Annotated in this window: 95 protein-coding genes, 2 tRNA genes and 1 pseudogene; 58 read left to right on the forward strand and 40 right to left on the reverse strand. The window is 60.4% G+C overall.

The window, feature by feature from the left end; all coding sequences use genetic code 11:
* The first annotated feature begins 162 nt into the window (after positions 1–162).
* From BW33_RS27530 to BW33_RS27545, 4 genes are all read left to right on the forward strand, one after another.
* The gene (locus BW33_RS27530; RefSeq protein WP_047602566.1) at positions 163–1,653 is read left to right on the forward strand and encodes an aldehyde dehydrogenase; all 1,491 of its coding nucleotides are present in this window, start codon (positions 163–165) and stop codon (positions 1,651–1,653) included.
* A gap of 341 nt (positions 1,654–1,994) precedes the next feature.
* Positions 1,995–2,981: an ABC transporter substrate-binding protein gene (locus BW33_RS27535; protein ID WP_047602567.1), complete on the forward strand. Its 987-nt coding sequence runs from the start codon at positions 1,995–1,997 to the stop codon at positions 2,979–2,981.
* Between the two features lie 9 nt (positions 2,982–2,990).
* Positions 2,991–3,794 (forward strand): ABC transporter permease, encoded by an 804-nt coding sequence (locus BW33_RS27540; RefSeq protein ID WP_047602568.1) that lies wholly within the window; start codon positions 2,991–2,993, stop codon positions 3,792–3,794.
* Positions 3,782–4,618, forward strand: a complete 837-nt coding sequence (locus BW33_RS27545; protein ID WP_047602569.1) for an ABC transporter ATP-binding protein — start codon at positions 3,782–3,784, stop codon at positions 4,616–4,618. The genes BW33_RS27540 and BW33_RS27545 overlap by 13 nt, the downstream gene beginning before the upstream one ends.
* A 132-nt stretch (positions 4,619–4,750) precedes the next feature.
* On the opposite strand, the gene BW33_RS27550 is transcribed toward BW33_RS27545, so the two are convergent.
* Both BW33_RS27550 and BW33_RS27555 read right to left on the reverse strand, forming a co-directional pair.
* Positions 4,751–5,830 carry an endonuclease/exonuclease/phosphatase family protein gene (locus tag BW33_RS27550; RefSeq protein ID WP_047602570.1) on the reverse strand — a complete coding sequence of 360 codons (1,080 nt, stop codon included), beginning with the start codon at positions 5,828–5,830 and terminating at the stop codon, positions 4,751–4,753.
* A 74-nt stretch (positions 5,831–5,904) separates the two neighbouring features.
* Positions 5,905–6,579, reverse strand: a complete 675-nt coding sequence (locus tag BW33_RS27555) for a YciC family protein (RefSeq protein WP_047602571.1) — start codon at positions 6,577–6,579, stop codon at positions 5,905–5,907.
* 178 nt (positions 6,580–6,757) lie between these two features.
* On the opposite strand from BW33_RS27555, the gene BW33_RS27560 reads away from it, so the two are divergent.
* The 3 genes from BW33_RS27560 to BW33_RS27570 all read left to right on the forward strand — a co-directional run bounded on the left by BW33_RS27560 (position 6,758) and on the right by BW33_RS27570 (position 8,888).
* Positions 6,758–7,516 (forward strand): DUF2076 domain-containing protein, encoded by a 759-nt coding sequence (locus BW33_RS27560; protein ID WP_047602572.1) that lies wholly within the window; start codon positions 6,758–6,760, stop codon positions 7,514–7,516.
* 243 nt (positions 7,517–7,759) lie between these two features.
* Positions 7,760–8,239, forward strand: coding sequence for an NYN domain-containing protein (locus BW33_RS27565; protein ID WP_041065128.1), 480 nt, complete (start codon positions 7,760–7,762; stop codon positions 8,237–8,239).
* A 43-nt stretch (positions 8,240–8,282) separates the two neighbouring features.
* Positions 8,283–8,888 (forward strand): 3'-5' exonuclease, encoded by a 606-nt coding sequence (locus BW33_RS27570; RefSeq protein ID WP_047602573.1) that lies wholly within the window; start codon positions 8,283–8,285, stop codon positions 8,886–8,888.
* Positions 8,889–9,021: 133 nt separating this feature from the next.
* On the opposite strand, the gene BW33_RS27575 is transcribed toward BW33_RS27570, so the two are convergent.
* Positions 9,022–9,474 (reverse strand): Lrp/AsnC family transcriptional regulator, encoded by a 453-nt coding sequence (locus BW33_RS27575; RefSeq protein WP_047602574.1) that lies wholly within the window; start codon positions 9,472–9,474, stop codon positions 9,022–9,024.
* Between the two features lie 163 nt (positions 9,475–9,637).
* Here BW33_RS27575 and yedA point away from each other — a divergent pair, with 163 nt between their 5' ends.
* Complete coding sequence (gene yedA, locus BW33_RS27580) at positions 9,638–10,579, forward strand: drug/metabolite exporter YedA (protein WP_047602575.1); 942 nt, start codon at positions 9,638–9,640, stop codon at positions 10,577–10,579.
* A gap of 65 nt (positions 10,580–10,644) precedes the next feature.
* A complete protein-coding gene (locus tag BW33_RS27585; protein ID WP_047602576.1) occupies positions 10,645–11,985 on the forward strand; it encodes a DEAD/DEAH box helicase in 1,341 nt (446 codons plus the stop codon).
* A gap of 117 nt (positions 11,986–12,102) precedes the next feature.
* On the opposite strand, the gene BW33_RS27590 is transcribed toward BW33_RS27585, so the two are convergent.
* Positions 12,103–13,344 carry a TIGR03862 family flavoprotein gene (locus BW33_RS27590; RefSeq protein ID WP_047602577.1) on the reverse strand — a complete coding sequence of 414 codons (1,242 nt, stop codon included), beginning with the start codon at positions 13,342–13,344 and terminating at the stop codon, positions 12,103–12,105.
* 279 nt (positions 13,345–13,623) lie between these two features.
* On the reverse strand, positions 13,624–14,544 hold the full coding sequence (locus BW33_RS27600) for a histone deacetylase family protein (protein WP_047602579.1): 921 nt from the start codon (positions 14,542–14,544) through the stop codon (positions 13,624–13,626).
* 82 nt (positions 14,545–14,626) lie between these two features.
* On the opposite strand from BW33_RS27600, the gene BW33_RS27605 reads away from it, so the two are divergent.
* The 3 genes from BW33_RS27605 (at position 14,627) to BW33_RS27615 (ending at position 16,761) form a co-directional block, all read left to right on the forward strand.
* On the forward strand, positions 14,627–15,196 hold the full coding sequence (locus tag BW33_RS27605) for a GNAT family N-acetyltransferase (RefSeq protein WP_047602580.1): 570 nt from the start codon (positions 14,627–14,629) through the stop codon (positions 15,194–15,196).
* 105 nt (positions 15,197–15,301) lie between these two features.
* Complete coding sequence (gene tesB, locus BW33_RS27610; protein ID WP_003228466.1) at positions 15,302–16,171, forward strand: acyl-CoA thioesterase II; 870 nt, start codon at positions 15,302–15,304, stop codon at positions 16,169–16,171.
* A complete protein-coding gene (locus tag BW33_RS27615; RefSeq protein ID WP_047602581.1) occupies positions 16,168–16,761 on the forward strand; it encodes an HAD family hydrolase in 594 nt (197 codons plus the stop codon). Before tesB ends, BW33_RS27615 begins: the two co-directional genes overlap by 4 nt.
* A gap of 78 nt (positions 16,762–16,839) precedes the next feature.
* Here BW33_RS27615 and BW33_RS27620 read toward each other — a convergent pair whose 3' ends face one another.
* Positions 16,840–17,790: an alpha/beta fold hydrolase gene (locus tag BW33_RS27620; protein ID WP_047602582.1), complete on the reverse strand. Its 951-nt coding sequence runs from the start codon at positions 17,788–17,790 to the stop codon at positions 16,840–16,842.
* The gene (gene ypfJ, locus BW33_RS27625) at positions 17,791–18,681 is read right to left on the reverse strand and encodes a KPN_02809 family neutral zinc metallopeptidase (protein ID WP_047602583.1); all 891 of its coding nucleotides are present in this window, start codon (positions 18,679–18,681) and stop codon (positions 17,791–17,793) included.
* 285 nt (positions 18,682–18,966) lie between these two features.
* Between ypfJ and BW33_RS27630 the strand changes: the two genes are divergently transcribed.
* Both BW33_RS27630 and BW33_RS27635 read left to right on the forward strand, forming a co-directional pair.
* Entirely contained in the window at positions 18,967–19,743 is a 777-nt protein-coding gene (locus tag BW33_RS27630) for an IclR family transcriptional regulator (RefSeq protein ID WP_047602584.1), read from the forward strand.
* A gap of 144 nt (positions 19,744–19,887) precedes the next feature.
* Positions 19,888–20,766, forward strand: a complete 879-nt coding sequence (locus BW33_RS27635; protein ID WP_047602585.1) for a DMT family transporter — start codon at positions 19,888–19,890, stop codon at positions 20,764–20,766.
* 134 nt (positions 20,767–20,900) lie between these two features.
* On the opposite strand, the gene BW33_RS27640 is transcribed toward BW33_RS27635, so the two are convergent.
* Positions 20,901–22,238 carry an MFS transporter gene (locus BW33_RS27640; protein WP_047602586.1) on the reverse strand — a complete coding sequence of 446 codons (1,338 nt, stop codon included), beginning with the start codon at positions 22,236–22,238 and terminating at the stop codon, positions 20,901–20,903.
* A gap of 191 nt (positions 22,239–22,429) precedes the next feature.
* Positions 22,430–22,591 (reverse strand): hypothetical protein, encoded by a 162-nt coding sequence (locus BW33_RS29925; protein WP_160168828.1) that lies wholly within the window; start codon positions 22,589–22,591, stop codon positions 22,430–22,432.
* Between BW33_RS29925 and quiC the strand changes: the two genes are divergently transcribed.
* Both quiC and BW33_RS27650 read left to right on the forward strand, forming a co-directional pair.
* On the forward strand, positions 22,590–24,491 hold the full coding sequence (gene quiC, locus BW33_RS27645; protein ID WP_047602587.1) for a 3-dehydroshikimate dehydratase QuiC: 1,902 nt from the start codon (positions 22,590–22,592) through the stop codon (positions 24,489–24,491). The two genes, BW33_RS29925 and quiC, sit on opposite strands and share 2 nt — an antisense overlap.
* A 102-nt stretch (positions 24,492–24,593) precedes the next feature.
* Complete coding sequence (locus tag BW33_RS27650) at positions 24,594–25,271, forward strand: TetR family transcriptional regulator (protein ID WP_047602588.1); 678 nt, start codon at positions 24,594–24,596, stop codon at positions 25,269–25,271.
* 110 nt (positions 25,272–25,381) lie between these two features.
* Here BW33_RS27650 and BW33_RS27655 read toward each other — a convergent pair whose 3' ends face one another.
* From BW33_RS27655 to BW33_RS27670, 4 genes are all read right to left on the reverse strand, one after another.
* Entirely contained in the window at positions 25,382–26,236 is an 855-nt protein-coding gene (locus tag BW33_RS27655; RefSeq protein ID WP_047602589.1) for a shikimate dehydrogenase, read from the reverse strand.
* Positions 26,233–26,682 carry a type II 3-dehydroquinate dehydratase gene (aroQ, locus tag BW33_RS27660; RefSeq protein WP_047602590.1) on the reverse strand — a complete coding sequence of 150 codons (450 nt, stop codon included), beginning with the start codon at positions 26,680–26,682 and terminating at the stop codon, positions 26,233–26,235. Before aroQ ends, BW33_RS27655 begins: the two co-directional genes overlap by 4 nt.
* Positions 26,683–26,943: 261 nt before the next feature.
* Positions 26,944–28,023 (reverse strand): tRNA (uridine(54)-C5)-methyltransferase TrmA, encoded by a 1,080-nt coding sequence (gene trmA, locus BW33_RS27665; RefSeq protein WP_047602591.1) that lies wholly within the window; start codon positions 28,021–28,023, stop codon positions 26,944–26,946.
* Complete coding sequence (locus tag BW33_RS27670) at positions 28,020–29,315, reverse strand: NCS2 family permease (protein ID WP_047602592.1); 1,296 nt, start codon at positions 29,313–29,315, stop codon at positions 28,020–28,022. The genes trmA and BW33_RS27670 overlap by 4 nt, the downstream gene beginning before the upstream one ends.
* 224 nt (positions 29,316–29,539) lie before the next feature.
* Between BW33_RS27670 and BW33_RS27675 the strand changes: the two genes are divergently transcribed.
* Positions 29,540–29,989 carry a DUF4879 domain-containing protein gene (locus BW33_RS27675; RefSeq protein ID WP_047602593.1) on the forward strand — a complete coding sequence of 150 codons (450 nt, stop codon included), beginning with the start codon at positions 29,540–29,542 and terminating at the stop codon, positions 29,987–29,989.
* A gap of 66 nt (positions 29,990–30,055) precedes the next feature.
* On the forward strand, positions 30,056–30,607 hold the full coding sequence (locus BW33_RS27680; protein ID WP_047602594.1) for a DJ-1 family glyoxalase III: 552 nt from the start codon (positions 30,056–30,058) through the stop codon (positions 30,605–30,607).
* A gap of 5 nt (positions 30,608–30,612) precedes the next feature.
* Here the strand turns inward: BW33_RS27680 and BW33_RS30305 are convergent.
* Positions 30,613–30,741: pseudogene (locus BW33_RS30305) on the reverse strand (HigA family addiction module antitoxin); the annotation flags it as partial.
* A 15-nt stretch (positions 30,742–30,756) separates the two neighbouring features.
* A complete protein-coding gene (locus tag BW33_RS27685; protein ID WP_047602595.1) occupies positions 30,757–31,995 on the reverse strand; it encodes an MFS transporter in 1,239 nt (412 codons plus the stop codon).
* A gap of 547 nt (positions 31,996–32,542) precedes the next feature.
* Here BW33_RS27685 and BW33_RS27690 point away from each other — a divergent pair.
* From BW33_RS27690 to BW33_RS28745, 3 genes are all read left to right on the forward strand, one after another.
* Positions 32,543–33,988: a cytochrome ubiquinol oxidase subunit I gene (locus BW33_RS27690; protein ID WP_047602596.1), complete on the forward strand. Its 1,446-nt coding sequence runs from the start codon at positions 32,543–32,545 to the stop codon at positions 33,986–33,988.
* A gap of 3 nt (positions 33,989–33,991) precedes the next feature.
* Positions 33,992–34,999, forward strand: a complete 1,008-nt coding sequence (cydB, locus tag BW33_RS27695) for a cytochrome d ubiquinol oxidase subunit II (protein WP_047602597.1) — start codon at positions 33,992–33,994, stop codon at positions 34,997–34,999.
* Between the two features lie 128 nt (positions 35,000–35,127).
* Positions 35,128–35,295, forward strand: coding sequence for a DUF2474 domain-containing protein (locus tag BW33_RS28745; RefSeq protein ID WP_081794275.1), 168 nt, complete (start codon positions 35,128–35,130; stop codon positions 35,293–35,295).
* Between the two features lie 74 nt (positions 35,296–35,369).
* Here the strand turns inward: BW33_RS28745 and BW33_RS27700 are convergent, their stop codons facing one another.
* Complete coding sequence (locus tag BW33_RS27700) at positions 35,370–36,494, reverse strand: methyltransferase (RefSeq protein WP_047602598.1); 1,125 nt, start codon at positions 36,492–36,494, stop codon at positions 35,370–35,372.
* A gap of 151 nt (positions 36,495–36,645) precedes the next feature.
* The gene (locus tag BW33_RS27705; RefSeq protein WP_047602599.1) at positions 36,646–37,374 is read right to left on the reverse strand and encodes an autoinducer binding domain-containing protein; all 729 of its coding nucleotides are present in this window, start codon (positions 37,372–37,374) and stop codon (positions 36,646–36,648) included.
* Between the two features lie 328 nt (positions 37,375–37,702).
* Between BW33_RS27705 and BW33_RS27710 the strand changes: the two genes are divergently transcribed.
* A complete protein-coding gene (locus BW33_RS27710) occupies positions 37,703–38,479 on the forward strand; it encodes a ferredoxin--NADP reductase (RefSeq protein ID WP_047602600.1) in 777 nt (258 codons plus the stop codon).
* Positions 38,480–38,521: 42 nt separating this feature from the next.
* On the opposite strand, the gene mscL is transcribed toward BW33_RS27710, so the two are convergent.
* Positions 38,522–38,935 carry a large-conductance mechanosensitive channel protein MscL gene (mscL, locus tag BW33_RS27715; RefSeq protein ID WP_047602601.1) on the reverse strand — a complete coding sequence of 138 codons (414 nt, stop codon included), beginning with the start codon at positions 38,933–38,935 and terminating at the stop codon, positions 38,522–38,524.
* A gap of 286 nt (positions 38,936–39,221) precedes the next feature.
* On the opposite strand from mscL, the gene katB reads away from it, so the two are divergent.
* The 3 genes from katB to radA are packed head-to-tail and all read left to right on the forward strand — an operon-like array spanning position 39,222 to position 42,771.
* The gene (gene katB / locus BW33_RS27720; RefSeq protein ID WP_047602602.1) at positions 39,222–40,763 is read left to right on the forward strand and encodes a catalase KatB; all 1,542 of its coding nucleotides are present in this window, start codon (positions 39,222–39,224) and stop codon (positions 40,761–40,763) included.
* Positions 40,764–40,823: 60 nt separating this feature from the next.
* Positions 40,824–41,360: an ankyrin repeat domain-containing protein gene (locus BW33_RS27725; protein WP_047602603.1), complete on the forward strand. Its 537-nt coding sequence runs from the start codon at positions 40,824–40,826 to the stop codon at positions 41,358–41,360.
* A gap of 43 nt (positions 41,361–41,403) precedes the next feature.
* Positions 41,404–42,771, forward strand: coding sequence for a DNA repair protein RadA (gene radA / locus BW33_RS27730; protein WP_003228407.1), 1,368 nt, complete (start codon positions 41,404–41,406; stop codon positions 42,769–42,771).
* Positions 42,772–42,867: 96 nt separating this feature from the next.
* Here radA and BW33_RS27735 read toward each other — a convergent pair whose 3' ends face one another.
* Entirely contained in the window at positions 42,868–43,236 is a 369-nt protein-coding gene (locus BW33_RS27735; RefSeq protein ID WP_047602604.1) for a PilZ domain-containing protein, read from the reverse strand.
* A gap of 159 nt (positions 43,237–43,395) precedes the next feature.
* Here BW33_RS27735 and BW33_RS27740 point away from each other — a divergent pair, with 159 nt between their 5' ends.
* The 3 genes from BW33_RS27740 (at position 43,396) to yjiA (ending at position 46,811) form a co-directional block, all read left to right on the forward strand.
* The gene (locus tag BW33_RS27740) at positions 43,396–45,462 is read left to right on the forward strand and encodes a carbon starvation CstA family protein (protein ID WP_047602605.1); all 2,067 of its coding nucleotides are present in this window, start codon (positions 43,396–43,398) and stop codon (positions 45,460–45,462) included.
* A 15-nt stretch (positions 45,463–45,477) separates the two neighbouring features.
* Complete coding sequence (locus BW33_RS27745) at positions 45,478–45,675, forward strand: YbdD/YjiX family protein (protein ID WP_003228401.1); 198 nt, start codon at positions 45,478–45,480, stop codon at positions 45,673–45,675.
* Between the two features lie 164 nt (positions 45,676–45,839).
* The gene (gene yjiA / locus BW33_RS27750) at positions 45,840–46,811 is read left to right on the forward strand and encodes a GTPase (protein WP_047602606.1); all 972 of its coding nucleotides are present in this window, start codon (positions 45,840–45,842) and stop codon (positions 46,809–46,811) included.
* Between the two features lie 116 nt (positions 46,812–46,927).
* Here yjiA and BW33_RS27755 read toward each other — a convergent pair whose 3' ends face one another.
* From BW33_RS27755 to BW33_RS27790, 7 genes are all read right to left on the reverse strand, one after another.
* Positions 46,928–47,638, reverse strand: a complete 711-nt coding sequence (locus BW33_RS27755; protein WP_047602607.1) for a GntR family transcriptional regulator — start codon at positions 47,636–47,638, stop codon at positions 46,928–46,930.
* A 23-nt stretch (positions 47,639–47,661) separates the two neighbouring features.
* Positions 47,662–48,366 (reverse strand): FadR/GntR family transcriptional regulator, encoded by a 705-nt coding sequence (locus BW33_RS27760; RefSeq protein ID WP_047602608.1) that lies wholly within the window; start codon positions 48,364–48,366, stop codon positions 47,662–47,664.
* An 84-nt stretch (positions 48,367–48,450) separates the two neighbouring features.
* Complete coding sequence (locus BW33_RS27765; protein WP_007963773.1) at positions 48,451–49,764, reverse strand: C4-dicarboxylate transporter DctA; 1,314 nt, start codon at positions 49,762–49,764, stop codon at positions 48,451–48,453.
* A gap of 283 nt (positions 49,765–50,047) precedes the next feature.
* Complete coding sequence (locus BW33_RS27770) at positions 50,048–50,602, reverse strand: hypothetical protein (protein ID WP_047602609.1); 555 nt, start codon at positions 50,600–50,602, stop codon at positions 50,048–50,050.
* A gap of 79 nt (positions 50,603–50,681) precedes the next feature.
* Complete coding sequence (locus tag BW33_RS27775; protein WP_152546166.1) at positions 50,682–51,254, reverse strand: hypothetical protein; 573 nt, start codon at positions 51,252–51,254, stop codon at positions 50,682–50,684.
* Between the two features lie 281 nt (positions 51,255–51,535).
* Positions 51,536–52,789 (reverse strand): serine hydroxymethyltransferase, encoded by a 1,254-nt coding sequence (gene glyA, locus BW33_RS27785; RefSeq protein ID WP_007963781.1) that lies wholly within the window; start codon positions 52,787–52,789, stop codon positions 51,536–51,538.
* A gap of 236 nt (positions 52,790–53,025) precedes the next feature.
* The gene (locus BW33_RS27790) at positions 53,026–56,874 is read right to left on the reverse strand and encodes a sensor domain-containing protein (RefSeq protein WP_047602612.1); all 3,849 of its coding nucleotides are present in this window, start codon (positions 56,872–56,874) and stop codon (positions 53,026–53,028) included.
* Positions 56,875–57,169: 295 nt separating this feature from the next.
* On the opposite strand from BW33_RS27790, the gene ettA reads away from it, so the two are divergent.
* Complete coding sequence (gene ettA / locus BW33_RS27795; RefSeq protein ID WP_003228391.1) at positions 57,170–58,834, forward strand: energy-dependent translational throttle protein EttA; 1,665 nt, start codon at positions 57,170–57,172, stop codon at positions 58,832–58,834.
* A gap of 349 nt (positions 58,835–59,183) precedes the next feature.
* Positions 59,184–60,521 carry an NADP-specific glutamate dehydrogenase gene (gene gdhA / locus BW33_RS27800; RefSeq protein ID WP_047602613.1) on the forward strand — a complete coding sequence of 446 codons (1,338 nt, stop codon included), beginning with the start codon at positions 59,184–59,186 and terminating at the stop codon, positions 60,519–60,521.
* On the opposite strand, the gene BW33_RS27805 is transcribed toward gdhA, so the two are convergent.
* The 4 genes from BW33_RS27805 to BW33_RS27820 all read right to left on the reverse strand — a co-directional run bounded on the left by BW33_RS27805 (position 60,518) and on the right by BW33_RS27820 (position 64,203).
* Positions 60,518–61,012, reverse strand: coding sequence for a GreA/GreB family elongation factor (locus tag BW33_RS27805; RefSeq protein ID WP_047602614.1), 495 nt, complete (start codon positions 61,010–61,012; stop codon positions 60,518–60,520). The two genes, gdhA and BW33_RS27805, sit on opposite strands and share 4 nt — an antisense overlap.
* A gap of 71 nt (positions 61,013–61,083) precedes the next feature.
* Entirely contained in the window at positions 61,084–61,440 is a 357-nt protein-coding gene (locus BW33_RS27810) for a hypothetical protein (protein WP_003228385.1), read from the reverse strand.
* 154 nt (positions 61,441–61,594) lie between these two features.
* The gene (locus tag BW33_RS27815; protein ID WP_047602615.1) at positions 61,595–63,448 is read right to left on the reverse strand and encodes an Lnb N-terminal periplasmic domain-containing protein; all 1,854 of its coding nucleotides are present in this window, start codon (positions 63,446–63,448) and stop codon (positions 61,595–61,597) included.
* A 266-nt stretch (positions 63,449–63,714) separates the two neighbouring features.
* Complete coding sequence (locus BW33_RS27820) at positions 63,715–64,203, reverse strand: DUF3015 domain-containing protein (protein WP_047602616.1); 489 nt, start codon at positions 64,201–64,203, stop codon at positions 63,715–63,717.
* A 300-nt stretch (positions 64,204–64,503) separates the two neighbouring features.
* Here BW33_RS27820 and BW33_RS27825 point away from each other — a divergent pair, with 300 nt between their 5' ends.
* A complete protein-coding gene (locus tag BW33_RS27825; protein ID WP_047602617.1) occupies positions 64,504–66,942 on the forward strand; it encodes a Lon protease family protein in 2,439 nt (812 codons plus the stop codon).
* A gap of 311 nt (positions 66,943–67,253) precedes the next feature.
* On the forward strand, positions 67,254–67,583 hold the full coding sequence (locus BW33_RS27830; RefSeq protein ID WP_007963794.1) for a PA4575 family protein: 330 nt from the start codon (positions 67,254–67,256) through the stop codon (positions 67,581–67,583).
* Between the two features lie 6 nt (positions 67,584–67,589).
* Here the strand turns inward: BW33_RS27830 and BW33_RS27835 are convergent, their stop codons facing one another.
* Positions 67,590–69,422, reverse strand: a complete 1,833-nt coding sequence (locus BW33_RS27835; protein WP_047602618.1) for a hypothetical protein — start codon at positions 69,420–69,422, stop codon at positions 67,590–67,592.
* A 174-nt stretch (positions 69,423–69,596) separates the two neighbouring features.
* On the opposite strand from BW33_RS27835, the gene BW33_RS27840 reads away from it, so the two are divergent.
* The 3 genes from BW33_RS27840 (at position 69,597) to BW33_RS27850 (ending at position 71,266) form a co-directional block, all read left to right on the forward strand.
* Complete coding sequence (locus tag BW33_RS27840; protein WP_007950967.1) at positions 69,597–70,085, forward strand: TIGR00645 family protein; 489 nt, start codon at positions 69,597–69,599, stop codon at positions 70,083–70,085.
* A gap of 135 nt (positions 70,086–70,220) precedes the next feature.
* On the forward strand, positions 70,221–70,526 hold the full coding sequence (locus tag BW33_RS27845; RefSeq protein ID WP_047602619.1) for a DUF6482 family protein: 306 nt from the start codon (positions 70,221–70,223) through the stop codon (positions 70,524–70,526).
* A gap of 122 nt (positions 70,527–70,648) precedes the next feature.
* Complete coding sequence (locus tag BW33_RS27850; RefSeq protein ID WP_003228367.1) at positions 70,649–71,266, forward strand: FKBP-type peptidyl-prolyl cis-trans isomerase; 618 nt, start codon at positions 70,649–70,651, stop codon at positions 71,264–71,266.
* A gap of 131 nt (positions 71,267–71,397) precedes the next feature.
* Here the strand turns inward: BW33_RS27850 and BW33_RS27855 are convergent, their stop codons facing one another.
* The 3 genes from BW33_RS27855 to BW33_RS27865 form a co-directional block, all read right to left on the reverse strand.
* The gene (locus BW33_RS27855) at positions 71,398–71,655 is read right to left on the reverse strand and encodes a PA4570 family protein (protein ID WP_003228365.1); all 258 of its coding nucleotides are present in this window, start codon (positions 71,653–71,655) and stop codon (positions 71,398–71,400) included.
* Between the two features lie 207 nt (positions 71,656–71,862).
* Positions 71,863–72,204 (reverse strand): zinc ribbon domain-containing protein YjdM, encoded by a 342-nt coding sequence (locus BW33_RS27860; RefSeq protein WP_025108781.1) that lies wholly within the window; start codon positions 72,202–72,204, stop codon positions 71,863–71,865.
* A gap of 159 nt (positions 72,205–72,363) precedes the next feature.
* Entirely contained in the window at positions 72,364–73,332 is a 969-nt protein-coding gene (locus tag BW33_RS27865) for a polyprenyl synthetase family protein (RefSeq protein WP_007950962.1), read from the reverse strand.
* A gap of 241 nt (positions 73,333–73,573) precedes the next feature.
* Between BW33_RS27865 and rplU the strand changes: the two genes are divergently transcribed.
* The 5 genes from rplU to BW33_RS27890 all read left to right on the forward strand — a co-directional run bounded on the left by rplU (position 73,574) and on the right by BW33_RS27890 (position 77,312).
* Positions 73,574–73,885 (forward strand): 50S ribosomal protein L21, encoded by a 312-nt coding sequence (gene rplU / locus BW33_RS27870; RefSeq protein ID WP_003228361.1) that lies wholly within the window; start codon positions 73,574–73,576, stop codon positions 73,883–73,885.
* Positions 73,886–73,920: 35 nt separating this feature from the next.
* Positions 73,921–74,178 carry a 50S ribosomal protein L27 gene (gene rpmA / locus BW33_RS27875; RefSeq protein WP_003228360.1) on the forward strand — a complete coding sequence of 86 codons (258 nt, stop codon included), beginning with the start codon at positions 73,921–73,923 and terminating at the stop codon, positions 74,176–74,178.
* A 194-nt stretch (positions 74,179–74,372) separates the two neighbouring features.
* Positions 74,373–75,596, forward strand: coding sequence for an Obg family GTPase CgtA (gene cgtA, locus BW33_RS27880; RefSeq protein WP_003228358.1), 1,224 nt, complete (start codon positions 74,373–74,375; stop codon positions 75,594–75,596).
* 118 nt (positions 75,597–75,714) lie between these two features.
* A complete protein-coding gene (gene proB / locus BW33_RS27885) occupies positions 75,715–76,833 on the forward strand; it encodes a glutamate 5-kinase (protein WP_047602620.1) in 1,119 nt (372 codons plus the stop codon).
* A gap of 11 nt (positions 76,834–76,844) precedes the next feature.
* Positions 76,845–77,312 carry a CreA family protein gene (locus tag BW33_RS27890; protein WP_003228353.1) on the forward strand — a complete coding sequence of 156 codons (468 nt, stop codon included), beginning with the start codon at positions 76,845–76,847 and terminating at the stop codon, positions 77,310–77,312.
* A 139-nt stretch (positions 77,313–77,451) separates the two neighbouring features.
* Here the strand turns inward: BW33_RS27890 and rpsT are convergent, their stop codons facing one another.
* Positions 77,452–77,724, reverse strand: coding sequence for a 30S ribosomal protein S20 (rpsT, locus tag BW33_RS27895; RefSeq protein ID WP_003228351.1), 273 nt, complete (start codon positions 77,722–77,724; stop codon positions 77,452–77,454).
* Positions 77,725–77,976: 252 nt separating this feature from the next.
* Here rpsT and murJ point away from each other — a divergent pair, with 252 nt between their 5' ends.
* The 6 genes from murJ (at position 77,977) to ispH (ending at position 85,557) form a co-directional block, all read left to right on the forward strand.
* Positions 77,977–79,515, forward strand: coding sequence for a murein biosynthesis integral membrane protein MurJ (gene murJ / locus BW33_RS27900; protein WP_047602621.1), 1,539 nt, complete (start codon positions 77,977–77,979; stop codon positions 79,513–79,515).
* 129 nt (positions 79,516–79,644) lie between these two features.
* Complete coding sequence (gene ribF / locus BW33_RS27905; protein ID WP_003228347.1) at positions 79,645–80,583, forward strand: bifunctional riboflavin kinase/FAD synthetase; 939 nt, start codon at positions 79,645–79,647, stop codon at positions 80,581–80,583.
* Positions 80,584–80,596: 13 nt separating this feature from the next.
* The gene (ileS, locus tag BW33_RS27910) at positions 80,597–83,428 is read left to right on the forward strand and encodes an isoleucine--tRNA ligase (protein ID WP_047602622.1); all 2,832 of its coding nucleotides are present in this window, start codon (positions 80,597–80,599) and stop codon (positions 83,426–83,428) included.
* On the forward strand, positions 83,421–83,933 hold the full coding sequence (gene lspA, locus BW33_RS27915; protein WP_007963824.1) for a signal peptidase II: 513 nt from the start codon (positions 83,421–83,423) through the stop codon (positions 83,931–83,933). The genes ileS and lspA overlap by 8 nt, the downstream gene beginning before the upstream one ends.
* A 7-nt stretch (positions 83,934–83,940) precedes the next feature.
* Positions 83,941–84,378, forward strand: coding sequence for an FKBP-type peptidyl-prolyl cis-trans isomerase (gene fkpB / locus BW33_RS27920; RefSeq protein WP_169843368.1), 438 nt, complete (start codon positions 83,941–83,943; stop codon positions 84,376–84,378).
* A 234-nt stretch (positions 84,379–84,612) separates the two neighbouring features.
* Positions 84,613–85,557, forward strand: coding sequence for a 4-hydroxy-3-methylbut-2-enyl diphosphate reductase (gene ispH / locus BW33_RS27925; RefSeq protein ID WP_047602624.1), 945 nt, complete (start codon positions 84,613–84,615; stop codon positions 85,555–85,557).
* Here ispH and BW33_RS27930 read toward each other — a convergent pair.
* On the reverse strand, positions 85,514–86,083 hold the full coding sequence (locus BW33_RS27930; protein WP_047602625.1) for a GspH/FimT family pseudopilin: 570 nt from the start codon (positions 86,081–86,083) through the stop codon (positions 85,514–85,516). The two genes, ispH and BW33_RS27930, sit on opposite strands and share 44 nt — an antisense overlap.
* Before the next feature lie 131 nt (positions 86,084–86,214).
* Between BW33_RS27930 and BW33_RS27935 the strand changes: the two genes are divergently transcribed.
* Genes BW33_RS27935 through thiO form a run of 7 tightly spaced genes read left to right on the forward strand, consistent with a single transcriptional unit; the run spans position 86,215 to position 92,980 of the window.
* On the forward strand, positions 86,215–86,688 hold the full coding sequence (locus BW33_RS27935; protein WP_047602626.1) for a GspH/FimT family pseudopilin: 474 nt from the start codon (positions 86,215–86,217) through the stop codon (positions 86,686–86,688).
* A complete protein-coding gene (gene pilV, locus BW33_RS27940; protein WP_047602627.1) occupies positions 86,685–87,134 on the forward strand; it encodes a type IV pilus modification protein PilV in 450 nt (149 codons plus the stop codon). Before BW33_RS27935 ends, pilV begins: the two co-directional genes overlap by 4 nt.
* Entirely contained in the window at positions 87,131–87,844 is a 714-nt protein-coding gene (locus tag BW33_RS27945; protein WP_047602628.1) for a PilW family protein, read from the forward strand. The genes pilV and BW33_RS27945 overlap by 4 nt, the downstream gene beginning before the upstream one ends.
* An 11-nt stretch (positions 87,845–87,855) precedes the next feature.
* The gene (locus tag BW33_RS27950) at positions 87,856–88,335 is read left to right on the forward strand and encodes a pilus assembly PilX family protein (RefSeq protein ID WP_047602629.1); all 480 of its coding nucleotides are present in this window, start codon (positions 87,856–87,858) and stop codon (positions 88,333–88,335) included.
* Entirely contained in the window at positions 88,322–91,405 is a 3,084-nt protein-coding gene (locus BW33_RS27955; protein ID WP_047602630.1) for a pilus assembly protein, read from the forward strand. Before BW33_RS27950 ends, BW33_RS27955 begins: the two co-directional genes overlap by 14 nt.
* 15 nt (positions 91,406–91,420) lie before the next feature.
* Positions 91,421–91,822, forward strand: coding sequence for a type IV pilin protein (locus BW33_RS27960; RefSeq protein WP_027612814.1), 402 nt, complete (start codon positions 91,421–91,423; stop codon positions 91,820–91,822).
* A gap of 57 nt (positions 91,823–91,879) precedes the next feature.
* Complete coding sequence (gene thiO, locus BW33_RS27965; RefSeq protein ID WP_047602631.1) at positions 91,880–92,980, forward strand: glycine oxidase ThiO; 1,101 nt, start codon at positions 91,880–91,882, stop codon at positions 92,978–92,980.
* Between the two features lie 115 nt (positions 92,981–93,095).
* Here thiO and BW33_RS27970 read toward each other — a convergent pair whose 3' ends face one another.
* The 4 genes from BW33_RS27970 to BW33_RS27985 form a co-directional block, all read right to left on the reverse strand.
* Complete coding sequence (locus BW33_RS27970) at positions 93,096–94,442, reverse strand: sigma-54-dependent transcriptional regulator (protein ID WP_047602632.1); 1,347 nt, start codon at positions 94,440–94,442, stop codon at positions 93,096–93,098.
* A complete protein-coding gene (locus tag BW33_RS27975) occupies positions 94,439–96,028 on the reverse strand; it encodes a sensor histidine kinase (RefSeq protein WP_047602633.1) in 1,590 nt (529 codons plus the stop codon). Before BW33_RS27975 ends, BW33_RS27970 begins: the two co-directional genes overlap by 4 nt.
* Positions 96,018–96,251, reverse strand: coding sequence for a PP0621 family protein (locus tag BW33_RS27980; RefSeq protein ID WP_047602634.1), 234 nt, complete (start codon positions 96,249–96,251; stop codon positions 96,018–96,020). The genes BW33_RS27975 and BW33_RS27980 overlap by 11 nt, the downstream gene beginning before the upstream one ends.
* 127 nt (positions 96,252–96,378) lie before the next feature.
* Complete coding sequence (locus BW33_RS27985; RefSeq protein WP_047602635.1) at positions 96,379–97,401, reverse strand: outer membrane protein assembly factor BamD; 1,023 nt, start codon at positions 97,399–97,401, stop codon at positions 96,379–96,381.
* A 151-nt stretch (positions 97,402–97,552) separates the two neighbouring features.
* Between BW33_RS27985 and rluD the strand changes: the two genes are divergently transcribed.
* The 5 genes from rluD to BW33_RS28010 all read left to right on the forward strand — a co-directional run bounded on the left by rluD (position 97,553) and on the right by BW33_RS28010 (position 102,388).
* Positions 97,553–98,515 carry a 23S rRNA pseudouridine(1911/1915/1917) synthase RluD gene (gene rluD, locus BW33_RS27990; RefSeq protein WP_007963852.1) on the forward strand — a complete coding sequence of 321 codons (963 nt, stop codon included), beginning with the start codon at positions 97,553–97,555 and terminating at the stop codon, positions 98,513–98,515.
* On the forward strand, positions 98,512–99,234 hold the full coding sequence (gene pgeF, locus BW33_RS27995) for a peptidoglycan editing factor PgeF (protein WP_047602636.1): 723 nt from the start codon (positions 98,512–98,514) through the stop codon (positions 99,232–99,234). The genes rluD and pgeF overlap by 4 nt, the downstream gene beginning before the upstream one ends.
* Before the next feature lie 131 nt (positions 99,235–99,365).
* Complete coding sequence (clpB, locus tag BW33_RS28000; protein WP_007963856.1) at positions 99,366–101,930, forward strand: ATP-dependent chaperone ClpB; 2,565 nt, start codon at positions 99,366–99,368, stop codon at positions 101,928–101,930.
* A gap of 296 nt (positions 101,931–102,226) precedes the next feature.
* Positions 102,227–102,302 (forward strand) — tRNA-Asn (locus BW33_RS28005).
* A 9-nt stretch (positions 102,303–102,311) separates the two neighbouring features.
* A tRNA-Pro gene (locus BW33_RS28010) sits at positions 102,312–102,388 on the forward strand.
* The last annotated feature ends 12 nt before the right edge of the window (positions 102,389–102,400 follow it).

Consider the following 102,400-nt stretch of genomic DNA (forward strand, 5'->3'; position numbering starts at 1 on the left):
GCGCGACGATGTTTTTGTCCTTGAACAGTAGCCATCCACAGCGGTTTTGGGGAAACCGATTGAGCAGTTTTTTCATTGCCTGCGAAGACATTTTTACTAATTTTCGCCCGTCCGGGCCTGCGCCACCATCGACTGCACAATAACGTCCAAGGAGCATTCGACGTGTTCGAACTTGCAGAGTGGCAGCGCCAGGCCGTTGCCTTGAAATTTCCCGATAAAGCCGTAATCAATGGCCAACACTGCGCCGCGCAATCGGGGCAGACCTTCGCCGCAATCAATCCTGCCACCGGCCAGTTGCTGGCGAATGTCGCGGCGTGTGGCGAGGACGATGTCGACGCGGCGGTGGCTAATGCGCGACAAGTGTTCGAGGCCGGCACCTGGGCGCAACGCCCGCCCGCCGAGCGCAAGCAGGTGCTACTGCGTCTGGCCGATCTGCTGATGGAACATCGCGAAGAACTGGCGCTGCTCGATTCGCTGAACATGGGCAAACCGGTGATGGACGCTTACAACATTGATGTGCCGGGCGCCGCCGGGGTGTTTCGCTGGTACGCCGAAAGCATCGACAAACTCTATGACCAGATCGCCCCCGGTGCCGCCAATGTGCTGGCGACCATCACCCGCGAAGCGCTGGGTGTGGTGGCGGCGGTGGTGCCGTGGAATTTTCCGCTGGACATGGCCGCGTGGAAGCTTGCGCCAGCGCTGGCGACGGGTAACTCAGTGATCCTCAAACCGGCCGAGCAATCACCGTTTTCCGCGTTGCGTCTGGCCGAGCTGGCGCTGGAAGCGGGCCTGCCGCCGGGCGTGCTCAACGTGTTGCCGGGGCTGGGTGAGCAGACCGGCAAGGCCTTGGGCCTGCACCCGGATGTCGATTGCCTGGTGTTCACCGGCTCGACGCAGGTCGGCAAATATTTCATGCAGTACTCGGCGCAATCCAACCTCAAACAGGTGTGGCTGGAGTGCGGCGGCAAGAGTGCCAATCTGGTGTTCTCCGATTGCCGCGATCTGGATCTGGCGGCGGAAAAAGCTGCGTTCGGGATCTTCTTCAATCAGGGCGAAGTGTGTTCGGCCAACTCGCGTTTGCTGGTCGAGCGTTCGATTCACGACGCGTTTGTCGAGCGTCTGAAAGTCCAGGCCTCGCGCTGGCTGCCGGGGGATCCGCTCGACCCGCAAAATCGTGCCGGGGCGATCGTCGATCACCGGCAGACGGCGAGCATCATGCGCGCCATTCGCGGTGCCGAGCAGGCGGGTGCGAGCCTTGTGTGTGGCGGTCGGCAGCGGCGCTTGAATGGCTCGGACAACTTCATCGAACCGACGATTTTTACCGGCGTCAGTGCCGACATGGCGCTGTTTCGCGATGAGGTGTTCGGCCCGGTGCTGGCGGTGGTGCCGTTCGATGATGAAGACGAAGCGGTGCGCCTGGCCAACGACAGCGTGTATGGGCTGGCGGCGTCACTATGGACCGATGATCTGCATCGCGCACACCGGGTGGCCCGACGGCTGCGGGCCGGTACGGTGTCGGTCAATACCGTCGATGCGCTGGACGTGACCGTGCCGTTCGGCGGCGGCAAGCAATCGGGCTTCGGTCGCGACCTGTCGCTGCACTCGTTCGACAAATACACCCAGTTGAAAACCACCTGGTTCCAGTTGCGCTGATTGCGGTTGATTCAAAAGCAAAGATCGCAGCCTTCGGCAGCTCCTACACAGGGCGACACTGATCCCTGTAGGAGCTGCCGAAGGCTGCGATCTTTTTGCTTTTCAGGACTGTGCACCATCCCCGCTCAGGTCGCGCTTTTGCGGTGCACCCTAAGCAGTTTTTTCATCATTTGCAGCCAACAATTTCCTGATTTTCCTCAGCCCGCACATGGGCCACCATCGATCTTGCCAGCCCGGTGTTTCCCGCCAGAGTCCAGCAGAGACCGCAGCGTGAATTCACATCATTGCGGCCGGCCGTACTGCCCATGACAAAACTAAATCAACAGCGTCGGGAGTGCTCCATGATCAAGTCCTTGTGTATCCGTCTCACCCATCCTCTGGCGATCACCGCCCTGGCCGCCACGGTCGCGACCAGCGCGCAGGCCGGCACCCTGTCCATCGGCCATACCACCTGGGTCGGCTATGGCACGCTGTATCTGGCTCAGGATCTGGGCTACTTCAAGGAAAACGGCCTGACCGTCGAATTGCCGGTGGTCGAAGAAGCCTCGATGTACATGGCCGCCCAGGCCTCCGGACAACTGTCCGGCTCGGCCTCGACCATCGACGAAGTGCTCAAGTACCGTCCGCAGTTCTGCTTCAAAGCCGTGGCGGCGCTGGATGACAGCCATGGTGGCGACGGCGTGCTGGTGGGCAAGGACGTGAAGTCGTTGCAGGAGCTCAAGGGCCAGGCGGTGGCCGTCAACGAAGGTTCGACGTCGCAGTTCTGGCTCTCCTATCTGCTGAAAAAGAACGGCATGAAAATGAGCGACATCACCGTGCAGAACATGACTGCCGACGATGCCGCCACTGCATTCATCGCCGGTCGTGTGCCAGCCGCCGTGACCTGGGAGCCGCATCTGTCGATGGTTCGCGACAAGCAGCAGGGCAAGGTGCTGATCGACAGCAGCAGCACGCCCGGCGTGATCGTCGATGTGGTGGCGCTCAACTGCAGCGTCATCGAAAAGCAGCCGCAGGACGTCAAGGCGCTGGTCGCCGGTTTGTACAAGGCGGTCAAGTACACCCAGGAACACCCGGACGAGGCCTACGCGATCATGGCCAAAGGCGTCGGCGGTTATCTCTCCGATCCGAAGGAACTGGCCGCTGCCGCCAAGGGCGTGCGCTTCTACGATCAGGCGATGAGCGAAAAACTTCTCGGCTCGCCGGGCAAACCGGGTGACAGCGCCGCACTGATCAAACTCGCTAACGAAACCGCCAGCGAACTGCAAGGCAAACCCTACAACGTCAGCCATGACGAGCTGGTCGACAACCGTTTCGTCAGCCCGCTCTAGGAGGTCTGCATGTTCAAGCGCAAATCATGGCTGAGCCGCTGCCTGACGCCCAAGACCGGTTTGCCGGTGCCAGTGGTGTGGAGCGCCAGCGGCCTGGCCTGGGTACTGTTGGTCGGCCTGTGGGCCGGGTTGTCCTACGGCGGCATTGTCCCGGGGATGTTCCTGCCAACGCCCGGCGCGGTGCTCGAAGCGGCGGTGCGTCTGAGCCGCGACGGCACCCTCGGCACCCATGTGTGGGCCAGTGTCGAAGTGGTGATGGTCGGCTTCATCGTCTCGTCGCTGGTGGCGGTGCCGCTGGGGTTGTTGATGGGCAGCTTTCGCATCGTCCAGGCGTTCCTCGAACCACTGGTCAATTTCATTCGCTACCTGCCGGTGACCTCGTTCGTGCCGCTGTTCATTTTGTGGATCGGCATCGGTCTGGAGCAGCGTGTGTCGGTGATTATCTTCGGTGTGTTTTTCCAGCAACTGGTGATGATCGCTGACGTGTCCAAAGGCATTTCCAAGGATCTGATCAACGCCTCTTACACCCTCGGTTCGAACCGCCGCGATGCAGTGTTGCATGTGATCGCCCCGGCCTCGGTGCCCGGCGTGCTCGACACCTTGCGCGTGACCATGGGCTGGGCCTGGACTTATCTGGTGGTGGCCGAACTGGTCGCGGCGTCGAGTGGCCTCGGTTACCTGAGCCTGAAAGCCATGCGCGGTTTTCAGGTCGACGTGATTTTCCTCGCCATCGCGATCATCGGCCTGCTGGGTCTGGTCACCGATCAACTGTTCCGCTTTCTCCGCTTGAGGGTTGCCGCATGGGCTCAGTAACTGCCGCCAATCATCGCTTCATCGAACCACGGGCAGCAGCGCCGCAAGCCGCGCCGCGCCTGCAAGTGGACAAGGTCAGCCTGCGCTACAAGAAGCCCGATGGCGGTACCTTCACTGCGCTGGAACAGGTGTCGTTCGAGGTGCCGGATCAGCAGTTCGCGGTGCTGGTCGGGCCGTCGGGCTGCGGCAAATCAAGTCTGTTGTACCTGACCGCCGGACTGGCCGAGCCGACCTCCGGCGATATCTACGTCGGCGGTCAGCAAGTGCAAGGCCCCGGTGCCGATCGCGGCATGGTGTTCCAGAGTTACACGCTGTTTCCGTGGCTGACGGTGCGGCAGAACGTCGAGTTCGGCCTCAAGCGTCGGGGTATGCCGGCGGCGCGGCGCAAGGAAATTGTCGATTATTTCGTCAATGAGGTCGGCCTCAGTGGCTTCGCCGACAGCTACGCCAAGCAACTGTCGGGCGGCATGATGCAGCGCGTGGCGATTGCCCGGGCGCTGGCCAATGATCCGCAGATCCTGCTGATGGACGAACCGTTCGGCGCACTCGACAGCCAGACCCGTTTGCAGATGCAGCAGTTGTTGCTGCGGGTCTGGGGCAACAGCAAGAAGACTGTGCTGTTCGTCACCCACGATATCGACGAGGCGATTCTGCTCGGCGACCGGGTCTATGTGATGGGCGCGAAGCCGGGGCGGATCAAGCAGATCCTCGACGTGCCGATCGAACGTCCGCGCTCACTGGACATGGTCATGGAGCGTTCGTTTATCGACATGAAGCGCGAGATTTTCGGGTTGTTGCATGACGACCTCGAAGAAGTACATTGATCACACGGTTGTCTACATTCCTTGTGGGAGCGAGCCTGCTCGCGAAAGCGGATTGTCAGTAAATACATGTGTTGTCTGACCCTCCGTCTTCGCGAGCTGGCTCGCTCCCACAAGGTTATGCGTGGTGTGTCACTACGGGGTGGCGGGGAGCAGGAACCGCGCAATCACCGGCAAATGATCGGAAATGCGCAACGTATCGTCCTGGCGCACCCGCGCTTCGACCCGTTTGATCTTCGGGCTGTAGAACAGGTAATCGACCGTGCGATCAGGGCCGTTCAGGCCTGGGTCGTTGGGGTAATGGGTCAGCCAGTGGGCGCGGTCGATGCCGCCGGCTTCGTTGTTGGTCGGGATCATCGGGTACTTGTCCCACAGCAGATGTAGCGCGCTGTCGATCGAATAGGGCGTGCGCTGCTCGGCGGGCAGACGCTGATACTGGCCCAGCGGCAACAGATTGAAGTCGCCGCCGATCAGCCATGGCAGGCCCTGGCTTTCGTACTTGTCGAGCACCTTGGTCACCGCTGTCACTTGCGCCTGCAAGGTCTCGTCCGGTTGACTGGCGCGATCCAGATGGGTGTTGAATACCGTCAGTTGCCCGCCGTCGCTCAGCGGCAGCTTGGTGGCGAGCAAGGCATCCTTGGGTTCGAACTGACGGGAGATGAAATTCGCCGGCGCCACCGGCAATTGCAGGCGTTCAGCGTGTTCGATGCGGTAGCGGCTGAGGGTCGCCAGTTGCCGGCCGACGCTGCCGAAGATGTGCGGATCGGGGACAAAATCGGCCTTCCAGTCGAAGGCGTGAGCGCTGCACGGGTAGAGGTCGGTGACCCGTTCCTGCAGCAGCTTGAGCTGATTCTGGTAATCGCTGGCCTTGGCGCCGTCATCCAGCTCCTGCAGCAGCACCACGTCGGGTTGCTCGTCGCGGATCACCCGCGCCACTTCGTCGAGACTGAAGGCTATGTCTTCCGGGGATGGCGCTTCATCAGAGCCTTGGGCGAGATCGTTCCAGAACACGTAGCGCTTGCCCGCCAGGTACTGCACGTTCCAGGTCATGACTTTCAGCGCTTGCCCCGGCACCAGGGTCGGCGGCGTACCGGTGCAGGTCACGGGCAGGGTTTCCCGCGCGCCGGGGCGCCAGGTCAGGCTGTAGATCAGCCCGCCGATCAGGGCGATGGCGAGCACAATCAGCAACAGGGTGTAGCGCAGCAGACGGGGCATGGCTCGGCTTATCGCGTTACAAAAGTGGCTCCGAGCATACCTGACGGCGGACGCTTGGCCCAAGGGCCGCGAGGTCAGACCGCTCCGTTACGTTTGTCAGGCAATTCGCTGATCAGCATGAACAGGCGGAACAGCACCACGCTGGTGAACAGTTGCAGGAAACTGTGCGCGCTGTCGATCAGTACCGCGATCAGCGGATTCTGCGGGTCGGGGTACACCGCCAGCGTTGCCCCCTTGAGCAGCCACAACGGCCCCATCACACACAGAATGCACAGCAGGATCCGCCAGAAATGCCCACGGGTCAGGCGCAGGCTTTCCTTCATCGCCTGCAACGGCCCCATGCCGCGCAACACCAGCAGGTATTCAGCGAATGCGAGCATGACCATCAGCATCAGACCCGGCAGGAAATACAACGACAGCCCCAGCAGAATCAGCAAGGTATTGAGCGCCGTGAGCAGGGCGAAACGCGGCCACAGACGCGCTGACATCGCCAGCAGGTCGAGGCTGCGCGGAGCTTCGCCACGGGTACGAGCATCGAGGAACAGGATCAGCGCGGCGGTGTACAGCGGATACACCAGCAGACCGACGACCACGCTGGTGGCGGAGAAACTGTCCGGGTCGGTGACGTGATCCACCACTTGCTGCAGCGCCGCCTCGAAGATCACCAGCGGCAGGCACAGCTGCACGATGCTGACCAGGTGGCGTTTGAAAAAATACAGAGAGTCGCGCAGTACATCGAAGGCATTCATCAGTCGGTATCGCAGGTCGAAAACAGTGGCTCACTTTAACCGATGATGGGCGGGCCGACACAAACGTAAACATTCGGTAAAGGTCGTTGAAACATCCTGTCACTGCCTCCATTACAGAGGTGCGCCGTGTCCGCAGTGGACGCGGGCAACGTTATCTCCGGCAATCTACGAGGTCGCCATGAACAGCGAAGAGCAAACCCTGATCGATGGACTGTTTTCCCGGCTGCAACAGGCCGAAGCGGAGGCAGCCCCGCGCGACGTCCAGGCCGAGGCGCGGATCAAGGAACACCTGACCCGCCAGCCGGCGGCAGGTTATTTCATGACCCAGGCGATTCTGGTGCAAGAGGCGGCCATCAAGAGCCTCGACGAACAGAACAAGCAACTGACCCGGCAAGTCCAGCAATTGCAGGCTGAACTGCAAGCGGCCAAGGCCCAGAGCGCGGCCCCGGCGCCAAGCGGTGGCGGTGGTTTCCTGTCGAGTATTTTCGGCGGCGGCAGCTCGCGTCCGGCGCCGACCCAGAGCGCTCCGCCTTCCACCGGCGGCTGGCGTGAACCGGCACCGCAACAGAACTTCGGTGCGCCAGCGCCACAACAGAACTATGCCGCGCCGCCGCCCAATTACGCCCAGCCAGCAGCCCCGGCTGCGGGCAGCAGCTTTCTCGGCGGCGCCCTGAAAACCGCGGCTGGCGTGGCCGGTGGCGTGATGCTGGCGCAGGGCATCAGCAGCCTGTTCCATCACAACCAGCAGCCTGAAGAAATCGTTGAAGTGATCAAAGAAGAGCCGGCGCAGGTGGCTGACCAGAGCGGCAACGATTGGGGCAATGACCAGCGTGTGGCCGATAACGGTTTCTCTGGCAATGACCAGGGCGGATTCACCGATACGGACTACAGCGATGACAGCTCGTCGTTCTTCGATGACGACGATTCGTTCGTCTGAGTGATCAGTCGCCAGTCTCAACCTGCGGTGAGGGGATTTATCCCCGATGGAGTGCGCAGCCGTCCCATTTTCGGGGCCGTTGCGCTGCCTATCGGGGATAAATCCCCTCACCACAGTCCACCATCCGTCTGGAGTGGTGGGTCGATTATTCGCGCCACCTTCCTGTGGGCTGGCATACTGAGCGCCTTTTTCGGGCCTGGCGCCTGATCCCGCTTCGTGCGCTATGCGCTCACAGGAATCCCGGTGAAAAAAATCGCAGTGTTCGCCGATGTGCAGAACCTCTACTACACCGTGCGTCAGGCTTATGGTTGCCATTTCAACTACGCCGCGTTGTGGGCGGATGTGAGCAAGCACGGGCAGATCGTCGAAGCCTATGCCTACGCGATCGACCGTGGCGACAGCAAGCAGCAACAGTTTCAGCAGATCCTGCGCAACCTTGGTTTCACCGTGAAGCTAAAACCCTATATCCAGCGCAGCGACGGCTCGGCCAAGGGTGACTGGGACGTGGGCATCACCCTCGATATCATGGACGCCGCCGACCACGTCGACGAAATCGTCCTGGCCTCCGGTGACGGCGACTTCGACATGCTGCTCGAGCGCATCATCAGCAAACATGGCGTGCAAGCGGTCGCCTATGGCGTGCCCGGCCTGACCGCCAACTCGCTGATCCGCGCTGCCAGCCGTTATGTGCCGATCGAAGGCGCGCTGTTGTTGAAGAATTGAGCTGTTACTGAAGAATTGATTTTTGTACGGAGTTGAACCCGGTTTGGAACGCATTGCAGTCATCGACTTTGAAACCACCGGCCTGTCGCCGAACAGCAGCTGTCGCGCCACGGAAATTGCCGTGGTCATGCTGGAAAACGGCCGTATCGTCGAGCGTTACCAGAGCCTGATGAACGCCGGCGTGCGCGTCCCCGCGTTTATCGAACAACTGACCGGCATCAGCAACGCCATGCTGCGCAGCGCACCATCGGCCGAGCGGGTGATGGAAGAGGTCAACGAATTCGTCGGCTGCACGCCACTGGTCGCGCACAATGCATCGTTCGACCAGAAGTTCTGGGACTTTGAATTGGGGCGGATCAAACGCACCCGTTTGCAGAACTTCGCCTGTTCGCTGCTGCTGGCCCGCCGCCTGATGCCGGCGGCGCCGAATCACAAGCTCGGCACGCTCACCACTTTCGCCCGCCTGCCACACACCGGCCAGGCGCACAGGGCGATGGCGGATGCCGAGATGGCGGCCAACCTGATGGCGCATCTGGCGCAAGAACTGCGGCACAAGCATGGGGTGCGTGAGCTGAATCACGACCTGCTGTGCAAACTGCAGAAAGTCCCGGCGGCCAAAGTCAGCGAGCACCTGCAACGCTACCGCTGATCCCGAACCCAACACAACATCCTTGTAGGAGTGAGCCTGCTCGCGATGGCGGTCTGTCATTCGACATTATCGGTGACTGACACACCGCTATCGCGAGCAGGCTCACTCCTACAGTGGGATTGTGTGGGGCTGATTATTTGCCGTTGGCTTCGATATGGCTCAACGGCACGCGCTTCTCGATTGCGCTCGACAACACAATCGAGGTCTTGCTGAAGCCGAACTTCGCCACGCGATTGATCAGCTCCTCCAGTTCCGTCATCGACCCCACCGCGCCCTTCATCATCACGCACGGATCACCCGTCACCCGAAAGCACTCGGTCAGTTGCGGAATTTTCACCAGTTCGTCGTAAACCTTCTGGCTGCCGTTCTGGTGCAGGCGCAATTCGATCATGCACTGGATCGGCAAGCCGATTTTCGACAGGTCGATGTTCGCCTGATACCCGGTGATCACTCCGGCTGCTTCAAGCTTGGCCACGCGCTCGGCCACCGCCGGGGCGGAAAGGTTCACTTTGCGCGCCAGATCGGCGTAGGACGCGCGACCGTTTTCCAACAGGGCGCTGAGCAGCATGCGGTCGTATTTGTCCAAGGCCGGACTCCTTAAATTGCCAGACTTTCGAAGTCGTGGTTTATCCCGTCAATCTCCGTTGTTTCAAAAGTGTACCGGCGCGATAAACAGGTTTTGTAGCTTATTTTTGCTCGCGGGCCTTTCTAGAATAATTCACACCCTGCCTCTGACTGTCGAGCTGCCCATGCCTGCCTTGCGCCGTTTTTCCTTGCCGTTGATCGCCGCGTTTTTCGCGTTGTACGTGATTTGGGGATCGACCTATCTGGTGATCCGCCTCGGCGTCGAATACTGGCCACCGTTGATGCTCGGCGGAGTGCGCTTCGTGATTGCCGGCAGCCTGATGTACGCCTTCCTGCGCTGGCGTGGGGCGCCGGCGCCGACCTGGGCGCAGTGGAAAGCGGCGGGGATCATCGGGATCTTGCTGCTCAGTTTCGGTAACGGCGCGGTCAGTGTCGCCGAGCACACGGGCGTGGCTTCCGGCGTGGCGGCATTGGCGGTAGCAACGGTGCCGTTGTTCACTTTGTTGTGCGGATACTTCTGGGGCGCGCGCAATACGCGCCTGGAGTGGGCCGGGGTGGCGTTGGGGATTGTCGGCATCGCCATGCTCAACATGGGTTCCAATCTGCAATCGAGTCCGATGGGCGCGGCGCTGTTGATTTTTGCGGCGGCGACCTGGGCGTTCGGCTCGGTGTGGAGCAAACACCTGCCGCTGCCGCAAGGGGCGATGGCCAGTGCCGTGGAGATGCTGGTGGGCGGCGTGGTGCTGCTGATCGGCAGCGCGGTCAGCGGCGAACACCTGCAAGCCTTGCCGCCGGTGGAGGGCTGGCTGGCCTTGGGTTATCTGATCTTCTTCGGCTCGATCATCGCCTTCAATTCCTACATGTATCTGCTCAAGCACGTGCGTCCGGCGGCGGCCACCAGTTATGCCTACGTCAACCCGGCGGTGGCGGTGTTGCTGGGGATCGTGTTTGTCGGCGAGACCATTGGCATGGAAGAAGCGCTGGCGATGCTGGTGATCATCAGCGCCGTGGTGCTGATCGGTCTGCCGCAGTGGCGGCGGCCGGCGCAGCCGCTCGTCGCGGAGCCGCCGAAGACCGCCGTTCCAGCAGAACAGCGTGTGAATTAGGGTAAACTGCGCGCCATTGCATCCTTGTTTTGCGCAACCGCGCTGATTTTTCCTACGGTATTCCCATGACTTTCGCCACCCTTGGCCTGATCGAACCCTTGCTGCGCTCCCTCGAGACGCTCGGCTACCAGACTCCAACGCCGGTCCAGGCGCAAGCCATTCCGGCCGTTCTGGCCGGTCGCGACCTGATGGCTGCCGCCCAGACCGGCACCGGCAAGACCGCCGGTTTCGCCCTGCCATTGCTGCAGTTGCTGGCCATGGAAGGGCCGAAAGTGGCCGCTAATTCGGCGCGCGCACTGATTCTGGTACCGACCCGCGAGCTGGCGGAGCAGGTTCATGAGTCGGTGCGCCAATACGCTGAAAACCTGCCATTGCGCACTTATGCGGTGTACGGCGGCGTCAGCATCAACCCGCAGATGATGAAGCTGCGCGGCGGCGTTGATGTGCTTGTCGCCACGCCTGGGCGCCTTATTGATCTGTTCCGCCAGAACGCGTTGAAACTCGATCAGTTGCAAACCCTGGTGCTGGATGAAGCCGACCGCATGCTCGACCTGGGCTTCTCCGAAGAACTGGCGAACATTTACCGCATGCTGCCGAAGAAACGCCAGACGTTGCTGTTCTCCGCGACCTTCTCCGATGACATCCGCCTGCTCGCCGGGCAGATGCTCAACGATCCGCTGAGCATCGAAGTCAGCCCGCGCAACGTCGCAGCCAACACCGTCAAGCAGTGGGTGGTGACGGTGGACAAAAAGCGCAAGCCGGAACTGTTCGTGCACCTGATGCGCAAGAACAAGTGGAAGCAGGTGCTGGTGTTCGCCAAGACCCGCAACGGCGTGGATGCGCTGGTGGAAAAACTCCAGGGGCTCGGTGTGAACGCTGACGGTATCCACGGCGACAAGCCGCAGGCGACCCGTCAGCGTGCGCTGGATCGTTTCAAACTCAGCGAAGTGCAGATTCTGGTGGCGACCGACGTCGCCGCCCGTGGTCTGGATATCGAAGATTTGCCGCTGGTGGTCAACTTCGACCTGCCGATCGTGGCCGAGGATTACATCCACCGCATCGGCCGTACCGGCCGTGCCGGTGCGACGGGCGAGGCGATCTCGCTGGTGTGCGCCGATGAGGTGAACATGCTCTCGGCAATCGAGATGCTCACGCGTCAGACCTTGAAGCGTCAGAACGAGCCTGACTTCGAACCCGAGCACCGCGTGCCGGATACCGACGCCAGCGGTCAGGTGATCAAGAAGCCGAAGAAACCGAAAAAGCCGAAGACGTCCGGCGGCGGTGGCGGCAAGCGCAATCTGGGTAAGTGGGTCGACAGTGGCGACACCCAGGCACCGGAGCCGTCGATCAAGCCTGTGCGTAAAGTGCCGGTGTTCAATACTGGGCCGCGTAAGCGTAAGCCTTGATCTGATGGGGCGTCTGTAAGGACGCCTTCGCGAGCAGGCTCGCTCCCACAAGGGATCTCCTTGTTACTGGAGATCAGTGTGGGAGCGAGCCTGCTCGCGAAGGACGCACCTCGGTCTTCAGCCCTTACTCTGCAACCACTCCAACATTCCCAATCCCGCCGCCCGCCCGCTGGCAAAACACCCGGTCAGCAGATAGCCGCCCGTCGGCGCTTCCCAATCCAGCATTTCCCCCGCACAGAACACTCCCGGCAACGCCTTGAGCATCAAGCGCTCATCCAGCGCTTCGAAAGTCACGCCGCCGGCACTGCTGATCGCTTCGTCCAGCGGGCGGGTGTTCACCAGGGGCAGCGGCAACGCTTTGATCGCCCGCGCCAACAGCGCCGGATCAGCGAAGGTTGCTGCGTCAGTCAGTTCACGCAACAACGCCGCTTTGACCCCATCAATCCCGACCTGACTGTGCAGGTGCTTGGCCATCGAACGCGAGCCGCGCGGCTTGCTCAACGCCGTCTGCAATTTATCCACAGGTCGGCCGGGCAACAGATCGATGTGCACCGTGGCTGAACCCTGCGCGTTGATCGCTTCGCGAATCGGTGCCGACAGCGCGTAGATCAGGCTGCCTTCAACCCCGGTCGCGGTGATCACGCATTCGCCCAAGCGTGGGATATCGTCGTTCAAACCGATGGCGATATTTTTCAGCGGTGCGCCGGCGAATTTGCTGACAAGGAACTCGCTCCAGGCCTGCACTTCGAAGCCGCAATTGCTCGGCTGCAACGGCGCCAGTCCTACGCCTTTTTGCTCCAGTGGCAGCATCCACGCGCCATCCGAACCCAGCCGCGACCAGCTGCCGCCGCCGAGGGCGAGCAGGGTGGCGTCGGGTTTGACGGTGATTTCGCCGTCGGGGCTGGTGATGCGCAGTGCACCGTGTTCATCCCAGCCGAGCCAGCGATGACGGGTGTGGATAACCACGCCGCTGTCGCGCAGGCGCTTGAGCCAGGCGCGCAGCAGGGGAGCGGCTTTCATGTCGGTGGGGAATACCCGGCCGGAGCTGCCGATGAAGGTCTCGATGCCCAGATCATGAATCCAGCGGCACAACGCGTCGGCATCGAAGCCGCGCAGCAATGGCGCGATCTGCGGTGCGCGTTCGGCGTAGCGCGCGAGGAACGCCGGGTAAGGCTCGGAGTGGGTGATGTTCATGCCGCCGACCCCGGCCAGCAGGAACTTGCGCCCCACCGAGGGCATGCCATCGTACAGATCGACACGCACGCCGGCCTGGCTCAGCACTTCGGCGGCCATCAGGCCGGCGGGGCCACCGCCGATGATGGCGACGTGAGCGGGGAGGAGGGCGGAAGTCTGGGTCATGGCGTGCGCTGCGGTATGGCGGGATAAGGCGCGCATTCTAACAGCCGGGATCCGTGTAGGCGCTGCCGCAGGCTGCGATCTTTTGATCTTGTTTTCTCAGGTTCAAGATCAAAAGATCGCAGCCTGCGGCAGCTCCTACAGGGGGATCGAAAGTGAATTCCAGGATCTGGTTGAAAAATGATCAGCGCGCTGTACGCCGTGCTCGCTGTGGCCTGTAGTGCCTTTCGCTCAGGTTATCCACAGGCCGTTCCACAGCCATTGTGGGTAACGCAGCACAGCTTAGTGACAACCGTGTGACGTCCAGACCCGTTGCGCACTGTGATGCAGGATGCCGTGGCGGCGGGCGAGGGCGTGGCGATCCTTGCTGTAGCCGCCACCGATCACGCCGACTACGGGGATGTCGCGGCCCAGGCAATGGCGCATCACGCTTTCATCGCGGGCGGCGACGCCGGCGTCGGTCAGCTGCAGATAACCGAGGGCGTCGTCCTTGTGCACATCGACCCCGGCGTCGTACAGCACCAGGTCCGGTTGATAGAGCGGCAGCAGGTAGTTAAGGGTCTCATCCACCACCTGCAGATAGTCGGCATCGCCCATGCCTTTGGGCAACGGAATGTCCCAGTCGCTTTCGGCCTTGCGCGCAGGAAAATTCTTTTCGCAGTGCAGGGAAACGGTGATCGCCTCCGGGGTGTCGTGGAGGATTCGCGCGGTGCCGTCGCCCTGATGCACATCGCAATCGAAGATCAGCACCCGGTTCACCCGACCGCTTTGCAGCAGGTAATGGCTGATGATCGCCAGGTCGTTGAAGATGCAGAACCCGGCCGGGTAGTCGTAGTGGGCGTGATGGGTGCCGCCGGCGAGGTGACAGGCCAGACCATGCTCGAGGGCTTTTTCCGCCGCCAGAATCGAGCCGCCGACGGCCCGCACGGTGCGCCGTGCCAAGGCTTCATTCCACGGCAGTCCGAGGCGCCGCTGGTCTTCACGGGACAACTCGCCGCTCATGTAGCGTTCGATATAGCGACGGTCATGGGCCAGGGCGAGGATGTCGTTGGGGCAGATTTCCGGGCGCAGCAGGTCGGCGTCGCGGGTCAGGCCGCTGTCGACCAGGTGATCGCGCAGCAAGCGGAACTTGTCCATCGGAAAGCGGTGATCCGGCGGAAACTCGGGGCTGTAGTCTTCGTGGTAGATCAGCGGCAGGGGCATGGCAACTTCATGTAGGAACGATGGAAAGAGTGAACGATCCTACCAGCGATGTAGACTTGCGGCATGGAAACGGAGGGGCACGATGGAGCCGATACTGCAACTGGAAAGTGCGCGATTGCTGATGCGCCAATGGCAGGACGAGGATTTGCCGGCATTTGCGGCGATGTGTGCCGATCCGCAGGTCATGCGTTACTTTCCACAGCCCTTGAGCCGTCTGGAAAGTGCGTCGATGATCGGCCGGGTGCGCGGGCATTTTGCCGAGCACGGTTTCGGTCTATGGGCTCTGGAGCGCAAGGACAGCGGTGCGTTCATCGGTTTTACCGGTCTGGGTGTGGTCGGTTTCGATGCCCCGTTCACCCCGGCGGTGGAAATCGGCTGGCGCCTGGCCAAGGAGCACTGGGGCCTGGGCTATGCCAGTGAAGCGGCGTGGACCGCTCTGCGTTGCGGCTTTGACCGGTTGTCGCTGAAGGAGATCGTGTCCTTTACCGCCCAGAGCAATCTACCGTCGGAGAAAGTCATGCAGGCGATAGGCATGCAGCACGATCCGGCCGATGATTTCGATCACCCCAAACTTGCCGTCGATCACCCGTTGCGTCGGCATCTGTTGTACCGAATTACCAGGGAGCAATGGCTGCAAACCCTGCATGGCTAAGCCGACACGGACGTTTACAATGGCGCGACAGTGGCTCGCGCCAGAACCTGAATGGGCCGCCGCAGCCAAGACTGCGCGGCATAGCGTTGTGTGAGGAGAGTCTGAATGAGCCAAGTGTTGGAAGATCTGGTCGACCTGCTGACCCTGGAGCCGATCGAGGAAAACCTGTTCCGTGGCCGCAGCCAGGACTTGGGTTTCCGTCAGTTGTTCGGTGGCCAGGTGCTCGGTCAGTCGCTGTCGGCGGCCAGTCAGACGGTTGAAGAGGCGCGTCATGTGCATTCGATGCACGGCTATTTTTTGCGCCCGGGCGACGCCAAGTTGCCGGTGGTGTACTCGGTGGATCGCGTGCGTGATGGCGGCAGCTTCAGCACCCGGCGGGTCACGGCAATCCAGAAGGGCCACCCGATTTTTACCTGCAGCGCGTCATTCCAGTACGACGAGGCAGGCTTCGAGCACCAGAGCCAGATGCCAGTGGTGGTCGGCCCGGAAAACCTGCCGTCGGAGCTGGAACTGACCCAGCAACGCGCGCACTTGATCCCCGAGCACATGCGCGAAAAACTGCTGTGCCCGAAACCGATCGAGGTGCGCCCGGTCACCGAAAAAGACCCGTACAACCCGCAACCGGCCGATCCGGTGAAGTATGTGTGGTTCCGTGCCGACGGCGCGCTGGCCGACATTCCGGCGCTGCACAAATACCTGCTGGCCTACGCCTCGGACTTCGGCCTGCTGACCACTTCGATGCTGCCGCACGGCAAGTCGGTCTGGCAGAAAGACATGCAGGTCGCCAGTCTCGATCATGCATTGTGGTTCCACAACGATCTGCGCGCCGATGACTGGTTGCTTTATGCGATGGACAGCCCGTGGGCCGGCAACTCCCGTGGATTCTCTCGTGGCAGCGTGTACAACCGCGCCGGGCAACTGGTGGCGTCGGTGACCCAGGAAGGCCTGATTCGTCACCGCAAGGATTGGGCATGAGCCTGAGCGATGTGAAGCACTGGGTGTTCGACATGGACGGCACCCTGACCGTCGCGGTACATGACTTTGCGGCGATTCGCGTGGCGCTGGAGATTCCGCCCGAGGACGACATTCTCACCCACCTTGCAGCGCTGCCTGCTGCTGAAGCCGCAGCGAAGCATGCTTGGTTGCTGGAGCATGAGCGCGATCTGGCGCTGGGTTCGAAACCGGCTGCCGGTGCGGTGGAGCTGGTGCGCGACCTGCACGGGCGTGGTTATCGGCTTGGCATCCTGACGCGCAACGCACGGGAGTTGGCGCATGTGACACTCGAAGCGATAGGCCTGGCCGACTGCTTCGCCGTGGAAGATGTGCTGGGCCGCGATGAGGCACCACCGAAGCCGCATCCCGGCGGGTTGCTGAAACTGGCCGAAGCCTGGAACGTGCCGGCCCGCGAAATGGTGATGGTCGGGGATTACCGCTTTGATCTGGATTGCGGTCGGGCGGCCGGGACGCGGACAGTGCTGGTGAATGTGCCGGACAATCCGTGGCCGGAGCTGACGGACTGGCATGCGCAGGATTGTGTCGAGTTGCGGCGGATGTTAGTGGATTAAGAGCAAAAGATCGCAGCCTGCGCCAGCTCCTACATTTGTCCTGTGTAGGAGCTGCCGCAGGCTGCTATCTTTGCTTCTCTAATCAAACAGCGCTTTCTGCCCCTCCGGTGACGTCAACATCCCATCGCCGTCATGCCCGACCCCGGGCACTTCAACCAGCCGCTGATTTACCCCTTCCGGATGGCGGCGCAGCAGGTAGCCGAAAAACAGTTTGCCGCGTTCCAGCCGAAACGCGCCCTGTGCCTCGGCGGCGCAACTCTTGTCCAGCGCCGGATGTTGCGGGTCTATATCCTGCTGCCCCAGCAGATAAATCACTTCGCGTTTGATGTAGCTGCTTTCAAGCTGCAGCGGCGTTTGCCCACCGGCGTACACCGGCATGTCTGCCAGACCGTACTTCCAGCGATTGAAGCCCGGGCACTGCGCGTGATCGAACGCCACCGGCCGCTGCTCATTGAAATAAGCGTACGACGACGGATTGGCCACCACATAGCGCAGGCGAATGCCGTTGGCCTTCAGTGCCGGTTGTTCCTTGGCCAGCAGGGCGTAGCGCTGCACCACTTGTCCGCCACCGGAATGGCCGAAAATCACGATCTGCTGCACATCCGGAAACTGCTTGCGATCGCTGACCCGGGCGACGATGGCGTCGAGTGCGGCGTAGGAACTCAGCGGCTTCGGCCCTGTGGATAACCCGCCGCCCATCCACTCGTTGCCTTTCCAGCGCAGCAAAGTGTTGGGCAGGGAGTACAGCGCGACGTCGCTTTCGTTGAGAAACTGCGGAGCGATCACCAGCGTGTGCGCCGTTTGCCCGGCCAGTTCGGTGGCGTGCTCGGCACTCTTGCGGTACGTCTCGGCGTTGCGCAGACGCCCGTGAATGACGATCAGCACCCGTTCGATTTTCTCCGGTGCCGGGCTGATGCCGACGGCCATTTCGCCGGCCTCGAATTGCAGGCGCCCGGGGCTGATGGCATCGACGCCCGCCGCGTGCGCGTTGCCGCCGATGATCAGTAAAGCCAGAAGCCATTTACGCATTTACAGGTTTTTCGCCGCGAAGGTATCGCACTGGCCGACCTGGCCCTGGGCGAAACCGGTTTTGAACCAGCGCACCCTCTGCGCCGACGTGCCATGGGTAAACGAGTCCGGCACCACACGGCCCTGACCCTGTTGTTGCAGGCGATCATCACCGATGGCGTTGGCCGCGTTCAAGGCTTCTTCGATATCGCCCGGCTCCAGCCAGTTCAAACGCTTCTGCGCGTTGTAGGCCCAGACGCCGGCCAGGCAGTCGGCCTGCAATTCCTGACGCACCAGCAAACCGCCGTCGCCTTCCATCTGCCGACCTTGCTGACGGGCCGCCTGAATTTTCGCCGAGACACCGAGCAGCGTCTGCACATGGTGGCCGACTTCGTGCGCAATCACGTAGGCCTGGGCGAAGTCGCCGGCAGCTTTGAAGCGCTGGGCCATTTCCTGAAAGAAGGCCATGTCCAGATAGACTTTCTGATCCGCCGGGCAATAGAACGGGCCGGTGGCCGAAGTCGCCAGACCGCAGGCGGAATTCACCCGGTTGCTGAACAGCACCAGGGTCGGGTCCTTATATTGGCGGCCGGCCTGCTGGAAAATCGCGCCCCAGGTGTCTTCGGTATCGCCGAGGATCGAACGCACGAATTCGGCCTGCTGATCGTTGGCCGGTGGCGCCTGACGGGTTTGTGTCGAGGCCGGTGCCGATTGCTCGGTCATTTGCCCGGTGAGCTGGCCGAGGATCTGCAACGGATCCTGCCCGGTGATCCAGCCGATGCCGACGATCAGCAGGATCGCCCCCAGGCTCAAGCCTTTGCCGCCACCGAAACGCATGCCGCCGCCACCGCCGGTATCATCGCCACGGGCATCGACGACGTTGTCACTGCGTCGGCCTTTTTTCCATAGCATGTGGGAATCCTCTATCTGTACGTGGTGATGAGTGTTGCTGGTGTAGGAGTGTGGCGCCAGTCCGGTCGTCCGTCTATTGGCACACACGCAAGCAGGCCCGGCCTCGGGTCGAGAGGGCGGGCCTGTTATTGACGAGCGCGTGGGCGACTAATTCAATCCGTTGGCGGATTTCTCGTTTCGCACTTTGCTGGGGCCAAGAAAGTGGGCGGTTATCGGATTTCAGTTCCAGAATTCGCGCACTTTTCCTGTATTTTAGAATCCGCCACTTTTCTCTGGGACTTCAACATGGCCGGCAGTCAAATCGAACGGGTTTTCAGTGTGCTGGAAAGCCTCACCAGTGATCCGCGCGGGGTGCCGTTGCAGGCACTGGCCGAGCAGATCGAGATCCCGAAAAGTGCCGCTCACCGCCTGCTTGCCGAGCTGATTCGGCTGGGCTATGTGCGGCAGAACCCGGAGACCTTGCGCTATCACTTGTCGACCAAGCTGATCGCGATGAGCTTTCGTTACCTGTCGAGCAGTGGCGCCGACATCGTGCAACCGGTGCTTGATCGGCTGGCCCGGGAAACCGGCGAACTGGTGCGGCTGGGGGTTATCGACGGTGAGCGCCAGACCTGGATCGCCAAGGCTCAAGGCGCGCGCAGCGGTCTGCGCTACGACCCTGACATGGGCCGCGATGCGCCGCTGTTTTACACCGCATCGGGTCACGCCTGGCTTGCCAGCATGACAGACGCCGAAGCGTTATGGCGGGTCGAGCGCCAGGGCGCCGAGGTGCCGGCGGATATCGGGCCGAATGCACCACGCTCCAATGGCGAACTGCTCGAGCGCTTGCGGCTTGCGCGCGAGCAGGGGTATGCCTGCGTCGAAGAGAGTTCGGCGGTGGGCACGTCGGCGATTGCTGCGGTGGTACGGCATCCGGCTGACGGCCGAGTGATCGGCGTGTTGAGCATTGCCGGGCCGACTGCACGGATGCCAGGGGCGAGGCTGCATGAGTTGGCGCCGTTATTGCTGAATTTCACCGCAGAGCTTTCGGCGGCGAGTCTGGCTTCGGAGTTGTTTGTCTGAACAGCGATTCACGTCGATTGCGTGTGGAACATTCAGGGAAATCGGGCGGTGTTCGCCCACTTTTCCGCTTCAGGGTTGTAGGAATCTGGAACGCAGTTCTAAATTGTCTATAGCCGCCGTTGATTCACCACTCAGAGATAGCCCATGACCGTCAGCACTCCGCTCTCCGGTGTCAACCAACCCTTCAAGGGGATTTTGCTGATTGTCGTGGCGACTTTCCTGTTCTCCAGCCATGACGCGCTGTCGAAATACCTCTCGGGTTTCTACCCGATCATCATGGTGGTGTGGGCGCGGTATCTGGTGCACACCTTGCTGATGGCGGGGATTTTCCTGCCGCAGTCGGGGTTGCGCGTACTACGCACCAAACGACCGCTTTGGCAGTTGGCGCGGGCGCTGTGTCTGCTCGGCACCAGTCTGTTTTTCACCACGGCGCTGCTGTACATCCCGCTGGCCGAGGCCACCGCGGTCAACTTTCTCGCGCCGGTGCTGGTGACGGCGTTGTCGGTGCCGTTGCTCAAGGAGCGGGTGACGCGCGGGCAGTGGATCGCGGTGATCTGCGGTTTTATCGGGGTGCTGATCATCGTCCATCCGGGAGGTGAATTGTTCACTCCGGCGGTGTTGCTGCCGTTCTGCTCGGCATTGTTTTTCTGCTTCTATCAACTGCTGACGCGCAAGCTCAGTGAGGTCGACAGTCCAACCACCAGCAACTTTTTCGCCGGTCTGTGCAACACGTTGGTGATGAGTGCGCTGGTGCCGTTCTTCTGGCAAGTACCGACCTGGTCACACGCCGTGTTGATGCTGGCGCTGGGCAGTTGCGGGATGACGGCGCACTTGTTTCTGACCCAGGCGTTCCGCCATGCCGCGCCGGCATTGCTGGCGCCGTTTGGCTACTGCCAGATCGTGTTCGCCGGGCTGTTGGGGTGGGTGGTGTTCAATCACACGCCGAGTCTGTTGACGGTGATCGGGATTGCGGTGATCTGTTGCAGCGGTCTGGCGGCGGCGTGGCAGCAGAGCCGCCGCTGAAGAGAATCTTACGTTTTTTGCCGAACACAAAACCCTGTAGGAGCTGCGGCACGCTGCGATCTTTTGATCTTTTAAAGCAGGATCAAAAGATCGCAGCGTGCCGCAGCTCCTACAGGGGGAGGGGAGTAGCTAGGTTACTCGGTGACGTCTGGAATCTTGCGCGGGGCCATGAAGTACATCCAGGTCAGCGCCAGGAAGTACATCGCCGGGATCAGCGTGAACAGCACCGTGTAGTTGTTATTGGTGACGGTCAGGATGTGGCCGACGATCTGCGTCATGAACATCCCGCCGATCGCTGCGCACATACCGCCGAAACCGAACACCGTGCTCATCATGTGCTTGGGCGTGTAGTCCATCACCAGGCTCCAGATGTTCGCGGTCCACGCCTGATGCGCACCGATGGCCAGGGAGATTGCCGCGACAGCGACCCACAGGTTGCTCGAACCGGCGGCCATGATCACGCCGATGATGCAGCAGGCGAACAGGAACATCGACAGCAGCCGCGCCTTGATCGAGTTCATGCCGCGACCGATTAGGAACGAAGACAGAATGCCGCCGCCGACACTGCCGAAGTCGGCCGTCACGTAAATGATGATCAGCGGAATACCCATCTGGGTGACGTTGATGCCCAGGTTGTATTGCTGATTGAGAAACGGCGGCAGCCAGTACAGGTAGAACCAGAACACCGGCGCGGTCAGCGAATAGGCGAGGGCGAAGGCCCAGGTGCCGCGCATGCGCAGGATGCGTGAAAACGGTACGCGGGTCTGTTCCGGTTCGACTTCCTGCTGGATGTACTCAAGCTCGGACTGTTTAACGCTTGGATGGTCTTCCGGGTTGAAGTACTTCAGGCCCCAGAACAGCAACCAGATCCCGCCCAGTGCCGACATGCACAGGAACGCCGCCTGCCAGCCCCACACGTGGAGAATCAGCGGCAGCAGCATCGGCGTGAACATGGCGCCGACGTTGGTCCCGGCGTTGAAGATGCCGGTGGCCACTGCGCGTTCACCGGCGGGGAACCAAAGGCGCGTGGTTTTCACGCAGGCCGGGTAGTTGGCCGCTTCGGTCAGGCCGAGGATGAACCGGCAGACCATGAAGCCGACGGCCGAAGTCGCCAGACCGTGAGCGCCGGTGGCCAGGCTCCAGAGCAGTACCGCGCAGAAGAACACGCGCTTCACGCCGACCCGGTCGATCAATCGTCCCTGCAGGACGAAGCCGATCGCATAACCGACCTGAAACCAGAAGTTGATGTTGGCGTAATCCATCGCCGTCCAGCTCATTTCCTTGGCGAGGATGGGCTGCATGACGCCGAGGGCGGCGCGGTCGATGTAGTTCAGGGTCGTGGCGAAAAACACCAGCGCCAGCATGCCCCAACGGGTCTTGCCGACGGCCATGGCGCCGCGGATCTTGTCGCCGATGCCACCCGTGGCAGTGCTCATGGCCGGGGCCATGCGGGAAGTCTGTGAAGGAATCATTGTTCCACCCGTTTTTGAATTTGTTATGTGGTGTTGTTTGCACGCACTGCGACCGAAGGTTCATTTCCGGACTCAATGTGACGTCGATGGTGGGCAGTGGACGAAAAATCGTCAATTCGCCGAAACGCCATAGTGTTCGATAATCGCACGCAAAACTAACCGGATGGTACACTTTAAATTGCTGTGCGCAGTCATGCAGCCAATAATTTCCCAACGATAAAAACATCCTGTGTAGGAGCTGCCGAAGGCAGCGATCTTTTGAATTTGCTTTTCAGGATCAGGATCAAAAGATCGCAGCCTTCGGCAGCTCCTACCTTAAAGATAAGCGCGGCGAAGTCCGGGAGTAGAAACATGCAGCGTTCCATTGCCACCGTTTCCCTGAGCGGCACCCTGCCGGAAAAGCTCGAAGCCATTGCCGCCGCCGGGTTCGACGGCGTCGAGATCTTCGAGAACGATCTTCTGTATTACGACGGCAGTCCGCGGGAAATCCGGCAGATGTGCGCTGACCTGGGGATCGCCATCACCCTGTTCCAGCCGTTCCGCGATTTTGAAGGCTGCCGCCGAGATCGGCTGGCGCGCAATCTGGAGCGGGCCGAGCGCAAATTCGACCTGATGCAGGAGCTGGGCACCGATCTGGTGCTGGTCTGCAGCAACGCTTCGGCGGACAGCGTCGGCGACCGGCAGATTCTGGTCGATGACCTGCGGCTGCTGGCCGAACGTGCCGGCGCTCGCGGGTTGCGTATCGGCTATGAAGCGCTGGCCTGGGGCCGGCACGTCAATACTTATCAACAGGTCTGGGACATCGTCCGCCAGGCCGATCACCCGGCGCTCGGCGTGCTGCTCGACAGCTTTCACACCTTGTCGTTGAAAGGTGATCCTGCCGCGATCGCCGACATTCCCGGCGACAAGATCTTCTTTGTGCAAATGGCCGACGCGCCGATCCTCGCCATGGACGTCCTGGAGTGGAGCCGGCATTTCCGCTGCTTCCCGGGGCAGGGCGAATTCGATCTGCCGGGGTTCCTGGCGCCAATCATCCAGAGTGGTTACACCGGGCCGTTGTCGCTGGAGATCTTCAACGATGGCTTCCGCGCCGCGCCGCCACGGGCGAATGCCGCTGATGGTCTGCGTTCGCTGCTGTATCTGGAAGAGAAAACCCGTCAGCGCCTGGAACAGCAAACAACGCCGGTGGCCAACCGCGAGATTCTCTTCGAAACGCCGCCGGCCAGCGAGTACAACGGCATCGAGTTTCTTGAGTTCGCCGTCGACGAAAGCCTCGGCGCCAAATTGGGTAACTGGCTGGAACGTCTGGGCTTCGTCAAGGCCGGACAGCATCGCTCCAAGAGCGTGAGCCTGTTGCGTCAGGGCGATATCAATCTGATCCTCAATGCCGAACCGTATTCGTTTGGACACAGCTTTTTCGAGGCCCACGGTCCGTCGCTGTGCGCCACGGCCGTGCGGGTCAAGGACAGCGCCAGCGCCCTGGCCCGAGCCGTCGCCTACAAGGGCCAGCCCTATCGAGGTCTGGTCGGCCCCAACGAACTGGAACTGGCCGCGGTGCGTGCGCCGGACGGCAGCCTGATTTATCTGGTGGACGAAGCGGCGGACGTCTATGGCACCGACTTCAATCTGCTGCCGAATGCTCAGGCCCGTGGCGGCCTCAAGCGCATCGATCACATGGCCATGGCGTTACCGGCCGACAGTCTCGACAGCTGGGTGCTGTTCTACAAGAGCCTGCTGGATTTCGAGGCCGACGATGAAGTGGTGCTGCCCGATCCGTATGGGCTGGTGAAGAGCCGGGCGCTGAGAAGTCGCGACAGTTCGATCCGCTTGCCGCTGAATATCTCGGAGAACCGCAACACTGCGATCTCTCACGCACTGTCGAGTTATCGCGGTTCCGGTGTGCATCACATCGCCTTCGATTGTGATGACATCTTCGCCGAAGTCAGTCGCGCCAAAGAGGCTGGCGTGCCGTTGCTGGATATCCCGCTCAACTATTACGACGACCTCGCTGCGCGCTTCGATTTCGACGACGAATTCCTCAGCGAACTGGCGTACTACAACGTGCTCTATGACCGCGACGCGCAGGGCGGCGAGCTGTTCCACGTGTACACCGAGCCGTTCGAGGGACGCTTCTTCTTCGAGATCATCCAGCGTAAAAACGGCTATGCCGGTTATGGTGCGGCAAACGTCGCGGTACGTCTGGCGGCGATGGCCAAATCTCGCAGCGGTGCGGCGCGCCAGGCGAAGTTGTAGGAATTTCGTAAACCCGGGATTAAACACGAGCCGCGTGGCTTCCTTCACTGTGCAGCGCGGCCCATAATCGCCAACCTGTGCAGTGATGGCCGTGAGCCCGCAATGACAATGACATCAGAACTCCCCGCTGCTCCCGTCGTATCCGGCATCGAGCCGCGCAAGAGTCGCAAGAACAACCCGGAAAAAACCCGCGAGAACATCCTGCAGGAGGCGATCGTCGAGTTTGTCCAGCAAGGGTTGTCGGGTGCGCGCGTTGACGCGATCGCCGAGCGTATCCACACCTCCAAACGCATGATCTATTACTACTTCGGCAGTAAGGAGCAGCTGTACGTCGAGGTGCTGGAGAAGCTTTACGGCGACATCCGCAGCACCGAAAACCGCCTGCACCTGGCAGAGTTGCCGCCGATGGTGGCGATCCGCCGACTGGTGGAATTCACCTTTGATCACCACGACCGCAACGTCGATTTCGTGCGCATCGTCTGCATCGAAAATATCCACAACGCCGAGTTCGTGAAGCGTTCCGATGCGATCAAGGCGATGAACAATACGATTCTCGATTCACTGGGCGAGATTTTGCGCCGTGGCGCTGAAGAAGGGATATTCCGCGCCGGGCTCGACGCGCTGGATGTGCACCTGTTGATCAGCTCGTTCTGCTTCTATCGCGTCTCGAACCGCCATACGTTCGGTGAGATTTTTCAAATCGACCTGCCGGACGAAAGCATCAAGCAGCGCCATCGCGAGATGATCTGCGAGTCGGTGTTGCGCTACTTGCAGCCGTGACACTGTTCCTGTGGGAGCGAGCCTGCTCGCGAAAGCATACTGTCAGTCAATGCATCTGTTAGCTGACACACCGCTTTCGCGAGCAGGCTCGCTCCCACAAGGGCGCTAATTCAGCCATTCATGCTTTGAAAATGCGCAAGCATGCGCTGAGCATTCGGCACCACGCCGCTGAACAGCTCAAACGCCTTCACCGCTTGGAAAACCGCCATGTTGCCACCGTCCAGCGTGCGGCAACCCAGCGCGCGGGCGTTGCGCAGCAGCTCGGTTTCCAGCGGGAAGTAAACAATCTCCGCCACCCACAATTCCTTTCGCAGCAGCTCCACCGGTACTGGCATGCCCGGCAGTTTGGCCATGCCCATCGGCGTGGTATTCACCAGACCATCGGCCTGATTCAACGTGCCCGGCAGATCACGCCCGGCCAGCGCGCGGCCTGAGCCGAAATGCTGGTTGAGGTTGTTCGCCAGACTCTCGGCGCGCTCGCGGTCGACGTCGAAAATGCTCAGCTGCTGTACGCCTTCACTCAGCAGCGCGTGGGCCACCGCCGCCCCTGCGCCACCGGCACCCATCTGGACCACGTGCTCACGCGCAGCGTCCTTCAGGCCACGGCGAAAACCTTCGGCAAAACCCAGGCAATCGGTGTTGTGGCCGACGCGCTTGCCGTCCTTGAGCACCACAGTGTTGACCGCACCGATGCCCCGGGCTTCCGGCGACAGTTCGTCGAGCAGCGGGATGATCGCCTGCTTGCACGGGAAGGTGATGTTCAGGCCGGTGTAGTTCATCCGCTCGGCCGCCTGCAGCAAGTCGGGCAGGGCGTTGCTGTCCAGATGCAACTGATCGAGGTCGATCAGCCGATACAGGTAACGCAGGCCTTGGGCATCGCCTTCGTGTTCATGCAGTGCTGGCGTGCGCGAGGCCTGAATGCCGGCGCCGATCAGGCCAGCCAGTATTACTGGTTTACGGGTCATGCTGCGCGCCCCTTCAGTTGCTGACTGAAATGTTCCAGGGCCAGACGATAGCCATGACTGCCGAAGCCACACATCACTGCCGTGGCGATGGCCGAGACGAACGAGTGGTGGCGGAACGGCTCACGCGCATGCACGTTGGACAGGTGCACTTCGATCACCGGCAACTCACTGGCCACCAGCGCGTCGCGGATTGCCACCGAGGTGTGCGTCCAGGCCGCCGGGTTGATCACGATCCCGGCGCAACGCCCGCGTGCCGCGTGAATCCAGTCGAGCAGCTCGCCTTCGTGATTGGTCTGGCGAAACTCCACGGCCAGACCGAATTCTTCGGCGGCACGCCCGCACAGCGCAGAAATATCAGCCAGGGTCTCGTGACCGTAGGTTGCCGGTTCACGAGTGCCAAGCAGGTTCAGGTTCGGGCCGTTGAGCACCAGAACGATAGGGGGCATGGGGGCAAACTCCACTTTTTGTTTTTGGCTTGGGCCGAGGGTTTCGGCCTGTGGAGGTAAAATGTACCAGATGGTTACCATGGTCAATTGAACAGCGTTGCGTCCGAAGTTTTATGTTCGGTGATCGCACAGATCAAAAGATCGCAGCCTGCGGCAGCTCCTACAGGGGAATAGGTAGGAGCCGCCGCAGTCTGCGATCTTTTGAGGCACCCACAAAAAAGCCGTCAATCACGACGGCTTTCTTGTATCTGGCATTCGCCATCAACGGCGGGTCAGCAACACCCCGGACTCCATGTGATGTGTCCACGGGAACTGGTCGAACATTGCACAGCGGGTGATGCGGTGCGTGTCGTGCAGTTGGGCGATGTTGGCCGCGAGGGTTTCCGGGTTGCAGGAGATGTACAGGATGTTGTCGAAGCGCCGGGTCAGCTCGCAGGTGTCCGGATCCATGCCGGCGCGCGGCGGGTCGACGAACACGCTGCCGAACTCGTAGCTCTTCAGGTCGATGCCTTGCAGGCGACGGAACGGGCGCACTTCGTTGAGCGCTTCGGTCAGCTCTTCGGCGGACAGGCGCACCAGCGTGACGTTATCCACAGCGTTTTCGCTGAGGTTGCTCAGTGCCGCGTTGACCGAAGTCTTGCTGATCTCGGTGGCCAGCACTTTGCGCACACGGGTGGCGAGCGGCAGGGTGAAGTTGCCGTTGCCGCAGTACAGCTCCAGCAGATCGTCAGGACGATCGCCCAGTGCTTCGTACGCCCAGTTGAGCATCTTCTGGTTCACCGTGCCGTTGGGCTGGGTGAATGCGCCTTCCGGCTGGCGGTAGCTGAAGGTGCGACCGCCGACGTCGAGTTTCTCCACCACGTAATCGTGGCCGATGACTTCGCGTTTGCCCTTGGAGCGTCCGATGACGCTGACGTTGAGATCAGCCGCCAACTTCGACGCGGCTGCGTGCCAGTGCTCGTCCAGCGGACGGTGGTAGCACAGGGTGATCATCGCATCGCCGGCCAACGTGGTGAGGAATTCCACCTGGAACAGCTTGTGGCTCAGCGCCGAGCTGGCCTGCCATGCTGCCTTGAGCTGCGGCATCAACTGGTTGATGCGCAGGCTGGCAATCGGGAATTCTTCGATGAGGATCGGCGTGCGTTTGTCGTCCTGAGAGAACATCGCGTAGTGACGCTCGCCGGCCTCGCGCCATAGGCGAAACTCCGCACGCAGGCGGAAGTTCTGCAGCGGCGAGTCGAACACGGTCGGCTCTGGTGCATCGAACGGGGCCAGCAGATCACGCAAACGCGTGACCTTGTCTTCGAGCTGAGTGGCGTAGGCCTGGGAATCGAAAGTCATGCGTTGAACCAACCCAACTTGATCACGAACAGAATCGACAGAATCACCAGCGCCGGGTTCAGCTCGCGGGCGCGGCCCGACAGCAGCTTGATCACGGTCCAGGAGATGAAACCGAAGGCGATGCCGTTGGCGATCGAGTAGGTGAACGGCATCGCCAGCGCGGTGACCACGACCGGTGCGGCAATGGTGATGTCTTCCCAGTCTATTTCCGCCAGGCCCGACGTCATCAGCACGGCGACGAACAGCAGCGCCGGAGCGGTGGCGAACGCCGGAACGCTGGCCGCCAGTGGCGAGAAGAACAGCGCCAACAGGAACAGGATCGCCACGACGATCGCCGTCAGACCGGTACGGCCGCCAGCGCTCACGCCCGCGGCGGATTCAATGTAGCTGGTGGTGGTCGAAGTCCCCAGCAGCGAGCCGGCCATCGCGGCGGTGCTGTCGGCGATCAGTGCACGACCCATTTTCGGCATGTGGCCGTCCTTGCCCATCAGGCCGGCGCGTTTGGCGACGCCGATCAGGGTGCCGGAGTTGTCGAACAGGTCGACGAACAGGAAAGCGAAGATCACGCTGACCAGGCCGATGTCCAGCGCGCCCTTGATGTCCAGTTGCATGAAGGTCGGGGCCAGCGAAGGTGGCATCGAGGTCACGCCGCCGAACGGGGTGAAGCCCATGGCGATGGAAATGATGGTCACCGCCAGAATGCCGATCAGCACCGCGCCGCGCACTTTCAGTGCTTCGAGGGCGACGATCAGGGCAAAGCCGAGGGTGGCGAGAATCGGTGCAGGGGCTTTCAGGTCACCGAGGCCGACCATGGTCGCCGGGTTGCTGACCACGATGCCCGCGTTGTGCAAGGCGATCAGCGCCAGGAACAGGCCGATACCGGCGGCAATCGCCGAGCGCAGCGGCAGCGGGATGCTGTTGATGATCCATTCGCGGATGCGGAAGATCGACAGCAGGAAGAAGCACACCGCCGAGATGAACACCGCGCCCAGCGCCACTTGCCAGGTGTGGCCCATGTGCAGGACCACGGTATAAGTGAAGAAAGCGTTCAGGCCCATGCCCGGAGCAAGCGCGATCGGGTAGTTGGCGATCAGGCCCATGATGGTCGAGCCGATGGCGGCTGCCAGACAGGTGGCGACGAACACCGCGCCCTTGTCCATGCCGGTCTCGCCGAGAATGCTCGGGTTGACGAACAGAATGTAGGCCATGGCCAGGAAGGTCGTGACGCCCGCCAGAATCTCGGTACGCACGTTGGTGTTGTGTGCCTTGAGTTGAAACAGCCTTTCCAGCATGTCTGCTCCCCGTGGCGCGCGCGGCGCCGTGAATGTATCGACCTCAACAGCAAAGCACAGACCGTCGCAAGCGCCTGGGAATTTGTGGTGGGCCGGAAAAAGCCGCGCATCATACCAGCAGCGTGAGGAATATGGCGGTTGTTGGTGCCGAACGTCGTCGAAGTTTTGCCACAGGGCTAACTGCGCCATACTGCGCGCTGAATTTTTCGGGGAAACGCGATCACATGGGCAAGCGCTGGATGAAGGCTTTCTGGGTAATGGCAGGGCTGATGGCCGGGTCGACGGCGGCGCTGGCAGCCTCGGCACCACCGTTGACGCAAGTGAAGGTCATCAAAGTTCAGTCGCCGGCCTGCGGCCTGGAAGACATCGCCGATAACCAGCCGCAAACCCAATGCAATCACAGCGGCCCGAGTATCAAGGTGTATGTGCTGGAGGTCGGCTATGGCCAGAACCAGCCGCATTCCACGCTGGACGGTTTTGAAGTCAACGGCACCCGGGCGCCGGTGTGTGCCTTTGATAACGGCAATCTGACCGAATGCACGCCCGGCAGAAAGACCGTCGGCTCGCTGTATATCTTCGATCTGGCGGGCAAGCAGGAAGGCACCTTCAGCTTCAGCAACACCTCGATCAACGCGCCACGCAACACCCTGTCGACCCAGCTTTACATCAAGTAACGGCTGTCACTGAACAGGGCAGGCAAAGCTGACTACGCTTTAAAGATCACTCAGCGGATGGCGCCCATGACCTTTAGAGCCCTGATTACCCTCGCCGAGGGCATCGATGATCTGCAAAGCGTGACCCTGATCGACGTGCTGCGCCGCGCCGGCGTCGAAGTCGTGGCGGCCAGTATCGAAGGCCGGCGCATGCTGACCTGCGCGCGCGGCACGCGCCTGACGGCGGATGGCATGCTGATTGATGTGCTGGCGCAGACTTTCGACCTGATCGTCCTGCCCGGTGGTGTTGTCGGTTCACAACATCTGGCGGCGCATCAACCGCTGCAACAATTGCTCAAGGACCAGGCCAGCGCCGGACGCCTGTTCGCCGCCATCGCCGAAGCCCCGGCCATCGCCCTGCAAGCCTCAGGCGTATTACGCCAACGCCGCATGACCTGCCTGCCGAGTGCCAGCCATCAACTGTCAGGCTGTACCTTTGTTGATCAACCGGTGGTGGTCGACGGCAATTGCATCACCGCCCAAGGCTCCGGCGCCGCACTGGCCTTTGCCCTGACGCTGGTCGAGCAACTCGGCGGCAAGGCGTTGCGGGCGAAAGTGGCGGGGGAGATGTTGGTGTGATGGCTTCAGGCGTGGGCAGCGATAGGCGTAATGGCTGGTTGCTCCCGATGCTCTGCTTGCCACAGATCGTAATCGGTTTGAACGCCTAGCCACGCACGTGCCTTGCCAATGCCTGCTCGCTCCAGCCGTACAGATTTCGCAGATGTGATTCAGACCTTCGCCTCTTCCACCGGCACATGCATCCGGTCGCGGTTGGCCAGGGTCGGGAACAGTTTGATCCAGGTTCCGGTGACCACCAGCGTGCCGATCCCGCCCATGACCACAGCCGGTACGGTGCCGAACCAGTGCGCGGTGAGGCCGGATTCGAATTCGCCCAACTGGTTCGAGGCACCGATGAACAGGCCGTTCACCGCGCTGACCCGGCCGCGCATTTCGTCCGGGGTTTCCAGTTGCACGAAGGACGCGCGGATCACCATGCTGATCATGTCCGCCGCGCCGAGCACCACCAGCACCGCCAGCGAGAACCAGAACGAGGTCGACAGGCCGAAGGCGATGGTTGCCACGCCGAATACGCCGACTGCCGTGAACATCACCCGGCCAACGTTGCGTTCGACGGCAAATCGCGCCAGAAACAGTGACATCCCCAGCGCGCCAACCGCCGGCGCCGAACGCAGCAGGCCCAGGCCCCAAGGCCCGGTGAGCAGGATGTCCTTGGCGAACACCGGCAGCAACGCGGTGGCGCCACCGAGCAATACCGCGAACAGATCCAGCGAGATCGCCCCCAGGATGTCCGGGCGGCTGCGAATGAAGCGGATGCCGGCCAACAATGAATCCAGTGTGGCTTTGCCTTTGTTCAGCGGCGTCTGCCGCGCGGGCAAGTTGAGCATCAAGGTGCAGGCGATGACGTAGAGCAATACCGTTGGCCCATAGACCCAGACACTGCCGAACGCGTAAAGCAAGCCACCGAGGGCCGGGGCGACAATGGTGGCTGACTGTTGCGCCGATTGCGCTGCGGCGACCGCCCTTGGAAACAGGGCGCTGGGCACGATGCTCGGCAGCAGCGCCTGGGTAGTCGGCATTTCGAAGGAGCGCGCCGCGCCGAGCAGGAAGGCGAGGATAAAGATCATTTCCCGGGTGACGTGGTCGGTCGCACTGCCGATGGCCAGCGCCAGGGCGATCATCGCCTGCAACGACTGACAGATCGCGGCGACACGGCGACGGTCATAACGGTCGGCGACGTGCCCGGTGTGCAGCATGAACAGCACCCGAGGCGCGAACTCGACCAGACCGACCAACCCCAGGTCGAGCACGTTGCCGGTCAGCTGATACAGATTCCAGCCGATCGCCACGGTGAGCATCTGAAAACCGCTGGCGGTAAAGATCCGGGCGAACCAGAACGCAAGAAACGGACGATGGTGACGTAACAGCAGGGGCTCTTGGCTGGGCATCTGAAGGCAGGTCTGGCTCAGGAGGGGAACCGCGAGGTTATCACCAGTCTGTAACAGGAAGTTGCTATTACGAAAAATTTAGTTAGCCAGACATCGATTATCCCGATACCCCGTTCTCTGTGGCGAGGGAGCTTGCTCCCGCCGGGTCGCGAAGCGGCCCCGACCCAGCACAATCATACTTTCAGGCAAGCGCTGGAAAACCTTTTTACGACTGCTGCGCAGCCGAGCGGGAGCAAGCTCCCTCGCCACAGAGGGTTTCCTGGCTCTGGGACATCTGCTTCAGAGCGCTGCCCAGGCAATGAGGCAACTTGTCACGCGGCAAACCACCACGCCGTTCTTCGTCGGAAATGGGACTACTCTTTTAACGTTGCTTGATCCAGATCAAGACCCTCCCGGGCCATGGTCTGGTGGCCCGATGGCCAGACTCCCTGCGTTGCGATGGCTGTTAAAAAAGAACGAATCAGAATTCGCCGCACTCCATATCCGTGGGGGCAGTAGGCAGGGGCCACAAGCCCCAATGCCGGTATTACCTGACAGAGGAAGACTTATGTTCGGTTTAGAGGCACTCGATCTCGCCCGAATTCAGTTCGCGTTCACCATCTCGTTCCACATCCTGTTCCCGGCCATCACCATTGGTCTGGCGAGCTACCTGGCGGTGCTCGAAGGGTTGTGGTTGAAAACCCATAACGACACTTATCGGGATCTTTACCACTTCTGGTCGAAGATCTTTGCCGTCAACTTCGGCATGGGTGTGGTCTCCGGTCTGGTCATGGCCTACCAGTTCGGTACCAACTGGAGCCGTTTCTCGGACTTCGCCGGTTCCGTCACCGGACCGTTGCTGACCTACGAGGTGCTCACGGCGTTCTTCCTCGAGGCCGGTTTCCTCGGGGTAATGCTGTTCGGCTGGAACAAGGTCGGACGCAAACTGCACTTCTTCTCCACGGTGATGGTGGCGATCGGCACGCTGATCTCGACGTTCTGGATTCTCGCCTCCAACAGCTGGATGCAGACGCCGCAAGGCTTCGAGATCGTCAACGGTCAGGTGATCCCGACCGACTGGCTGGCGATCATCTTCAACCCGTCGTTCCCGTATCGCCTGATGCACATGGCGACCGCTGCGTTCGTTGCCACGGCGTTCTTCGTTGGCTCGTCGGCGGCCTGGCACCTGCTGCGCGGCAAGGACAACCCGGCGATCCGCACCATGCTGTCGATGGCGATGTGGATGGCGCTGATCGTCGCGCCAATCCAGGCGGTTATCGGTGACTTCCACGGGCTGAACACCCTTGAGCACCAGCCGGCGAAAATCGCCGCGATCGAAGGTCACTGGGAAAACAAAGGTAACGAAGCGACCCCGCTGATCCTGTTCGGCTGGCCGGACATGAAGGAAGAGAAAACCAAGTTCGCCGTGGAGATCCCGTACCTCGGCAGCCTGATCCTGACCCACTCGCTGGACAAGCAGGTGCCGGCGCTCAAGGAGTTCCCGCCTGAAGACCGGCCGAACTCGACCATTGTGTTCTGGTCGTTCCGGGTCATGGTCGGTCTCGGCTTCCTGATGATCTTCACCGGTCTGTGGAGCCTGTGGCTGCGCAAGCGCGATTCGCTCTACACCTCGCGGCCGTTCCTGTATCTGGCGCTATGGATGGGGCCATCCGGCCTGATCGCGATCCTCGCCGGCTGGTTCACCACCGAAATCGGTCGTCAGCCGTGGGTGGTCTACGGGCTGATGCGCACGGCGGACGCTTCGTCCAATCACAGCTTCATGCAGATGAGCATCACCCTGATCATGTTTGTCGTGGTGTATTTCGCGCTGTTCGGTGCGGGCCTTGGTTACATGATGCGCCTGGTGCGTAAAGGGCCGAAGATCAGCGAGGGCACAGAAACGCCAGACGGCGGTCCAGGCAAGAAACGCACACCGGCCCGTCCGTTGTCCGCTGCCGACGATTCGGCCGATGCCGATCACGGCGACGACGTTCGCCTGACCAAGGAGATTTGAATCATGGGTATTGATCTTCCGCTGATCTGGGCCGTGATCATCATCTTCGGCATCATGATGTACGTGGTCATGGATGGCTTCGATCTGGGGATCGGGATTCTCTTCCCGTTCATTCCCGGCAAGACCGACCGTGATGTGATGATGAACACCGTTGCCCCGGTATGGGACGGCAATGAAACCTGGCTGGTACTGGGCGGCGCGGCGTTGTTCGGCGCATTCCCGCTGGCCTATTCGGTGGTGCTGTCGGCGCTGTACCTGCCGTTGATCTTCATGCTGATCGGCCTGATTTTCCGCGGCGTGGCGTTCGAGTTCCGCTTCAAGGCCAAGGACGACAAGCGTCACTTGTGGGACAAGGCGTTCATCGGCGGCTCGGTGGCGGCGACGTTCTTCCAGGGCGTGGCACTCGGTGCCTTCATCGACGGTTTGCCGGTGGTCAATCGGCAATACGCCGGCGGTTCACTGGACTGGCTGACACCGTTCACCCTGTTCTGCGGTGCCGCGCTGGTGGTGGCCTATGCCTTGCTCGGCTGCACCTGGCTGATCATGAAGACCGAAGGCAAGTTGCAGGAACAGATGCACAACCTGGCGCGGCCGCTGGCATTCGTGCTGTTGGCGGTGATCGGCATCGTCAGTCTGTGGACGCCGCTGTCTCACCCCGAGATCGCGACACGCTGGTTCAGCATGCCGAACCTGTTCTGGTTCATGCCGGTGCCGATTCTGGTGCTGGTGACGCTGTACGGACTGATCCGCGCGGTGGCGCGCAACGCCAACTACATGCCGTTCCTGCTGACTCTGGTGCTGATATTCCTCGGCTACAGCGGTCTGGGCATCAGCCTGTGGCCGAACATCGTGCCGCCCTCGATCTCGATCTGGGACGCCGCCGCACCGCCGCAAAGCCAAGGCTTCATGCTGGTCGGTACGCTGTTCATCATCCCGTTCATCCTGGGTTACACCTTCTGGAGCTACTACGTATTCCGCGGCAAGGTCACCCATGAAGACGGTTACCACTAGAACTGTGTGAAATCTGTTCAGGCGCTGCGGCACGCTGCGATCTTTTGATTTGGAAATCAGGGTCAAAGGATCGCAGCCTCGTTTCACTCGACAGCTCCTACAGCGCGCTTTAACGGAGGAACGATGCAATGAGCGGCAAACATTCCCTGCACGAGATTGAAGAAGCCGAAAAAAAGCCGCTGTGGCAGCGGCTCGGCTGGTTGGCCCTGATCTGGATCGGTAGCGTCGGCGCGCTGTTCATTGCCGCCAGCCTGATGCGCCTGTTCATGAACGCGGCCGGTTTGACCACGCACTGATACATCCCGTCCGCTGCCCCTGGGCACGGTTTTACGACCCTCCGCATTGCGGAGGGTTTTTTTTGCCTGACGCTTTACTTGCGGGCTTTGAGAATCACGAACTTCGGTGTGGCCGCCACTTGCTCGACGCCACGGAACAGCCGCGCCAGTTTGCTGTGATAACCCAGGTGACGGTTGCCGACGATGTACAACGCACCGCCCACCACCAGTGCCTCGCGGGCCTGCTGGAACATGCGCCAGGCGAGGAAATCGCCGACCACCTGTTGTTGATGGAACGGCGGATTGCATAGCACTACATCCAGCGATTGCGGCTCCTGTCCGGCCAGACCATCGCCGGCCCGCACGATCACTTCGCGCTCGCCCAAAACGGCGCGCCAGTTTTCCGCGGCCGATTGCACGGCCATGAACGATTCGTCGACCAGCGTGTAATGCGCCTCAGGGTTGTGCAGGGCGCTGGCGATGGCCAGTACGCCGTTACCGCAGCCGAGGTCGGCGACGCGGGCGCTGCCGAGGTTTTTGGGCAGGTGGGGGAGAAAGGCACGGGTGCCGATGTCCAGGCCCTCACGGCAGAACACGTTGGCGTGGTTGAGCAATTCGATGGCCGGCTCGTCGAGGTGGTAGCGCGAGGGGTAGGGCGAGGTCGCCGGGGCTTTGGCTTCGGGTGTGGCGATCAGCAGGCGCGCCTTTTTCACCGCCAGTGAGGCCTGTACCGGCCCCATGTAACGCTCCAGCAGATCGCCGGCAGCGCGCGGCAAATGCTTGACCATGGCCGCTGCCACCACTTCGGCGCCAGGTGCCAGTTGCCCTTGCAGGCGAATCAGTTGTTCTTCCAGCAATGCCAGCGTCTTGGGGACGCGGATCAGCACTCGGTCGAACGGCCCGACCAACGGCTCACTGGCCGCAATCCCGCGCACGGCATCAAATGCCAGGCCGTTGCGCACCAGGTTCTTTTCCAGTCCCTGGAATGCGAGAAACGAGTCGCCACTGCTGCTGACCTGAACCTTGCCCGCCAGACTCGCCGCCAACGCTCCGAAGCTGTCATTGAGTACCAGTACCCGGGTGTCTGCCTTCGGTTGTTGCGCGGCCAGATGATTGAGCAGGTATTCGTCAGCCGCGTCGAACGCTTGCAGTGGTTCGTTTTGCTGTTCTGGCTGGCGGATCAGGTCGAGTTGGGCGAAGGGGGTGTCGAGCAAGGGCATGGTACGGGAACTCTGGTTAATCAACGGGTGGCCCGCAGCCCAGCGTGTTGCGCAGCGGAACCGTCCGAGTGAAATACAACGTCAAGGTTCACGTCATCACTCAGGAAGGTCGCAAATGGTACGTTTTTTTCCGTTGAAATACTTGTGGCTTTTAGGCGATCGGGGCGTCGAGAAGGCCATAGCGGCAGGCAGCGATGACGGCTGACATCTTGTTGCACACGTTCAGTTTGATAATCACGTTTTGCACGTGGTAATTCACGGTGCGTTCGCTCAGGGAGAGGATCCTGGCGATTTCATAGGCTGTTTTACCGAGCGCCGAGAGCTTCAGCACTTCCAGTTCCCGCGGTGAAAGGTGCGGGTGCTGGGGCTTTTTCGGTACTGTGGGCAAGGTTCTGGCGAACAGATCGCTCAGCTGGCTGGTTGCGTAAAACATATAGCCAAAATGCTCGTACAACTCCAGCGGGCTCAGCAGGCCATTTTTTCTGACAAGGCTGAGCGTACTGCACTGGCCGGTGGCTTCATGGTGAAACGACTGGGACCAACCATGGCGCAATCCATATTTCTGTTGGTCATCCCACAACGGTAAGGTTTGCGAAAACACGTCTTCGGTCCAGACAATCGGCAGCATCGAATGGTTGCAGTGTGCTATTACCGGATCGATTTTGCTGTAGCTCTGTTTTTCATAAAGTTGATTCAACTCCTTCGGATAGTTATTGATTCGCAAAGTTTTAAAGTCAGCGTTCCGATTGGTTGATGTCAATGAGACAGCACAAAAATTGAAACCAATGTTTTGAGCGAATCGCAGCAGGATCGGATAAGCAGTCTCTATTTCTCTAGCGAAAGTCAGTTGCTTTAATTGCGACTCCTTCCACATTTCCATCACTCACTCTCCATGAGTCTTGCCCAAGGGTGCTTGTTTGGATCCAGTTGGATCATGCACGCAGTCGAGTGTAGGACATGTCTTACAAACGGCGTTGAATTTTTTTGCTCTTGAGGGGTAGGTTAATTGCTGTAAAGGTTATTAGTCGGCTAACACGCGTTGTATTTAATCTGTCGTTCAATAGGGATTATGAATACCGTCGTATCAATCGGATTTGGGTTACATCTCATTTCTCCGGGCTGCCTCACTGGTAAAACATTACAAAGTCAGTGGTGTTTATGCTCCGAGTTTGCGCGAGACTGTAAGGGACTTTTCAATGGAGCGCCCCATGACTGTCAGCGCAGAGAAATTTACGGCTCAGACCCTGCTCGACGTGCAGCCCTTGACCCCCAGCCTGTTTACCCTGCGTACCACGCGAGATGCGGGTTTCAGGTTCCGCGCAGGGCAGTTCGCCCGCCTGGGGGTGACCAAGGCTGATGGCAGTACGGTCTGGCGTGCCTACTCGATGGTTTCTTCGCCTTTTGACGAGTTTCTCGAGTTCTTTTCCATCGTGGTGCCGGGTGGCGAATTCACCGGTGAACTGAGCCGGTTGCAGGTCGGCGATACCCTGCTGGTGGAGCGCCAGGCCTTTGGTTACCTGACGCTGGATCGGTTTGTCGACGGTCGGGACCTGTGGCTGTTATCCACCGGGACCGGGGTTGCGCCATTTCTGTCGATTCTGCAGGACTTCGAAGTATGGGAGCGATTCGAGCGGATCATTCTGGTGTACAGCGTGCGCGAGGCGCGGGAGCTGGCCTACCAGTCATTGATTGCTGAGCTGTCCAGGCGTGATTACCTGGCAGAACATGCCCATAAACTGCAGTTCATTCCCACCGTTACCCGAGAAAAGTTTCCTGGTGCCTTGCACGGCCGTATTACCAGCCTGATTGAAAACGGCGACTTGGAGCGTGAAGCCGGCGTTGAACTGACCCCCGAGCACTCGCGCGTCATGCTGTGCGGCAATCCGCAGATGATCGACGACACCCGGGCACTGCTGAAGAAACGCCACATGAGCCTGAGCCTGACGCGGCGGCCGGGACAGGTGGCAGTGGAAAACTACTGGTAAAAAAAACGGCGCCATCAGGCGCCGTTCTCATTCATCAAGCAGTCAAGGCCGGTTGTTCTGGGCTTTGAGCAGATCGCGGATCTCACCGAGCAACTCTTCTTCCTTGGTCGGAACCGGTGGCAGGGAAGGGGCTACGGCTTCTTCGCGTTTAAGGCGGTTGATGGCTTTCACACCCATGAAAATCGCGAAGGCGACGATCACGAAGTCCAGAATGCTCTGGATGAATTTACCGTAAGCCATTACCACAGCAGGGGCGTTGCCCTCGGCGGCTTTTAGCGTGATTGCCAGATCACTGAAGTCCACCCCTCCGATCAACAGGCCGATTGGCGGCATGATCACGTCGCCGACAAACGACGAAACGATTTTGCCGGAGGCGGCACCGATGATGATACCGACGGCCATGTCGACCACATTGCCTTTGACCGCGAAGGCCTTGAACTCACTTAGCACGCCCATAGGTTATTTCCTTGTTACAGATGAGGTTGGTGTACGCAGTGTAAATCAGCAAAACGCGTCCTGCGCGAAACACCTTCTTACAATGCCCGTTTTTATCGACACATGAATCGACGATTAGTTTGCAAAGTGCCACTAATCGCGCGCGAAATACGCCGTAACTCGCTGATTGGGAAGCCAAACTTTTCAATCATGGAGTTACGAACATTCTATTTATGTTCACCGGCATAGCCCTCTAGCCTCTGGTTGGCGCACCTGGATGCGCTCAAAAAAACCAGAGGAACCTGATATGAATTCCACTCTTGGACTGGGGGCTTTTCCCCATCGCCGTACGCTCGGCGTGCTTACCGCCAGCTTGCTGACCTTCTCCGTGCACGCCGCGCCCCTGACCCGGGATAACGGCGCAGCGGTCGGCGATAATCAGAATTCGCAGACCGCCGGCGCCACCGGCCCGGTGCTGCTGCAGGATGTGCAACTGATCCAGAAGCTCCAGCGTTTTGATCGTGAGCGTATTCCCGAGCGCGTGGTGCATGCCCGCGGTACCGGTGCCCATGGCACCTTCACGGTGACCAACGACCTCAGCGACCTGAGCAAGGCCAAGGTGTTCGCTGCTGGGCAGGTGACGCCAGTGTTCGTGCGCTTCTCCGCAGTGGTACATGGTAACCACTCCCCGGAAACCCTGCGTGATCCGCGGGGTTTTGCCACCAAGTTCTACACTGCCGATGGCAATTGGGACCTCGTGGGCAACAACTTCCCGACCTTTTTCATCCGCGATGCGATCAAGTTTCCGGACATGGTCCACGCCTTCAAGCCCGATCCACGTACCAACCTTGACGATGACTCGCGTCGTTTCGACTTCTTCTCCCACGTGCCGGAAGCTACTCGCACGCTGACCGAGCTGTATTCCAATTCGGGTACTCCAGCCAGTTATCGGGAGATGGACGGTAATGGCGTGCATGCCTACAAGTTGGTTAACGCCAAAGGCGAAGTGCACTATGTAAAGTTTCACTGGAAAAGTTTGCAGGGCATCAAGAACCTGACACCTGAACAAGTCGAGAAAGTTCAGGGCAAGGATTACAGTCATATGACTAATGATCTGGTCAGTCATATTAACAAGGGTGATTTCCCGAAATGGGACTTGTACATCCAAGTGCTGAATCCGCAAGATTTGTCCAAGTTTGATTTTGATCCATTGGACGCTACCAAGATCTGGCCGAATGTTCCTGAGCGAAAAGTTGGACAAATGGTGTTGAACCGTAATCCAGCCAACGTGTTCCAGGAAACCGAACAAGTTGCGATGGCCCCGGCCAATGTTGTGCCGGGTATCGAACCTTCAGAAGATCGTCTGTTGCAAGGCCGAGTGTTTTCTTATGCCGATACGCAAATGTATCGTCTGGGAGCCAATGCCCTGCAGTTGCCGATCAACGCGCCCAAAGTTGCCGTCAACAATGGCAATCAGGACGGTGCGATGAACTTCGGAGCCACGCAGTCTGGCGTGAACTATCAGCCAAGCCGCCTGCAACCGCGTGAAGAGCCGCAAAGCGCGCGTTACAGCCAGCTGGCACTGTCGGGCAGCACCCAGCAGGCGAAGATCCAGCGTGAGCAGAACTTCAAGCAGGCCGGGGATCTGTATCGCTCGTTCAGCCAACAGGAGCGTCAGGACCTGATCGCCAGCTTCGGCGGCTCGCTGGCGACCACCGATGACGAGAGCAAGCACATCATCCTGTCCTTCCTTTATAAGGCCGATCCGGAATACGGCACCGGTGTGACCAAAGTGGCCAAGGGTGACCTGAGCCGGGTCAAGGCGCTGGCGGCGAAACTGGTCGACTGATCTCGACGCCATGCAACGCGGGGCCTGACTCAGGCCCCGCTCTGCCCAAGGAGAGCGTTTATGCGTGCCTGTCTTTTACTGTTGCTCGGATGCCTGTCCTTCACAGCGCTGGCCGGGCAAAGCCCTGAGGCGATCAAGGCGCAGTTGCAGGATTACTATTTCGATGCCGCACGGCGTGGCGATGTGCCGATGCTCGAGACCTTTATCGAGTCAGGTTATTCCCTCGATACCCGCGACAGCAAGGGCTACACCGCTTTGATTCTGGCGGCGTATCACGGCCAGGGCGCGGCAGTTGACCGGTTACTGGCGGCGGGCGCTGATGCCTGCGCGCAGGATCAACGTGGCAACACAGCGCTGATGGGCGCGATTTTCAAAGGCGAGATGCAGATTGCTCGAAGGCTGATGGCCACCGATTGCAGCCCCGATCAGCGCAACGGCGCAGGCCAGACTGCGGCGATGTACGCCGGGTTGTTCAAGCGTGTTGAGCTGCTCGACGCACTCAAGGCCAAGGGCGCCGACCTCAATGCCGAGGATCCGCTGGGCAACAGTGCCGCGCGTCTGGCCAACGGCGAAATCCGCACCGCCGCGCCGCGCTGAGCGGTGGCTGCGTTATCATCGCGGTTTTTGCCGGGGGATCCAGATGGCCAAGGCCAAGCGCATGTACGGCTGCACCGAGTGCGGCGCAACCTTTCCCAAGTGGGCGGGCCAGTGCGGCGAGTGCGGCGCCTGGAACACCCTGACCGAGACCATGATCGAAAGTGGCGGGGCCACGGCGCCCACCGGGCGTACCGGCTGGGCCGGACAGCAGGCGCAGATCAAGACCCTGGCCGAAGTCAGCATCGAGGAGATTCCACGCTTCTCCACCGCGTCCGGTGAGCTGGATCGAGTGCTGGGTGGCGGTCTGGTTGACGGCTCGGTGGTGTTGATCGGTGGTGACCCGGGCATCGGCAAGTCGACGATTCTGTTGCAGACCCTGTGCAACCTCGCCAAGAGCATGCCGGCGCTGTACGTCACCGGCGAAGAGTCCCAGCAGCAAGTGGCGATGCGTGCCCGGCGTCTGGGTTTGCCCCAGGATCAATTGCGGGTGATGACCGAAACCTGCATCGAAACCATCATCGCCACCGCCCGCCAGGAAAAACCCAAGGTGATGGTGATCGACTCGATCCAGACCATTTTCACCGAACAATTGCAGTCGGCCCCCGGCGGCGTCTCGCAGGTGCGTGAGAGTGCGGCGCTGCTGGTGCGTTATGCCAAGCAGAGCGGCACGGCGATTTTCCTCGTCGGTCACGTCACCAAGGAAGGCGCGCTCGCCGGCCCGCGGGTGCTGGAGCACATGGTCGACACCGTGCTGTATTTCGAAGGCGAGTCCGATGGCCGTTTGCGTTTGCTGCGGGCGGTGAAGAACCGCTTCGGTGCGGTCAATGAACTGGGCGTGTTCGGCATGACCGACAAGGGTCTGAAAGAAGTCTCCAACCCGTCGGCGATTTTTCTGACCCGTGCCCAGGAAGAAGTCCCGGGCAGTGTGGTCATGGCGACGTGGGAAGGCACCCGGCCGATGCTGGTGGAAGTGCAGGCGCTGGTGGATGACAGTCATCTGGCCAATCCGCGCCGCGTGACGTTGGGCCTTGATCAGAACCGATTGGCGATGTTGTTGGCGGTATTGCACCGTCACGGTGGTATTCCGACCCACGATCAAGACGTGTTCCTCAACGTGGTCGGCGGGGTCAAGGTGCTGGAAACCGCGTCCGACCTCGCGTTGATGGCGGCGGTGATGTCGAGCCTGCGCAACCGGCCATTGCCGCATGACCTGCTGGTATTTGGTGAAGTCGGTTTGTCCGGCGAAGTGCGCCCGGTGCCGAGCGGCCAGGAGCGTTTGAAGGAAGCGGCCAAGCATGGCTTCAAACGGGCGATCGTGCCCAAGGGCAATGCGCCGAAAGAAGCACCGGCGGGTCTGCAGATCATTGCCGTGACGCGGCTGGAACAGGCGCTCGACGCACTGTTCGAATAACCACCGATTTCCTTGTAGGAGCTGCCGCAGGCTGCGATCTTTTGATCTTCTAAAACAAGATCAAAAGATCGCAGCCTGCGGCAGCTCCTACAAGGGTCACAGTTCGATCAGGGCGCCGAGCTCGCGCTCAAGCGCGGTTTCGTCAGCCAGATTCAGTTCGATCAACCGCCGCAAGCGCTGGATCGACTCCAGGCTGATATGCCGGCAGACAAATCCCAACTGGCCGTTTTCTTCATGAGCCAGATGCACATCCATCTCGATTTCGACGTCCGGACTCAAATGGATCCTGACGAAAAAGTCTTTCGCTGCATCGCCCAGCCACGGCTCTGGCGTTTCGATCAGCAACCCTTTCAGCGACAGATCGAGCAACTTCACCGGCCAGATGAATTGGCCCTGACTCAGCTCGGTTCTGGCATCGAACGCAATACGTTTGAAGCGACGGCGATTGGCTGGGTGTTCGCTCATGGCGCAATCCTCGGAAGAGTTCGCTGACTATAGACCCGACCATTGGGTGGCTGCCAATCAACAAGCCGTCTAGACCAACGTCGGGGTATGGCCTTTGGCGCCGTAAGCGCTAAACTCGGGGTGGCTGTCTTTCTTGTCCACCCTGGCTGGAATAATAAAATGAAAAATAATAATAGCCTGCTACGCCACTTACCCTGGCTAGTGCTGGCAATCGTAGGAGCGTGCGCCCTGGGCGTAGTGGCATTGCGCCGAGGAGAGGCGATCAACGCCTTGTGGATTGTGGTCGCGGCCGTGGCCATCTATCTGGTTGCGTACCGTTACTACAGTCTGTTCATCGCCAACAATGTGATGCAACTCGACCCGCGTCGGGCCACCCCCGCCGTGCTCAACAACGACGGTCTGGACTACGTTCCGACCAATAAACACATTCTTTTCGGTCACCACTTCGCAGCGATTGCCGGCGCAGGGCCTCTGGTTGGCCCGGTATTGGCGGCGCAGATGGGCTACCTGCCCGGCACGCTGTGGCTGATTGCCGGGGTGGTGCTGGCGGGCGCGGTGCAGGACTTCATGGTTCTGTTCATGTCGACCCGGCGCAACGGCCGTTCCCTGGGCGACATGGTGCGTGAAGAAATGGGCCGCATTCCCGGCACCATCGCCCTGTTTGGCTGCTTCCTGATCATGATCATCATCCTCGCGGTGCTGGCGCTGATCGTCGTGAAAGCCCTGGCCGAGAGCCCGTGGGGCATCTTCACCGTGATGGCGACCATCCCGATCGCGATGTTCATGGGCATCTACATGCGCTACATCCGCCCGGGCCGCATCGGTGAGATCTCGGTGGTCGGCGTATTGCTGCTGCTGGGCTCGATCTGGCTCGGTGGGCAGATCGCCGCCGATCCGGTGTGGGCCAAGGCATTCACCTTCACCGGCGTGCAGATTACCTGGATGTTGGTTGGCTACGGTTTTGTGGCCGCTTCGTTGCCGGTGTGGCTGATTCTGGCGCCGCGTGACTACCTCTCCACTTTCCTCAAGATCGGTACCATCGTCGCTCTGGCGATCGGCATTCTGGTGACCATGCCCGAGCTGAAAATGCCCGCGCTGACCCAGTTCGTCGACGGCACTGGCCCGGTGTGGAAGGGCGGTCTGTTCCCGTTCCTGTTCATCACCATCGCTTGCGGTGCGGTATCGGGTTTCCACGCGCTGATCTCTTCGGGCACCACGCCGAAACTGCTGGATAACGAAACCAACGCGCGTTATATCGGTTATGGCGGCATGCTGATGGAATCGTTCGTCGCGATCATGGCCATGGTTGCCGCTTCGGTGATCGAGCCGGGCGTGTATTTCGCCATGAACAGCCCGGCCGCCGTGGTCGGCAGTGACGTCGCGTCGGTTGCGCAAGTGGTCTCCAGCTGGGGCTTTGCGATCACGCCGGAAGCGTTGCAAGCGGTAGCGCATGACATTGGTGAAACCACCATTCTGGCCCGTGCCGGTGGTGCGCCGACCCTGGCGGTCGGTATCGCGCAGATCCTGCACAGTGTCCTGCCGGGTGAAAACACCATGGCGTTCTGGTACCACTTCGCGATCCTGTTCGAAGCGCTGTTCATTCTGACGGCTGTGGACGCCGGCACCCGTGCCGGGCGCTTCATGCTGCAGGACCTGCTCGGCTCCTTCGTTCCTGCTCTGAAACGTACCGAATCCTGGTCCGCCAACCTGATCGCCACCGCCGGTTGTGTGGCGATGTGGGGCTGGCTGCTGTACCAGGGCGTGGTCGACCCACTGGGCGGGATCAACACCTTGTGGCCGCTGTTCGGTATCTCCAACCAGATGCTGGCCGGTATCGCGCTGATGCTCGGCACCGTGGTCCTGATCAAGATGAAGCGCCAGCGCTACATCTGGGTCACCCTGCTGCCGGCCACCTGGCTGCTGATCTGCACCACCACCGCTGGCTTCATCAAGCTGTTCGACGCCAACCCGGCGATCGGCTTCCTGTCGCTGGCCAGGAAATACAGCGATGCGCTGGCCAATGGTCAGGTGCTGGCTCCGGCAAAAAGCGTCGAGCAGATGCAGCACGTGATCTTCAACGCCTACACCAACGCAACGCTCACCGCGCTGTTCCTGTTCGTGGTTTTCAGCATCCTGTTCTATGCGCTCAAGGTCGGCATCGCCGCCTGGGGCAAAAAAGAGCGTACGGATAAAGAATCGCCATTCCAGGCCCTGCCGGACGCGTAACCAGAGGATTGCACCATGTTCAATGACCTGAGTCGCCTCGGTAAATACCTCGGTCAGGCCGCCCGCCTGATGGTCGGCATGCCCGACTACGACACCTACGTCGAGCATATGCAAACCAAACACCCGGACAAACCGGTGATGAGCTACGAGATGTTCTTCCGCGAACGTCAGGAAGCGCGTTACGGTGGCAAGGGTGGGCCGAAGTGCTGTTGAGCTGACAGCCTGCGGTTGATGCAGTCCCCCTTGTGGGAGCGAGCCTGCTCGCGAATACGGAGTGTCAGTTGATGAATGATTTGACTGACACACCGCTTTCGCGAGCAGGCTCGCTCCCACATTTGTTTTTGTGTTGTTCATTCATTTTGTGAAGGGGATCAGTTTTGTCTTCTCCCATACCTGTAACGGTACTCAGCGGTTTCCTCGGTGCCGGCAAGACCACCTTGCTGCGCCATCTGCTTAAAGCCGAGCACGGCCTGAAGATCGCCGTGATCGAGAACGAATTCAGCGACGCCGGCATCGACACCCAGCTGCTCGGCGACGAACCGGTGCAAGTCATGACCCTGGCCAACGGCTGCGTCTGCTGCACCATCCACACGGATTTGACCAAGGCCCTGTACCTGCTGCTCGAACGCCTGGACAGCGGTGAAATCGCTTTCGATCGGCTGGTGATCGAATGCACCGGTCTGGCCGATCCAGCGCCTGTGGCGCAGACCTTTTTCATCGACGAAGAACTGCGCGAACGCTATCTGCTCGACGGCATCATCACGCTGGTCGATGCCGCCCACGCCGACCTGCACCTGACCCAGACCATTGCCCAGGCGCAGATTGGTTTCGCTGACCGTTTGCTGGTAAGCAAGACCGATCTGGTGGATGAGGCGACGTTCAGCGCGCTGAGCGAACGCCTGACGCGGATCAACCGGCGCGCGCCGATCCGCGTGGTCGAGCACGGCAACATCGATCTGGCGGAACTGCTCGACGTGCGTGGCTTCAACCTCAACGCCGACCTTGGCGGCGGAGTGAGTCTGCGTCCGGTGAGCAAGGCGCCCTCCATCGACCGTATCTCCAGCCTGGTGCTGCGCACAGACCAGCCGCTGGATATCGATCAGCTCAGCGAGTTCATGAATGAGCTGCTGGAAGAGCACGGCAAGCAATTGCTGCGTTACAAGGGTGTGCTGAGCATTGCTGGCGAGGATCGGCGCCTGGTGTTTCAGGGGGTTTTGAAACTTTACGGTTTTGACTGGGACACCGAGTGGGCCGAGGGTGAAGCGCGGGAAAGTGTGATCGTGTTTATTGCCGATGATCTGCCGGAAGAGAAGATTCGGGCCGGGTTTGCCAGAGTGACTTCTGCCTGATGGATCCTGGTTGTCAGCGATGGCCTCTTCGCGAGCAGGCTAGCTCCCATAGTAATTCGCATTCTGTCAGGAGGAATGCAGTTCACGGTGGGAGCGAGCCTGCTCGCGAAGACGATCTAACCGACAGCGCAATGCTCAAGGGCTGAACCCAGCAGGGTCTGTTCAAGATGATCCAGGTGCTGATTCATCAACAAACCAGCCTTGGAAACATCTCCCAGCTCCACGGCCTCGACAATTGCCAGGTGCTCCTGCCACGCGCAGCAACCTGGCGTCGATCCATCAGACCGCGCAATCGCCAGCGACGTCAACGGCACCAGGCTGCCGAGAAAATGCGCCAACGGTGCATTCCCCGCCATCTGCGCCAACTGCAGATGAAACTCGCCGGACAAACGAATCGCCGCCGCCCGCCGTTCCTGAACCACGGCCAGGCGTTCGCGTTCGATCAGTGCGCGCAAGCGTTTCAAACCCTCCGCTGACGCATTCTGACAAGCCAGGCGTACCAGCGTCGCTTCGGTCAGGCGCCGGGCGTGCAGGGTTTGCCGGGTCTGCTCGGCATCCGGTGCGGCCACCCGTGGCCGATGGTTGGCGCGCAGCACAATCACCTGCTCATGGGACAACTGCGTCAGCACCCGGCGCACATCGGCGCGGCTGACGCCAAACATCTGCTTGAGACTGTCTTCGGTGAAGCGGCTGGCCGGGTCGATTCGCCGGTCCAGAATCGCGTCGAACAGCCGCGGGTACAGATCATCTGCCGGCGCCTGCAGGCGGGAGAAGGGCAGGGGTGCCGACATCTGACGAGTGTGCGGCGACGTGGCAAGACTGTTCATGGCCGGTCTCCAGTGTGAATTCTTCAGTGGCTGAGGTTGTCTTCCGGAATGTTCAGTTCGATGCCCATGCGCTGGCCTTCGCGCAGGATGTGCCGACGCATTTCGGCGCTGGCCTGGGCGCTGTTCTTGCTGCGGATTGCGCGCACCACCGCTTCGTTTTCTTCCAGACGCTCAGCCAGATGCTCAGGCGAATTGCGCAGCACTTCGGCGCTTTGCTTGAGGGCATTGCTGGTTTGCTGCACCACACTCTGGAAGATCGGGTTCGAGGTGAGGGTGAACAGCTCCTCGTGGAAGGCGATGTAGGCGCTGACCCCAGCTTCACTGTCGCCTGCCTCAAGGGCTTCGCGCATGTCCATCAACGTCAGGCGCAACTGGCCGACTTCCTTGCTGCTGATCGACTGCGCAACCAGACCGACGATGAACGGCTCAAGGGTGTAGCGCAGTTGCAGCACGTCTTCGAGGCTGGCGCCGGCCACTGCACTGTCGTGGCTCTGACGGTCACTGAGCTGGGCGTCGAGCACCACCACGCCTTTGCCCGGCATCGAACGCACCAGGCCAAGGGTTTCCAGGACGATTACCGCTTCGCGCAGGCTCGGGCGGCTGATGCCCAGTTGTTCGGCCAGTTCGCGCTGGCCCGGCAGCATGTCGCCGGAGCGCCACTGGCCGCGGGCGAGGGCGGCGCGCAGTTTTTCTACGACTGAGTTGACGACGGTTGATGTGGTGATCACATGTCTTGCTCCGTAAGCCCGTTGGGGATGCCGCAAACAGGATCAAAAGATCGCAGCCTGCGGCAGCTCCTGTGGGGTTGAAAATCAGAACTCTTGCTGGTGCGCCGGAGTTCCGGTTTTACGCGGTTGAAAGGTGTAGCCCTGCTGACCGCTGAGTACTTTGTTTGCGCGTTGCACATCGATGTCCTTTTCCCAACGGGCGATGGCCACGGTGGCGACGCAGTTGCCGATCAGATTGGTCAGCGCCCGGCCGATGCCCATGAACCAGTCCACCGCCAATACCAGCACCAGGCCGACCACCGGAATCGCCGGAATCGCCGTCAGCGTCGCCGCCAGAATCACCAGCGCCGAGCCGGGGATGCCGTGCGCACCCTTGGAGGTGATCAGCGACACCAGCAGAATCGTCAGCAGGTCGGTCATCGCCAGTGGCGTGCCAGTGGCGTTGGCAATGAACACGATGGCCAGGGTCAGATAGATCGAAAAGCCGTCGAGGTTGAACGAGTAGCCGGTGGGAATCACCAGGCCGACCGTCGAGCTGCCAATCCCCAGGTGTTCAAGTTTGCGCATGATCTGCGGCAGCACGGCGTCTGAAGAAGCGGTGCCCATGACGATCAGCAATTCTTCGCGCAGGTACTTGAGCAGCGGCCACAGACGCAGGCCCGAGGCGCGCATCACCACGCCGAGGATCACGCTGACGAACGCCATGCAGGTCAGGTAGAACAGGCCGACCAGACTGCCCAGGTGTTGTAGCGAATCGAGGCCGTACTTGCTGGTGGTGAAGGCGATGGCGCCGAATACGCCGATCGGCGCCAGACGCACGATCATGCCCATGATCCGGAAGATCACATGGCTCAGTTCATTGATCAGCCGCGAGATCCCGGAAGCCGCTTCGCCCACCAGATTCAGCGCGCTGCCGAACAGCACCGAGAACAGCAGCACTTGCAGAATGTTGTTGTCGGCGAAAGCACCGAGCACTGAGGTCGGGATCAGGTCCATCAGGAACTGGGTGGTGGTGTGCATGTGCTGGCCGCGTTCGGCGATGTCGCCCATGTCGGCGGCGGACAGCTGCTCCAGATGGATATTCGCGCCGCTGCCGATCCCGGTGCTGAAAGCGAATACCAGACCGATCACCAGGGCGATGGTGGTGAGCACTTCAAAGTAGATCACCGACTTGAGGCCGATGCGCCCGACCTTCTTCAGGTCGCCCGCGCCGCTGATACCGCTGACCACCACACAGAACACGATCAGGCCGATGAGCATCTTGATCAGTTTGATGAAGCCGTCGCCCAACGGTTTGAGCTGAGCGGAATATTCGGGAAGGGTCAGCCCGCAGACGATGCCGAGCACCAGTCCGAGAACCACTTGGAGGAAGATTGAACGCGAGCACCATCTGAGCATGGGAGGAATCCTGGTCGGTGTCCTGGCTGCCGTGTGCGGTGCACATCAGATTCAGGACTTAATTATTGTGGTCTTACCGGTATGTCCAGTGCGGGTGCAGTCTACGCTCGGTTTTTTCGGGATGACAAGTGAAAATCATGAAATTGGCATGACCGGTCTGACCAGTGGTGATCCGTCATGCGATGAAGTTGTTGGCAGGTGAAGACGCCCGGATCTTGCCGGGCGCCTGGGGTGGCAGCAGATGTTCAGCGCCAGCGCGCCGCGTGCACCGGTGACAACGCTGTCAGTACGGAACGTTGCGTTGCAGGATGTTCATTTTGAAGTCCAGGACGGCGGCGCTGCGGGACGCAAGGGTCCGTACAAAGGTGCCAACCTTCGGGTCGTACTTGTTGCGGCTCAGACCTGCCTGCAGCAAGCGGCCGCTTCGGGTCTGGATTCTGACGGTGGGGGTGTTGCTGTCGATTTCATCCAGCGTGATGATTTTGCCTTTGGCATCCAGAAGATTGAAAGTCGTCTGGTCACCGTCGTCAGGGCTATAGGCATTAAGGAAATCCTCCTCCTCTTTGCTGACGGTCATGTAGTGATAAGTGCCAGGGGTAAATATATACATCGTGTAATAGTCATCGATACACCTGAAATAGAATGTCAGCGCGTCAGGCTCAACATCAGGCTTCAAGAACAGATAGTTGGAAACATCAATTTGGTGGGAGAAGCTGAAGAACTCGTAGTCGGGGCGAGGGGAGGTGATTTTTCTACCATAGGTCAGTCTCGGAAAGTGTGGATAACCAAACCGAGTGCTCAATGTTGCCGTAAATGATTTTTCCTGATTTGTACTCATGATGTTGCCTTGTCAAGTATTGGGAGTTAACGCTGAATGGCCAATAAGCCATAACGTGATGGAGTGTTCCTGTGAACCGTCAGATCTCGTCCGGATTACTCAGGAACGATGCGTTGCGTTCGATGATGCGTAACTTGAAAATCACACCCTCACCGTCGATTTCGGCCAGATAGTGATAGGGCGCGCCCTTGCGGCGGATAATGCCGATGGCCTGGGAATGACGGGCCTTGAGTCGAACATGCTGGATGCCGCCCTTCATCTCCTGCAGGGTGACAATCCGGCCTTCAAGGCTCATCAGGTTGAAGGATGTCGTGGCACCGCCGTCCGGCAGATAGGCGCCCAGTACCTTTTGGGCACTCTTGCTGATGCAGTGCCCGGTATAAGTCGGGTGCGAGCGGATATAGAGATGGTAGTAATCGTCCGTGCAGCGAAAATAAACCGTCAATGGTGCATGCAACGCAATCTCGTGAGCGGGACGACATCCCAGCAGATGGGAATCGTCCCGGACTGTTGGAGTTCCGGTAAAGAAACCACCTGAAAACGTTTTATCGTTGCGCAGGGCCGGAGTGCCATGCAGTTGGCCAAGAAAATCGACGTGTTGATCGTCAAGTTCCAGTGTCGCAATAAAAGAATTCTGCCTGTCGGTAATCATGAACTCATCCTTGAATTCCTTGTGATCAACTTTTTAGAGTATGGTTTGATCCGGTTTAATTATGGGGTTGCCATTTTGTTAGTTGGTTTTGGTGGGGATTTTTGTTGTGTCGTGTGGGAGTAACAGTACCAGCTAAGTTGCCTGGTGAATCTGTTTTTGCCGGCGCTTATTGTTTCAGGCTTTTTAAGTGTGTCGCCCAGACAATGGTTGCGATATTTATTCAGGCGAAAAAAAACCGGCCATCTCTGGCCGGTTTTTCATGCTGCGGATTTAACGTCGCATCAAGCGCCGTATACCGGCAGTTTCTTGCAGATGGCTTTGACTTTCTCACGAACGGCGTCGATCACCGCTTCGTTGTTCAGGTCAGCCAGGATGTCGCAGATCCAGCCGGCCAGCTCTTTGCACTCTGCTTGCTTGAAGCCGCGAGTGGTTACAGCCGGAGTACCGAAGCGCAGGCCGGAAGTGACGAACGGCGAGCGTGGATCGTTTGGTACGGAGTTCTTGTTCACGGTGATGAACGCTTTACCCAGCGCGGCGTCAGCGTCTTTACCGGAGATGTCCTGCTTGATCAGCGACAGCAGGAACAGGTGGTTCTTGGTACCGCCGGACACCACGTCGAAACCGCGCTCGATGAACACTTCGGCCATGGCCTGGGCGTTCTTCACCACTTGTTCCTGATAAGCCTTGAACTCAGGCTGCAGTGCTTCCTTGAAGCAGATCGCTTTAGCGGCGATCACGTGCTCCAGCGGGCCACCCTGGGCGCCCGGGAATACCGCGGAGTTCAGCTTCTTCTCGATCTCGGCATTGGCGCGCGCCAGGATCAGACCGCCACGTGGACCGCGCAGGGTCTTGTGAGTGGTGGTGGTGACCACGTCAGCGAAAGGCACCGGGTTCGGGTAGACGCCAGCGGCGACCAGACCGGCCACGTGAGCCATGTCGACGAACAGGTAGGCGCCGACCTTGTCAGCGATTGCGCGGAAGCGCGGGAAGTCCAGAATCTGCGAGTAGGCAGAGAAACCGGCCACGATCATTTTCGGCTTGTGCTCAACCGCCAGACGCTCGACTTCGTCGTAGTCGATCAGGCCGTTGGCGTCGATGCCGTACTGCACCGCGTTGTACAGCTTGCCGGAGGAGGAAACGCTGGCACCGTGGGTCAGGTGACCACCGTGGGCCAGGCTCATGCCCAGGATGGTGTCGCCACCTTGCAGCAGGGCCAGGTAAACAGCGGCGTTGGCTTGGGAACCGGCGTGCGGCTGAACGTTGGCGTAGTCGGCGCCGAACAGCTCTTTGGCGCGGTCGATGGCCAACTGCTCAACAACGTCGACGTACTCGCAACCACCGTAGTAGCGCTTGCCCGGGTAGCCTTCGGCGTATTTGTTGGTCAGTACCGAGCCTTGAGCTTCCATCACCGCAGGGCTGGTGTAGTTTTCCGAAGCGATCAGCTCAATGTGCTCTTCCTGGCGCTGAGCTTCTTGCTCCATGGCGGCAAAGAGATCGGCGTCGTACTTGGCAATAGTCAAATCACGGCTGAACATGGCGGTCCTCAAGGATCGGGGGCAGAAAAGGGGGGCATTCTAACCCAATGGGTTTTGGATGGCATATGAAACGACATCATGTCGCAGACAAGTGGCGTTCATGACAGATGTGCGGTGCTTTTGCCGGCCTGAAAAGATCGCAGCCTTCGGCAGCTCCTACAGTAATCGGGGCTGATTCCGAATACTGTGACCGACATCAATCCCTGTAGGAGCTGCCGAAGGCTGCGATCTTTTCTTCAGTCGAACATGAAGAGGGCGTCATTGCTGAACTGCGCTTCAAACCGCCCCGCCGGCATCGGCCGGCCGAACAGATAGCCCTGCACTTCATCGCAACCGTGCTCGCGCAGGAAGTCCAGTTGCTCATGGGTTTCCACGCCTTCGGCGATGACCGCCAGATTGAGGCTGTGGGCCATGGCGATGATTGCGCGGGCGATCTGCGCGTCCTGTTCGCCGGACGGCAGGCCGTCGACGAAGGTGCGGTCGATCTTCAGCACGTCGATCGGAAACTGCTTGAGGTAGTTCAGCGACGAATAACCGGTACCGAAATCGTCGACCGCAATGCTCAGGCCGAGGTTCTTCAGCCCGGCGAGGATCTGCATCGCCTCGCTGACTTCGCGCATCAGGATACTTTCGGTCAGTTCCAGCTCCAGACACGCCGGCGGCAGGCCGGTTTCGCGCAGGATCGTGGCGATACGCGTACCGAGCTGGCCATCGGAGAACTGCCGCGCCGAAATGTTCACCGAGACCTTCGGCACGCGCACCCGATTCTGGTGCCAGGTCTTGAGCTGGCGGCAGGCTTCGCTGATCACCCAGTCTCCGACGTCCACTACCAGACCGAGCTCCTCCAGCACCGGAATGAAATCCCCCGGCGGCACCAGTCCACGACGCGGATGACGCCAGCGCAGCAGCGCTTCGGCGCCAGTCAGGCGTTTGCCGTCGCCGCTGAATTGCGGCTGGTAATACAGGACGAATTCGTTCTGCTCCAGCGCATGGCGCAAGTCGCTTTCCAGCTCCAGACGTTCCAGCGCACTGGCGTTCATGTCGGCCTGATAGAACTGGAAGTTGTTCTTGCCGCGCTCCTTGGCGTGGTACATCGCGGTGTCGGCGTTCTTCATCAACTGGCTGAGCTCGTTGCCATCCTGCGGGCTCAGGGCGATGCCGATACTGGCGGTGACGAAGAACTCGCGCCCTTCCAGCACGAACGGGCGCACCAGACTGGCGAGGATCTGCTCGGCCACGTGAATCGCCCGGTTCAGCGCCATTTCGCGGCTGGAGCGGTGCTGCAGGAGCAAGGTGAACTCGTCACCGCCCATGCGCGCCACGGTGTCGTCATCGTCAACGCAGGCCAGCAACCGCGTGGCCATGTCTTTCAACATGCGGTCGCCAGCCGCGTGGCCGAGGGAGTCGTTGATCGGCTTGAAGCGGTCGAGGTCGAGGAACATCAGCACCACCCACGACTTCTGCCGTTCGGCCGATTGCAGCGCGGTGTGCAGTCGATCCTGGAACAGCGTGCGGTTCGGCAGGTGGGTCAGGGCGTCGTAGTAGGCGAGGCGATGGATGCGCTGCTCGCTGGCCTTGCGCTCGCTGATGTCGCTGAAGAAGCACACGTAACTGGCCAAGTCGCCTTCATCGTCGAGTACCGCAGTGATGCCGACCCACGCCGGGTAATGCTCGCCGTTACGGCGCTTGAGCCAGACTTCGCCTTCCCAGGTGCTGTGCTGGTGCAATTGCTTGAGCACGTAGCGCAGGTGCGCGTCCTGTTGCTCGTCGACGGTGAGCATGTTCGGCAACTGATCGAGCACTTCCGACACCGCGTAACCGCTGACCCGGCTGAAGGCTTCGTTGGCCTGTACGATGTAACCGGCGGGGTCGGTGATCAGGATCGCCGAAGTCGAGTGCTCGAATACCGTGGCGGCCATGCGCAGGTCTTTTTCGGCGCGGCGTTGCTGGCTGATGTCGCGGCCGACGCCGAGCACGCCTTCGAACGCACCGTGTTCGTCCCATACCAGCACCAGCCGCAGTTCGATCGGGATCTTGCGGCCGTCGGCGCGCAGGCAGTCGAACAGGAACATCTGGGTCTGCACCTGATTGCGCAACACTGCCAGTTGTTCAGGCTTGTCGAGCGCTTTGCTGACCCGGTCCATCAAGGTGTAGATGCCGGATAGCTGTTGCGGGTTGGCGATGGTCGATTGCCAGCCGTTCTGGAAGATCCACTCGGCGTCGTAACCCAGTACCGCCTGCACCGACGGGCTGACGTAGTTCAGCGACAGCTTGCTGTCAGTGGAGAAAATCACGTCGCTGATGCTTTCGGCGAGCATGCGGTAGCGCTGCTCGCTGTCGCGCAACGATTCACTGGCCTCGATCTGCTCGGTGATGTCCTTGGCCACGCCGATGATCCGCGTGACCTGATCGTGCTTGTCACGGGCCAGCGCCTGCTCACGAATATCGAAGCGCCGCCATTTGCCGTCGCGATGACGGAAGCGCAATTGGCATTGCAACAACTGGCTGTACCCGGCGTGCCGCTGCATCTGCCGCGAGCGATGGTAGTAGTCGGCGTCTTCCGGGTGCAGGAGGATTTCCCAGAAGTACTCGCCCATCTGATGCAGCTCGGTGCGGTTGTAACCGAGGGTCTGGCCGAGGTGGTGGTTGCTGAAAATCATCCGCTGGCTGATCACGTCCTGCACATACAGATGATCCGGCACGGTGCGCACCACGTCCGACCAGAAACCTTCGCGCTCCAGCAACGACAGTTCGATCAGCTTGCGGCTGGTGATGTCGTTGATGCTCAGGATCACCGCTTTATAGTCGTGTTGTTCCTCAGGCAGGCGCAGGACCATCCACAGGTGCTGATCGCGGCCGTTGATGTCCGGCAGTCTGATTTCCAGCTCCAGCTGTTTTTGCTGCTGCAGAACCGCGTCGAGCACCTGGTTGCCGATGGCGCACTGGCTGTGCGGATGGCCGTCGATCAGCAACTGCCAGGCGTGCTCGCAGGAATTGACATTGAGCAGTTGCAGCGCCACCTGATTGACCTCGGTGACGCGCAGTTCTTGCAGCAGTTGCTGGCGCTGGGCCGGTTGCTCGAGCCAGGCCTTGAGCTGGTCGCTGGTCTGGATCTGTGCCTTGTCGAACACCTGCTTGAGGCCGGACAGATCAAGCACACACAAAGCGACGCCGGTGCCTTCGAAGATGTCCTGATAGCGCCGGCGGCCTTCATGCAACTGACGTTGGCGGCGACGCATGTTGAGCAGCGCGATCACCGGCAACATCGAGAACGCCAGGCCCAGCAGGCATTTGCCGATGAACGCCGGCAGCAGTTCTTCGAGTACGCGCTGGCGATCGAACAGCCCGCGCAACTGCCAGTCGCTGCTGCTCAGCGGCACGGTCAGCACGGTGTTGGCCATGTCGTCCGGGCTCAGCACCCCGGGCCGGGCGGAAGATAACGTTTCGTCGCGGCTGATGATTTGATGGTTGAGACGGTTTTCCACCAGCCACAACGGGCGGATGCCGGTTTCGCCCAGCTTGGTCAGCGAGTCGAAGAAGGTCGGGGTCAGGCGCAATACCCAGTAGCCGCGCGTGCTGCCGCTGGCCTGATGCAACAACAGATGCACCACCGAGCCGTCGTCGGCGTTGCTGAAGTAATGTGCCTGGGCGCGGCTGCGGCGCACCAGTTCAGCGAGGTAATCGGCGTCGTGGCTGTCGCTGGCGCTGTCGTTGAGGATTTTCCCGGACGGGCTGAGCAGGGCCAGGCTGCGCAGATCCGGCAGCGATTGCTGGAGCTTGCGCAGCAGCGCCTGCTGTTCGTCGGACGATTGCGGCTGTTCGACGATCGGTAGCAGGTTGAGGGCGATTTGCGCATTCAGCGACATGTTCAGGCTGACCTGCGAGGCCAGGTCGGCCGTGTAGTCGATGGTGTACTGGCGCTGGTTTTTCTGGGTCTCGCGCAATTGATCGAGCAGTTGCCAGAACAGCAATGCCAGCAGCAAAAGTACCAGCGTTGCCAATACCCCCTTCAATGTTCCGCGCAGGGGCGTGCCGGTCCCCGGATTGGACGCGCTCACAGAAGCTGGCGGGGTAACGTTGGACAAGCTGAAATCCTGCGGTTTGGCTGGACTGGCGCGACGTGCACTATAAGCCGGACGCCCGAAGGGCGGCTAGCATGCCTTGAGTTGTGGCGAAGTGCCAGCCCCACTCGGCTGGACTGCCACCGGTCATTAAGGTAGCTTTGCCGGTTACGCGGGAGCGTTCCAGCTCCTAGAATCAGACTTTTTTCCGCGCGCACGCATTGATGGCCATCAAGTGGTCTAGTGAACGACGCGCATCGGTCTGGCCGGGCATCGCCTGCGCTCCAATCATTCATCTGTCACTGACCCAAGGTTCTCCATGGCTCAATACGTCTTCACCATGCATCGGCTGGGCAAAGTTGTTCCGCCGAAGCGGGAAATCCTGAAAAACATTTCGCTGTCGTTCTTCCCCGGCGCCAAGATCGGCGTACTCGGCCTCAACGGTTCGGGTAAATCCACGCTGCTGAAAATCATGGCCGGCGTCGACACCGAGTTCGAGGGCGAAGCCCGTCCGATGCCGGACCTGAACATCGGTTATCTGCCGCAAGAGCCACAACTTGATCCGACCAAGACCGTGCGTGAAGTGGTCGAGGAAGCCGTCAGCGTGATCAAGGATGCGCAAGCGCGTCTGGACGAGGTCTACGCCGCCTACGCCGATCCGGATGCCGACTTCGACAAGCTGGCTGCCGAACAGGCCAAGCTCGAAGCGATCCTGCAGGCCAGCGATGGTCACAACCTGGAGCGTCAACTGGAAGTCGCTGCCGACGCCCTGCGTCTGCCGGCCTGGGACGCCAAGGTCGAACACCTGTCCGGTGGTGAAAAACGTCGTGTGGCCCTGTGCCGTCTGCTGCTGTCCGCTCCGGACATGCTGCTGCTCGACGAACCGACCAACCACTTGGACGCTGATTCGGTGGCGTGGCTGGAGCACTTCCTGCACGACTTCCCGGGCACCGTGGTCGCGATCACGCACGACCGTTACTTCCTCGACAACGTTGCCGGTTGGATTCTGGAACTCGACCGTGGCGCCGGCATTCCTTACGAGGGCAACTACTCGGGTTGGCTCGAAGCCAAGTCCGATCGTCTGGCGGCCGAATCCAAGCAGCAGTCGGCTCACGAAAAAGCCATGAAGGAAGAACTGGAGTGGGTGCGCAAAGGCGCGAAAGCCCGTCAGTCGAAATCCAAGGCACGTCTGCAACGCTTCGAAGAAATGCAGTCGCAGGAATTCCAGAAGCGTTCGGAAACCAACGAGATCTACATCCCGGCCGGTCCGCGTCTGGGTGACAAGGTCATCGAATTCAAGAACGTCACCAAGGGCTACGGCGATCGCGTCCTGATCGACAACCTGTCGTTCTCCATGCCAAAAGGCGCCATCGTCGGCGTGATCGGTGGTAACGGTGCCGGTAAGTCGACCCTGTTCCGCATGCTGATGGGCAAGGAAACTCCGGATTCCGGCACCATCGAAGTCGGCGAAACCGTGCAACTGGCCTGCGTTGACCAGAGCCGCGAAGACCTCGACGGCAGCAAGACTGTGTTCCAGCAGATCTCCGACGGTTCCGATCAGATCCGCATCGGCAACTACGAGATCCCGTCGCGCACTTATGTCGGTCGCTTCAACTTCAAGGGCGGCGACCAGCAGAAGTTCGTCAAGGATCTGTCCGGTGGTGAGCGCGGTCGTCTGCACCTGGCGCTGACCCTGAAGGAGGGCGGTAACGTCCTGCTGCTCGACGAACCGTCCAACGACCTCGACGTTGAAACCCTGCGTTCCCTGGAAGAAGCTCTGCTGGACTTCCCGGGCGCCGCCATTGTGATCTCTCACGATCGCTGGTTCCTGGACCGCGTCGCGACCCACATCCTGGCGTACGAAGACGACTCGCAAGCGGTGTTCTTCGAAGGCAACTACACCGAGTACGAAGCCGACCGTAAAAAGCGTCTTGGCGAAGCGGCGGCCCAGCCACACCGGGTACGTCACAAGAAACTGGCCTGATTCGGGTTGGTTGGGTGAAAAAGCGGAGCCTTCGGGCTCCGTTTTTTTTGCCCGGGTTTTTTCAGCAATACCGCAGCGCGGCCATCGCGAGCAGGCTCACTCCTACAATTGAAATACGGTCCCCTGTAGGAGTGAGCCTGCTCGCGATAGCGGTGTAACTGTTGGTGCATTACTTCGATTTGACCTCCCCATTCAGGTGCAAAACCAGCTCAAAAAACCGCCTGATTTATATCCTGTGCACCATTTAATTTCATAACTGCGACATTTTGCGCTGTTCCTGTGCGCAAATCGTTTGCTACAGTCCGGCTCAATCGCTTCCAACGACAATAAATTTGCCGAGACTTTTCCCATGATCGAATCCGTCGAATCCTTCCTCGCCCGACTGAAAAAACGCGACCCGGATCAACCCGAATTCCACCAGGCTGTCGAAGAAGTTCTGCGCAGTCTGTGGCCGTTTCTCGAAGCCAACCCACGCTACCTGACCTCAGGCATTCTGGAGCGCATCTGCGAGCCGGAGCGCGCCGTGGTGTTCCGCGTGTCGTGGGTCGACGATCAGGGCAAGGTCCAGGTCAATCGCGGTTTCCGCATTCAGATGAACAGCGCGATCGGCCCGTACAAGGGCGGCTTGCGCTTTCATCCTTCGGTGAACATGGGCGTGCTGAAGTTTCTCGCCTTCGAGCAGACTTTCAAGAACTCCCTGACCTCGTTGCCCATGGGCGGCGGCAAGGGCGGTTCGGACTTTGATCCGAAGGGCAAGAGCGACGCCGAAGTCATGCGTTTCTGCCAGGCGTTCATGAGCGAGCTGTACCGGCACATCGGTGCTGATGTTGACGTGCCGGCCGGTGACATCGGTGTCGGGGCACGCGAGATCGGCTTCCTGTTCGGTCAGTACAAACGCTTGAGCAACCAGTTCACCAGCGTGTTGACCGGCAAAGGCATGACCTACGGCGGCAGCCTGATTCGTCCGGAAGCCACCGGTTTCGGTTGCGTGTACTTCGCCGAAGAAATGCTCAAGCGCCGCGGGCAGACCGTCGAAGGCAAGCGCGTGGCGATCTCCGGTTCCGGCAATGTCGCGCAGTACGCCGCGCGCAAAGTCATGGATCTGGGCGGCAAGGTGATTTCGCTGTCCGACTCCGAAGGTACGCTGTACTGCGAATCCGGCCTGAGCGAAGAGCAGTGGCTGGCGCTGCTGGAACTGAAAAACGTCAAACGCGGGCGCATCAGCGAGCTGGCCACCGCGTTCGGTCTGGAGTTCCGCGCCGGTCAGTTGCCGTGGTCATTGCCGTGCGACATCGCGCTGCCCTGCGCAACGCAGAACGAACTCGACGCCGAATCTGCTCGTACGCTGCTGCGCAATGGCTGCGTGTGCGTGGCCGAAGGCGCGAACATGCCGACCACGCTTGCGGCTGTGGATATCTTCATCGAGGCCGGCATTCTGTTCGCCCCGGGCAAAGCGTCGAACGCCGGTGGGGTCGCGGTCAGCGGGCTGGAGATGTCGCAGAACGCCATGCGCCTGCTGTGGACGGCGGGCGAGGTAGACAGCAAGCTGCACGCAATCATGCAGTCGATTCACCACGCCTGCGTGCATTACGGCGAAGAGAACGGGCGGATCAACTACGTCAAGGGCGCGAACATCGCCGGCTTCGTCAAAGTCGCTGATGCGATGCTCGCGCAGGGTGTGGTTTAAGCCGGTTCGATGCGAATCACTTCAATCACCTGATCGCCAGCGGGGCGCTGCCATAGCACTTCGTCATTGAGCCGGGCGCCGAGTAGCGCCCGGCCCAGCGGCGAAGCCCAATTGATCAGGCCCTGACTGGCGTCGGCCTGATCTTCGCCGACCAATTGCACCCGACTTTCGGTGTTGTGTTCGTCGGCGTAGGTCACCCAGCTGCCAATCTGCACCTTGTCGGTAGAGGTCGCGGGGGCAGCGACCTGCGCGCTACCCAGACGTTGATTGAAATAGCGCAGATCCCGTTGCAGATCGGCCAGCCGTTGCTTGTCGGCCTGTTCGCCCTGGGCCGATTGCTCGGCGTGCAGGGCTTGCAGTTCGGCGACTTTGGCCTGCAACTGTGCCAACCCCTGTGGGGTGACGTAATTGGGCTGCGCGCTGATCTGCCGTTCGACGGGCTGATCGGCTTGCGCGGCGGCATTGTCCTCGTTGACGAAAGCGCGGCTCATGCTGTCCTCCTCTGCAAAGAGTTTGGGCCATGGTCGCCGGCATTTGGTTTCACCGGATGTCTGGAAGCGACCTATTGCGAGCGATAAGCCCGCCCGGCGTCCTGATCTTTCTGCTGCTGCCAGGCGCGCTCGCGTTCGTCCCAGTGCTCGTTGCGATACTCCTCGCGATCCTTGTTTTCGAGCATCGCCTGACACTGGCGAAAGCCGTCGGTCCAGCCTTCGGCGTATTGCTTGTCCTTGAGATAGCGCGGCACGTTCTTGCGAAACTCGCCGCTGATCGAACCGGCGGCTTGCCGGCCACTGACGCAGCCATCGTCAAAACCGTCGGCGAAGGCCGGTGGATAACCTTTGGCAATCAAGTCTTCGTGGGTGGTCTGGCAACCCCCGAGCAACAGCACAACACCCAACAGCCCCGCACACCGCCACATCGCACTCTCCCGCGCCGGTTCTCGGCTTATGGGGAAAGTCTAGAAGGTGATTCGTTGATGGGGTGTGAAAGGAAGATCAAAAGATCGCAGCCTGCGGCAGCTCCTACAGGAAAAATTCATTCCCAATGTAGGCGCTGCCGCAGGCTGCGATCTTTTAATAGTGATACCACTTCACTTCGAGCATCACTTCGGTTTCCGGGGTTGCGACGTGACTGAACTCACGCTGCGCACTCAAGCGTAAACCGAGGTTGCGCGACAGCTCCCACTGCTGGTTCAGGCTCAGACTGCGGCGTACTTCGCCGTTGGTGAAGTAATCGCCCTTGGCCTCGACGCTCATATTGCCCAACGGGTTTTTCCACAGCACGCCGGTGTTGAAGCCAGCGGCCGGCGTGACGAATCCGGCGAAGTCATTGTTGTGCTCGATGCGCACTGTGCCGAGGGCAAAACCAAGCGTGTCTTCGCCCAACTGCCAGGTGCCGCCACCGCCGCCGTTGACGTGGCTGACCAGGGTTTCGTCATCATGCTTGCCCGGTACGCGCTCGAGGCCGCCAGTGACTTGCCACGACAGTGGCTGCAGCAGCTCATTGCGCGGGGTCAGCGAGCGGATGGTTGCCAGGTCCAGTTGCTGGAATTGCCACTGGTTGCCTTCGTACTGGCGCAGCTTCATCTGCAGGATTTCGATCTGCGCGCCGAGGGGGAAGCTCTCGGCGTTGTCGTTGAGATCGTGATAGGCCATGCGCAAGCCGTACTCGCCGAATGCACGATCACCTCGCGTGCCGATACCGGCCTGCCAGGTGCGTGATTCGTGGCCGTCTTCGGGCAGGCCCGGTTGTGGAATCTGCAGCTCCGGCGCCGGGTTCTTGTTGATCGCCCGCAGCAGTTCGAAGCTGCGTTGCGCCCGTTGCGGATCACGTTCCTGACCGTTGGCGCGGTAGCGTTCCAGACGATACGCCGCGTCGATGATCAGCGCCTGACGATCCCGGGGCAGGGCCTTGAAGGTCGGCTCCTGCAACAACTGTTGATCGGCGCTGACCTTCAGCACCCATTGCTGTTCTTCCTTGTTCAACGGTTCGGCGCGGCTGAGCAGTTCACGCTCGCGGGACGGGCGATACTCGATGCTTTCCACCAATCCGGCCTCTTTCACCGCTTTGACCGTATCGGTAGGGATAGCGGTCAGCGGGAATTGCTCGGTCAGGCGCAGGCTTGGACGCGCCACTTGCAGCAGTTCGAGCAGACGATAGGAGCAGTTTTCGTCGAAGAAGAAATAGTCGAACTGGATCTGCTTCAGCTCCCACACATGCTCGACCATGCGTGCGGTTTCGGCTTGCGTCAGGTTCAGCCGGTATTCCCACAGATCGCGGTTTTCCAGGCTGCGGTACTCGGAAAGTTTTTCCTGATACGGCACCAGCGAGAACAGCCCCGGGTAGCCACCCATCAAGCCTTTCCAGGCGTAGAGGATGCTGTTGTCCGAGCCTTCGATGTAGGCGCCGAAGTTGATCGCGTAACTCAGCAGTGAAGTCTTGTCGGCCTGCACGTCAGCCTGATCGATGCGCAACAGCGTGTGGCCGAACATCGACGACGGGCTGTTGAGGTAGGCCGCCGGGAAGATCATCACCGCGCTGTGCGGCGAGACGTCCTTGAACCACTTCTTGAATTCGGCGCAATCGGGGGCGGGCAGGTCGCTGAGGTTGAGCTGTACTTTCAGCCAGCGGGTACGCGCCGGGTAGACGCACTGCGCGTGTTGCTCGCCGAGACTGGCGGGGGCATACAGCGCTTGCACGGTGGCGGCCAGCTCATGGTCGGGGTGTTCGTTGCCATCGGGCGCGAGAAAGAATTTTTTGTCGCTGACATAGCTGCGCCAGCCGCCAAGCTTGGCGGTTTCGTAATGACCGAGGGAAATCCAGAAACGGTCGTTGGCCAGTTGCTGCAAACGTTGAGAGTCGATGTGAGGCGCGGCGGACAGCGGGGCGCAGACACAGAGCGCCAGCCAGGCAAGGCGTTTGAGCATAAGTGGCAACTTAAGTCGAAAGAAAAACAAAGACCCCGGGCGTTAATACAGACAAGTCAAACAGCACCCAACCTGTGGCGAGGGAGCTTGCTCCCGCTGGGGCCGGCAGCGGCCCCGCTATAAGAACCGGGAGCGCTGCGCACTCCAGCGGGAGCAAGCTCCCTCGCCACAGGGTTCAGCGCATGTCACAACTGACCTGCATCGCTCAAAAAGGGCGGGCCATAAAAACAAAACCCGCTTCCCGAAAGAAGCGGGTGGGGTCGAGCTTAAGCTTGAGTGGCGTACTTGGCCAGACGTGGGTCCGACTTCAGCACGGCCAGGGTGTTGGTATGCACGTCTTCTGCGGTCACGTCAGCCTTGCTGAAGATCTGCTGGAAGTGCTCGTGAGTGACAGCAGCGAAGTGCGCACGGTCTTCCGGCGCCACGCCCAGTACCACGGCGTAGGTCGTCAGCGCTTCGCCGTTGCCCTTGGCCATGTCTTCGGACAGCTCGTTCATCATGCCATTCATGGCGAACCAGGATTTACCGCCGTAGGTCAGCGACGCGTTGGTCGAGCAACCGTTGGTGCCGGAAGTCATACCGAACGTAGCGTTACCGGAGGTGCCGTTGGTGGAGGATGCCAGGAAGTGTGCCGGGGTGCCACGCTGACCTTCGAACAGCATGTTGCCCCAACCGCAATCCGGGCCACCCGGGGCTTGCGCCATGGCGTTGATGGAAACAGCGGTGAAGAGAGTACCGAGAAGAATCCGTTTCATAGCTTTGTTCTCTTTGTGTGCATACCAATGGACAGGGTTCTGGCCCCCCAGGCTCTGTGATAACAGACCCTTGAAGCGCCAGTGGGCCGGTATTAGTTCCAGCCGCGCAGTTTGGAGTTTAGGCACGTTCCGGGGGTTCCGTGATTTTTTACAAAAGATTTGGCGATAACCCCGGATTCACGGGAGTCGGTTCGGGGTTGGCCGCTTGTCTATGCTTTGTCTTGTGGCGCGCCTTGCCAGTGGGGTACGGGCAGCGCCAGAATGCCGCTATCTGCCCCGCCTGATTGTTAAGGAAGCCCGATGCCTGATCCTGTTGCTGCCAGCTTGCGTCTAGCGCCCGAAGCGCTGACCCGTCCGTTTTCCGCTGAACAGTTCAGCTTCACTACCACCAATGATCTGGAGCCCTTTCGCGGTGTGCTTGGCCAGGAACGTGCGGTCGAAGCCTTGCAGTTCGGTGTGGCCATGCCACGCCCCGGTTACAACGTCTTTGTCATGGGCGAACCCGGCACTGGCCGCTTTTCGTTCGTCAAACGCTACCTGAAGGCCGAAGGTAAACGCCTGCAGACCCCGGCGGACTGGGTCTACGTCAACAATTTCGATGAGCCGCGCGAACCCCGCGCACTGGAACTGCCTTCGGGAACGGCCGCTGCGTTCATCGGCGATATCAACGGGCTGATCGACAACCTGCTGGCGACGTTTCCGGCGGTGTTCGAACACCCGTCCTACCAGCAGAAGAAAAGCGCCATCGACCGCGCCTTCAACCAACGCTACGACAAGGCCCTGGACGTCATCGAGCGTCTGGCCCTGGAAAAAGACGTCGCCCTGTATCGTGACAGCAGCAACATCGCGTTCACCCCGATGCTTGAAGGCAAGGCGCTGGACGAGGCCGAATTCTCGCAATTGCCGGAAGCCGAACGTGAGCGTTTCCACGAGGACATTTCCGGCCTCGAAGAGCGTCTGAATGAAGAACTCGCCAGCCTGCCGCAGTGGAAGCGCGAGTCGAACAATCAGCTGCGTCAGCTCAACGAAGAAACCATCACCCTGGCCTTGCAGCCGTTGCTCTCGCCGTTGTCCGAGAAGTACGCGGAGAACGCCGCGGTCTGCGGTTACCTGCAAGCGATGCAGGTGTATCTGCTGAAAACCGTAGTCGAGCAACTGGTCGACGACAGCAAGACCGACGCCGTGGCGCGCAAGCTGCTCGAAGAGCAATACGCGCCGAGCCTGGTGGTGGGGCATCCGCACAGTGGCGGGGCGCCGGTGGTTTTCGAGCCGCATCCGACCTACGAAAACCTGTTCGGCCGTATCGAATACACCACCGATCAGGGCGCGCTCTACACCACTTATCGTCAGTTGCGCCCCGGTGCATTGCATCGCGCCAACGGCGGCTTCCTGATCCTGGAAGCGGAGAAAATGCTCAGCGAGCCGTTCGTGTGGGATGCGCTGAAACGCGCCCTTCAATCGCGCAAACTGAAAATGGAGTCGCCGCTGGGCGAGATGGGCCGTTTCGCCACGGTGACCCTCAACCCGCAGCACATTCCATTGCAGGTCAAAGTGGTGATCATCGGTGCGCGGCAGTTGTACTACACACTGCAGGACCTGGATCCGGACTTCCAGGAGATGTTCCGCGTGCTGGTCGACTTCGATGAAGACATCCCGATGGTCGACGAAAGCCTGGAGCAATTTGCCCAGTTGCTGAAAACCCGCACCTCGGAAGAAGGCATGGCGCCGCTGACCGCCGATGCGGTGGCGCGTCTGGCGACCTACAGCGCGCGGCTGGCCGAGCATCAGGGGCGTTTGTCGGCGCGTATCGGCGATCTGTTCCAACTGGTCAGCGAGGCGGACTTCATCCGCCATCTGGCCGGTGATGAAATGACCGATGCCGGGCACATCGAGCGTGCGCTGAAAGCCAAGGCCACGCGTACCGGTCGGGTCTCGGCGCGGATTCTCGACGACATGCTCGCCGGGATCATCCTGATCGACACCGACGGCGCCGCGGTCGGCAAGTGCAACGGGCTGACCGTACTCGAAGTCGGTGATTCGGCGTTCGGTGTGCCGGCGCGGATCTCCGCCACGGTGTATCCGGGCGGCAGCGGCATCGTCGACATCGAGCGCGAGGTCAACCTCGGGCAGCCGATCCACTCCAAGGGCGTGATGATTCTCACCGGGTATCTGGGCAGCCGGTACGCCCAGGAATTCCCGCTGGCGATTTCCGCGAGCATCGCGCTGGAGCAATCCTACGGTTACGTTGATGGCGACAGTGCGTCGCTGGGCGAGGCTTGCACGCTGATTTCGGCGCTGTCGAAAACTCCGCTCAAGCAGTGTTTTGCGATTACCGGTTCGATCAACCAGTTCGGCGAAGTGCAGGCGGTCGGCGGGGTCAACGAGAAGATCGAAGGTTTCTTCCGTCTCTGCGAAGCACGCGGGCTGACGGGCGAGCAGGGCGCGATCATTCCGCAGGCCAACGTCGCCACGCTGATGCTCGACGAGAAGGTGCTGGCGGCGGTGCGCGCCGGGCAGTTCCACGTGTACGCCGTGCGTCAGGCTGACGAGGCGCTGAGCCTGTTGGTCGGTGAGCCGGCCGGTGAGCCGGATGCTGACGGTCAGTTCCCCGAGGGCAGCGTCAATGCGCGCGTGGTCGAGCGTCTGCGGGTGATTGCCGAGATGATCAGTGAAGACGATCTGAAAGAGGCCGAGAAGGAGTTGGCGCAGGAGGCGTTGGTAGAAGCCAAACCTGCGTAAGCCTCAACGCGGTCAAACTGTAGGAGTGAGCCTGCTCGCGATAGCGGAGTGTCAGTCAACGAATGATTGCTCTGACATACCGCTATCGCGAGCAGACTCACTCCTACATTTGTTTTTTGGTGTAACTCAGGGAAAAGTGCCACTACTCTGGCGTCAGAATTCACACAATGACCATTCGGCGCCTTCTGGTTCTATGCGGCTTGCGCGGCGGACTTTTCTTCTATTCTCTGCTCAAGGACATCGACAGTATCACTGGATCGAAACAGCCTTCGCGTGAAGGCTGAATACAGGTTTTACCGAGGGTCGCCGCCATGTCGCGCAACCTCTGCCTCACCCGTCAATGCCTGGGTCTTGTGACCCGCATCGAATGCGCCATCAAACCGCTGGCCGGCGACAATGGCATGTGGACCTTGCTCTTCGCTGCCGGCATGGCCGGCGAACAACCTTCCGCCATCAAGGCCCAGGGCCCGTTTCACGGGCCGGTCGCCGCCGAGTCGATTCTCGACACCATTGTTGAAAGCCTGACGATGCACGGCTACGAGCTGGCCGACGATCCGCAGATCTGGAGCCTGCACCTGCAGGCACAGCTGCGCCAGATCAATGGTGGGCGTGGGCGTACGGTCGGCGTATTCGACCACTAGGCGCAATCATGGCGCGGTGTCGGACTGCTGCGCCTTGTCGAGTTTGACCTCAAAGCCGTATTGCACGGTATTGAGTTCGGTTCGCTGATAGGTCTCCACGTGCGTTGGACGACCATAGAAGTAATGCACGCCGAACAGCGCCGGGCCTTCTGCACTCGCGTCATGACTGACTGAGAGTATCTGTTTCAGGTAGTTGCCGCTGTCGTCCTTGACGAAGAATCGCCAGGCGTTGGCCGGGAACCGTTTCAGGTCCACCACCAGCGTGTTGTTCTTGATCTCCAGGCCTTTGGGCAGCGACTTGACGTCGTAGGTTTGCTTGTCGACGGTTGCGAGAAACAATGGCATCGAGCCCACGGCAATCGCCGGGGTTTCCGGGAACAGGTTCAAATCGTAAGTGATGGTCGCTTGCAGCGGATCGACCTGATACGCCTCGGGCGGCAGTTCGATCGGCTCATCGAGTTTGCCACTGCGTTTCTCGGTGAAGAACGTCACCGGGCTTTCGCCCGGGCTGAAATCATCGCCGAGCAGCTCATCGTTGAAGGTGCGCCGGTGGGAGAACTCGATGCGTGCAGCGCTGGGCTCTTCCACGGACTGATGGATGCGAATGCCGGCCTTCAACGCTTCCTCGGTGAGGCTCGCACCCTTGAGCCAGTTCGGCGCCAGGTCGTCATAGACGACCACCGCCGGGTCCAGCGGCTGGATGGCTTTTTCCGTGCTGTGCTGACTGAAGGTGCGCACCGGGAGATCCAGCGCCTTGCGGGTTACGGTTGCCGATGAGAAATCCAGCACGCTGACTTCCAGGGTGTCGACGGGGCCGTTGAAGTAGACCTTGTTGTAGCGGCGTGGATGTTGCTGCTCGAAGGCGTGCTGTTCGTCCTCCAGCTGTTTTTCCAGTGCCTCGCTCCAGGTTTTTTGCTGTTGCAGATGCGCCAGTTGTTTCTCGTAGAAAGCCACCTGTGCTGGACTCTCGTTGATCGAACCGGCGCGTACCAGGTATTGCCCGGTGGTGTCGCGGGCCTGAACGATCAACGGATTGAGCGGCGTGCCTTCGACTTCGGGGGCCAGTGGCAGGTTGTTGCTGAATTCGACTTCGGCGTAGTTTTTTGCAAGCTTCAGCAGGGTGACGCTGAGGTTGTCATCGGTGCGGGTCTGGCCGACGTCCTTCTGGCTCAGGTTGAAGCTGAACAAGCGGCGTGGCGCGATGACTTCGACTTTGCCTTGCAGGCTCACCGGTTGCGGCTGCGTCTTCTTGTCCACGTCCAGGCCTTCGATGAACGGGTAGGTCACGGTCAGGTCATCGGGGTTGGTGACATTGGAGCTGGACGGGCTCAACTGAATGCCGGGATCGGTTTCCGACCACTCCGGCTGATAGCCAATCACCCGTTTGTTGCTCAGGGTCACTGACTGCCATTCCACGCCATGCGGAAACAGAAAACCGCCGGGAACGTTCAGGTTGAACGGGAACACTGGTTGCAGGTCGGTGAGGTAGTCGGAGCTGGCGTCCTTGTGCAGCACGAACAGGCCGTTGATGAAGGTATCGACCAGCGCCTGCGGCGAAGGGTAGTGCTTGAGGATGCCGAGGGCGTCTTCGCCGTAGACGGTTTTCAGCGGGGTGCTGTCGAGCTTGAGCTGCGCGCGTTCGAGCAGTAGCAGCGAGCCACCGAGTTCGGTCACGGCGTCCTTGAGTTTCGGGTCGGCGATGGCGTCCAGTGAATGTTCGAAGGTTGCCGTCTTTGCTTCGAGGCTGACCGAGGGTTTTTTCTCTTCACCGGGCGAGCAGCCTCCCAGCAGCAGAGCGAGGCAAATTCCGGCAGTCGTCAACGGCAATCCCACATGCATTTCCAGTCGTCCTGTCCACTTTCGCTAGGCGGTCAATGGTTTGGACAGTAGCAGAAAAAAAATCACCGACACACGCAGGTTGCGGTGATTGGAGGTGCGAGCCGAGCGGTTTCTGGCTGTCACGGGCGGCTGGTATACTCGCCGCCGATTTCAATCCTTATTGTGTGAGAGTCAATGGAACGCTTTATCGAAAATGCAATGTACGCCACGCGCTGGCTGCTGGCGCCGATCTATATCGGGCTGTCCCTTGGGCTGCTGGCGCTGGCATTGAAATTCTTCCAGGAAGTGTTTCATGTCATTCCCAACGTGTTCTCCATGGCCGAATCCGAGCTGATTCTGGTGCTGCTGTCGCTGATCGACATGGCGCTGGTGGGCGGCTTGCTGGTGATGGTGATGATTTCCGGCTACGAGAACTTCGTGTCCGAGCTGAACATCGACGAGGGCAAAGAGAAGCTCAGCTGGCTGGGTACCATGGACTCCTCGTCGCTGAAGATGAAAGTGGCGGCGTCGATCGTGGCGATTTCCTCGATCCACCTGCTACGGATCTTCATGGACGCCAAGAACGTCGATCCCGAGCACCTGATGTGGTACGTGATCATCCACATGACCTTCGTGATCTCGGCGTTTGCCATGGGCTATCTGGACAAGCTCACCAAGCACTGATCATTGATTGATCGCTGCAAAAATACCGCCCGTCTGTTGCGAAACAGACGGGCGGTGTCGTTTATGGCTTGTGCTTTGGTGCGTGCGGGCATATCCCTGTAGAGGTCCTGGCTCGCCACCGCACGAGGTGCGTTCATGAACCTGCAAGAGTTGAATGCGTTTGCCATCGCCAGAAAGGTCGATGAGCTGAACCTGATCTCCATGGAGGGCGGGATTTATCTGCTCGAAGCGCGGATGCATGGGGCGGCGTATCCGCTCAGCGATCCGAAAGGGCAGATGCTGACACTGCGTTCGGTGGAGCATGCACGGGATTTGCTGCATAACTTTCCGGTGCTGCCGTTCAACCTTGTGCACACCTCGGTGCACGACGAAATGTGCGGCCTGTCCGGCAGCGTCGATGAAAGCCTGAAAATGCCGCTGGCCTGGCGCTCGGCCCTGTAGGCGTTGCGCCCCATCGCCGGGCATCTGTGCTAGTCTGCTCGCCCTTTTAGGTTCCGGGCGCGCCGGGACGCGCTGTGCACGCACGGCAAGTCTGATGGCCGTCCGCACAGCGGAGCAGTGTCATGTCCGAAGTAAATCTGTCCACCGACGAAACCCGCGTCAGCTACGGTATTGGCCGTCAGCTGGGTGACCAGCTGCGCGACAACCCGCCACCGGGTGTCAGCCTGGACGCCATCCTGGCCGGTCTGACCGACGCATTCGCCGGCAAACCAAGCCGCGTGGATCAGGAAGCCATGTCCGCCAGCTTCAAAGTGATCCGCGAGATCATGCAAGCCGAAGCCGCTGCCAAAGCTGAAGCTGCTGCCGGCGAAGGCCGTGCTTTCCTGGCTGAAAACGCCAAGAAAGAAGGCATCACCACCCTGGCTTCCGGCCTGCAATTCGAAGTGCTGACCCAGGGCGAAGGCGCCAAGCCATCCCGTGAAGACACCGTGCGTACTCACTACCACGGCATGCTGATCGACGGCACCGTGTTCGACAGCTCCTACGATCGTGGCCAGCCAGCAGAATTCCCGGTAGGCGGCGTGATCGCCGGCTGGACCGAAGCTCTGCAACTGATGAATGCTGGCAGCAAATGGCGCCTGTACGTGCCGAGCGAACTGGCTTACGGCGCTCAAGGCGTTGGCAGCATCCCGCCGCACAGCGTTCTGGTATTCGACGTCGAGCTGCTGGACGTTCTGTAATTCCGGGCCTGCCTACATGGCGGGCTAATGCAGGAGTGAGCCTGCTCGCGATGGCGTCTGTTCAGTCGACTACTCGGTTGCCTGATATGCCACTCTCGCGAGCAGGCTCACTCCTGCAGTTTTTTGGGGCTTCATATTTCGATCTTGTGATGCAGCTCATTGGTCGGGCGCAAGGCCCGGGCATAGCAGAACAGGAACAGATTGCGCACCAGCTCCTTGAGCACCAACGGTTCGCTGGAATTCAGGCTGCTGACGTCCAGATCACCCTGATCCTGCAGCTCATGCAGGGCTTCTTCTTCCAGTACCGCGCAGACTTCTCCGGTTTCCCGATGCAGGATCCTGAGGTACGGATGTGGGCGATCCAGCCAGGCGTCGATCAAATAAGTCATGGGTCTCATCTCCTTGAAAGGTTTCAATGAGAATAATTCTTATTCGTAAAATAGCAAGTGCCTATTGGCGGAATGCGATTTTTTCCGGGTAAAGATTGCGTAAGGTCAAATCGGCTGGCGTCTGGCTATTACGCGAACATGAGGGAGGGGAAAGCGCGGAGGGCGTTTCACCATCCCGCGGCGGGCGCGGGATGGATGACAGCAGGATCAGACCTTTCTGACGAACTCTGACTTGAGCTTCATCGGGCCGATGCCATCGATCTTGCAGTCGATGTCGTGGTCGCCATCGCACAGGCGGATATTCTTCACCTTGGTGCCGACCTTGACCACCAGCGAGGTGCCCTTGACCTTCAGGTCCTTGATCACGGTGATGGTGTCGCCGTCCTGAAGCACGTTGCCTACCGAATCTTTCTTCACGGCATCATCGGATGCCACTTCAGCTTCGCCGCTGGCCGACCACTCGTGGGCGCACTCAGGGCAGATCAGTTGGGCACCGTCTTCGTAGGTGTATTCGGAATTGCATTTCGGGCAGGGTGGCAACGTGCTCACTAAGGCTCCTTGGAGAGGGGATCGCTAAAAGTCGCACATTATATAGGGTTTTCTTTGTGTGGGGAGCCAAAAGCAAAAGATCGCAGCCTTCGGCAGCTCCTGCAGGTGATATGCAGGAGCTGCCGAAGGCTGCGATCTTTTGATCTTGCTTCAGCGATATCAGTGCGTGCGGGCGACCGCAAACTCGCTCAGTTCTACCAGTGCATCGCGGTATTCGCTGGCCGGCAGCGCGTCGAGGCACTTGATCGCACGGGCCACGTAGTCGCGGGCCAGTTGTGCGGTGTACTCCAGCGAACCCGAGGCTTCCACGGCGATGCGGATGCTTTCGAGGTCTTCGATCCCGCCTTTCTGGATCGCCTGGCGGACCAGAGCAGCCTGCTCGGGTGTGCCTTCACGCATGGTGTAGATCAACGGCAGGGTCGGTTTGCCTTCGGCCAGATCGTCACCGACGTTCTTGCCCAGGGTCTCGGCGTCGCCCTTGTAGTCCAGCAGGTCGTCGACCAGTTGGAACGCCACGCCGAGGTGATCACCGAAGGTGCGCAGGGCTTCGCTCTGCTCGGCGGTGGCACCGGCCAGTGCGGCAGCGCTGTGGGTCGAGGCTTCGAAGAGCATCGCGGTCTTGCCGCGAATGACTTCCATGTAGGTTTCTTCGGTGGTGCTGGCGTCGCGTACCTTGGACAGCTGCAACACTTCACCTTCGGCGATGATGCGCGTGGCCTGGGACAGGATCTTCATCACCGGCATCGAACCCAGCTCGACCATCATTTCGAACGAGCGCGAGTACAGGAAGTCGCCGACCAGCACGCTTGGGGCGTTGCCCCACATGGCGTTGGCGGTCGAGCGGCCACGGCGCATGCCGGACATGTCGACCACGTCGTCATGCAGCAGGGTTGCGGTGTGCAGGAATTCGATGGTGGCGGCCAGCAGGCGCATGTCGTCGCCTTCGCGACCCAGGGCCTTGCCGCACAGCAGCACCAATAAAGGACGCAGGCGTTTGCCGCCGGCCGAGGTGATGTAATCGCCGATTTTCGATACCAGCGGCACTCGGGAAGTCAGCTGCTTCTTGATGATGCCGTCGACGGCGCTAAAATCGTCCGCCACCGCGCGGTAGAAAGCTTGGGGTTGCATCAGCGACAGTTGCTCCAGAAGGGTTGCGCGGCATGCTAGGACCCCCACCGGGGCCTGTCAAGGCGCGATGGACGGCCTCTTGCGTGACTCTCGATGCTTGCGTACAATCGCGCACCCTGAACTTCCTGGGCAGCACCTGCCTTACGCAATTGCACTTGGGCCGTTCCAGCCCCATGCAGCCATGCCAGCCAATACCTCTTCTTATAAAGAGCTGGGTGAGCAGGATTATCGGAGAAATACCATGTACGCAGTAATCGTTACCGGCGGTAAGCAATACAAGGTCGCTGAAGGTGAATACCTGAAGATCGAAAAACTGGAAGTCGCTACTGGCGAATCCGTGACTTTTGACCGCGTTCTGCTGGTCGCCAATGGCGACGACGTGAACATCGGCGCACCTGTTGTTGCTGGCGCAACCGTCAAGGCTGAAGTGATCTCCCAAGGTCGTCACGATAAAGTCCGCATCATCAAGTTCCGTCGCCGTAAGCACCACATGAAGCGTATGGGCCACCGCCAGTGGTTCACCGAGATCAAAATCACCGGTATTCAGGCTTAATTACAGCCTAATTCCTCACTAGGAGAATTGAACTCATGGCACACAAAAAAGCTGGTGGTAGTACCCGTAACGGTCGCGACTCAGAAGCCAAACGCCTTGGCGTGAAGATGTATGGCGGCCAGGTCATCAAGGCCGGCAACATCATCGTGCGTCAGCGCGGCACCCAATTCCACGCTGGCTACGGCGTTGGCATGGGTAAAGATCACACCCTCTTCGCGAAAATCGAAGGCGTGATCAAGTTTGAAGTAAAAGGCGCCTTCGGTCGTCGTTACGTGAGCGTTGTCGCGGCTTAATCGCGAGATCGCTGGAAGAGCCCTGTCTTGCGACGGGGCTTTTTCGTTTGTGGGGTGAGTCTCTTGCAAAACTGTTTGTATGGGCTGTCGGCGTGCGATGCAGGTCGTGTTTTGGGGTCGCTGCGCTCATTTTTGCAAGAGTCTTATGTCTTGATTGTTTTTCGGCTCGTCCGTATGGCGAGAGGCGTTGAGTTATGAAGTTTGTAGACGAAGTATCGATCCGCGTAAAAGCTGGCGACGGCGGCAATGGCTGCATGAGTTTCCGTCGGGAAAAATTCATTGAAAACGGTGGTCCGAACGGCGGTGACGGCGGTGACGGCGGTTCCATCTACATGATGGCCGACGAGAACCTCAATACCCTGGTCGACTACCGTTACACCCGGCACTTCGATGCCGAGCGTGGCTCCAACGGCGGCAGCACCGATTGCACCGGCAAGAAGGGTGAAGACCTGATCCTGCGCGTGCCGGTCGGTACCACCGTGATTGACTCGGCCACCCAGGAAGTGATTGGCGACCTGACCAAGGCTGGCCAGAAACTGATGGTAGTGCAGGGTGGTTGGCACGGTCTGGGCAACACCCGTTTCAAATCCAGTACCAACCGTGCGCCGCGCCAGACCACTCCGGGCAAGCCGGGTGAGCAGCGCGACCTGAAGCTGGAAATGAAAGTGCTGGCTGATGTCGGTCTGCTGGGCTTGCCGAATGCTGGTAAAAGTACCTTTATCCGTTCGGTGTCGGCGGCCAAGCCGAAAGTTGCCGACTACCCGTTCACCACGCTGGTGCCGAACCTGGGTGTGGTCAGCGTTGATCGCTGGAAAAGCTTCGTCATTGCCGACATTCCGGGGTTGATCGAAGGTGCTTCCGACGGCGCCGGTCTGGGTATTCGTTTCCTCAAGCACCTGGCGCGTACGCGTCTGTTGCTGCACCTCGTCGACATGGCGCCGCTGGATGACACCAGTGCACCGGACGCGGCCGAAGTGATCGTCAACGAGCTGGTCAAATTCAGCCCCTCGCTGGCCGAGCGTGATCGCTGGCTGGTGCTGAACAAATGCGACCAGATCCTTGAAGAAGAGCACGAAGAGCGCGTCAAGGAAATCGTTGATCGCCTGCAGTGGGAAGGTCCGGTCTATGTGATCTCGGCCATCGCCAAAGAAGGCACCGAGCGCCTGACCCGCGACATCATGCGTTATCTGGAAGATCGTGCCGATCGCCTGGCCAACGACCCTGCGTACAAGGAAGAGCTGGCCGATCTCGATCAGCGCATCGAAGATGAAGCCCGTGCACAGTTGCAGGCGCTGGATGACAAGCGTGCCCTGCGTCGCAGCGGCGTGAAGTCGGTCCACGACATCGGCGACGATGACTGGGACGAAGAAGATGTGGATGATGAAGACGGTCCGGAAATCATTTACGTGCGCGACTGATCTGTTGCGATAAACTTGAACGCCGCTCAATCGAGCGGCGTTTTGGTATCTGGAAATCGGTAGTCACGATTAACGGGCAGCGCTGGGTCGCGCTGTCCTCAAGCTAAGGTTGAAGATGATGCGGAGCAAGGTGACAGGTGCGCAGCGTTGGGTCGTGAAGATCGGCAGCGCTTTGCTGACAGCTGATGGCAAAGGGCTGGATCGTGCGGCAATGAGTGTCTGGGTCGAGCAGATGGTCGCCCTGCATGAGGCGGGTGTCGAGTTGGTGCTGGTGTCCTCCGGGGCGGTGGCTGCCGGCATGAGTCGCCTGGGCTGGACCGCACGACCCAGTGCGATGCACGAGCTCCAGGCCGCAGCTGCAATTGGCCAGATGGGGCTGGTGCAGGCTTGGGAGTCGAGCTTTGCCGAGCATGGTCGGCACACCGCGCAGATTCTCCTGACTCACGATGACTTGTCCGACCGCAAGCGCTACCTCAACGCTCGCAGCACCCTGCGTGCGCTGGTCGATCTGAAAGTCATTCCGGTGATCAATGAAAACGACACCGTCGTCACCGACGAGATTCGTTTCGGCGACAACGACACGCTCGCGGCGCTGGTGGCCAACCTGGTCGAGGCTGATCTGCTGGTGATCCTCACTGATCGCGATGGCATGTTCGATGCCGATCCGCGCAACAATCCTGATGCGCAGCTGATTTACGAAGCGCGCGCCGATGATCCGACCCTGGATGCGGTGGCGGGCGGCACTGGTGGTGCGCTGGGGCGTGGCGGCATGCAGACCAAGCTGCGTGCGGCGCGTCTGGCGGCGCGTTCCGGGGCGCACACCATCATTGTTGGTGGTCGCCTGGAGCGTGTGCTCGATCGCCTGAAGGCTGGCGAGCGCATTGGTACGCTGCTGTCGCCTGAGCGCGGCATGCTGGCGGCGCGCAAACAGTGGCTGGCCGGGCATCTGCAGACTCGCGGCACGCTGGTGCTGGACGAGGGTGCGGTGTCGGCATTGTCGCAAGGTAACAAGAGCTTGCTGCCGGTCGGCGTGAAATTGGTCCAGGGCAGTTTCCGCCGTGGCGAAATGGTGGTTTGCGTGGCGCCGGACGGTCGCGAGATTGCTCGCGGTCTGGCCAACTACAGTGCGCTTGAGGCGCAAAAAATCATTGGTCAGTCGTCGGACGCAATTGTCGGCGTGCTGGGCTACATGGCTGAGCCGGAACTGGTTCACCGTGACAACCTGATTCTGGTCTAAGGAAAAACGCGATGCGCATGGCAAAAGGATTGTTGGGTCTGCTGATGGCGTTGCCATTGCTGGCCTCGGCCGAGGAAATCGGTCAGGTGTCGACGGTGTTCAAGTTCGTCGGCCCGAACGACCGGATCGTGGTCGAGGCTTTCGATGATCCGAAGGTCGACGGCGTGACCTGCTACCTGTCTCGCGCCAAGACGGGTGGGGTGAAGGGTGGCCTGGGTCTGGCCGAGGATCGCGCCGAGGCGTCGATTGCCTGCCGTCAGGTCGGTCCGATCAAGTTCAAGGGCGAGCTGAAGGATGGTGACGAGGTGTTCAAGGAGCGCACGTCGCTGGTGTTCAAGACCATGCAGGTGGTGCGCTTCCTCGACAAGAAGCGCAATACGCTGGTGTACCTGGTCTACAGCGATCGCGTGATCGAAGGCAGTCCGCAGAATGCGGTGACGGCGATCCCGATCGTGCCGTGGGTGCCGGTCCAGCAATAACACCGCAAAACCAATTGTAGGAGTGAGCCTGTTCCGGGCGGCCGGAACAGGCTCACTCCTACATTTTTTTGTGCTGCATTCGCTAAATCGCAGGCAATAAAAAACCGACCCTAAGGTCGGTTTTTAATGACTACGTCGATTAAGCAGCTTCTTTCAGTGCTTTGACGTGGCCATTCAGGCGGCTCTTATGACGAGCAGCCTTGTTCTTGTGGATGATGCCTTTATCGGCCATACGGTCGATAACTGGCACAGCCAGAACGTATGCAGCTTGAGCTTTTTCAGCGTCTTTTGCGTCGATGGCTTTAACTACATTCTTGATGTAGGTACGAACCATGGAACGCAGGCTGGCGTTGTGGCTGCGACGCTTCTCAGCCTGTTTTGCACGTTTTTTGGCGGAAGGTGAGTTGGCCACCGTCGAGCTCCTCGAAAGACTTTTTAGGAAATAGCAAACAAAATAGGCCGCGAATCATGCCGATGAGTTGAAGTCTTGTCAAGGGCGCTTGAAACGTTCCGCTAAGTGGTAGGTATGAAGAGGCGGGATATTTATTTCCGGCGCTTGACCTGTAAACTCGCGAGCTTTGGCTCTGTGCTGTTGCGGCGCGGAGTATCGCACAAGTAGGCGCATTGTTCGCCTGCTGTTTATCGACAGGCACTAATTTCCTTAATGAATCTGCTCAAATCGTTGGCCGCTGTCAGCTCTATCACGATGCTTTCCCGGATTCTGGGGTTTGTCCGTGACACGCTCATCGCTCGCACATTCGGTGCCGGAATGGCGACGGATGCCTTCTTCATTGCCTTCAAACTGCCCAACCTGCTGCGGCGAATCTTCGCCGAGGGCGCGTTCTCTCAGGCTTTCGTGCCGATTCTGGCGGAATACAAGAGTCAGCAGGGGGAAGAAGCGACGCGCACCTTCATTGCTTATGTATCGGGCTTGCTGACGTTGGTGCTGGCTCTGGTCACGGCATTGGGCATGATCGCCGCGCCATGGGTGATCTGGGCCACGGCGCCGGGGTTTGCCGACACGCCGGAAAAATTCCAGCTCACCTCCGACCTGTTGCGGGTGACGTTCCCTTATATATTGCTGATCTCCCTGTCCTCGTTGGCCGGGGCGATCCTCAATACCTGGAACCGCTTTTCGGTGCCGGCCTTCGTACCGACCTTGCTCAACGTGAGCATGATTGTGTTTTCGCTGTTCCTGACGCCGTATTTCGATCCGCCGGTGATGGCCCTCGGCTGGGCGGTACTGGTCGGTGGTCTGGCGCAGTTGCTCTATCAACTGCCGCACCTGAAAAAAATCGGCATGCTGGTGCTGCCGCGCCTGAACCTGCGCGATAGCGGCGTGTGGCGGGTGATGAAGCAGATGCTGCCGGCGATCCTCGGCGTTTCGGTCAGCCAGATTTCGCTGATCATCAACACCATTTTCGCCTCGTTCCTGGTGGCCGGTTCGGTGTCGTGGATGTATTACGCCGACCGTTTGATGGAATTGCCGTCCGGCGTGCTCGGCGTAGCGTTGGGCACCATTTTGCTGCCGACGCTGGCCAAGACTTATGCGAGCAAGGATCGCCACGAATACTCGCGGATCCTCGACTGGGGGCTGCGCCTGTGCTTCGTGCTGGTGTTGCCGTGTGCGCTGGCGCTGGGGATTCTCGCCGAACCGCTGACCGTGTCACTGTTCCAGTACGGCCAGTTCAGCGCGTTTGATGCGTCCATGACCCAGCGTGCGCTGATTGCCTATTCTGTCGGTCTTCTCGGGATTATCGTGATCAAAGTGCTGGCGCCGGGCTTTTACGCGCAACAGAACATCCGCACCCCGGTAAAAATCGCAATCTTCACCCTGGTGTGCACGCAGTTGTTCAACCTGATGCTGATCGGCCCGCTGGCTCACGCCGGTCTGGCGCTGGCGATCAGTGCTGGTGCCTGTCTGAATGCCGGGCTGTTGTTCTATCAACTGCGCAAGCAAAAGATGTATCAGCCGCAACCGGGCTGGTACACCTTTGGCTTCAAACTGGTGGTGGCGGTAGCGGTGATGTCGGCGGTGCTGCTGCTGGGCATGCATTTCATGCCGGCCTGGGATCAGGGCCATATGCTGGCGCGCTTCCTGCGTCTGGGGGCGCTGGTGGTTGCCGGTGTGGTGGCGTATTTCGGTATGTTGCTGCTGCTCGGTTTTCGCCTGCGCGACTTCAATCGCAAGGCTTTGAGCTGAGGTTTCAGCCTTTATAACCGGGCACGGGCCGGCAGTTTTGTCGGCTCGATCACTTTGCGTTACGGTGTTGCCTGTCGTCGACCGTCGGGTGTGGTTATAATCGACCACTTTATGAGCAAGAAGCGCGTTATGCAGCTGGTTCGAGGCCTCCACAACTTGCGCCCCCAGCATCGGGGCTGCGTCGCCACTATTGGCAACTTTGACGGTGTTCACCGTGGTCACCAGGCTATCCTGGCCCGACTGCGTGAGCGTGCGCTCGAGTTGGGCGTACCCAGCTGCGTGGTGATTTTCGAGCCGCAGCCACGGGAGTTCTTTGCCCCGGAGACCGCGCCGGCACGTCTGGCCCGCTTGCGTGACAAGCTGCAGTTGCTGGCCGCCGAGGGGGTCGACCGGGTGCTGTGCCTGGCGTTCAACCAGCGCCTGAGTAAGCTCAGCGCCAGTGAATTCGTCGATACCATCCTGGTGGACGGTCTCGGCGTGCAGCATCTGGAAGTCGGCGACGATTTCCGCTTTGGCTGCGACCGCCTCGGCGATTTCGATTTCCTGCTGCAGGCCGGCCAGGTACACGGTTTTACCGTGGAAGCCGCGCAAACCGTCGAGCTGGACGGCATTCGCGTCAGCAGCACCCAGGTGCGCAACGCGTTGGCCGCCGCCGATTTTGCCTTGGCCGAACGCTTGCTCGGCCGCCCGTACCGGATCGCCGGTCGCGTGCTGCACGGCCAGAAACTGGCCCGGCAACTGGGTACGCCCACTGCCAACATTCAACTCAAACGCCGTCGCGTGCCGTTCACCGGGGTCTACCTGGTGGATGTGGACATCGACGGCAAGACCTGGCCTGGCGTCGCCAATATCGGCGTGCGGCCTACGGTCCAAGGTGATGGCAAAGCCCACCTTGAAGTTCACCTACTGGATTTTGCCGGCGATCTGTATGACCGGCGTCTGACGGTGGTTTTCCACCAAAAGCTGCGTGAAGAGCAGCGTTTCGCCTCCCTGGAGGCACTGAAAACGGCGATCAACGCGGATGTCGCCGCCGCCCGTGCACTAGCCGCACCTAGCGCCCATCGCTAATGAAGAGCCTTAAATGACCGACTATAAAGCCACGCTAAACCTTCCGGACACCGCCTTCCCAATGAAGGCCGGCCTGCCACAGCGCGAACCGCAGATCCTGCAGCGCTGGGACAGTATTGGCCTGTACGGAAAGTTGCGCGAGATTGGCAAGGATCGTCCGAAGTTCGTCCTGCACGACGGCCCTCCGTACGCCAACGGCACGATCCACATCGGTCACGCACTGAACAAGATTCTCAAGGACATGATCATCCGCTCGAAGACCCTGTCGGGCTTCGACGCGCCGTATGTTCCGGGCTGGGACTGCCACGGCCTGCCGATCGAGCACAAGGTTGAAGTGACCCACGGCAAGAACCTGGGCGCGGACAAGACCCGCGAGCTGTGCCGTGCCTACGCCACCGAGCAGATCGAAGGGCAGAAGAGCGAATTCATCCGTCTCGGCGTGCTGGGCGACTTCGCCAACCCGTACAAGACCATGGACTTCAAGAACGAGGCCGGTGAAATCCGCGCCCTCGCCGAAATCGTCAAGGGCGGTTTCGTGTTCAAGGGCCTGAAGCCGGTGAACTGGTGCTTCGATTGCGGTTCGGCGCTGGCCGAAGCCGAAGTCGAGTACGAGAACAAGAAGTCCTCGACCATCGACGTGGCCTTCCCGATCGCCGACGAGGCCAAACTGGCCGCCGCGTTCGGTCTGCCGTCGCTGAGCAAGCCTGCCTCGATCGTGATCTGGACCACCACCCCGTGGACCATTCCGGCCAACCAGGCGCTGAACGTACACCCGGAATTCAACTACGCCCTGGTAGATATCGGCGACAAGCTGCTGGTCCTGGCTGAAGAGCTGGTCGAGTCGTGCCTGTCGCGTTACGGCGTTGAAGGCACCGTACTGGCCACCGCGCCGGGTTCGGCGCTGGAACTGATCAACTTCCGTCACCCGTTCTACGATCGCCTGTCGCCGGTGTATCTGGCGGACTACGTCGAACTGGGCGCCGGTACCGGTGTGGTTCACTCCGCCCCGGCGTACGGTGTGGACGACTTCGTGACCTGCAAGAAATACGGCATGGTCAACGACGAGATCCTCAACCCGGTACAGAGCAACGGCGTGTACGTGCCGTCGCTGGAGTTCTTCGGCGGCCAGTTCATCTGGAAGGCCAACCCGGCCATCGTCGAAAAGCTGACCGAAGTCGGCGCGCTGCTGCACACCACCGTCATCGAACACAGCTACATGCACTGCTGGCGCCACAAGACCCCGCTGATCTACCGCGCCACCGCGCAGTGGTTCATCGGCATGGACAAGGAGCCGGTCAGCGGCGACACCCTGCGCGTGCGCTCGCTCAAAGCCATCGAAGACACCAAGTTCGTTCCGGCCTGGGGCCAGGCGCGCCTGCACTCGATGATCGCCAACCGTCCGGACTGGTGCATCTCCCGTCAGCGCAACTGGGGCGTGCCGATCCCGTTCTTCCTGAACAAGGAAAGCGGCGAACTGCATCCACGCACCGTCGAACTGATGGAAGAAGTGGCCAAGCGCGTTGAAGTCGAAGGCATCGAAGCCTGGTTCAAACTCGACGCCGCCGAACTGCTGGGCGACGAAGCGCCGCTGTACGACAAAATCAGCGACACCCTCGACGTCTGGTTCGACTCGGGCACTACCCACTGGCACGTGCTGCGCGGTTCGCACCCGATGGGTCACGAAACCGGCCCGCGCGCCGACCTGTACCTGGAGGGTTCCGACCAGCACCGCGGCTGGTTCCACTCGTCGCTGTTGACCGGTTGCGCCATCGACAACCACGCGCCGTACCGCGAGCTGCTGACCCACGGCTTCACCGTCGACGAGTCCGGCCGCAAGATGTCCAAGTCGCTGGGCAACGTGATCGCGCCGCAGAAAGTCAACGACACGCTGGGCGCCGACATCATGCGTCTGTGGGTCGCCTCGACCGACTACTCCGGTGAAATGGCCGTGTCCGAGCAGATCCTGCAACGCAGCGCGGACGCCTATCGTCGCATCCGTAACACTGCGCGTTTCCTGCTTTCCAACCTGACCGGATTCAACCCGGCCACCGATCTGTTGCCGGCTGAAGACATGCTCGCGCTGGATCGCTGGGCCGTGGACCGTACCCTGCTGCTGCAACGCGAGCTGCAAGAGCACTACGGCGAATACCGTTTCTGGAACGTCTATTCGAAGATCCACAACTTCTGCGTGCAGGAGCTCGGTGGTTTCTACCTCGACATCATCAAGGATCGCCAGTACACCACCGGCGCCGACAGCAAGGCGCGTCGCTCGTGCCAGACCGCGCTGTTCCACATCTCCGAAGCGCTGGTGCGCTGGATCGCGCCGATCCTCGCGTTCACCGCCGACGAGCTGTGGCAGTACCTGCCGGGCGAGCGCAACGAATCGGTGATGCTCAACACCTGGTACGAAGGTCTGACCGAACTGCCTGAAGGCTTCGAGCTGGGTCGCGCCTACTGGGACCGCATCATGGAAGTGAAGGTGGCGGTCAACAAAGAGATGGAAATCCAGCGTGCGGCGAAAGCTGTCGGTGGCAACCTGCAAGCCGAAGTGACGCTGTTCGCCGAAGAGGCGCTGAGTGCCGACCTGGCCAAGCTGAGCAACGAACTGCGCTTTGTCCTGATCACCTCGACTGCCAGCGTGGCACCTTTCGTTCAGGCACCTGCGGACGCGGTCGTCACCGAAGTCAGCGGCCTGAAACTGAAGATCGTCAAATCGGCCTTCCCGAAATGCGCGCGTTGCTGGCATTGCCGCGAAGACGTCGGCGTGAACCCGGAGCATCCGGAAATCTGCGGTCGTTGCGTCGACAACATCAGCGGCGCCGGCGAGGTTCGTCACTATGCCTAATGCCGTTGGCCGTTTCGGACGGTTGAGCTGGCTCTGGTTGAGTTTGCTGGTTCTGGTCATCGACCAGGCCAGCAAGTTCTACTTCGAAGGCAAGCTCGAAATGTTCCAGCAGATCGTGATCATTCCCGATTACTTCAGCTGGACCCTGGCCTACAACACCGGCGCGGCGTTCAGCTTCCTGGCCGACAGCTCCGGCTGGCAGCGCTGGCTGTTCGCCCTGATCGCGATCGTGGTCAGCGCGGTGCTGGTGGTCTGGCTCAAGCGTCTGGGCCGCAACGATACCTGGCTGGCCGTTGCGCTGGCACTGGTGCTGGGCGGTGCGCTGGGCAATCTGTATGACCGCATTGCCCTGGGCCATGTGATCGACTTCATTCTGGTGCACTGGCAGAACCGCTGGTACTTCCCGGCGTTCAACTTTGCCGACAGCGCCATCACCGTCGGTGCGGTGATGCTCGCACTGGACATGTTCAAAAGTAAGAAAACCGGAGAAGCCGTTCATGACTGAACAGGTATTGGCTGAGCAACGCATCGGCCAGAACACGGAAGTCACTTTGCACTTTGCATTGCGCCTGGAGAACGGCGACACGGTCGACAGCACGTTCGACAAGGCCCCGGCGACCTTCAAGGTCGGCGACGGCAACCTGCTGCCGGGTTTCGAAGCGGCATTGTTCGGCTTCAAGGCCGGCGACAAGCGTACGCTGACCGTCGAGCCGGAAAACGCCTTCGGCCAGCCGAACCCGCAAAACGTACAGATCATCCCGCGTTCGCAGTTCGTCGACATGGAGTTGTCGCCGGGTTTGCTGGTGATCTTCAATGATGCGGCCAATACTGAGCTGCCGGGTGTGGTGAAAGAGTTCGACGACGCACAAGTGACCATCGACTTCAACCACCCGCTGGCCGGCAAGACGCTGACCTTCGACGTCGAGATCATCAACGTCAAAGCGCTTTAAGCAACACAGCAGGACCCTCATGAGAGGGGGCTTTTGTGGTGAGGGGATTTATCCCCGATGGGGTGCGAAGCCCCCCCGAATCTGATCACCGCGGTCTAGAATCGGAAAGCATTGACTGGTTTGACGATTGTTTCGCAATCGATCGGGGATAAATCCCCTCGCCACAACAGGCTCGCTCCCACAATGTTTTCAACCGTTTTCGCTATTTCTTGCGCGCAAGACACGAGGCACAGCATGCAAATCAAACTCGCCAACCCCCGTGGCTTCTGCGCCGGCGTGGACCGGGCGATCGAAATCGTCAACCGCGCCCTGGAAGTCTTCGGGCCGCCGATCTACGTGCGTCATGAAGTGGTGCACAACAAGTTCGTCGTCGAAGACCTGCGCAGCCGCGGCGCGATCTTTGTCGAAGAACTGGATCAGGTGCCGGATGACGTCATCGTGATCTTCAGTGCCCACGGCGTTTCCCAGGCCGTGCGCAATGAAGCTGCCGGCCGTGGCCTGAAAGTCTTCGACGCCACTTGCCCGCTGGTCACCAAGGTGCACATCGAAGTCGCCAAATACAGCCGCGACGGCCGTGAGTGCATCCTGATCGGCCACGCCGGTCACCCGGAAGTCGAAGGCACCATGGGTCAGTACGACGGCAGTAACGGCGGCGCGATCTACCTCGTCGAAGACGAGAAAGACGTGGCCGAACTGCAGGTGCGTAACCCGGAAAAACTGGCGTTCGTGACCCAGACCACCCTGTCGATGGACGATACCAGTCGCGTGATCGATGCCCTGCGCACACGCTTCCCGGCCATCGGTGGCCCGCGCAAGGACGACATCTGCTACGCCACGCAAAACCGTCAGGACGCGGTCAAACAACTGGCCGACGAATGCGACGTGGTGTTGGTGGTGGGCAGCCCGAACAGTTCCAACTCCAACCGTCTGCGCGAACTGGCCGAACGCATGGCCACGCCGGCCTACCTGATCGACGGCGCCGAAGACCTGCAGAAGAGCTGGTTCGAGGGGGTCGAGCGCATCGGCATCACCGCCGGTGCTTCCGCACCGGAAGTGTTGGTGCGTGGCGTAATCCAGCAGTTGCAAGCCTGGGGTGCGATTGGTGCCGATGAACTGGCCGGCCGCGAAGAGAACATCACGTTCTCGATGCCGAAAGAGCTGCGCGTCCGCTCGATCTGAAGCTCTTCGCCTTCAGGCACAGCGCCTGCTCAGCCTTCGCGCTGGTCAGGCGCACCCGGCCGGTCGCCGCCAGCACCACCTGGAGCTGGCTGACCGGCTCGTGTGTCGAACAGATATGTAATGTCCCTGCCTGAAACGCCCGCCCGGGCATCAGCGGTTGCCCCAGACTGCTGAAGCGCACGTAACGACTGACCGCCCAATTGCCGACGATCGGTGTCCGCCCGTCACTCGCATGTTCCACCAGCAGTGGATTGCTGCTGTCCTGCGGCCCCTTGCCGCTGATATCCAGAATGATCCGCCAGCCCTGACTCCAGTCGTCGTCGATGCCATGGATCACCACACTCTGATTGCGGGTGATGGCCAGGGTGCGGGCGTTGCGAATGCCCTCAAGCAACGACCGCGCCGCCTGGTCGCGATGAGTCGACTCGGTGAAGGCGGCGAACGCCGGACTGACCAGCGACAGAACAATTGCGCCAATCGCCAGTCCCATAAGCAATTCGATCAGGCTGAAACCCTGTTGCGGCATGACGACTCCCTCCGTGGAGCATGAAGCCCGGCGCGATCCTTTTCGCCGGGCAGGGCAAATCAACCGACGCAGGCCGGTTGAATGTTCTAGTTTGTAGAAGCAGGTATAGCCGACGGCAACGGAGGGCATCGATGGATCATCGTACAAAAGGTTTCACGCTGCCCGAGTTGTTGGCTGCGGTCGCCGTGATGGTGATCCTCATCACCCTGGCGGTGCCGGGGTTCACCCGCTCGATCCAGAGCAGCAAGGCCGACACCGAAATGGGCGACCTGCAGCGCGCCATCAACTATGCGCGGCTGGAGGCGATTGATCGCGGCGTGACCACGCGTCTTCGCCCGAGCGCCGGTGGCAGCTTGTGGACCGGCGAGTTATCGGTCTACGACAGTACTGGCACTGCGGCCAATGTATTGCGGGTTGTTCCAGCGATGAGCAGCGGCGCGACTCTGACGCTACCCTCAGGAGTGACTGCACTGGATTTCAACAATCTGGGCGGTCTGGCGGCCCCGTCGACAGCGGTGGTCATCAGCTACGCGCTGGGAACGCAAAGCAGGACGCTGAACGTATGTCTGAACGGACGAATTCAATTGGGTGGAAGTTGCGGATGAGGGCAGGGAGCACACAGGCACAGGAGGGCATGTCGCTGATCGAAGTGCTGGTCGCATTGCTGATTCTGACCGTCGGCATATTGGGCGCGGCAGCCGTTCAAGTGAATGCGCTGAAGTACACCGACAGTTCGCGGATGACCAGCCAGGCGAGCTTCATCGCCTACGACATGATGGATCGCATCCGCGCCAACGCCGCCGCCGATTACACGGTGACGCCGCCGACCTCGGGCAACCTCAGTGTCGCCCGCGATCAGGACCTCTACGATTTCACCACCAACATCGTCAATTTCGGCGGGCCGAGCGCCACAGGCACGATCACCCGCAATCAGCGGGTGTACACCATCACCATCAACTGGAATGACTCACGGGCGGCGAATGCCACCGGCACCACGCGCAGTTTCGTCCTGACCAGCCGTGCCACGGTCGATCCGGTGGCCGGCCCATGAAGCACGCCAACCGGGGTTTCGGCCTGATCGAAATGCTCATCGCCCTGGCGCTCGGGCTGATCATTGTCCTGGGCGTGGTGCAGACGTTCCTCGCCGCTAAAAACACTTACGTCAGCCAGAACACCGCTGCCGCGATGCAGGAGGACGCACGTTTTGTCCTGAGCAAGATGATTCAGGAACTGCGCATGGTCGGCATGTTCGGCTGCCTCGGCAGCATTACCGACGCGAGTTCGGCAGGGGATTTCAGCGCGGCGCAGATCACCCCGATCAGTTGGGACAACAGCAACCTCAAGCTGACTCTGGTCACCGCCGATGTCGGCGGCAGTGGCGGCACGCCGACCTGGACGGTGGTCTCCGATTGCCGCAACAGCGCCACGGCCTATACCGGGTTGCGGGCGGCGGCGAGCGGTCAGATCGCCTTTCCGATCCGCCGTTTGATCTACAGCTTCAGCAACAACCAGATTCTCATGGGCACCGGCAGCGGCACCCCGACCCAGCAGGTGCTGGTGAATAACGTCAGTGTCTTTAACGTGACCTTCGGTCTGGCCGCGTCGGCTACCGACGTCGCGGCGTCCTCCTACAGCAGCAACCCCAGCGACCCGGCGCGCATCCGCAGTGTGCGTCTGAGCCTGACCCTCACTGACCCGAACAACCGGGTGGCCAATCAAACCTTCAACGTGGTTGCCGCTTTGCGCAACCGCTTGCAATGAGGGCCGGGCCGATGAGGATGACTTTCGACCAGAGGCAAAACCAGCGTGGCATGGTGTTGTTGGTCAGTCTGGTGTTTCTGTTGCTGCTGACCTTGATCGGGCTGTCCTCGATGCAGAGTGCCAATCTGCAGGAAAAAATGGCCGGCAGTGTCAGCCTGCGCAATCAGTCGTTCCAGACCGCCGAGGCGGCGTTGCGCATCGGCGAGAGTGCGGTGCAACTCGACAGTTATTCGCTGGCTGTATGTGCCAACGCCACGCAATGTGCGCCGCCGGCGGAGTCCTCGGTGGTCAGTGCGGCGGGACTCAATTCGACTTCCGGAGTCACGTGGATCGCTGCCGGTAACGGCTTTTATGGTGTGCAGAACATTGGCACCACCCTGACGGCGGTCAACGTGCCGAGCAACACGTCGGCGACTCTGTATCGAGTTACCGCCGTCGGCATCGCCGGTACTTCGCGCAGTGTGGTGGAGAGTGTCTATGCGAAGTATTGAGCGCTGCCGGACGCTGTTGGCGGGCATGCTGCTGAGCTTGTATCTGGCGGCGCCGGCGTATGCGTTCACACCGTCCGACTCGCCACTCTTGAGCGCAGCGGCGGTGCCGCCCAATGTGATGTTGCTGATCGACGATTCCGGCAGCATGAACAGCATTATTTATGCGCCAGGATTCGATCCCGGTGTTGATCGCACAGCCGCCCGGCAGTGCAACGCGTTGCTCGGACTGTGCCTGAGTTCGACCCCCATTACCGGTGACTCGGTGTTTCTCTCAAGCCTGCCGACCTCCGGTTGTTCCGGTGGGGCCTATGCCTTTTACAACAACAGTGTTGCGCCGCTGTGCCTGAAACTGCCGGATCCGGTGGGTGGCGGCAACACCCGCTACACCGGGGATTACATTGCCTATGTGTTCGGGTTGGCGATCAACAACGGCACCCGCGACTTCACCAACGGGGCAATTCCCAACGACTATCGGATCAACGTGGCGCGCAACGTGTCCACCGCGCTGGTCACCAGCAACCGTACCTTGCGCATGGGCCTGTCGACTTTCAATCCGGTCACCAGTAACAACTCGGGCAATGGCGGATATATCGCGCGATCGATCAGCGACCTGTCACCGGTCTCCGGCAGCGTGACCCAGGCGCAGGCCGACGCCAACTACAACGCGCTGATTTCTTCGATCAACGGTTTGAGCGCCGTGGCCAATACGCCGCTGGCAGAAACCTATTACGAAATCACTCGCTACATGCGTGGCATGGCGCCGTACTACAACAGCACGCCGACGACCTACACCAGCCCGATCCAGTACCGCTGCCAGAAGAACTACGGCGTGGTGATCACCGACGGTTTGCCGACTTACGACCGCACCTTCCCGAGCAATGATCCGCTGGGTGGCAGTCGCCTGCCGAACTGGGATGGCATCAACAATGACGGCAACAACCTCAATGGCGATAGCGAGGGCGACACGCTGTATCTCGACGACATTGCCAAATTCGCCTTCGATATCGACATGCGTTCCACGGGGACTGACGCCGCTGGCAAAAGCTGGAATGCCGTGGATTTTCCCAAGCAGAACATGAACACCTACACCGTGGGTTTTACCGCCGACAACGACATGCTGTCGGACTCCGCGGCTTACGGGCAGGGCAGGTATTACCAGGCGACCGACAGCACGGGCCTCAATGCCGCGCTGTCCTCGGCGTTGAGCGATATCACCTCCAAGGCCGGTTCCGGCGGCAGCGGGGTCACCAGCGGTACTACGCTGGCCAGTGGCACCCGTTATTTCCAGACCAGCTACGACCCCAAGGACTGGCGCGGGACGATCAAGTCCTTCGGCTTCACCTCGGCCGGTGCGGTGAATACTTCGGCAGCGTTGTGGAGCACCGATACCACGATCGTGCCGGGCGCGACCGCACCGACTTATCAATCATGGAACACCGGCAGCAACGCCACCGTCACCCTGGCCTACGGCAATTTCTCCGCTGCGCAACAGACCACGCTCAGCCAGAGCCTGCCCACCGGCATCAGCGGCAACGATCTGGTGGAATGGAGCAAGGGCACCAACAAGACCGGGCTGAAAGTGCGCAGCGTATTGCTTGGCGACATCATCAACTCGCCGCTGGTGCTGGTCTCGCCCAGCGATAAAACCGCCTCCGACCTCTCGGGCGACACCACCTACACCACGTACCTGACCACCAAAGCGGCGAACATGAACTCGAGTCTGGTGGTGAATGCCAACGACGGTTTCGTCAACGTGATCAACTCGGCCAACGGCACCCGGCGTTATGCCTACATGCCGTCCAGCGTGTTGCCTTCGCTGCGGCTGATTGCCGATCCGGCATACATCAATGGCGTCAGCCACAAGTTTCTGGTGGACGGTCAGGTCGGGGTCTACGACCTTCAGTTCAACAGTGCCTGGAAAACCGTGGCCATCGGCGGTACCGGCGCTGGCGGCAAGACTTTCTATGCGTTGCAGTTGTTCGATGCGTCGGCTGGCAATGTTCTCAATGCCTTGTGGGAAGTCAGTGCACCTGCCACGGCGAACACTGCGAACGCCTTCAATGATCTGGGTTACGCCTATGCCCGGCCGGAAGTGGCACGCTTGGCTGATGGTCGCTGGGCGGCGTTCATTGCCAATGGTTATGGCAGCAACTCCGGTGTGGCGGCGTTGTATGTGCTGGATGTGCGTGACGGTTCGTTGATCAAGAAGATCGTGATCGACAGCACCGAAACCACCAATGGCCTGTCGTCGGTGAAGCTCAAGGTCAATTCTTCGAACGTGGTTCAGGCCGCGTACGGTGGTGACTTGAAAGGGCGCTTGTGGAAATTCGACCTGAGCGCGACGTCGACCGACAGTTGGGGCGTGGCGTTCTCCGGTAAACCGCTGTTCACCACGGCGGGCGGGGCGACCCAGCCGATCACCGCGCAGCCGCTGCTGGCGGACAATTCGCTGGGGGGCAAACAGGTATTTTTCGGCACCGGAAAATTCAACGAGACCGCCGACAAGACCAACAAGGATCTGCAGGCGTTTTATTCGGTGTGGGATGCCGACGGCGGTTCCGGGCAGCTGACGGTCAGCAGCCTGCAGACGCAGGCGGTGACCGGGGTGTTCTCCGGCAGCACCGGGCAGTTCATCACCACCAGCCAGAACGACACGACCTATCCGGGGGAGAAGGGCTGGTATCTGCCTTTGGTGTACAACAACGTGCTGACCGGCGAGAGGGTGATCAATCAGGCGAGCCTGGTGCTCGGACGCATCGTGTTTACCACCGCCAGTGTCGACACCACCGACCCGTGTGCCAGTTTCGGCACTGGCAAACTGGTCGAACTCGATGCGTTCAGCGGTAAGATGCTCAACTACGCGGTACTCGACACCAACGCCGATGGCGAGGTCGACAGCAACGACACGATTTCCAGCGGCGTGGTGTTCACCGGCGGGATTCCGACCCTGAACGCCATCGTCAATGGTGCGACGCGCAAGATCGTCAACGATTCCAGTGGCACTGTCACCACACTGGTGGAAAAATCCGGCGGCGGCAGCCGTCGTATCATGTGGCGACAAATACAGTAAGTGAGAGTTTGAGGCATGCGCAGATTCAACCGAGGCTTCACCCTGATCGAAATCATGATCGTGATTGCGATCATCGGGATCATCATCACCATCGCCGCACCGAGCTACACCGAGTACCTGAAAAAGGGCCGGCGCGCCGAAGTGGTGTCGCTGCTCTCGGAGCAGGCGCAGAGCCTCGAGCGTTTCTATACCAAAAACAACGTCTACACCGGCATCACCGGTCTGAGCACGGGCAATGATTTCTACACCATCACCCCGACGATCGCTGACCAGACCTTCCTGCTGACCGCCACCCGCAAGGCTGGCACTGCCATGGCCACCGACAAGTGCGGGGACTTCACCCTGACCAACACCGGTGTCAGAAGCATGAACAACGCAACCACCGGGCTGACCACCAAGGATTGCTGGGGCCGCTGAGGTACCTTCTCAAGGGCGCCTTTTGCGCCCACTGTCTTTTTTACGGTTGGATCAAACATGACCAGGCAACAGCAAGTGGTGATTGTCGGTGGCGGGGTGATTGGCCTGCTGACCGCCTACAACCTCGCCTCCGAAGTGCGCAGCGTGGTGCTGCTGGATCGTTCGAACGTCGGCCAGGAATCGTCCTGGGCCGGCGGCGGTATCGTTTCGCCGCTGTACCCGTGGCGCTACAGTCCGGCAGTCACCGCGCTGGCGCATTGGTCGCAGGATTTTTATCCACAGCTGGGCGAGCGGCTGTTTGCCGCTACCGGGGTTGATCCCGAAGTGCACACCACCGGCCTGTATTGGCTGGATCTGGAGGATGAAGCCGAAGCACTGGCCTGGGCCGAGCGGGAAAACCGTCCGCTGCGGGCTGTGGATATCTCGGCGGCGCACGATGCGGTGCCGGTACTGGGCGACGAGTTCTCCCGGGCGATCTACATGGCCGATGTGGCCAATGTGCGTAACCCGCGTCTGGTCAAATCGTTGAAAGCCGCTTTGCTGGCGCTGCCGAACGTGACCATTCACGAGCAATGCGAAGTCAGCGGGTTTGTTCGCGAAGGCGAGCGGGTGGTTGGCGTCGAAACGTCCAAAGGCCTGATCCGCGGCGAGCAGATCGTGCTGACGGCCGGCGCATGGAGTGGTGATCTGCTCAAGACATTGGAGCTGACGCTGCCGGTCGAGCCGGTCAAGGGCCAGATGATTCTCTACAAGTGCGCAGCGGATTTCCTGCCGAGCATGGTGCTGGCCAAGGGACGTTATGCGATTCCGCGTCGCGACGGGCACATTCTGATCGGCAGTACGCTGGAGCACGAAGGTTTCGACAAGACCCCGACCGATGTCGCGCTGGAGAGTCTCAAGGCTTCGGCGGTCGAGCTGCTGCCGGCGCTGGCGCAGGCCGAAGTGGTGGGGCATTGGGCCGGTTTGCGCCCGGGCTCGCCGGAGGGGATTCCGTATATCGGCCGGGTGCCGGGGTTTGAGGGGTTGTGGCTGAACTGCGGGCATTACCGCAACGGCCTGGTGCTGGCGCCGGCGTCGTGTCAGTTGTTCGCCGATGTGATGCTGGGGCATGCGCCGATTATCGATCCGGCGCCGTATGCGCCTGAAGGCCGCATTTAGTCAGATATTTCTCTGTAGCCTGGCAGATCGCTTTCGCGAGCAGGCTCGCTCCCACAGTTGATCTTTGTCGATCACAAAATCCAATGTGGGAGCGAGCCTGCTCGCGAAGGGGCCCTCAATCCAGGCCTAATTTCTTCAGGCGATAACGCATCGACCGAAACGACAGACTCAAGCGCTGCGCCGCCGCAGTACGATTCCAGCGCGTTTCCTCCAGCGCCTGCAGAATCAGCTTGCGCTCGACGTTTTCCAGATAATCCTCAAGATTATCGATCTGCGTCAGGTCGGCGATACCGCCTTCGACTGCGCAATTGCCTTCGCTGAGACGTAAGTCCGCGGCCTCGATCAACTGGTTTTCACACAACGTGTGCGCCCGTTCGAGGACGTTTTCCAGCTCCCGTACATTCCCCGGAAAGCGGTAACTCTTCAGCGCCTCAAGCGCCTGCGGGTGCAAACGAGCCGCGGCGCGGCCGCTGCCTGCCGCCAGACGCTGGAGCATGTGCGCAGCCAGTACTTCGATGTCATCGCGCCGTTCGCGCAGGGATGGCACGCGCAGTTCGATCACGTTCAAGCGGTAATACAGGTCCTGGCGAAAGCGCCCGGCGGCGACCTCGGCGTCGAGATCCTTGTGGGTGGCGCAAAGAATGCGTACATCGACCACCGCTTCCTGCTGGCCGCCGATACTGCGCACGGCTTTCTCCTGAATCGCCCGCAGCAATTTGACCTGCATCGACAGTGGCAGGTCCGCCACCTCGTCGAGAAACAGGGTGCCGCCGTGTGCGGCCTGAAACAGTCCGGGTTTGTCCTCGACCGCGCCAGTGAAGCTGCCCTTGCGATGGCCGAAAAACTCGCTTTCCATCAGCTCCGATGGAATTGCCCCGCAGTTGACCGGCACAAACGGCTTGCTGGCGCGCGGCCCCTGTTCGTGGATCAGCCGAGCGACCAGTTCTTTGCCGCTGCCCGATTCTCCGCTGATGTAGACCGGGGCCTGACTGCGCGCCAGTTTGTCGATCTGTTTGCGCAGGTCGCGCATGGGCTGCGAGTCGCCGAGCAGGCGCCGATCTATCGACGATACGGCGCCACCCACCGCCGGCATGCGCAACGCGGTGCTGACCAGTTCGCGCAGGCGCGTGAGATCAACCGGCTTGGTGAGGAAGTCGAAGGCTCCGGCCTTCAGCGCATTGATCGCGGTTTCCAGGCTGCCATAGGCGGTGATCATCGCCACCGGCAGTTGTGGATAACGTTGCTGGATGTGCTGCACCAGGTCCAGCCCCGTGCCGTCGGGCAGGCGCATGTCGGTCAGGCACAGGTCGAACGCATTGCGCTGCAACAGCGCCTGGGCTTCGCCGAGGTTGCGTGCGCTGAAGGTGTCGAGTTTCATCCGTCCCAGGGTGATTTCCAGGAGTTCGCGGATATCCGGTTCGTCGTCGACGATGAGGATTTTTTGCCGTGGGCTCGTGTTCAACTTTGTTTCCGTCCGTGAGCAAAGGTGATGCGAAAGCAGCCGCCGCCTTGGCGTGGTTTGAAGTCTAGGCGCGCCTGGTTGCTTTCGCACAGCTCACGGGACAGATAAAGCCCAAGGCCGGTGCCCTGGCTGCTGGTGGTGAAGAACGGTTCGAACAGATGCGCCTGCTGATCGGGCGGCACACCGGGGCCGTTGTCCTGCACTTCGAGTACCGCCAACTGGCTGTCGGGGTCGATGAACAGTGCCAGCCAGACTTCAGCCTGCTCGTGCTCCAGGGCGCTGTGCCGCCAGCCGTTGCGTAACAGATTGTCGAGAATCTGTGTGAGCTGGTCGGGGTCCATCAACGTGATGAAGTCCCCGGAATTGATCCGCAAATGAATCGATTGGCGCTCGCTCGCCTGTTCGCGGCTCTGGGCAACAAAGTGTTCCAGCCACGGCTTGAGATCCAGGCGTTGCGGAGCGCTCTGCTGGCGGCGCGACAGTTGCAGGACGTTTTCGATGACTCGGTTCATGCGCTGGGAGTGGTCTTGAATAATCTGCGTCAGACGCCGATCCGCGCTATCGAGTTCCTCGGACTCGCCCAATAACTGCGCGGCATGACTGATGGCACCCAGCGGGTTACGGATTTCATGGGCGATGCCGGCGGTCAGGCGCCCGAGTGCGGCGAGCTTGAGTTGCTGGGCTTGCTGGGCGACTTGCGCGAGGTCTTCGAGAAATATCAGGGTTTGCTGGTTCGGGCTCTGTGCGAGGGCGATGAAGTTCGGTTGCAGCTCCAGACCGTTGCCGGGAATCTTCAGGCTCTGCGGGCGCAGGGTCGGGTTGCTCAGCCACAGTTGCAGGCGCTCGACCAGTGCCGGCGAGTAGTCATCGATCAAATGTCCCTCAAGGTGCGACTGCGCCAGCAGGTTTTTCGCGCTGTGATTGGCCAGTTGCACCCGACGCTGTTCGTCGAGCACCAGGATGCCGGTGCGCATGCGCTGCAGAATCAGGGCGTTGAGGGCCTCGAGGCCGACCACTTCGCTGGCGCGCTGTTCGGCGAGGGTCTCGCTGACTTCCAGGCGCCGGACCAGACCCTGTACCAGCAGCGATGCGGCAAAACACAGAGCGCCGAGGGTTCCGGCCTGCAGGTAATCATTGGCGCTCAGGGGATGGCTGAAACCCAGCAGGAAACTGGAAACGACAATGCCGAGGGCGCCGATGGCGGCAATCAGCAGTCCGATGCGTCGGCGCAGCAGGGTATTGGCGATCGCCACCGAGACAATCAGCAGGTTGCCGATGGCGCTGGCGACGCCGCCCGCCGCGTAGAACAGGCCGCACAGCAGCAGCACATCGACCAGCGCCAGGCTGAACATCTGCGCCGGGCGGCGGGTGTTCTCCAGGAACACCACCAGCAGAATGTTCAACACCAGATACAACCAACTGCCGCTGCGTAGCAGGTCGTCGTCGGCCGACGTCAGCAGGCGGTTGTCCATGTTGCTGGAGATCAGCAGCACCAGGGTGATGCCGACGCTTAAACGGTAGAGATGATAGAGACGCAGCAGGCGCTGCGCCTGTTTACTGTCGGCGTGGGCGGCCTCAGCGATCACTGGTGCCCGGGCCTTGCTCAAGGTGAGCCTGGCTGCAATACCACTGTTGCTGAAGGTTCAGCGCGCGATCGCGCGGCAAGTGCACGCCACAATGGGCGCAGCGCACCATCGGCGCGGCATCTTGCTCGCGGGGCGACTGGGTGGAGGCGGCGGGCGCCTTGAATTTGCGCCACAGCCATACCGCGGCGAAAATCAGGACAATCCAGAACAGTAAACGAAGCATGATGGGCGGCTTTTCGGCTAATGATTCGGCAGTTTAGCCAAGGAGCCGGCAAGCGCACAGACTATTAATGCGCAGCAATGAAAAAGGGAGATCCGCAGATCTCCCTTTTTTGTGACGCCCGGTGTGATCAGTCGAACACGCCGAAGGTCATGTAGCTGAACCACGAACGGTCTTCGTTGTTGCCTTCAGCCTCGTGATGTTCTTCTTCAATCACGTCACCGTTTTCGTCTTTAGGCTTGAGCTCGTTCGGAATCGCGTCTTTCGCGTCCTGGAACTGCTTCTGCACGTCCTGGTTGGCGCGGGTTTCTCCCGGCGGCAGCGGCGGACGCGATTCGATCAGGCCCAGCGTCGCCTTGCTCAGGAACGAGCGGTTGTCGGCTTCGGCAACCGATGGCACGAACTGACCGTCCTGCAGGCTTGGGTGGTTCGGGTAGTTGAGCTTCAGGGTTTCCAGGCTGGTGGCGGCCAGATCGTCCAGGTGCAGACGCTGGTAAGCCTCGGTCATCACCGCCAGGCCGTCACCGACCGATGGGGTTTCCTGGAAGTTTTCCACTACATAACGGCCACGGTTGGCGGCGGCGACGTAGGCCTGACGAGTCAGGTAGTAGTCGGCTACGTGGATTTCGTAGGCGGCCAGCAGGTTGCGCAGGTAAATCATGCGCTGCTTGGCGTCCGGCGCGTAGCGGCTGTTCGGGTAGCGGCTGGTCAGCTGCGCGAACTCGTTGTACGAGTCGCGGGCAGCGCCCGGGTCACGCTTGGTCATGTCCAGCGGCAGGAAGCGCGCCAGCAGGCCGACGTCCTGATCGAAAGAGGTCAGACCCTTGAGGTAATACGCGTAATCCACGTTCGGATGCTGCGGATGCAAACGAATGAAACGCTCGGCGGCGGACTTTGCAGCTTCCGGCTCGGCGTTCTTGTAGTTGGCGTAGATCAACTCCAGCTGTGCCTGATCGGCGTAGCGACCGAACGGATAACGCGACTCCAGGGCCTTCAGCTTGGCTGTGGCGCTGGTGTAGCTGTTGTTGTCCAGGTCAGTCTGAGCCTGCTGATACAGCTCGGCTTCGCTGAGGTTTTCGTCTACGACTTCCTTCGATGAGCAAGCAGCGGTCAATGCGAGGATGGCGATCAGCAGCAGGTGTTTCACTTGCATGGCGGCTTGCGTCCCTATGACGGCCGCTGTCTTGGGCGGGGCCGTCCTGTTATGATGAGCGCCCCGTTGAAAAGCCTCGGGGCAAAAGACGCCGTATTTAACCACAAGCGCGCAGCCGAAACCAAAGGCTGTGCCGACGCCCAGTCAGAGCATGTCCGATAAAATTGAACTTCGCGCAGAGGTGCCGTCCGATTTGGGCGGCCAACGCCTCGATCAAGTCGCCGCCCAACTCTTCGCTGAGCACTCACGCTCGCGCCTTTCCGCCTGGATCAAAGAAGGTCGCCTGACTGTGGACGGGGCGGTCATCCGCCCGCGCGACATCGTGCACGGCGGTGCCATCCTTGAGCTGACTGCCGAGCAGGAAGCCCAGGGCGAGTGGATCGCCCAAGACATCGAGCTCGACATCGTCTATGAAGACGACGACATCCTGGTGATCAACAAGCCTGCGGGCCTGGTGGTGCACCCGGCTGCCGGCCACGCCGATGGCACCTTGCTCAATGCCTTGCTGCACCACGTGCCGGACATCATCAATGTCCCGCGCGCCGGTATCGTGCATCGCCTGGACAAGGACACCACCGGTCTGATGGTGGTGGCCAAGACCATTCAGGCGCAGACCAAGCTTGTTGCCCAGCTGCAAAGCCGCAGCGTCAGCCGGATCTACGAGTGCATCGTGATCGGTGTCGTGACCGCCGGGGGCAAGATCAACGCCCCGATCGGCCGTCATGGTCAGCAACGCCAGCGCATGGCAGTGATGGAAGGCGGCAAGCCGGCCGTCAGTCACTACCGCGTGCTGGAGCGTTTCCGGTCCCACACGCACGTGCGGGTCAAACTGGAAACCGGCCGCACCCACCAGATTCGCGTGCACATGTCGCACATCAACTTCCCGTTGGTCGGCGACCCGGCGTACGGCGGTCGTTTCCGCATTCCGCCTGCCGCGAACCCGACCATGGTCGAGTCGCTCAAGCACTTCCCGCGTCAGGCCCTGCACGCGCGCTTCCTTGAGCTGGATCATCCGACCACCGGTGAGCGCATGAGCTGGGAATCGCCGCTGCCGGAAGATTTCGTCTGGCTGCTGACCCTGCTCAAGCAGGATCGCGAGGCATTCGTCGGATGAACTGGCTGACGCCGGACTGGCCTGCGCCGGCCAGCGTCAGGGCCTGTGTCACCACCCGCGAGGGGGGTGTCAGCGAGGCGCCGTTCGACAGCCTTAATCTGGGCGATCATGTCGATGATCGCCCGGAAGCCGTCGCCGAGAATCGTCGGCGTCTGACCGAACACTTCTCGATAAAGCCTGCCTGGTTGCAGCAAGTGCACGGAATTGCCGTGGCCCATGCTGATCCAGACGTGGTTGCCACCGCCGACGCCAGTTGGACGGCAACCCCCGGGATTGCCTGCACGGCAATGACCGCAGATTGCCTGCCGGCACTGTTCTGCAACCGTGCCGGCACTCGCGTCGCGGCAGCTCACGCCGGCTGGCGCGGGTTGGCGGCGGGCGTACTGGAAGCCACCCTCGATCATCTCGACACCGCTGCGGCGGACGTACTGGTCTGGCTTGGCCCGGCCATCGGCCCGAAAGCTTTTGAAGTCGGCCCGGAGGTACGCGAAGTCTTCGTCGAACAACTGCCGGAAGCGGCAGCCGCCTTCGTGCCCAGCCACAATGCTGGCAAGTTCATGGCTGACATCTATCTGCTGGCGCGCCTGCGTCTGGCTGAACGCGGTGTCACTGCGGTTTATGGCGGCGGTTTCTGCACTGTGACCGATCCGCGCTTCTTTTCTTACCGCCGTGCGTCGCGCACCGGTCGCTTTGCCTCCCTTGTCTGGCTCACCCGCTAGACTTGTCTGACTTGCATCAACTCTCCGACGCTTGAATCTTCCAGAATCGACCGCATCTACAGTGGTATCTGGCAGGTTTCTTTATTCAGGATGGTTTTTAGGTCCGGCCTGCTCAAAAGGAAGGTGACCCCATGCGTATAGACCGTTTAACCAGCAAACTTCAGTTGGCGTTGTCCGACGCCCAATCCCTGGCCGTTGGCCACGATCATCCGGCCATCGAGCCGGCGCATTTGATGCAAGCCATGCTTGAGCAGCAGGGTGGTTCGATCAAACCCCTGTTGATGCAAGTGGGCTTCGACGTCAACAGCCTGCGCAAAGAGCTGACCAAAGAGCTCGATCAATTACCGAAAATCCAGAACCCGACTGGCGACGTGAACATGTCGCAGGATCTGGCGCGTCTGCTCAATCAGGCTGATCGTCTGGCTCAGCAGAAGGGCGACCAGTTCATTTCCAGCGAGCTGGTGCTGCTCGCCGCGATGGACGAGAACAGCAAGCTCGGCAAATTGCTGCTCGGCCAGGGCGTGAGCAAAAAAGCCCTGGAGAACGCGATCAACAACCTGCGCGGTGGTGAGGCGGTGAATGACGCCAACCACGAAGAATCCCGCCAGGCGCTGGACAAGTACACCGTCGACCTGACCAAGCGTGCCGAAGACGGCAAGCTTGATCCGGTGATCGGCCGTGACGACGAAATTCGCCGCACTATTCAGGTACTGCAGCGTCGCACCAAGAACAACCCGGTGCTGATCGGTGAACCTGGCGTGGGTAAAACCGCGATTGCCGAAGGTCTGGCCCAGCGCATCATCAACGGCGAAGTGCCGGACGGCCTCAAGGGCAAACGCCTGCTGTCACTGGACATGGGCGCGCTGATTGCCGGTGCGAAGTATCGCGGTGAGTTCGAAGAACGCCTGAAAGCACTGCTCAATGAGCTGTCGAAGCAGGAAGGGCAGATCATTCTGTTTATCGACGAACTGCACACCATGGTCGGCGCCGGTAAGGGCGAAGGCTCGATGGATGCCGGCAACATGCTCAAACCGGCACTGGCGCGCGGTGAGCTGCACTGCGTCGGCGCAACCACGCTCAACGAGTACCGCCAATATATAGAGAAGGATGCGGCGCTTGAGCGACGCTTCCAGAAAGTCCTGGTGGATGAGCCGAGCGAGGAAGACACCATCGCCATTCTGCGTGGCCTCAAGGAGCGTTATGAGGTTCACCACAAGGTGGCGATCACCGACGGCGCGATCATCGCAGCGGCCAAGCTCAGCCATCGCTACATCACTGACCGGCAGCTGCCGGACAAGGCCATCGACCTGATCGACGAGGCCGCCAGCCGTATCCGCATGGAGATCGACTCCAAGCCGGAAGTGCTGGATCGTCTGGAACGTCGTTTGATTCAGCTCAAGGTTGAATCTCAGGCACTGAAGAAAGAAAGCGATGAAGCGGCGATGAAGCGCCTGGAAAAACTTCAGGAAGAAATCGTTCGCCTCGAACGTGAGTACTCGGATCTGGAAGAAATCTGGAACTCGGAAAAAGCCGAGGTACAGGGTTCGGCGCAGATTCAGCAGAAGATCGAGCAGTCGCGTCAGGAACTCGAAGCGGCGCGCCGTAAAGGCGACCTCAACCGCATGGCCGAATTGCAGTACGGGGTGATCCCGGATCTGGAACGCAGCCTGCAAATGGTTGACCAGCACGGCAAGAGCGAAAACCAGCTGCTGCGCAGCAAGGTGACTGAAGAGGAGATCGCCGAAGTCGTTTCGAAGTGGACCGGTATTCCGGTGTCGAAAATGCTCGAAGGCGAGCGCGACAAGCTGATGAAGATGGAAAGCCTGTTGCACCAGCGCGTGATTGGTCAGGACGAAGCGGTGGTCGCGGTCGCCAACGCGGTACGGCGTTCGCGTGCCGGGCTGGCGGATCCGAATCGTCCAAGCGGCTCGTTCATGTTCCTCGGCCCGACCGGTGTCGGTAAAACCGAGCTGTGCAAGGCGCTGGCCGAATTCCTCTTCGATACGGAAGAGGCGATGGTGCGGATCGACATGTCCGAGTTCATGGAGAAACACTCCGTGGCGCGGCTGATCGGTGCACCACCGGGCTACGTTGGTTACGAGGAGGGCGGTTACCTGACCGAAGCGGTGCGCCGCAAACCTTACTCGGTGATCCTGCTGGACGAGGTCGAGAAGGCGCATCCGGATGTGTTCAACATCCTGCTGCAGGTGCTGGAGGATGGACGTCTGACCGACAGTCACGGGCGCACGGTGGATTTCCGCAATACCGTGATCGTCATGACCTCGAACCTCGGTTCGTCGCAGATCCAGGAGCTGGTCGGTGACCGTGAGGCCCAGCGTGCAGCAGTAATGGACGCGCTGACGTCGCACTTCCGTCCCGAGTTCATCAACCGGGTCGACGAAGTGGTGATCTTCGAGCCATTGGCGCGGGACCAGATCGCGGGCATCACCGAGATCCAGCTGGGCCGTCTGCGCAGTCGTCTGGCCGAGCGCGAGCTGAAGCTGGAGCTGAGCCCGGAAGCGATGGACAAGCTGATTGCCGTCGGTTACGACCCGGTATATGGCGCACGTCCTCTCAAGCGTGCGATCCAGCGCTGGATCGAAAACCCGTTGGCGCAGTTGATCCTGTCGGGGCATTTCCTGCCGGGCGATACGGCGACTGGCAAGGTTGTGAACGACGAAATCGTTTTCGACTGAGCGGCAACGCCAATGAAATAAGGAAGGCCTCGCTTTGCGAGGCCTTTTTTTCGTTAGGCTGTTGAACTCTAAGGAAAAGGCTTGTAAAGTGCGCCCCGCAGTCAGTCACCCGCAGCATCTCAGCTCACTGAGCTGAAATCTGAAATAAGTTGCAAATCATTAACTTGAAAGCGATTTAGGGGGTTGACAGAGGTGTTCTAGGTTGTAGAATAGCGCGCCTCAGACACACGAACGCAGCGATGCGAACGGAAGTCTAAGAGCTGTAAGTTTCACCGTTGTAAATTGAAATATGTAGTTCCGTGATAGCTCAGTCGGTAGAGCAAATGACTGTTAATCATTGGGTCCCAGGTTCGAGTCCTGGTCACGGAGCCAATTTCAAACCGGGGTATAGCGCAGTCCGGTAGCGCGCCTGCTTTGGGAGCAGGATGTCAGGAGTTCGAATCCCCTTACCCCGACCATTTTTGGGTCGT

This window comes from Pseudomonas sp. RIT288 (assembly GCF_000631985.1).
GTDB lineage: Bacteria > Pseudomonadota > Gammaproteobacteria > Pseudomonadales > Pseudomonadaceae > Aquipseudomonas.

Coding starts and splice junctions, on each gene's coding strand:
- BW33_RS27535 (WP_047602567.1), top strand. CDS start 1,995: ATGATCAAGTCCTTGTGTATCCGTCTCACCCATCCTCTGGCGATCACC.
- BW33_RS27540 (WP_047602568.1), top strand. CDS start 2,991: ATGTTCAAGCGCAAATCATGGCTGAGCCGCTGCCTGACGCCCAAGACC.
- BW33_RS27545 (WP_047602569.1), top strand. CDS start 3,782: ATGGGCTCAGTAACTGCCGCCAATCATCGCTTCATCGAACCACGGGCA.
- BW33_RS27550 (WP_047602570.1), bottom strand. CDS start 5,830: ATGCCCCGTCTGCTGCGCTACACCCTGTTGCTGATTGTGCTCGCCATC.
- BW33_RS27555 (WP_047602571.1), bottom strand. CDS start 6,579: ATGAATGCCTTCGATGTACTGCGCGACTCTCTGTATTTTTTCAAACGC.
- BW33_RS27560 (WP_047602572.1), top strand. CDS start 6,758: ATGAACAGCGAAGAGCAAACCCTGATCGATGGACTGTTTTCCCGGCTG.
- yedA (WP_047602575.1), top strand. CDS start 9,638: ATGCCTGCCTTGCGCCGTTTTTCCTTGCCGTTGATCGCCGCGTTTTTC.
- BW33_RS27585 (WP_047602576.1), top strand. CDS start 10,645: ATGACTTTCGCCACCCTTGGCCTGATCGAACCCTTGCTGCGCTCCCTC.
- BW33_RS27590 (WP_047602577.1), bottom strand. CDS start 13,344: ATGACCCAGACTTCCGCCCTCCTCCCCGCTCACGTCGCCATCATCGGC.
- BW33_RS27600 (WP_047602579.1), bottom strand. CDS start 14,544: ATGCCCCTGCCGCTGATCTACCACGAAGACTACAGCCCCGAGTTTCCG.
- BW33_RS27605 (WP_047602580.1), top strand. CDS start 14,627: ATGGAGCCGATACTGCAACTGGAAAGTGCGCGATTGCTGATGCGCCAA.
- tesB (WP_003228466.1), top strand. CDS start 15,302: ATGAGCCAAGTGTTGGAAGATCTGGTCGACCTGCTGACCCTGGAGCCG.
- BW33_RS27615 (WP_047602581.1), top strand. CDS start 16,168: ATGAGCCTGAGCGATGTGAAGCACTGGGTGTTCGACATGGACGGCACC.
- BW33_RS27620 (WP_047602582.1), bottom strand. CDS start 17,790: ATGCGTAAATGGCTTCTGGCTTTACTGATCATCGGCGGCAACGCGCAC.
- ypfJ (WP_047602583.1), bottom strand. CDS start 18,681: ATGCTATGGAAAAAAGGCCGACGCAGTGACAACGTCGTCGATGCCCGT.
- BW33_RS27630 (WP_047602584.1), top strand. CDS start 18,967: ATGGCCGGCAGTCAAATCGAACGGGTTTTCAGTGTGCTGGAAAGCCTC.
- BW33_RS27635 (WP_047602585.1), top strand. CDS start 19,888: ATGACCGTCAGCACTCCGCTCTCCGGTGTCAACCAACCCTTCAAGGGG.
- BW33_RS27640 (WP_047602586.1), bottom strand. CDS start 22,238: ATGATTCCTTCACAGACTTCCCGCATGGCCCCGGCCATGAGCACTGCC.
- quiC (WP_047602587.1), top strand. CDS start 22,590: ATGCAGCGTTCCATTGCCACCGTTTCCCTGAGCGGCACCCTGCCGGAA.
- BW33_RS29925 (WP_160168828.1), bottom strand. CDS start 22,591: ATGTTTCTACTCCCGGACTTCGCCGCGCTTATCTTTAAGGTAGGAGCT.
- BW33_RS27650 (WP_047602588.1), top strand. CDS start 24,594: ATGACAATGACATCAGAACTCCCCGCTGCTCCCGTCGTATCCGGCATC.
- BW33_RS27655 (WP_047602589.1), bottom strand. CDS start 26,236: ATGACCCGTAAACCAGTAATACTGGCTGGCCTGATCGGCGCCGGCATT.
- aroQ (WP_047602590.1), bottom strand. CDS start 26,682: ATGCCCCCTATCGTTCTGGTGCTCAACGGCCCGAACCTGAACCTGCTT.
- trmA (WP_047602591.1), bottom strand. CDS start 28,023: ATGACTTTCGATTCCCAGGCCTACGCCACTCAGCTCGAAGACAAGGTC.
- BW33_RS27670 (WP_047602592.1), bottom strand. CDS start 29,315: ATGCTGGAAAGGCTGTTTCAACTCAAGGCACACAACACCAACGTGCGT.
- BW33_RS27675 (WP_047602593.1), top strand. CDS start 29,540: ATGGGCAAGCGCTGGATGAAGGCTTTCTGGGTAATGGCAGGGCTGATG.
- BW33_RS27680 (WP_047602594.1), top strand. CDS start 30,056: ATGACCTTTAGAGCCCTGATTACCCTCGCCGAGGGCATCGATGATCTG.
- BW33_RS27685 (WP_047602595.1), bottom strand. CDS start 31,995: ATGCCCAGCCAAGAGCCCCTGCTGTTACGTCACCATCGTCCGTTTCTT.
- BW33_RS27690 (WP_047602596.1), top strand. CDS start 32,543: ATGTTCGGTTTAGAGGCACTCGATCTCGCCCGAATTCAGTTCGCGTTC.
- cydB (WP_047602597.1), top strand. CDS start 33,992: ATGGGTATTGATCTTCCGCTGATCTGGGCCGTGATCATCATCTTCGGC.
- BW33_RS28745 (WP_081794275.1), top strand. CDS start 35,128: ATGAGCGGCAAACATTCCCTGCACGAGATTGAAGAAGCCGAAAAAAAG.
- BW33_RS27700 (WP_047602598.1), bottom strand. CDS start 36,494: ATGCCCTTGCTCGACACCCCCTTCGCCCAACTCGACCTGATCCGCCAG.
- BW33_RS27705 (WP_047602599.1), bottom strand. CDS start 37,374: ATGGAAATGTGGAAGGAGTCGCAATTAAAGCAACTGACTTTCGCTAGA.
- BW33_RS27710 (WP_047602600.1), top strand. CDS start 37,703: ATGACTGTCAGCGCAGAGAAATTTACGGCTCAGACCCTGCTCGACGTG.
- mscL (WP_047602601.1), bottom strand. CDS start 38,935: ATGGGCGTGCTAAGTGAGTTCAAGGCCTTCGCGGTCAAAGGCAATGTG.
- katB (WP_047602602.1), top strand. CDS start 39,222: ATGAATTCCACTCTTGGACTGGGGGCTTTTCCCCATCGCCGTACGCTC.
- BW33_RS27725 (WP_047602603.1), top strand. CDS start 40,824: ATGCGTGCCTGTCTTTTACTGTTGCTCGGATGCCTGTCCTTCACAGCG.
- radA (WP_003228407.1), top strand. CDS start 41,404: ATGGCCAAGGCCAAGCGCATGTACGGCTGCACCGAGTGCGGCGCAACC.
- BW33_RS27735 (WP_047602604.1), bottom strand. CDS start 43,236: ATGAGCGAACACCCAGCCAATCGCCGTCGCTTCAAACGTATTGCGTTC.
- BW33_RS27740 (WP_047602605.1), top strand. CDS start 43,396: ATGAAAAATAATAATAGCCTGCTACGCCACTTACCCTGGCTAGTGCTG.
- BW33_RS27745 (WP_003228401.1), top strand. CDS start 45,478: ATGTTCAATGACCTGAGTCGCCTCGGTAAATACCTCGGTCAGGCCGCC.
- BW33_RS27755 (WP_047602607.1), bottom strand. CDS start 47,638: ATGAACAGTCTTGCCACGTCGCCGCACACTCGTCAGATGTCGGCACCC.
- BW33_RS27765 (WP_007963773.1), bottom strand. CDS start 49,764: ATGCTCAGATGGTGCTCGCGTTCAATCTTCCTCCAAGTGGTTCTCGGA.
- BW33_RS27770 (WP_047602609.1), bottom strand. CDS start 50,602: ATGAGTACAAATCAGGAAAAATCATTTACGGCAACATTGAGCACTCGG.
- BW33_RS27775 (WP_152546166.1), bottom strand. CDS start 51,254: ATGATTACCGACAGGCAGAATTCTTTTATTGCGACACTGGAACTTGAC.
- glyA (WP_007963781.1), bottom strand. CDS start 52,789: ATGTTCAGCCGTGATTTGACTATTGCCAAGTACGACGCCGATCTCTTT.
- ettA (WP_003228391.1), top strand. CDS start 57,170: ATGGCTCAATACGTCTTCACCATGCATCGGCTGGGCAAAGTTGTTCCG.
- gdhA (WP_047602613.1), top strand. CDS start 59,184: ATGATCGAATCCGTCGAATCCTTCCTCGCCCGACTGAAAAAACGCGAC.
- BW33_RS27805 (WP_047602614.1), bottom strand. CDS start 61,012: ATGAGCCGCGCTTTCGTCAACGAGGACAATGCCGCCGCGCAAGCCGAT.
- BW33_RS27810 (WP_003228385.1), bottom strand. CDS start 61,440: ATGTGGCGGTGTGCGGGGCTGTTGGGTGTTGTGCTGTTGCTCGGGGGT.
- BW33_RS27815 (WP_047602615.1), bottom strand. CDS start 63,448: ATGCTCAAACGCCTTGCCTGGCTGGCGCTCTGTGTCTGCGCCCCGCTG.
- BW33_RS27820 (WP_047602616.1), bottom strand. CDS start 64,203: ATGAAACGGATTCTTCTCGGTACTCTCTTCACCGCTGTTTCCATCAAC.
- BW33_RS27825 (WP_047602617.1), top strand. CDS start 64,504: ATGCCTGATCCTGTTGCTGCCAGCTTGCGTCTAGCGCCCGAAGCGCTG.
- BW33_RS27830 (WP_007963794.1), top strand. CDS start 67,254: ATGTCGCGCAACCTCTGCCTCACCCGTCAATGCCTGGGTCTTGTGACC.
- BW33_RS27835 (WP_047602618.1), bottom strand. CDS start 69,422: ATGCATGTGGGATTGCCGTTGACGACTGCCGGAATTTGCCTCGCTCTG.
- BW33_RS27840 (WP_007950967.1), top strand. CDS start 69,597: ATGGAACGCTTTATCGAAAATGCAATGTACGCCACGCGCTGGCTGCTG.
- BW33_RS27845 (WP_047602619.1), top strand. CDS start 70,221: ATGAACCTGCAAGAGTTGAATGCGTTTGCCATCGCCAGAAAGGTCGAT.
- BW33_RS27850 (WP_003228367.1), top strand. CDS start 70,649: ATGTCCGAAGTAAATCTGTCCACCGACGAAACCCGCGTCAGCTACGGT.
- BW33_RS27855 (WP_003228365.1), bottom strand. CDS start 71,655: ATGACTTATTTGATCGACGCCTGGCTGGATCGCCCACATCCGTACCTC.
- BW33_RS27865 (WP_007950962.1), bottom strand. CDS start 73,332: ATGCAACCCCAAGCTTTCTACCGCGCGGTGGCGGACGATTTTAGCGCC.
- rplU (WP_003228361.1), top strand. CDS start 73,574: ATGTACGCAGTAATCGTTACCGGCGGTAAGCAATACAAGGTCGCTGAA.
- rpmA (WP_003228360.1), top strand. CDS start 73,921: ATGGCACACAAAAAAGCTGGTGGTAGTACCCGTAACGGTCGCGACTCA.
- cgtA (WP_003228358.1), top strand. CDS start 74,373: ATGAAGTTTGTAGACGAAGTATCGATCCGCGTAAAAGCTGGCGACGGC.
- proB (WP_047602620.1), top strand. CDS start 75,715: ATGCGGAGCAAGGTGACAGGTGCGCAGCGTTGGGTCGTGAAGATCGGC.
- BW33_RS27890 (WP_003228353.1), top strand. CDS start 76,845: ATGCGCATGGCAAAAGGATTGTTGGGTCTGCTGATGGCGTTGCCATTG.
- murJ (WP_047602621.1), top strand. CDS start 77,977: ATGAATCTGCTCAAATCGTTGGCCGCTGTCAGCTCTATCACGATGCTT.
- ribF (WP_003228347.1), top strand. CDS start 79,645: ATGCAGCTGGTTCGAGGCCTCCACAACTTGCGCCCCCAGCATCGGGGC.
- ileS (WP_047602622.1), top strand. CDS start 80,597: ATGACCGACTATAAAGCCACGCTAAACCTTCCGGACACCGCCTTCCCA.
- lspA (WP_007963824.1), top strand. CDS start 83,421: ATGCCTAATGCCGTTGGCCGTTTCGGACGGTTGAGCTGGCTCTGGTTG.
- ispH (WP_047602624.1), top strand. CDS start 84,613: ATGCAAATCAAACTCGCCAACCCCCGTGGCTTCTGCGCCGGCGTGGAC.
- BW33_RS27930 (WP_047602625.1), bottom strand. CDS start 86,083: ATGCCGCAACAGGGTTTCAGCCTGATCGAATTGCTTATGGGACTGGCG.
- BW33_RS27935 (WP_047602626.1), top strand. CDS start 86,215: ATGGATCATCGTACAAAAGGTTTCACGCTGCCCGAGTTGTTGGCTGCG.
- pilV (WP_047602627.1), top strand. CDS start 86,685: ATGAGGGCAGGGAGCACACAGGCACAGGAGGGCATGTCGCTGATCGAA.
- BW33_RS27945 (WP_047602628.1), top strand. CDS start 87,131: ATGAAGCACGCCAACCGGGGTTTCGGCCTGATCGAAATGCTCATCGCC.
- BW33_RS27950 (WP_047602629.1), top strand. CDS start 87,856: ATGAGGATGACTTTCGACCAGAGGCAAAACCAGCGTGGCATGGTGTTG.
- BW33_RS27955 (WP_047602630.1), top strand. CDS start 88,322: ATGCGAAGTATTGAGCGCTGCCGGACGCTGTTGGCGGGCATGCTGCTG.
- BW33_RS27960 (WP_027612814.1), top strand. CDS start 91,421: ATGCGCAGATTCAACCGAGGCTTCACCCTGATCGAAATCATGATCGTG.
- thiO (WP_047602631.1), top strand. CDS start 91,880: ATGACCAGGCAACAGCAAGTGGTGATTGTCGGTGGCGGGGTGATTGGC.
- BW33_RS27980 (WP_047602634.1), bottom strand. CDS start 96,251: ATGCTTCGTTTACTGTTCTGGATTGTCCTGATTTTCGCCGCGGTATGG.
- BW33_RS27985 (WP_047602635.1), bottom strand. CDS start 97,401: ATGCAAGTGAAACACCTGCTGCTGATCGCCATCCTCGCATTGACCGCT.
- rluD (WP_007963852.1), top strand. CDS start 97,553: ATGTCCGATAAAATTGAACTTCGCGCAGAGGTGCCGTCCGATTTGGGC.
- pgeF (WP_047602636.1), top strand. CDS start 98,512: ATGAACTGGCTGACGCCGGACTGGCCTGCGCCGGCCAGCGTCAGGGCC.
- clpB (WP_007963856.1), top strand. CDS start 99,366: ATGCGTATAGACCGTTTAACCAGCAAACTTCAGTTGGCGTTGTCCGAC.